This is a genomic window from Kitasatospora sp. NPDC005751 (assembly GCF_040630835.1).
Lineage (GTDB): Bacteria > Actinomycetota > Actinomycetes > Streptomycetales > Streptomycetaceae > Kitasatospora.
Genome location: NZ_JBEXYC010000029.1, coordinates 1 through 84058, shown reverse-complemented (window position 1 = coordinate 84058; position 84058 = coordinate 1). Strand labels below are relative to the sequence as shown.

Genomic DNA, 84058 nt, shown 5'->3' with positions numbered 1-84058 from the left:
GTCGCCATGATCGGCGACGGCGTCAACGACGCCGCCGCCCTCGCCACCGCCGACCTCGGCCTCGCCCTCGGCACCGGCACCGACGCCGCCATCCAGGCCGCCGACCTCACCCTCGTCAGCGGCGACCTCACCGCCGCCCCCGACGCCATCCGCCTCGCCCGCACCACCCTCACCACCATCAAGGGCAACCTCGCCTGGGCCTTCGGCTACAACCTCGCCGCCCTCCCCCTCGCCGCCACCGGCCTCCTGAACCCCATGATCGCCGGCGCCACCATGGCCTTCTCCTCCGTCTTCGTGGTGGGCAACAGCCTCCGGCTCCGGACCTTCCGCTGACGCCCGCCCGCGCCGCCCGGCCGCTCCCCACCCCCCGACGGGTGGGGAGCGGCCGGGCTTCCCCGGGAGCGGGCCGGGGGCGGCGGCGCGGCGGCCCCCCGCGGCCGTCGAAAAGTGCTGGCCGCCACCGCCCGCCCGCTGGCATGCTGGCCGGGTGGAGAGACCGGAGATCTGGCTGAGCTTCGCCCCCGACCTGCACGTCTTCCTCCCCGCCGGGCGGCGGGCGGAGCGGTCCGCGCTGCGGACCGACGGGGCCGCGACGCTCGGACACGTGGTGGAGTCACTCGGTGTCCCGCTCACCGAGGTCGGCGAACTGCTCGTGGACGGGCGGCCGGTGGCCGCCGCGCACATCCCCGGGGACGGTGAGCTGGTGTCGGTGCGGGCCGTCCGGAGGCCGCAGGCATCGGCCGAGCCGCCCCGGTTCCTGCTCGACGTCCACCTCGGGACGCTCGCGCGCCGGCTGCGGCTGCTGGGCGTCGACGCCGCCTACGAGAACCCGGACATCGGCGACGCCGCGCTGGCGGCCCGCTCGGCCGCCGAACAGCGTGTGATGCTCTCGCGCGACCGCGGCCTGCTGCGCCGCCGCGAACTCTGGGCGGGCGCCTACGTCTACAGCCACCGGCCCGCCGACCAGCTGCGGGACGTGCTCTCGCGCTTCGCGCCCCCGCTCGCCCCCTGGAGCAGGTGCACCACCTGCAACGGGACGCTGCGCACCGTCGCCAAGACCTCGGTGCAGGACCAGCTCCGGGACGGCACCGAGCGGTCGTACGACGCGTTCGCGCAGTGCACCGACTGCGGGCAGGCCTACTGGCGGGGCGCCCACCACGCGACGCTCGACGCCATCGTGGCCGACGCCGTCCGCGAGTTCGGCCCCCCGGTCGTCGCCTGAGCGCCCCGGCCGCCTGAGCGCCGCGGCCGCCTGAGCCGCTGGCCTTCGACGCGCTCACCGCGGGCCGGTTCAGGGGCGCAGCAGGCCCGCGGTAAGCGCGTCGGAGGCCGGGCCGAGGAGGTGCCGGGCGTTCGGCGCGGACTCCAGGCCGCGCACCAGGGCGAGGCCGATCTCGGCGGCCTCGGCCGGCCCCACCCGCGCGGACCGGCCCGGACCGGCGGGCGCGGCGTCGGCGGCCAGCCCGGCCTCGGCGAACGACTCGGTGAACAGCCCGGTGAGCAGGCCGCGCAGCTCGGCGCCGAAGGCGGCACAGCCGGGGGCGAACAACCTGGCCCCGCCGTCCAGGAGTTCGGCGGTGTGCGGGGAGTCCCCGGCAAGCGTCAGGGCGAGGTCGAGCTTGGCGGCGAGCACGCCGCGGACGCGCTCGGCGTGGGGGGCGTCCGGCACGGCGGCGGCCCGTCGGGCCCGCGCGAGCGCCTGCCGGTGCAGGCGCTCGACGAGCCGGCGGAAGGCGTCGTCCTTGCCCCGGACGTACTGGTAGACCGCCGATCGGGACACGCCCATGGCACCGGCGATGTCGTCCATCGTGGTGCGCCGCACGCCGTACCGGGTGAGGCAGGCGTAGGCGGCGTCGAGGACTTCGTCCAGCCGGTCGGCGGCCACGGCCGTCAGGCCAGCTTCTTCAGCAGCTCGACGGCGAGCGGGGCGGCGGAGGCCGGGTTCTGGCCGGTGACCAGGTTGCGGTCGACGACCACCTTCGGGGCCCACGGCTCGCCCTCCTGGAAGTCCACGCCCGCCGCGACCAGGCGGTCCTGGAGCAGCCACTTCGCGTTGCCGGCCAGGCCGGCCTGGGTCTCCTCGGCGTTGGTGAAGCCGGTCAGCCGGTAGCCGGCGAAGGCGTTGGAGCCGTCCGGCAGCCCGGCGGCCAGCAGCGCGGCCGGTCCGTGGCAGACCACGCCGAGCGGCTTGCCGGACGCCAGGGCGGCGACCAGCAGCCGGCCGGAGACGGGGTCGACGGCGAGGTCCTCCATCGGGCCGTGGCCGCCCGGGTAGAAGACGGCGTCGTAGTCGGCGAGGTCCACGTCCTCCAGCCGCACGGGGTGGCGCAGCTCCACGAAGGTGTCCAGCGCGGCCGCGACCTTCGCGGCGCCCTCCTCGCCGCCGTTGAACTCGGGGGCCAGGCTGCCCGAGTCGACGGTCGGGATCACCCCGCCCGGGGTGGCGACGGTGACCGTGTGGCCCGCGGCCCGGAACGCCTCGTACGGGGCGACGGCCTCGTCGGCCCAGAAGCCGGTGGGGTGCTGGGTGCCGTCGGCCAGCGTCCAGTAGGTGGCGCCGGTGAGGACGAAGAGGATCTTCGACATGCTGGGGGCTCTTCTCTGCGGGAGGGGCCGTCGGGCCCGGTGTACGGTCTGACGCCCTGGATGCACTGACGTTTCCGGTCCGGACCGTCAGTTCGGCGATGGACCCGACGATAGGCCGGGTCTCCCGGGTGTCACCAATGGCTGATCCGATGGCTGCCATAGGCATTCCAATGGGTGCCGGGGAATAGGCTTGCCGGGTGAACCGCCCCGACGCCGAGGAGTCCGCCGTGCCACCGGTGCCGTCACCGCTGCCGGCCGGGCCCGCCGACCTCAACCTGCTGCGCACCTTCCTGGCCGTCCACCGGGCCGGGTCGTTCACGGCCGCCGCCCAGGTGCTGGGCCTCTCCCAGCCCACGGTGACCACCCAGATCCGGGCGCTGGAGCGCCAGGGCGGGCGCGAGCTGTTCGAGCGGCTGCCGCGCGGGGTGGCCCCGACGCCGGTCGCCGACGAACTCGCCGCCCGGATCGCCGGTCCGCTGGACGCGCTCGCCGCCGCCACCGGCCCCGGCGCGCGCCCCGAGGCCGAGGGCGAGCCGGTCCACCTGGCCGGGCCCGCCGAACTGCTCGGCACCCTCGTCCTGCCCGCGCTCGCCCCGCTGGTCGCCGGGGGCGTGCGGCTGCGGGTGACCGCGGGCCTGACCGAGCCGCTGCTGGAGGAGCTGCGCGCGGGCCGCCACGACCTGGTCATCGCGACGAGCAGACCGCGCGGGCGCGCCCTGTCGGCCGTGCCGATGGGCGACGAGGAGTTCGTCCTGGTCGCCGCGCCGGTCTGGGCCGAGCGCCTGGGCGGGCGGCTCGCGGCCGAGGGCCCGGCCGCCCTGCACGGGGTACCGCTGGTCGCCTACGCCGAGGACCTGCCGATCGTCCGCCGCTACTGGCGCCACGTGTTCGGCCGCCGGCTCGCCTGCCGGGCCGCCCTGACCGTGCCCGACCTGCGCGGGGTGGTCGCCGCGGTGGCCGCCGGCGCGGGCTTCGCGGTCGTCCCGCGCTACCTCTGCGCGGACCGGCTGGCCGACGGCCGGCTGGTGCTGCTGGACGACCCGGAGGACCCGCCGATCAACACCGGTTACCTCGTCGAACGCCCCGGCGCCCACCCGGACGGCCGGGTGGCCCGGGTCCGGGACCACCTGCTGGCGGCCGCCCGCACCTGGTGAGCGATCGCCGGCCGCCCGGGACCGCGTCCCTTGACAGCCGGTTCGGGTGCTGGATTACTTGGCCCGTCGAACACTGACCGAATGATCGGTCGGTGGCTGAGCTGGGGCGGAGACGGCGGAGGAGACGCGATGAGCGCAGGAACGACCGGCCCGAACCCGCCGGGCGGGCGCCGGGGGGAGCCGCTCCCGGCCGAGCTGCTCGACGCCGGGGAGCGGATGACCGCCGGGGAGCTGGCCGAGCACCAGCTGCGGCACCTGCGGGCCACCCTGCGCCACGCGTACGACCACGTCGAGCTGTACCGGCGCAAGTTCGACGCGGCCGGGGTGGCCCCCGAGGACTGCCGCACGCTCGGTGACCTCGCCCGGTTCCCCTTCACCACCAAGGCCGACCTGCGGGAGAGCTACCCCTTCGGGATGTTCGCCGTCCCGGTGGAGGAGGTCCGCCGGATCCACGCGTCCAGCGGCACCACCGGCCGGCCCACCGTGGTCGGGTACACCGAGCACGACCTCTCGGTCTGGGCCGACGTGGTGGCCCGCTCCATCCGGGCGGCCGGCGGTCGGCGCGGCCACAAGGTGCACGTCGCCTACGGGTACGGGCTGTTCACCGGCGGTCTCGGCGCCCACTACGGCGCCGAGCGGGCGGGCTGCACGGTGATCCCCGCCTCGGGCGGGATGACGGCCCGGCAGGTGCAGATCATCCAGGACTTCCGGCCCGAGATCATCATGGTCACCCCCTCCTACCTGCTCACCCTGCTCGACGAGTTCGAGAAGCAGGGCGTCGATCCGCGGAGCACCTCGCTGCGGGTCGGCATCTTCGGCGCCGAGCCGTGGACGGAGGCGATGCGCCACGAGATCGAGGAGCGGATGGACATCCACGCCGTCGACATCTACGGCCTCTCCGAGGTGATGGGCCCGGGCATCGCCCAGGAGTGCGTGGAGACCAAGGACGGGCTGCACATCTGGGAGGACCACTTCTACCCGGAGGTGGTCGACCCGCTCACCGACCGGGTGCTGCCCGACGGCGAGAGCGGCGAGATCGTGTTCACCTCGCTGACCAAGGAGGCGCTGCCGGTCGTCCGGTACCGCACCGGCGACCTCACCCGGCTGCTGCCGGGGACGGCCCGGCCCGCCTTCCGGCGGATGGCGAAGGTCACCGGCCGCTGCGACGACATGATCATCCTGCGCGGGGTGAACGTCTTCCCGACCCAGATCGAGGAGATCCTGCTGCGCACCCCCGCCGTGGCGCCGCACTTCCAGCTCCGGCTCACCCGGCAGGGCCGGTTGGACCGGATGGCGGTCCGGGTCGAGGCCCGCCCGGACGCCGCGCCCGAGCAGCGCGAGGCCGCCGCCGCGGCGATCGCCCGGGGCGTGAAGGACGGCGTCGGCGTCACCGTGGAGGTCGACGTGGTGGAGCCGTACACCCTGGAGCGTTCGGTGGGGAAGATCCGCCGGGTGGTGGACCTGCGGGAGCGGTGAGCCCGCCGGCGGCCCCGAGGGCGCCGCCGTCCGCACGGCCGCCCGTGCCGTCGTCCCGCGCCGCGCGCGAACGGGTGAGCGCTCTACGATGTGGCCATGAGCGGGAGCGTGCGGCTGTCAGGTGCACATCGGTCGCAACAGCCGGTCGGCGGGCCGCGGCCGGACGACGCGAAGCGCCCGCCCGGCGACGAGCGGCTGGAGACCGCCGCCGCCGTCCTCGCGCTGCTCGCCGACCGCACCCGGCTCGCACTGCTGCACCGCCTGGGCGAGGGCGAGGCCGACGTGACCACGCTGACCGAGGCGTGCGGCGCGGCGCGGCCGTCGGTCAGCCAGCACCTGGGCAAGCTCCGGCTGGCGGGCCTGGTCACCACCCGCAAGGACGGGCGGCGGGTGGTCTACGCCCTGCGGCACGGGCATCTGCGCCGGCTGGTCAACGAGGCGCTCAACGTCGCCGACCACCAGATCAGCGGGCTGCCGCCGCACGACTGAGCCACCGCACGACTGAGGGCAGCACGACTGAGCCACCGCACGACTGAGGGCCGCACGACTGAGCCACCGCACGACTGAGGGCGGCACGACTGAGCCGCCGCACCCGGCGGCCGTGGTCCCGCGCCCCCGGCCGGTCCGTGACGGGGGGTCGGTCACCGGAAGGTGCCCCGGTCACCGGAAAGTGCGTTCTTCTCCGCCCGCGCCTCCCGTGCCTAGGGTGAGCGGGCGATCGGCGGCGAGTGCCGCCGCGGTCCGGACGATTCGGAGCACCCATGGCCATCCTGAAGACCTACGCCCGCCTCTGGGTGGACAGCCTCGACGAGGCCCTGCCGCTGCTGCGGACGCTCACCGGCGCCGAGCCCGACCTGCGACTGGGCTTCGAGGCCGTCGAGCTGGCGGCCGTCGGGGACTTCCTGGTGATCGCCGGTACGGCCGGGGAGCGCGCCCGGTACGCGCACGCCACCGCGACCGTCGTGGTCACCGACCTGGACGAGCTCAGGGCCACCCTGCTGGCCGCCGGGGCGGTGATCACCACCCCCGAGACGCCCGCGCCGACCGGCCGCTTCCTCTACGCCCGGCACGCCGACGGCGCCGAGATCGAGTACGTGGAGTGGACGGCGGAGCTGGTCCGGCGGATCGTCCGCCCCGCGCCGTAGCGCGGGCCGCCGTCAGGCCCCGGCGCCGTCCGTCCGCTGCGGCCCGTCCGCCGCGCCCGGCCCGCCGTCCGTGCCGGGGCCGTCCGGCCCGTCGTCCGCCGGGGTCTCGGCGCGCTCCTCGGCGGCGCGGACCTGCCCGGCGAAGTCCTCCGCGTCGATCCGCTCGACCGTCGCCCCGTGCCGGGCGGCGAACTCGTCGGCGGGGGCCGGGGACGCCTCGCGGATGTCCAGCACCAGCACCGCCGCTCCGTCGGGCACCCGCGGCGAGAGCACGATCAGCCCGGCCCCGCCGGTGGCGGCGCGGCCCTCCTCGGCGGCGTTGCCGAGCGCCGCGCCGGCCGCGAACCCGAGCAGCGAGCCGATCGGCCCGCCGAGCAGCCCGATCAGGCCGCCGACCACGCCCGACCCCACCGTGGCCACCCCGGCCCCGCGCGCGTAGCCGTCCTTGGTCTCCAGCAGGCCGTCGGCGGAGCGCTCCAGGACGGCGGCCTGCCGGAGCCCGGGCAGGTGCTCGGCCTCCTCGAACGCGGGCCGGCAGGCGGACGGGTCCGGGAAGGTGAGCAGGACGACGTTGTGCTGGTCGGTCATCGCGGTCCGATCGGGTCGGGGCTGTGTTCCCTGGCCTCCCATCCTGACGGCGGGCGGGCGGGCCTGCCACAGGAATGCGGGTGTCCCCGCGGCCCCCGCCCGGTGCGGACGCCGGGCCGGTCCGGCGCGCGAGGATGGTGCCCATGGCGAACACGAGCGTGCGGATCAGGATCGAGGCCACCGACCTCCCGGGGCGCAGCTGCCCCGCGGCGCCGGGGTTCCCGGGCTACCAGGACATCCATGTCGCCGTGCAACGGCGCGGCCGGCCGGGCGAGTTGCTCGACCCGCAGCCGGGCGACGCGGCCCGGGCGGCCTGGACCCTGGAGTGCACCGCGAAGCCGCTCCCGTCAGGAGTGGAGCTGCTCGGCCCCTACGTCCAGGGCGGTCCGGGGGCGCGGTTCGTCTACCTCTCCTGGATCGCGAGCGGCCGCACGGACGGGGTCGCGGCCGGGCCGGAGGGCTTCACGATGTTCCGCCGGGCCAAGCTGATGCTGGCGGCGGTCGATCCGGACACCGCCGACGCGGCCGTGCGCGGCGGCACCCTGGTGGCCCGGCTCGGGCTGACCGACGGCAAGGGGCACCCGCTCTGCGCCGCCCTCCGGCCGCCGCTGGTCGCCTGGTCCGCCGGGCCGGCCGGGGCCGGAGCCTGACGGCCGGTGCCGGGACGTGGCGAAGGGCCCCGCCGGGAGCGGGGCCCTTCGCCGGCCGTGCCGGGTGCGAGCGGTGCCTACTGCGTGGTGCTACCGGTACTGCGTGGTGCCTCCTGGTACTGCTCGGTGGCTACTGGTACCGGGTGGTGACGGTGGCGCCGTTGAAGCCCTGCTGGGCGTAGAGGCTGAAGTAGACCCAGCCGGAGGGCGGGTTGGTGATCGTCAGCGTCTCGCCGTTCCCGGCGTTGGCGGACTTCGCCAGGTAGGAGCCGGTGGTGGCCCAGCTGCCGCCGTTGTAGTACAGGTCGGCGTTGCCGGAGCCGCCGGTGGTGGTGACGGTCAGCTGCTTCACGCCGGCGGGCAGGTACAGGAAGCTGTAGCTGTAGTTGCCGGTGGCGGCGGCGACGTTGTCCCGGCGGCAGTTCTTGTCGAACTGGCGGGTGTCGGCGGCGCCGCAGAGCGGGGCCTGGTCGGCGGGCAGGGTGCCGCAGTTGTCGGCCGCGCAGGCGGTCAGCCAGCTCGCGAAGTCGGCGTCGTACCGGGTGCCGATGGTGGAGGTGAGCAGGGTGCGGGCGCCGGCCCAGTCGCCGACCCGGTACCTGGCGAGCAGCGCGTCGACGTCCTGCGGGTGCGACTGGAGCATGTACCGGACGGCCAGGTAGCCCCAGTTGTAGATCCGGGTCGAGTCGGCGTTGTCGTAGGTGGTGTCGAAGAGGGTGCTCAGCTTGTAGGTGCCCTTGCCCGCCTCGGTGATGGCGGCGGCGTAGCGCTCGCCGCGGTAGCTGTACGAGATGTACTCGGCGATGCCCTCGACCCACCAGATGGTCGGGGTGGTCATCCCGGCCTCGAAGTCACCGGCCATGTTGTAGCGGCCGTCGAGGTAGTGGGTGTACTCGTGGTTGAGGTTCCAGATCTGGAAGGCGGGGCGCAGCCAGTCGGCCTCGTGGGCGATGAAGCGGGCCTGGTTGCCGGCCGCGGCCGGGTTGCCCTCCTCGTACATGCCGCCGTTGTCGACCGCGATGTTGTACATGAGCCAGGCGTACAGCGAGTAGTTGTAGTAGTCGTCGAAGGCGACGACCTCCAGGCTGGTGTTCAGGTCGCCGGGGATCGGGCCGTTGTCCTTGATGACCTTGTGGAAGGCGGCGTCCTCGTTGACCAGGCTGGTGCAGGTGTCGGCCAGCTGCTGGGCCGTCATGTCCTGGGCGCGGATGCGCAGGTTGGCGTTGCAGGTGTGGTCGACGGTGAGCACCAGCGGGACGAGCCGCTTCGGCAGGTCACAGGTGCCGTAGACGGTGCAGTTGCCGGCGTCCTTCTTCTCGGTGAACCAGACCAGGTTCATGGTGAGCGGGCCGGTGGCGCCGACCAGCGGGTAGCGGTTGATCAGGTCCTTGACCAGGGGGCGGCCCTGGGCCCGCAGGCCGTCCACGGCGACCAGGTTGCCGAGCTGCATGCCGATCCGGGTGACGACGTCGCCGCCGTTGAGCATCGCGCCGTTGCGGGTGACGAAGCCGGCCCAGGCGGTGGCGATGGACGGGTCGGCCTGGAGGGCGGCGACGAAGCCGCGGTCGCCGTGCTCCAGGTCGAAGCCGCTCTCGATGACCCACTCGACGTGCTGCACGGCGAGGTCCATCGAGGCCGGCCAGGTGCTGTTGTAGCCGGCGAGCAGCCGCTTGACGACGCCGGCGTACCGGCCGTTCTCGTGCGAGCTGTCGATCAGCGTGACGGCCTCGTTGAGGGTGGCGCCGTTGGCCTCGGTGACGTCCTGGCTGTGCGGGGCGGCGAAGAAGGCGTCCAGCGCGCCGCGGATCGAGGTCTGCAGCGGGGCGCCGTAGCCGCCGACGGAGGCGGCGTTGTTCTCCTGCACGTAGTAGCCGGCCCGCAGGAACATCACCAGCTGGCCGATCGAGGCGCTGTTGTTGCCCGCGTAGCCGGCCGAGGCGGTGCGCAGCGCGTCGGCGACGGTCACCATCTGGGCCTCGCGGAAGACCTTGCCCGCGTCCGCCCCGGTGAGGTTGAACAGCGGGTAGGTGCAGGTCACGTCGGGGAGCGCGGTGAGCTGCTGGACCAGTGCGCCGCCCGAGGCGCCGAGCACGCCGGAGAGGTTGCAGTCGACGGCCGCCGGAGCCGCGGAGAACTGCTTGGCGCTCTTGCCGCCCTTGCTGTCGGCGGCCGGCGCGGCCTCGGTGGCCGGGTGGGCGGTGCTCGCCCTTGCGGTGCTCTCGGCGGCGAGCGGGCGGTCGCCGGTGCTCGCGTCGGGGGACTTGGGCACCGGGATCGCCTTCGGCGCGGACGCCGGGGTGGCTCCGGTGGCGGCCTTGGCGGGCGCGGCCGGGCCGACCGGGGCGGCGTGGCTCTGGGGGGCGAACAGGCCGAGCGCGAGGAAGAAGGCCGCGCCGAGTGCGGGCACTCTGCGCAGGGTGGCCTTGGATATCCGGGAGGGACGCATCTGTGGGGGCCTCCGGGGCCGTTCGTGGCCGCGTTGTTGGGGACGCGACCGCCGATGTGTGACATGTAAAATGGCACATGTCGCACGGCGGCGGGAAGACCCCGGATCGGATTGCCCGCCGCCGCAACCGAAACGTTGTCAGGAGGCGGTCGGGGCAGGGTCGGCGCGGAGGGAGCGGGTCAGGCGGCCCGGGGCGCGGCGAGCGGGGTGAGCGCCGCGAACTCCAACGGGGCGGACGGGTCGATCGAGAGGTCGGCCGACGCCGGCTCGGCGCCCGCCCGCCCGCACCAGCAGGTCGCCGATGGCGGCGACCATCGCGCCGTTGTCGGTGCACAGCCGCAGCGGCGGCACCCGCAGGGTGATCCCGGCCGAGGCGCAGCGCCGCTCGGCCAGCTTCCGGACGCGGGAGTTGGCCGCGACGCCGCCGACCACCACCAGGGTGGTGATGCCGTGGTCGGTACAGGCGCGGACGGCCTTGCGGGTCAGCACGTCGGCGATCGCCTCCTGGAGCGCGGCGGCCGCGTCGGGGACGTTCGGCTCGCCGCCGGTGGCGCGCCGCGCCTCGACCCAGCGGGCGGCGGCGGTCTTGAGGCCGGAGAAGGAGAACGCGTACGGATCGTCATGCGGCCCGGTGAGCGGGCGCGGCAGCCGGACGGCGCGCGGGTCGCCGTCGCGGGCGGCGCGGTCGATGGCGGGGCCGCCGGGGTAGGGCAGGCCGAGGATCCGGGCGACCTTGTCGAAGCACTCGCCGGCCGCGTCGTCCAGCGTGTCGCCGAGGTGGACGATCCGGTCCCGGGCGAGGTCGCGGACCAGCAGCAGGGAGGTGTGGCCGCCGGAGACGATCAGCACCACGCAGGGGTTCGGCAGCGGCCCGCCGTCCAGTGTCGCGGCGGCGACGTGCCCGGCCAGGTGGTGGACCCCGTAGAGCGGGACGCCGAGCGAGAAGGCGTACCCCTTGGCGGCGGCCACGCCGACCTGGAGCGCGCCGGAGAGCCCGGGGCCGGCCGTCACGGCGACGGCGCCGACGTCGGCGAGGGTGAGCCCGGCCCGGTCGAGCGCCTCGCGGACCACCGGCGCCATCGCGTGCACGTGCGCGCGGGCGGCGATCTCGGGCACCACGCCGCCGAAGCGGGCGTGCTCGTCCATGCTGGACGCCACCGCCTGGCCGAGCAGTCGCCCGTCCTGGACGAGGCCGGCCCCGGTCTCGTCGCAGGACGACTCGATCCCCAGCACCACCGGCGATCCGGTCATGGTCACACGCCTTTGCCGCTCATTACATCTGAGCGTCCATTGTGCATGACGGGACACGGGGAATATGCAGGAGCCCACCCTTCGTTTCTGCAACCCGTACGCAATAGTGTTGTCCCGGCACGATCACCACCGCCGAACTCGCTGAAAGGGCCCGTCTCCTGATGAGCACCTACTCGCTTCCCGACCTGCCGTACGACTACTCCGCGCTGGAGCGGGCGATGTCCGCAGAGATCCTGGAGCTGCACCACTCGAAGCACCACGCGGCGTACGTCAAGGGCGCCAACGACACCCTGGAGCAGCTCGCCGAGGCGCGCGACAAGGAGCAGTTCGGCGGTCTGGTCGGCCTGCAGAAGACCTTCGCCTTCCACCTCTCCGGCCACGTGCTGCACTCGCTGTTCTGGGAGAACCTCTCCCCGGAGGGCGGCGACCGCCCCGAGGGCGCGCTGGCCGACGCCATCACCGAGCACTTCGGCAGCTTCGAGGCGTTCAAGAAGCAGCTCACCACCGCCACCACCGGCGTCCAGGGCTCCGGTTGGGGCATCCTCTCCTGGGAGCCGCTCGGCAAGCGCCTGATCGTCGAGCAGGTCTACGACCACCACGGCAACGTCGGCCAGGGCACCACCCCGCTGCTGGCCTTCGACGCCTGGGAGCACGCGTACTACCTGCAGTACCGCAACGTCCGCCCGGACTACGTCACCAAGCTCTGGGACGTCGTCAACTGGCAGGACGTCTCCACCCGCTTCGCGGCGGTGACGGGCGCCTGACGGACGGGACGCGGTAGCGGACCTACTGAGCTGGGCGAAGGAGGTTCCCGCCACTGAGGCGGGGACCTCCTTCTCGTCGTCTCCGGGCATGCGTGGCGGCTCGGACTCCGCCTTCCGAATGCCGCGGGGCCGCTGAGCCTCAGCGGCCCCGCGGTGGTGCGCTCGACGATGTCATCCGGTGAGGTGGGCGAGATGCGCGCCTGCCGACTTCGACAGGCTGTCGAGTACCGCCCTCCCCTTCGAGGCCGAGCCGAGGGAAGGGCGGCCGATGATGCCGTTCCCGGTGTAGCCGGCCATGCCAAGGGTGAGGAGATGGGGCCGCTCGGGGGCAGAGTGGTCGTCCTGCTCGATGCCGTCACGGATCAGGTGCGGGGCGCCGTGGAGCAGGAGGGAGACCTCAAGCTCGCCACCGTGCATGTCCTCGGCGCCGCTGCTTTCGAGACCGGCCTCGGTGCGGGCCTGCTGCCAGTCCTCGCGGACGGGGAAGAGAGCGACGCGCGGGCCGGTGGTGTTGGCCTCCTGGACGACGTTGGAGAGCACATAGTTCCCGCCGTGGCCATTGACGACGAGCAGGCCGGGGACGCCGGAGGCCTGGAGAGACCTCCAGATGTCGTTGACCACGGCGTACAGGGTGGCGGCGCTGATGCTCACGGTGCCGGGCAGGTGGGCGTGCTCGTGCGAGCAGGAGAGGGTGATGGGCGGCAGGAGGAAGAGGTCGTGGTCGGCGGCGATGCGTCGGGCGATCAGGCTCGCGACCACGGTGTCGGTGGTCAAGGGCAGGTGGGCGCCGTGCTGCTCGAAGCTGCCAACCGGCAGCACGGCGATTCTTGCGCCACGCCGGCCTTCGTCGGCGGAGGTGGCGACAGTGATCAGTGCGTCCATGGGCTCAGCCTCTCCCATCAGGTCGGAAAAGGTCGAGGGAAGGCTGTGGCGCTCACGAGTCTCAAGCGACCGGTGAACGTTGCCACTTCGGGTACGGTGCCCCACCGCTGGAGCGTGCGGGCGGCCGCGGACAGCTCCGCAAGCGCCCGCGCCGACTCCGTGTCGATGGCAATGGACAGGGCCCGGCTCGCTGCCGTGGCGGCCTGTCCGGGTTCACCCGAGACCGCATAGGCACGTGCCAGCCGTGAAAGGTACACGCCGTGGTCGGTGCGGTAGGCCGGTGGCAGGACGCGCAGCTCGGACTCGAACATCTCTACAGCTGCGTGTGGATCACCCAGCTCGATCAAGCAACCGGCACGCTGCATCTCGATGTAGGTCGGGGTGCAGTAGGCCATGTCGAGGGCATCATCGTCATGCGGCTCTTCCGGGTCCGCTGCCAGCTCGTGTGCCTCGTCGAACTTGGCTTGGGCGAGGCGAGGGTTGCCCATGAGGGCGTGGCCTTGGGCTTCCTGCTGTGCGGCCAGGGCTCTGATGCGTGGCGTGGTACCTGGAGCACGCTGGCAGGCCCGTGCGAGCCCGACGGCCTGTTGCGGGCTGCGGCGGGCGGTGGCCTGATTGCTCTTCCTGAAGAGCACGTAGGCAGCCATCCTGTCGTCGCCGGACTCCTGAGCCCATTCCATTGCTCGGTCCGACCAGTAGATTGCCTGGCTGAAGTCACCGAGATCTTGGTTCAACCAGCCCAGGAACTCGGCGGTCCGGGCACCGATGGTGAGGAGTTGTTCCCTGGCGCTGCCGCAGGTGCTCTGCTGGAGGCGGTCGAGGGCGTGGACGTGCTGCTTCACCGAGTCGAGTGAATGACGAGAGCCGAGCAGGTTCGCGGTCTTGTAGTGGTGGGGCATGAGGCCGCGCAGGTGACTGACGAAGAGTTCGGCGTCGATGAGTGAACCGTGGCCCCCGGTGGCGTTGTCCGGGTTCGGTAGCAGGCGTCGTGACCGGGGTGGGGGTGACTCCCGTTCCCAAGCCCGGTCGGCCAGGCCGAGCATGTGTCCCGGGATACGAAGGCCGTCGGCGATTCGCTCAACGAGGTCGATCTTCTCGACCTTCCGCCTTCCGGCCATCACCTCGCCGACTCGGCTCGGCGTCATGTCGCAGGACCGAGCGATGAGTGACGGGTAGATCCCCGCCAGCTTGACCAGCCGAAATATCGCACCGAAGTCTCGTCTTCGACAGGCGGCGATCATCTCTGGGTCGGACAGCAGGCCCGGCGGGAGCCGGTCCGGAACGCGAGCTTCGGTCACCACTACCCTCGCGGTCTATCAACGCTCTGCACTCGGAAGTTGATTGTCTGTGAGTTTACCCACCGTGGGCTATCAGCTTGGGTACGTTCGCGAAGTCATCTCTCGGCAACCTGGTTTCCACGGCCGGGACGATCGCCTCCGGCCCGCTAGGCATCGGGAAGGTGGTGCACGTGATCAGTTCGGGAGATCTCCGGAGAGACGCTGCGTCCCAGGGGCGGGTTGCCGGGACAGTCGCATTTGAGGAGGCGCTGCCCCGCCACAGGCGCTCGGCAGGGACGGCCCGTGGGCACCTGCGTGCGTTCCTTGCTCAGGTCCCCGGTGGGGCGGCTTTCGCAGATGACGGCCAGCTGGTCGTCACCGAGTTGGTGTCCAACGCCGTGGTGCATGCGCGGGTGTCACCCGGTCGGGAGATCGTGGTCCGGTTCGAGATCATCTGCGGGCACCTGCGCATCGCGGTGCACGACGCGAGTTGCGGCAAGCCTGTGATTCGCCGCTCGATCGACTCGTCCGATTGTTCAGGCCGGGGGTTGTGCTTGGTGGAGATGTTGTCCCTGGAGTGGGGCTGCGAGCCCCGGCCGGGAGGAATCGGAAAGATCGTTTGGGCTCTTGTGAGCCTGGGAGGTGGTACGTGATGGCTTGTGCCAGGCAGACCTCCGGAGCGACGGCGATGAGCTGTCGGTGCTTCGGCGCAGTGGAGGGGACGGTTCGGTGACGAGGATCCGAGGTCAGCGCGTGGCCGGGGCCGGACCGGCCCCGGCTACGGCGGGGACGACGGCTGGGAGTATCTCGCGTCCCTCACTCATGACGGCCGAATTCCAGGGCATCGCGGTGCCCACACACGTCGGATCGTCCAATACGCCACCACGCGATCGCTACCGGCGGAGGATCGCCCCCACACCACGCACCCTCGTGCTGCAGCCTGACGGGTACTGCAACGTGGCCTGCGAGTACTGCTACCTGCCCGAGAAGGACCGGCGAGCTCCGATGTCGATCGATGTCGCCGAAGCGGTTGCGCGTTCCGCCACGCAGTTCGCGACTCGTGGTGCGCCGCTCGACCTGGTTTGGCACGCCGGTGAGCCGCTCAGCCTCGGGGTGCGGCGGTTCGCCGAGCTCGCCGACCCGTTCGAGCAGCTCCGCCGTGCGGGGGCACTGCACCACTACGTGCAGACCAACGGCACTTTGATCAGTGACCGGTGGTGCGACTTCTTCGCTGAGCGTGAGGTCCGTGTGGGTGTGAGCGTCGACGGCCCGGCCGACTGCAACACGGCCCGCGTGGACCGGCGCGGCAGGCCCATCTTCGACCGCGTTGCCAAAGGCACCGCCCGGCTTCGGCGCCACGGGATCGACTTCTCCGTGATCGCCGTGGTCACAGCCGAGAGCATCGGTCGCCCCGAGGAACTGCTGGACTTCTTCGCCTCCCTGGGGTGCCACACTGTCGGTTTCAACATCGAGGAGAGTGAAGGCGCCAGCACCGATCGGCCGACCCCGTCCTTCGAGGATGCTACCGAGTTCTGGTACCGCACGATTGCGTGGACCCGTAGCCATCCGGGCCTGAAGGTGCGGGAGATCGACAGGCTTGGTGGATACCTGCGCTCGCTGCGGGTAGGGCTGGCACCGCAGGATGTGTTGCTCGACCCGATCCCCACCGTGTCGTCCGCCGGTGACATCGTCCTCCTGTCGCCCGAGTTGGGGGGCACCACCGCGCCGGCCTATCTGGACTTCCGGGCCGGAAACATCCTGGAACAGACGATCGACGAAGTTCTGGTGGCCGCCCACCGCCTGCGCTACGTGGACGAGTTTCTGGTCGGTCTGGACGCGTGTGAGGAAACCTGCGAGTTCTTCGGGTTCTGCAGAGGTGCGCAAGCCGGCAACCGGTACTTCGAGAACGGCCGCTTCGACACCACTGAAACGAACTACTGCCGCGTGTCGCGACAGGCCCTTCTCGTCGCCCTGTCCGATACCGTCCGAAAGGAGACCACAGCATGACGCTGCTCGAACTGCTGGCCACCATCGAGGCCGACGTGATCACCGATCTGGTGGACGCGACGACGGCCGGCTCCGTCGTCGCGAAGTTCGACAACCGGCCTACCTGGGACAACAACACTCCCAAGTTCGACAACCGGCCTACCTGGGACAACTGGAACAAGAAGTAGCCCGCAGACGACGCCGGGCCCGCGAGATGCTCGTGGGCCCGGCGGTTCCCGAGAGAGACACAACCATGGACACCCGCACCTTCGGCCGCGTTCGCGTCACCCTGCCCGACCTTGCCGACGGTTACCTTTCGAACGTCACCTCGTTGGAGAACAGCCGTGGCACCGTACAGGGCTTCCACTACGCCGACGCCGACCTGCGCGATCTCGATCTCGCGCACGCCCAGCTGATCACCGGCCGCATCGGTAGCCTGCGCGCCGCCAGGGTCCGGCTGGAGGACGTGCGGGCCGACTCGGTCGAGTTCGACGGCTGCGACCTCGGGTCGGCGCAGTGGGCCGACAGCAAGCTGTCCAGGGTGGTCTTCCGAAACTGCAAGATCATGGGAGCGAATCTCGCCGGTCTCACCCTGGACAACGTGATCTTCGAGAACTGCAAGCTCGACTACTCCGTCTTCGAGCAGGTCCGTGCCACCGGGCCGGTCGTATTCTCCCGCTGCGTCTTCTCCGAGGCGGTGTTCACCGGGTGCGATCTGACGGGTGCCGTTCTGGAGGACTGCACGCTGCGTGCCACCGAGTTCGGAAGGGGCGTCTACAAGGACGTGGATCTGCGCGGAAACGACCTGAGCGGCGTCCGCGGCGTCGCCAATCTGGCGAGGGTCGTCATCGACCACGCCCAGCAGGTCGACCTCGGCCGGGCCCTGACCGTCGAGCTCGCGGTCACGTGGGGTGATGACCTCGCGGCCGGGAGGTCGGGCCGATGAGCCTCCTCATCGCGGTTGGGGTCGATCAGTTGGCCGGCCGCTGCGAGGTGGCCGATGTGCGAGCCGTTCACGGGCAACGCCACTACGAGGAAGGTGCCGTGGTGCCCTTCGGCCCCTGGCGGCCGGTGACCCGAGAGCTTGCCGAGCGTCTGGTCCCGGCGGTGGGCACTCCGGGTGACATTCTGGTGGAGCTGGTCGATGTCAAGAACATTGACCGAGCCCGGCTCGACGATCCGGGCGTCACGTATCTCGGCCGGGCACTCGGCTCGGCCGACGCGCTCACCACGACGCCGAACCACCGTGACGGCCGCCTGATCGGTCTCCACCTCGACAACTGGGACAAGCTCGCCTACTCGGCCAAACACACCGGTCGTCGCCGCCTGTGCGTCAATCTCGGTCCCGGTGTCCGCTACCTGCTCGTCTGCGATCAGGACGCCCAGGCCGTTTGCCGTGCTGCGCACACTGATTGGGCCACCCGACACCCGCACACCGATGACGTGCGCGGTTGGGTGGCAGAGGGGCGCCCGCTGCACTGCTACCGGTTACGGTTGGAGCCCGGTAACGGATACCTGGCGCCTACCGAGTTCCTGCCCCACGACGGCTCCACCGAGGGACAGCTGGAGTCCAGTGCGGCCTTCTGGCTCGGCCACTGGCCGCGTGACTGCTTCGCGACCGCCGTCCTCTGACCGGGGGCGGTCGGTTGAGGACTGCCGCGGACCGCTCCGGGGCAGTCCGCCATTCCTGTCTGGCTCAGCCGGAGCCGAAGAAGCTGTCCAGGAGGCGCTGCGCCGCCAGGCTCGCCGGGATGGTGCCCTCGCGGACCTCGCGTTCCAGGGCGGGGGCCAGGCGGCGGACCTCGGGGTGTTCGTGGAGCTGGGCGTAGAGCTGGTCGTGCACCATCGCCCACGTCCACTCCACCTGCTGGTCGCGGCGCTTGGCCTCCAGCGCGCCGGTCGCGTCGAGGACCTTGCGGTGCTGCTGCAACCGCTCCCACAGGGTGTCCAGGCCGGTGCCGTCGCGGCCGCTGCAGGTGAGCACCGGCGGCGTCCACGGCGCGTCCGGGGCCTGCAACAGCCGCAGCGCGCCGGCGAGTTCGCGCGCGGCGGCCTTGGCGTCGGTCTCGTGCGGCCCGTCCGCCTTGTTGACGGCGATCACGTCGGCGAGCTCCAGCACGCCCTTCTTGATGCCCTGGAGCTGGTCCCCGGTGCGGGCCAGCGAGAGCAGCAGGAAGGAGTCCACCATGCCCGCGACCGCGGTCTCCGACTGCCCGACGCCGACCGTCTCGATGAGGACCACGTCGTAGCCGGCGGCCTCCATCACCACCATCGACTCCCGGGTGGCCCGGGCCACCCCGCCCAGCGTGCCGGAGGTGGGGGAGGGGCGGACGAACGCCGCGGGGTCGACCGCGAGCCGCTCCATCCGGGTCTTGTCACCCAGGATCGAGCCGCCGGTCCGGCTGGACGTCGGGTCGACGGCGAGCACCGCGACCTTGTGTCCGAGGGCGGTGAGCCGGGTGCCGAAGGCGTCGATGAAGGTCGACTTGCCGACACCGGGGACGCCGGTGATGCCCACCCGGACCGCGCCGCCCGCGTGCGGCAGCAGCCGGGTGAGCAACTGCTGCGCCAGCGCGCGGTGGTCGGGCCGGGTGGACTCCACGAGGGTGATGGCCCGCGCGACGAACGCGCGCGAGCCCTCCCGCACCCCCTGGGCGTACTGGTCGAGGTCGATCGTCCGGGGCGCCATCGTTCAGCGGCTCACAACTCGTGGCCGAGGTCGGCGGCGAGCGACTTCAGCAGGTCGAAGGCGGCCTCCGGGATCACCGTGCCGGGCGGGAAGACGGCGGCCGCCCCGGCCTCGTAGAGCGCCTCGAAGTCGCCCGGGGGGATGACCCCGCCGACCACGATGGTGATGTCCTCCCGGCCGGCCTCGGCGAGTTCGGCGCGCAGCGCCGGCACCAGGGTGAGGTGGCCGGCGGCCAGCGAGGAGACGCCGACGATGTGCACGTCCGCCTCGACGGCCTGGCGGGCGACCTCCGCCGGGGTCTGGAACAGCGGACCGACGTCGACCGTGAAGCCGAGGTCGGCGAAGGCGGTGGCGATCACCTTCTGGCCGCGGTCGTGGCCGTCCTGGCCCATCTTGGCGACCAGGATGCGCGGACGCCGGCCCTCGGCCCGCTCGAACCGCTCGACCAGGTCACGGGTGCGCTGGAGGGGGGCCGACGGCCCGGCTTCGTCTCGGTACACACCAGAAATGGTACGGATCTGGCCCGAGTGCCGGCCGTACACCTTCTCCAGGGCGTCCGAGATCTCGCCGACGGTGGCCTTGGCGCGGGCCGCGTCCACGGCCAGCGCGAGCAGGTTGCCGTCCAGGCCGCCGCCGCGCTGCGGACCGGCCTCGGCGGCCCGGGTGAGCGCGTGCAGGGCGGCCTGGGTGACGGCCTCGTCGCGCTCCTCGCGCAGCCGGCGCAGCTTCTCGATCTGGCGGGTGCGCACCGAGGAGTTGTCGACCTTGAGCACGTCGATCTGCTCGTCGCTGTCCACCCGGTACTTGTTGACGCCGATCACCGGCTGGCGGCCGGAGTCGATCCGGGCCTGGGTGCGGGCGGCGGCCTCCTCCACGCGCAGCTTGGGGATGCCCGCGTCGATGGCCTTGGCCATGCCGCCGGCCGCCTCCACCTCCTGGATGTGCTGCCAGGCGCGGCGGGCCAGGTCGTGGGTCAGCTTCTCGACGTACGCGGAGCCGCCCCACGGGTCGATCGACCGGCAGGTGCCGGACTCCTGCTGGAGCAGCAGCTGGGTGTTGCGGGCGATCCGGGCGGAGAAATCGGTCGGCAGCGCCAGCGCCTCGTCGAGCGCGTTGGTGTGCAGCGACTGGGTGTGGCCCTGGGTGGCCGCCATCGCCTCGACGCAGGTGCGGGTGACGTTGTTGAACACGTCCTGCGCGGTCAGCGACCAGCCGGAGGTCTGCGAGTGGGTGCGCAGCGACAGCGACTTGGCGTTCTTCGGGTCGAACTGCTTGACCAGCTTGGCCCAGAGCAGCCGGGCCGCGCGCAGCTTGGCGACCTCCATGAAGAAGTTCATCCCGATCGCCCAGAAGAACGACAGGCGTGGCGCGAAGGCGTCCACGTCCAGCCCGACGTCCAGGCCCGCCCGCAGGTACTCCACGCCGTCGGCCAGGGTGTAGGCCAGCTCCAGGTCGGCGGTGGCCCCGGCCTCCTGGATGTGGTAGCCGGAGATGGAGATCGAGTTGTACCGCGGCATCTTCTGCGAGGTGTACGCGAAGATGTCCGAGATGATCCGCATCGACGGCTGCGGCGGGTAGATGTAGGTGTTGCGGACCATGAACTCCTTGAGGATGTCGTTCTGGATGGTCCCCGCGAGCTTCTCGGGCGCCACCCCCTGCTCCTCGGCCGCGACGATGTACAGCGCCAGGACGGGCAGTACCGCGCCGTTCATGGTCATCGACACCGACATCTTGTCCAGCGGGATGCCGTCGAAGAGCTGGCGCATGTCGTAGATGGAGTCGATCGCCACGCCGGCCATGCCGACGTCGCCGGTGACCCGCGGGTGGTCGCTGTCGTAGCCGCGGTGGGTCGGCAGGTCGAACGCGACCGACAGGCCCTTCTGACCGGCCGCCAGGTTGCGGCGGTAGAAGGCGTTGGACTCCTCGGCGGTGGAGAAGCCGGCGTACTGCCGGACCGTCCACGGCTGGTTGACGTACATCGTCGGGTACGGGCCGCGCAGGTACGGGGCGATGCCGGGGTAGGTGCCCAGGAAGTCCAGGCCCGCCAGGTCGTCCGCGGTGTAGAGCGGCTTGACGCCGATGCCCTCGGGGGTGTCCCAGAGCTGCTCGTCGACGTCCTTGCCGGTCGCCTGCCGCCAGGAGGCGCGCCACTGCTCGCCGGTGACGTCCGAGCGGCCGTCCGCGTCCAGCCCGATTCCGGTGAAGTCGGGGATCATCAGGCCACTCCGCTTTCGTCGGTGATCTCGTCCAGGAGCGAGGTCAGGACCGCGACGGCGTCGCCGCCCGCGAAGACGAACCCGTCCACGCCCGCCCGCTCGTACGCCTCGCGCCGCTCACCGGGCCGGCCGGCCAGCAGCACCCGCCGGGCGCCGGCGGCCTTGAGCGCCGCGGCCACCGCCTCGGCGTGCTCGCCGTACACCTGGTCGCTGGAGCAGAGGCAGGCCACCCGGGCGCCGGAGGCGGTGAACGCCCCGGCGGCCGCGGCCGCGACGTCCGGCCCGGTCAGCGCGGTCTCGGCGGAGGTGGTCGCGATGCCGCCGGCCTGGAACAGGTTGGCCGCGAAGGTGGTCCGCGCGGTGTGCGCGGAGGCCGTCCCGAGCGAGGCCAGGAAGAGCGCCGGCCGGGCCCCGGTGGCGGCCAGCCGGGCGTCCGAGCGGGCGCGCAGCGCCTCGTAGGCCTCGGACCGGCGCACCCGCGGCAGACCGCCGCCGGGCCCGGCCGGGGCCGGCTCGCGGACCAGCGGCTGCTCGCCGAGGTTCGGGAACTCGCTGACGCCGGTGATGGGTTCGCGCCGCTTGGCGAGCGCCACCGAGCGCTCCGCCCAGGTGGCGGCGATCCGCTCGCCGACCAGGCCGGAGCCCAGGGCGGCCTGCTGGCCGCCGGCCCGCTCGATCTCCTGGAACCAGGCCCAGGCGGCGTGCGCGAGCTCGTCGGTCAGCCGCTCCACGTACCAGGAGCCGCCGGCCGGGTCGACGACCCGGGCCAGGTGCGACTCCTCCAGCAGGATCGCCTGGGTGTTGCGGGCGATCCGGCGGGCGAAGGCGTCGGACAGGCCGACCGCGCTGTCGAACGGCTGGACGCTCACCGCGTCCGCGCCGCCGACCCCGGCGGCCAGGCAGGCCACCGTGGTGCGCAGCATGTTCACCCACGGGTCGCGCTCGGTCATCATCACGGCGGAGGTGACGGCGTGCTGGCGCTGCGCCGAGGCCTCCGGCGCGGCCCCCGACACCTCGGCCACCCGGGCCCAGAGCCGGCGCGCGGCCCGGAACTTGGCGATCGTCAGGAACTGGTCGGCGTCGGCCGCGTAGCGGAACTCCAGCTGGCCGAGCGCGGCGTCGACCGGCAGCCCGGCGGCGGTGAGGGCCCGCAGGTAGGCGACGCCGGTGGCGAGGGAGCAGCCGAGCTCCTGCGCGGGGGAGGCGCCGGCCTCGTGGTAGGGGAGGGCGTCGACGACGAGGGCGCGCAGGCCCGGGAAGCCCGCGGCGCAGCGGGCCGCGAGGGCGGTGGCCCCGGTGAGCAGCGCCTCGGTGCGCCCGGCCTGGCCGGTGCGGGCCTGGAGGCCCAGCGGGTCGGCGCCGAGGTTGCCCGCGGCGGCGCCGGCGGACACCTCGCGCTCCTCGTAGAGCTTGAACAACTGCTCGGCGGCTTCGGCGAATTCCGGGCCGGCGTCGAGCACGATGCCGGCCAGGTCGAGGTAGACGCCGGTCAGCACGTCGGGCAGGGCCGCGACCGGCAGGGCGTCGCCGCCCAGCTCCAGCCAGAGCGAGCTGCCGCCGTTCTCCAGATCGGCCAGCACGGCCTCGTTGGCTCGGCGCGGGTCCGGATCGGTGTGCCGCTGGCGGACGTCCCAGCCGGAGACCGTGCTGCCCTGCGGCCGGCCGCCGCGGACGAACGGCGGGAAGCCGGGGTAGCCGGGCTCGGCCGGGGAGTCCTCGGCGGTGTACAGCGGGCGGGCGCGCAGCCCGTCCTGGAGTGCGGTGGTGAGCGCCTGCTCGGCCGCTGCGCCGTCCGCGGGCTGCGCACCCGACTTTCGCAGCACGCTCTCGACGAGGTGCTGCCACTGCTCGCGGTGTGCGGCCGGGAATTCGGCGGCCAGGGGAAGCCCTTCGGGCGGGACCGTCATGCCCCGCAGGTTAGCGCTCGTTTGCGTCGGCGCAGCAGAGGCCGAGGGTGTGACCTTGCCCTCGCTTTCCGCTTCCTCGCACTTCAGAGGGGTCGGCGGCGTCCAACTGCGGGGGAAACCGGTCGGGGAGTTTCTCAGGGTGTGGACAGTGGCGCGGCCGGGCCGGGGGCACGACGGGCCGGCCACCGGCCGGGCCGCGGCGGCCGTCCGGTTCGCCTATGCCCAGCTCGGCAAGCCCTACGTCTGGGGCGCCACCGGACCCGCCGGCTTCGACTGCTCCGGTCTGACCGGCGCGGCCTGGCGGGCCGCCGACGTCAAGCTGCCCCGGATCTCCCAGGACCAGTGGAAGACCGGCCTGCGGGTCGCCCGCGGCGACCTCCAGCCCGGTGACCTCGTCTTCTTCTACCCGGACCTGCACCACGTCGGCCTCTACATCGGCGAGGGCAAGATGATCCACGCGCGGCGCACCGGCAAGAACGTCGAGGTGCTGCCGATCGACGTGATGCCGTACGTCGGCGCCGTCCGCCTGTAGCGGCGGGCCGTCGACCCGCCGCCCGACCCGCCCACCAGCCCCGCACCGACCCGCCGTCCGACCTGCCGAACGCCCCCGGTTCCGACCGGGGGCGTTCGCCGTTCGGCGTCCCTGGTGTTGATCTGACGTTATGAAGTCGATTTCTTGCAAAGTCCTGTCGACATCTTGTGGCCCTCTGTTGCGCGGTGGTTAAGTGGCGGAGCCGCCGGACGAGCACCGCGGCGCCCCCACCACCCATGCCTGCAGAAGGGCCGTCCGCCATGAACAGAACCGGGCTCCGCCGGAGAACCGCCGCCGTCGCCGTGGCCGCAGGACTGGCCTTCTCCCTTGCCGCGTGCGGCAGTTCGGACGACCACGGGGCAACCGGCGCGGCGCCGTCGGGCGGCGCCGGCTCGACCCTGGACCCGAACGCGAAGGTCAGCATCAGCGTCGACTGCCAGCCGCCGGTCACCAAGGCCGCCGAGCGCAAGCAGTGGACCGAGGACGTCGAGGCGTTCCACCAGCGCTACCCGAACGTCACGATCACCAGCAAGGACGCCTCGCCCTGCGAGGAGCCCGCGCCGTTCACCGCCCAGCTCAAGGGCCGGACCCAGACCGATGTCTTCTACACCTACTTCACCGACCTCGACCAGGTGCTGGACGAGGGCGCGGCCGAGGACATCTCCGGCTACGTCGACGAGACGACCGTGCCGGCGCTGAAGGACATCGACCCCTCGGTGCTCGCCACGCTCAAGGACGGCGACAAGCTCTACGGCCTGCCCACCTCGAACTACAAGCTGGGCCTGCTCTACAACCGCAAGCTGTTCAAGCAGGCCGGGCTCGACCCGGACAAGCCCCCCACGACCTGGCCGGAGATCCGCGAGGCCGCGAAGCGGATCGCCGCGCTCGGCAACGGGGTCAACGGGTACGGCGACTACAGCGCGACCAACCAGGGCGGCTGGCACTTCACCGCCGAGCTGTACGGGCTGGGCGGCCGGATGGTCGGCGAGGACGGCCGGAAGGCCGCGTTCAACACCGCCGAGGGCCGGCAGGTCCTGCAGACCCTGTACGACATGCGCTGGACCGACGACTCGATGGGCTCCGCGCAGAGCCTCAAGTGGCCCGACCTGATGACCCGGATGTCCACCGACCGGCTCGGGATGTACATCGGCGCCCCGGACGACATCACCTACATGGTGCAGACCCTGAACGGGGACTACGCCGACTACGGCATGGGGCCGATGCCCGGCGGCAAGGCCGCGCTGCTCGGCGGCAACGACTACATGGTCAAGAAGGGCTCCAGCCCGGACCAGATCAGGGCGGCCGTCGCCTGGGTGAACTTCAAGTTCCTCACCCAGGGCAAGGGCCAGTTCGACTACGCCCGGACCAAGGCGGACGGCCTGCCGGTCGGCCTCCCGCAGCCCTTCTTCCTCACCGGCGCCTCGCTGGAGCAGGACAACCGGGCGAAGGCGGCCAGCGCCACCGTCCCGGTCCAGAACTACGCGCCCTACCTCGCCGCGTCCGTGCCGGGCCGCACCGAGCCGGCCCACGCGCAGCAGATCTACAAGGTGCTCGACAACGCGATGTCGGCCGTGCTGACCGACAAGGGCGCCGACGTCGCCAAGCTGCTGGACGACGCCGAGACCCAGGTCAACCAGGTACTGGCCAGCCTCCAGTAGCGAACGGGCGGGCCCGGCCCCGCGCCCCCGGCCACCCACGGCCACCGGTGAACAGCGACGGACAGCGACGGACAGCGACGAAGCGGAGAACGAGGGATGGCAGCGATCAGTGTCGCCGGGAAGGCGGCCCGGCCCACCAGTGAGCCCCGGCGGCGCGGCCGGCTGGGGCGGGGGCTGCGGCGCAACCTCACCGCGCACGGCTTCCTGCTCGGCGCACTGCTCTGTTTCGGCTTCTTCACCTGGTACCCGATGGTCCGTGAAGTGGTCATGAGCTTCCAGCGGACCAGGCGGGGCCGGACCAGCTGGGTCGGCCTGGACAACGTCGACCAGCTGCTCCAGGACCCGGCGTTCTGGCAGGCCTGGCGCAACACCCTGGTGTTCACCCTGCTGGCGCTGGTGTTCGGCTTCGCGGTGCCGTTCCTGGTCGCCGTGCTGCTGAACGAGCTGCGGCACGCCAAGGCCTACCTGCGGGTGCTGGTCTACCTGCCGGTGATGATGCCCCCGGTGGCCTCCGTGCTGCTCTTCAAGTACTTCTACGACCCGGACCACGGGTTGTTCAACAGCGTGCTGCGGGCGCTCCACCTGCCGACCTCGGCCTGGCTCGACTCGCCCGACACCGCGCTGCTCTCGGTGGTCATCGCCTCCACCTGGATGAACATGGGCGGCGCCACCCTGATCTACCTGGCGGCCCTCCAGGGCATCCCGGGGGAGCTCTACGAGGCGGCCGAACTGGACGGCGCCGGCCTGTGGCGCCGGATCTGGCACGTGACCGTCCCGCAGACCAGGCTGGTGCTCTCGCTCCTGCTGCTGCTCCAGATCGTCGCCACCATGCAGGTGTTCGTCGAGCCCTACCTGCTGACCGGTGGCAACGGGCCGCAGGGCTCCACCACCACCGTGGTCCACCTCGTCTACCAGTACGCCTTCAACTTCAACAACTACGGCGCCGCCTCGGCGCTCGGCCTGATCATGCTGCTGGTGCTGGCCGGATTCTCCGCCCTGTACGCGCGGCTGTCGCGCGAGGCCGACTGACCCGGGGCCGACTGACCCGGGGCAGACCGACCCGGGGCCGTCCAGTCCCGGACCACACCCGACCAGACCCATGGGAGCCCCGGTGCAGCCGCAGACCCGGACGCTGATCCCGCAGACCCAACTCGACCGCCCACGCGGCCGACTGCTCTACCGGCTGACCCTGGTGGCGACCGTCGTGGTCTTCACCCTGGTCTTCCTCGGCCCGCTGTACTGGCTGGTGACCGGCGGCCTGAAGTCCACCGCCGAGGTGGTCCGCAACCCGCCCACGCTCTTCCCCGCCGAGCTCCACCCGGACACCTACGCGACCGCGTGGAGCCGGCTCGGCCTCGGCCGGCTGCTCTTCAACACGCTGTACTACGCCTTCGGCGCGCTCGCCTTCCAGCTGGTCCTCGACGTGGCGGCGGCCTACGCGCTGTCCAAGCTGCGGCCCGTCCTGGGCAATCTGATCCTCGGCATGATGCTGGCCACCCTGATGATCCCGGCCGCGGTGCTGGTCGTCCCGCAGTACCTGACCGTCCTGGACCTGCCGCTGCTGCACGTCAACCTGATCAACACGCCCTGGGCGATCTGGCTGCCGACGGTGGCCAACGCCTTCAACATCTTCCTGCTGAAACGGTTCTTCGACTCCATCCCGGAGGACCTCATGGCGGCCGCCGCGATAGACGGGGCCACCCCGCTGCGCGCCCTGCGCTCCATCGTGCTGCCGATGTCCCGGCCGATCCTCGGCGTGGTCTCGATCTTCGCCGTGGTGAACGTCTGGAAGGACTTCCTCTGGCCGATGCTCGTCCAGCCCGACCCGGCCCGGCAGACCCTCAACATCGGCATCAAGTCGCTCTCCACGGGCGTGCCGCAGAACGTCGTCATCGCGGCCCTGGCCATCGCCTCGGCGCCGACCGTCGTCTTCTTCCTGATCTTCCAACGCAACATCATGTCCGGGCTCACCTCGGGTGGACTCAAAGGCTGACCGGCCCGGGCGCCGATCCGAAAGGACCCACCGTGGGACAGCAATCCCGGCTCCCGTTCGAGACCCCGCACTGGTGGCGCGACGCGGTGATCTACCAGGTGTACCCGCGCAGCTTCGCCGACGCCGACGGCGACGGCACGGGGGACCTCGCCGGTGTCCGCAGCAGGCTGCCCTACCTGGCCGACCTCGGCGTCGACGCCGTCTGGTTCAACCCCTGGTACCCGTCCCCGATGGCCGACGGCGGCTACGACGTCGCCGACTACCGGGGCGTGGACCCGCTGTTCGGCACCCTCGCGGACGCCGAGCAGCTCATCGCGGAGGCGCTCGGCCACGGCATCCGCACCATCGTGGACATCGTGCCGAACCACGTCTCGGACCAGCACCCGTGGTTCCGGGCCGCGCTCGCGGCGGGCCCCGGCAGTCCGGAGCGCGAACTGTTCCACTTCCGCGCCGGGCGCGGCCCGGACGGCGAACTCCCGCCCAACGACTGGGTCTCCGAGTTCGGCGGCCGCCCGTGGACCAGGACGGCGGACGGCGCGTGGTACCTCCACCTGTTCGCCGCCCAGCAGCCCGACCTCAACTGGGCCCACCCCCGGGTGCGCACCGAGCACGAGGAGATCCTGCGCTTCTGGTTCGACCGGGGCGCGGCCGGCGTCCGGATCGACTCCGCCGCGCTGCTGGCCAAGGACCCGGCGCTGCCCGACTTCGTCAAGGGCCGGGACCCGCACCCGTTCACCGACCGCGAGGAGTTGCACGGCGTCTACCGCTCCTGGCGGGCCATCGCCGACAGCTACCCGGACACCCGGATCCTGGTCGGCGAGGTCTGGCTGCCGAACGCCGAGCGCTTCGCCCGGTACCTGCGCCCGGACGAGCTGCACACCGCCTTCAACTTCGACTTCCTGGCCCGCCCCTGGGAGGCGGCCGCGCTGCGGGAGTCGATCGACACCACGCTGGGGCTGCACGCCCCGGTCGGCGCCCCGGCCACCTGGGTGCTCGCCAACCACGACGTCACCCGCACGGTCACCCGCTACGGCCGCCGGGACACCCGGTTCGACTTCGCCGCCAAGGCCTGGGGCACCCCGACCGACCCGGAGCTTGGCCGGCGCCGGGCCCGGGCGGCGGCGCTGCTCTCGCTGGCCCTGCCCGGCGCGGTCTACCTCTACCAGGGCGAGGAACTCGGCCTGCCCGAGGTCGAGGACCTGCCGCCGGACCGCCTCCAGGACCCGATGCACCTGCGCTCCGGCGGTGCCGACCCGGGCCGCGACGGCTGCCGGGTACCGCTCCCCTGGTCGGGCGACCGACCCCCGTACGGGTTCAGCCAGGCTCCGGCCGAGCCCTGGCTCCCGCAGCCGGCCGACTGGGCCCCGCTTACCGTCGAGGCCCAGTCGGCCGACCCTGGTTCGATGCTCGCGCTCTACCGCGCCGCGCTGCGACTGCGCCGCGCCGAGGACGCGCTGCGCGGCGAGGTCTTCGGCTGGACCGCCGCTCCCGGCGAGGTGCTGGCGTTCCACCGCGGCGCCGGCTTCCAGTGCGTGGTGAACCTCGGCGCCGCGCCGCATCCGCTGCCCGCGCACCGCGCGGTCCTGCTCGCCAGCGGCCCGCTCACCGCGGGCGGGCTGCTCCCGCCCGACACCGCGGTCTGGCTGCGCGTCGCCTGACCGCCCGGGGCGGACACCCCCGCCCGGTCCGCCCCCGGACCGGGCGCCGCCCCGGCCCGCCGCTGCCCCCCCGGAGCCACGGATGGCCCGCTCACCCCCGCACGCACCCGGTCCTGACGGCCGGACAGGGCCCCACCCCCCACCCCCATCCACGCGTTCGGACGAGACGAGACAGAGGACCCCGTGAGAACCCGAGCACCGATCTTCCGCTGGCTGGCGGGCACGCTCGCCACCGGCCTGCTGGCGCTGGCCGGCCCGCTGCTGCCGGCCACCACCGCCGCCGCGGCCGGCGGCCCCGACCTGGCGGCGGGCCGGCCCGCCGCCGCGAGCAGCAGCATCGCCGGCCGGCCGGTCACCGCCGTCAACGACGGCGACGCCGCCACCTACTGGGAGAGCGCCAACGGCGCGCTGCCGCAGTGGGTCCAGGTCGACCTCGGCGCCGCCGCCGCGGTCGACGAGGTGGTGCTGAAGCTCCCCGCGTCCTGGGAGAGCCGCACCGAGACGCTCGCCGTCCAGGGCAGCGCCGACGGCACCGGCTTCACCACCCTGGTGGGCTCGGCCGGCTACGCCTTCGCGCCCGGTACCGGCAACACCGTACGGATCGCCTTCCCGGCGGCGAGCACCCGCTACCTGCGGCTGGCGGTCTCCGCCAACACCGGCTGGCCGGCCGCCCAGATCGCCGAGCTGGAGGTGCGCGCGGCCGGCGCCGCCGGGGCGAACCTGGCGCTCGGGCGGCCGTTCAGCGCCGGAAGCCAGAGCCAGGCCTACGCCCCGGCGAACGCCGGTGACGGCAACGCGGCCAGCTACTGGGAGAGCGCCAACGGCGCGCTGCCGCAGTGGGTCCAGGTCGACCTCGGCGCCGCCGTGGCGGTCAACCGCGTGGTGCTGCGGCTGCCGGCCGGCTGGGAGCGCCGGACGCAGACGCTCGCCGTGCGCGGCAGCACCGACGGCAGCGCCTTCACCGACCTGGCCGCCTCGGCCGCCCGGGTCTTCGACCCGGCCACCGGGAACGCCGTCGTCCTCGACCTGGGGGCCACCACCACCCGGTTCGTGCGGGTCGAAGTGACCGCCAACACCGGCTGGGCCGCCGCCCAACTGGCCGAACTGGAGGTGTACGGCCCGGCCACCGGCGACACCCGGGCGCCCACCGCCCCGAGCGGCCTCGCCTACGACCGGCCCGCGCCCGGCCGGATCCACCTGACCTGGTCGGCCTCGACCGACGACACCGGGGTCACCGGCTACGACCTCTACGCGAACGGCGCGCTGCTGACCAGCGTGCCGGGCACCGTGCTGGGCTACACCGACAGCCGCCCGGACAGCGCCACCGTCTCCTACTACGTGAGGGCCCGGGACGCCGCCGGCAACCAGTCGCCGAGCAGCAACACGGTGACCAGGACCGGTCAGAGCGGCGACACCCAGGCGCCGTCCGCGCCCGGCGCCCTCGGCTACGACCAGCCCGCGGCGGGCCGGATCCGTCTGACCTGGTCGGCCTCGACCGACGACACCGGGGTCACCGGCTACGACCTCTACGCGAACGGCGCGCTCCGGGCGAGCGTGGCCGCCGCCGTGCTGAGCTACACCGACGGCCAGCCGGACAGCGCCACCGTCTCCTACTACGTGAAGGCCCGGGACGCCGCAGGCAACCAGTCCGCGAGCAGCAACACCGTGGTGCGGGCCGGCAGCGGCGGGAGCGGGACCAACCTGGCGGCCGGCAAGCCGATCAGCGCCTCCTCGGTGATCAACACCTTCGTCGCGGCGAACGCCAACGACAACGACACCGCCACCTACTGGGAGGGCAACGCCAACAGCTACCCCGACACCCTGACGGTGGCGCTGGGCTCCAACGCGGCGGTGGACTCCGTCGTGGTCAAGCTGGACCCGGCCGCGGCCTGGTCCAGCCGGAGCCAGACGATCGAGGTGCTCGGCCGGGACCAGTCCGGTACCGGCTTCACCACCCTGGTACCGGCCCGCGGCTACGACTTCGTCCAGTCCGCCGGGAACGCCGTGACCGTCCCGGTCGGCGCCACCGCGGCCGACGTCCAGCTGCGGATCACCGCCAACACCGGGTCCACCGGCGGCCAGGTGGCCGAGTTCCAGGTGATCGGCACCCCGGCGGCCAACCCGGACCTCACCGTCACCGACGTCTCCGCCACCCCGGCCGCGCCGGTCGAGACCGACCCGGTCACGCTCTCCGCGACGGTCCGCAACCTCGGCACCCTGCCCTCGGCCGCGACCGCCGTCGGCTTCTACCTGGGCTCGGCCAAGGCCGGCACCGCCCAGATCGGCCCGCTGGCCGTCGGCGCCGCCGGCACCGTCACGCTGGACGCCGGCGTGCGCGCGGCCGGCAGCTACCAGCTCTCCGCCAAGGTCGACGAGGCCAACGCGGTGATCGAGCGGGACGAGACCAACAACACTGCCACCGCGCCGGCCCCCCTGGTGGTCACCCGGGCCCCCGGCTCCGACCTGCTCGCCGCCCCGACCGTCTGGTCCCCGGCCAACCCGGCCGCCGGGAACACCGTCACCTTCTCGGTGGCGGTGAAGAACCAGGGCACCACGGCCTCGGCCGGCGGCGCCCACGCCATCACCCTGACGGTCGCCGACGCCGCCGGCACCGTGGTGAGGACGCTGTCCGGCGCCTACACCGGCACGATCGCCCCCGGCGCGACCACCGCGCCGGTGACGCTCGGCACCTGGACGGCGGCGAACGGCCGGTACACCGTGAAGACGGTGATCGCGGCGGACGCCAACGAGCCGCCGGCCAAGCAGACCGACAACACCTCCACCCAGCCGCTCCACGTCGGCCGGGGCGCGAACATGCCCTACGACACCTACGAGGCCGAGGACGGCGTGCTGGCCGGCGGCGCGGGCCTGGTCGGGCCGAACCGGGTCGTCGGGGACCTCGCCGGCGAGGCCAGCGGCCGGCGCGCGGTGACGCTCGACTCCACCGGCGCCTCGGTCGAGTTCACCACCCGGGCGCCGACCAACACGCTCGTCACCCGGTTCTCCATCCCGGACGCCGCCGGCGGCGACGGCACCGACGCCACGCTCAGCGTCTACGTCGACGGCACCTTCCTCAAGAAGATCGACCTGACCTCCAAGTACGCCTGGCTGTACGGCGCCGAGACCGCGCCGGGCAACTCGCCCGGCGCGGGCGCCCCGCGGCACGTCTACGACGAGGCGAACGTGCTGCTCGGCACCACCGTGCCGGCCGGCAGCCGGATCAGGCTGCAGAAGGACGGCGGCGACACCTCCCGCTACGCGATCGACTTCGTCAGCCTGGAGCAGGCCACCGCGACGCCGAACCCGGACCCGGCGCACTACGCCGTCCCGGCCGGCTTCACCCATCAGGACGTGCAGAACGCCCTGGACAAGGTGCGGATGGACACCACCGGCACCCTGGTCGGCGTCTACCTGCCGGCGGGCGACTACCAGACGGCGAGCAAGTTCCAGGTCTACGGCAAGCCCGTCAAGGTGATCGGCGCGGGCCCCTGGTTCACCCGGTTCCGGGCGCCCGCCACCCAGAGCAACACCGACGTCGGCTTCCGCGCGGAGGCGACGGCCAACGGCTCGACCTTCGCCGGGTTCGCCTACTTCGGTAACTACACCTCCCGGATCGACGGCCCCGGCAAGGTCTTCGACTTCGCCAACGTCGCCCACATGGTGATCGACGACATCTGGGCCGAGCACATGGTCTGCCTCTACTGGGGGGCCAACACCGACTCCATGACCATCAGCAACAGCCGGATCCGCGACACCTTCGCGGACGGCGTCAACATGACCAACGGCTCCACCGACAACCTGATCACCAACAACGAGGCCCGGGCCACCGGGGACGACTCCTTCGCGCTGTTCTCCGCGATCGACGCGGGCGGCGCGGACGAGAAGGACAACGTCTTCGAGAACCTGACCTCGATCCTCACCTGGCGGGCGGCCGGGGTCGCCGTGTACGGCGGCTACGCCAACACGTTCCGCAACATCTACATCGCCGACACCCTGGTCTACTCGGGCGTCACCATCAGCTCGCTGGACTTCGGGTACCCGATGAACGGCTTCGGCACCGAACCGACGGCCCTGCAGAACATCTCGGTCGTCCGGGCCGGGGGCCACTTCTGGGGCTCCCAGACCTTCCCCGCGATCTGGGTGTTCTCGGCCTCCAAGGTGTTCCAGGGCATCCGGGTGAGCGATGTGGACATCGTCGACCCGACGTACCACGGCATCATGTTCCAGACCAACTACTCCGGCGGGCAGCCGCAGTTCCCGGTCAAGGACACCGTCTTCAGCAACGTCTCGATCACCGGGGCGCGCCGCAGCGGTGACGCCTTCGACGCCAGGTCCGGCTTCGGGATCTGGGCGAACGAGTCGGCCGAGCCCGGGCAGGGCCCGGCGGTCGGCTCGGTGGTCTTCAACCACCTGCGCCTGGCCGGCAACGACCAGGACATCAGGAACACCACCTCCACCTTCACCATCACCGTCAACCCGTAGCCCCGAAGCACTCCGACACCGGTGCCGCCGGGACGGACCCCCGTCCCGGCGGCACCTCGGGCTGTCCGCCGCTCGCCGGCGGGCGCGTTCCGGGGCGGTTGGAGCGAGCGCAAGGCGGTTCAAGAGAGCGCAAGAAGACGCAAATTCTTGCGAGGAACGACGTACACTCCCCCCATGACACGACGACTTGCCCAGGTGGCGCAGAAGGTCGGGGTCAGCGAGGCCACCGTCAGCCGGGTGCTGAACGACAAGCCCGGCGTCTCGGAGGCGACCAGGGCCGCCGTGCTGACCGCCCTGGACGTGCTCGGCTACGAGCGCCCCACCCAGCTGCGCGGCGAACGCGCCCGGCTGGTGGGCCTGGTCATGCCGGAGCTGCAGAACCCGATCTTCCCGGCCTTCGCCGAGGCGGTCGGCGGCGCGCTGGCCGGCCAGGGGTTCACCCCGGTCCTCTGCACCCAGACCGCCGGCGGGGTGTCCGAGGCGGACTACGTCGACCTGTTGCTCTCCCAGCAGGTCTCCGGCGTGGTCTTCTTCGGCGGCCTCTACGCCCAGGCCGACGCCGCCCACGACCACTACGACCGGCTGGCCGAGCGCAGCCTGCCGACGGTGCTGCTGAACGCGGCCATCGAGGGCCTCGACTTCGCCCGGGTGTCCTGCGACGACGCGGTCGCCGTCGAGCAGTCCGTCGGGCACCTGCGCCAGCTCGGCCACCGCAGGATCGGGCTGGTGCTCGGCCCGGCCGACCACGTGCCGTCCCGGCGCAAGCTGGCCGCCGCGCGGGCCGCGGCGGCGAAGGCCGGCCTCGACCTCCCGGAGAGCCGGGTCGAGCGGGCGCTGTTCACCCTGGAGGGCGGCCAGGCCGCCACCACCCGGCTGCTCCGCGAGGGCGTCACCGGGATCATCTGCGCCAGCGACCCGCTGGCGCTCGGCGCGATCAGGGCGGCCCGCCGGGCCGGTCTCTCGGTGCCGGACGACGTGTCGGTGATCGGCTACGACGACTCGTCCTTCATGACCTGCACCGATCCGCCGCTGACCACCGTCCGGCAGCCGATCGAGGCGATGGGCCGGGCCGCGGTGGACCTCCTGGTGGGGGAGATCGGCGGAGCCCGGATCACCCACGACGAGCTGCTGTTCGAGCCGGAGCTGGTGGTCCGGGGGTCGACGGCGCCGCCGCCCGCCCGGTCCTGACCGAGACGGGCGGGCCCCCGGAGACCGACACGGTCTCCGGGGGCCCGCGTCCGTGCCGGTCCGTCAGGGGCCGTACACCTGGAACTCGGAGAGCTGGCCGGCCGGCCAGCCGGTGTTGCCGGTGAAGGTGAGCCGCAGGTAGCGGGCGGTCGTCCCGGGCACCTGGACGGTGACGGTGTTCCCGGTGGCCGGGTCGAAGCGGTACCCGGCCGAGGGCTTGAGTGTGCTCCAGGAGCCGCCGTCGGTGGAGGCCTGGACGGTCAGGGTCTGGGTCCGCGCCTCCCAGCCGGGCGGCAGGGTGAGCACCAGTCGGCCGACCGCGACGGGGCTGCCGAGGTCACCCGTGATCCACTGCGGGAAGGCGTTGTTGGCGCTCTCCCAGTAGCTGGCCCGGTCGCCGTCGTCGACCCGCTGCGGGGGGTAGACGTCGGTGTAGCTGCTCGCCGCGATCGCCCTGCCGTGCAGCAGGTCCACCGTGCCGGGCGGCGTGGTCGGGGTGGGCGTGGTCGACGGGGTGGGCGTCGGGGTGGGCGTGGTCGAGGGGCTCGGGGTGCCGGACGGGCTCGGGGTGCCGGACGGGCTCGGGGTGCCCGGGACGCCGCCGCCCGGCCGGCCGCCGTAGGTGAACTGCGGGGCCGGCCAGGTGCCGCCGCAGGTGGAGCCCACCCAGCCGGAGTTGCCGCCGCCGTCGGTGATCCGGAAGCCGGCGCCGACGCAGTTGTGGGTCGGGGTGGCGGACTGGGCGATGTTGCGGGCCTTCACACCGGTGAACCGCATCGTCGACTCGGCCTGCGCCTGGATGGCGTAGGTACCCGCGCCGTCGATGGTCACGCCGGTGAAGGCGATCCCGCTGGACGAGCCCTCGATGGTCTGGATCGCCTCGTAGGAGCTGTCCAGGATGTCGGTGTCGCCGATGGTGATCGCGGCGCCGCTGATCGGCTCGTTGAGGCCGCTGAACCAGACCGCCCCGACGCCGAAGTTCCAGTTGTAGTCGCTGTTCCCGGTCCGGATCAGGGTGTTCCGGAGCGCGTTGACGGTGCCCGCGACGGCGGTCCCCCAGCCCGAGCCGACCCCCGGGTACCGGTTGGCGATGTGCAGGCCGCCGCCGTTGCTGACGGTGTCCGCCATCACGTTGTCGGAGATCGTGAAGTCCCGGCCCCCGTACGTCACGATGTTGTTGGCCAGCACGGGGACGACCACGGTGTTGTGGGTGAAGCTGTCGCCCACGTTGGGGACGCGCTCCGGCCAGGAGGCGAGGCCGTCGTCACCGGTGTTGCGGACGAAGGTGTTGGTCACCGTCGAGTTCGTCACCCCGGTGTGGAAGTTCACGCCGTCCGCGGCCTGGTCCAGGATGCGGCTGTTCCGGATGGTGAACCGGTCCATCGGACCGTCCATCCAGGCGCCGACCTTGGTGTGCTGGATCCACAGGTTGTCCACGGTGGAGTCGCTCATCGCCCCGCCGAGCGCGTTCACCTGGTCGTCGTCCACCCGCTCGCGGATGTCGCCGATGACGGCGAAGTCCCGGAGGGTGACGTTCCGGCTCGGTCCGTTGGCCTCCTGCGGCCGGACCGCCCCGCCGTAGCCGCCGCCCGCCACGTACTTGCCGTAGATCCCGGCGGCCCGGTTGCGGTTGACCGGGTCGCGGCCGCCGAGCACGCTGTACCAGGGCCCGGCCCCGGCCAGGGTGACGCCGTCCACCACCACGTGGTCGTACAGCGTGTAGCTGCCCGGCGGGATGTAGACCGTCCGGCCCTGGGCCCGGCCGGCGTCGACCGCGCTCTGGAACCGCGCGGTGTTGTCGCCGGCCCCGGTCGGGTCGGCGCCGAAGTCCGCCACCACGTCGATCGCCCCGGCGGGCTTGCCGATCGGCGCGCCGACCTGCTCGAAGTCGGCCAGGTCGACGGTGAAGGCGGGGGACTGCGCGGTCGAGGACACCTGCAGCCGGATCTTCGTGCCGGCGGGCAGCGAGGAGCCGAACATGGTCCGGGTCTCGTCGTAGAAGTGGTGCGGGTCGGTGTCCCCGGGGTTGTTGTTGAAGGGGTAACCCCCGTAGTACCAGCCGTACTTCGAGGTGACCGGGACGGACTTCAGCTTCGAGCCGTTGACCAGGAGGTCGATCGAGGCGTCCCGGCCCCGGCCGTCCGCGCTGTCCGGCAGGCTGTAGCGGAAGCTCATCGCGTCGGCCGGGGCGGTCAGCGTGAACTCGACGTACTGGCCGGTCGCGGACAGCGTGACGGCCTGGCGGCCGGAGGCCTCCGAGGGGAGCGTGCCGTAGCGGCGCTCGGGGCCGATCACCGTGCCGTTGGTGGCCGCGAACTCGGCCTCCTGCTCCTTGAACTTCACCGCGGCGCCCCGGCCGGGGACGTCCAGCGGCGAGAGGGTCGGCACGGCCGCGGCGTGCGCGGGCTGGGTGGTGACGGTGAGCAGGGCGGCCGCGGAGAGGGCGGCGGCGGTCAGCGCGGCGAGCGGTGCGCGCAGCCGGCGGAAGGCGGGAGGTGGCATGGGCGACGTCCTCACTGGCGTGGGTGGGAGGCCGAGCGAGGGGAACACTAGGGGCGCCTCTGCATGAAGTCCATGGATATCCGCAAAATATTGACAGTCGCTCCGCAAGAAGGGAGGGGTTGGGGACCGAGCATGCCGCGGGGAGCGCCCGACCGACGATCCGGCAGGCACGCCCGGAGCAGGTCATCACCACCGCGTCGCCGGCCCCGGCCCGACGCACTCCCGCGCCGCGCCGACCAGGACGAGGTGGAGCGCCAGCAGCGCGAGCGTCACGGGGTGTCCCGCTCCTTCACCTGCTCCAGGGCCGCCAGCAGGGCCGAGGCCTCGTCCCCGCTCATCCGGTCGACGAAGTGCAGCAGGGCCCCGGCCCGGTCGGAGGTGGTCTCCAGTGCCTGGTGCATCAGTTGGGCGGTGTACGCCTCGCGGGTGCAGGTCGGCTCGTACACCCACGCCCGGCCGACCTTCTCCCGGCGCAGCCACCCCTTGGTGTGCAGGATGTCGGCCACGGTGGTGACGGTGGTGTAGGCGAGCGGCCGCCGCAGCAGCAGGTCGTCGACGATCTCGCGGGCGGTGGCCGCCCGGCCCCAGGACCAGAGCCGGTCCATGATCTCGGCCTCCAGATCGCCGAACCCGCGCGGCACCGCCCGAACGCCCCTTCCATCCGCACCCGGCCGCCCTGCCCGGCCGCCCACCGGCCCATCGTACGGGCGGCGGCCGAGGTGCCCGTCCGGCGCTCTCCCGGTGGGCGCGGTGGAGCCGTTCGGGCACCGGCGAGGGTCCGGCGTGCCCCGGGCGGGCGGACGGGCGTAGAACGGACGGAGCGCCGGAGCCGACCGGAGCGCGCGAACCGGAGGAGGTACAGCTGTGTGGAGCGACCCCCGGCACGGCCCGCTGGTGCCGATGCTGCTGTTGCTCACCGTCGTCACCGGGCTGGTGGACGCGGTGAGTTACCTCGCCCTCGGGCATGTCTTCGTCGCCAACATGACGGGCAACGTGGTCTTCCTGGGCTTCGCCCTGGCGGGCGCGGCCGGGTTCTCCGCCACCGCCTCGCTCACCGCGCTGGGCGCGTTCCTGGCGGGCGCGCTCGCCGGTGGCCGGCTCAGCGAACGCCTGCCCGGCCACCGGGGCCGGCTGCTGGTCGTCTCCGCCGCCGTCCAGGCGGTGCTGCTGGCCCTCGGCACCGCCCTGGCGGCGCTGGCCGGCCACACCGGCGAGCCCGCGCGCTACGCGCTGACCGGTCTGCTCGGGTTCGCGATGGGGCTGCAGAACGCCGTCGTCCGCTCCCTCAAGGTGCCCGACCTCACCACCACCGTGCTCACCATGACCCTGACCGGCCTGGCCGCCGACCTGGCCGGGGTCCGCCGCTTCGCCTCGGCGGTCTGGATGTTCGGCGGCGCCGTCCTGGGCGCCGCGCTGGTCCTGAACGCCGATGTGCCGATCGCCCTCGCCCTGGCGCTGGCCCTCCTGGTGGCCGTCGCCGTGCTCACCCACCGGGCGTCCGCCGGCCTCCCCGCCCCGGCCTGGACCGGGTGGGACGGCGGGTCCTGAGGCGCCGACGGGCGGGCGGAGGACCCGGACCGGACCCGGAGCCGGTCCGGGCGGCGGACTTCGGGGGCCGCCGGGCCGGCCCGGCGCCCCCCGGCCGGGGTCAGTCGCCCTGCGCCCCGTCGGGGCTGTGGCTCGCGCGGCCGCTCCAGAGCGGTTCGAGCCTGCTCCAGGACCGCTGCCAGGCGAGGTCGGCCCGCCGGTCGAGGGTCCGCAGGCGCAGGGCGAGGGCGGCCACGACGCCCGCGCCGACGACGGTGAAGCCCGCGAGGCCCACGCAGACCGCCTCGATCGCCACGCCCGCCCGGGTGGTCGGGGGATCGGTGACCAGACCGGCCTCGTCCACCCAGACGGGGACGGTGGTTCCGACCACGGCGGTCCGGTGCACCTCGATGGTGCCGGTGCGCCACTGCCCGTTCGGCGCGGTCCAGGTGGCCTCGGCGGCCACCCTGCCCTGGTAGCCGCCCGCCGAGCGGCTTCCCACGGCGGCTCCGTGCCGGTCGGTGGAGAGCACGATGGCGTCGACCCGGCGCAGCCGTGCCAGGTCCGCGTCGGCGTCCCGCCCGACGGTCCGGTAGCCGAGCAGCGCGCCGACGACGGCGGCGGTCAGGGCGAGCAGGATCGCCAGCGCGGCCGTGCACCAGGCCCGGCCGCGGGACCGGTCCAGCGGTCGGACCAGGGGGGAGCGGTGGCTGCCGAGGGCCTGCCGCAGCTGCCGTCCGGCCCGCCGCGGGAGCGACGCGGGCCGGACCGGGCCGGAGGTGCTGGACACGATGCGTGCTCCTCGGGTGGTAGGTCGCAGCGGCGCTCGGGCGCCCGGCCGGGGTCGTCCGCCGGGCTCCGGCTCTCAATCTCCCTCCGCTCCGGCCGCGGCACAAGAGTCGTGCGCCCTCGTACCGCGGCGCCCGCCCGCCGACCGGCCGTCAGGACCGGGGCCCGCCGCGCGACCGGGACGTTCGGCCCTCGGCGCCGGAGGGGCGCCCGGGGCAGGCTGGTGGGTGCCGCGTCCGAGAGGTGTCGGGACGCGGTCGGCCCGGCCCGCTGTGGGGGCAGGTCGGGCCGCCGGTGTGGCGCGGGAGGCGGTGTGGGGCCGCCTCCCGCTCACCGCCCCGCCGGTTCCCGGGAGGCCGATTCCCTCCGACGGATCAGCGTCTTCGCAGCTCGGAGCCGTATTCTCGCCAGCTATACACTCGAGGTATACGTCGGGTGTATGGTCCTCTCATGAGTGTTCCCCTAACCCTTCTCGGGCTGCTGGAGCGAGAGCCGAGCCATGGCTACGACCTCAAGCGCGACTACGACACCTTCTTCGGCCGGGGCAAGCCCCTGCCCTACGGCCAGGTCTACGCCACGCTCGGCCGACTGGCCCGGGACGGCAAGGTGGTGCCCGGCGAGGCCGAGCCCGGCGACGGCCCCGAGCGCAAGCGCTACGTGATCACCGAGGCCGGTGTGACGGAGTTCGAGCACTGGCTCACCGAGCCCGTCGCGCCCGAGCCCAGCCTGCAGACGGTGCTCTTCACCAAGGTGGTGCTGGCCCTGATGCTCGGCCGCGACGCCGAGGTGTACCTCGACACCCAGCGCGCCGCCCACCTGCGGCGGATGCGCGAACTCACCGAGCTGCGCCGGGGCGGCGAGCTGGTCGACGCCCTGCTCGCCGACCACGGGCTGTTCCACCTGGAGGCCGATCTGCGCTGGATCGACCTGACCACCGCCCGGCTGGACGCGCTCGCCGAGGCGGTGCGGTCATGACGCCGCTGATCGAGGCCCGCGACATCACGCTCGCCTACGGCGAGACCCCGGCCCTGCGCGGCGCGAGCCTGGCCGTCGGCGCCGGTGAGGTGCTCGCGATCATGGGCCCCAGCGGCTCCGGCAAGTCGACGCTGCTGCACTGCCTGGCCGGCATCCTCACCCCGTCCTCCGGCGAGGTCCTGTTCGACGGGCAGCGGATCGACACCATGAACGAGGCCGGGCGCAGCGCCCTGCGGCGCGACCGGTTCGGCTTCGTCTTCCAGTTCGGCCAGCTCGTCCCCGAGTTGACCGCCGAGGAGAACGTCGCGCTGCCGCTGCTGCTGAGCGGCACCCGGCGGGCGGCGGCGCTGGCCGAGGCCCGGCCCTGGTTCGCCCGGCTGGGGCTGGACGGCCTGGGGAAGCGCCGCTCCGGTGAGCTGTCGGGCGGTCAGGCGCAGCGCGTCGCGCTCGCCCGCGGCCTGGTGGCGCGCCCCCGGGTGCTGTTCGCCGACGAGCCGACCGGCGCGCTGGACTCGCTGACCGGTGAGCAGGTGATGGAGCTGATGGTCGGCGCGGCCCGCGAGCAGGGCACCACCGTCATCCTGGTCACCCACGAGCCCCGGGTCGCCGCCTACGCCGACCGCGAGGCGATCGTGCGCGACGGCCGGGCCACCTCGCTCTCGGCGGACCCGGTGGGCCGATGATCGCCTTCGCGCTGCGCCTCGCCGTCAGCGGCGGGCGGGAGGCCCTGGCCCGGCTTGCCGTCATCGCCGCCGCCGTGGCGATCGGCGTCGGTCTGCTGCTCTCCACGCTGGCGAGCATCAACGCCGTCGGCCAGGCCAACGACCGGGCCGTGTGGACCAACACCGGCGCGGCGAGCCGGACCGAGACGGCCCCCGTGGACCCGCTCTGGTGGTGGGCCCGCGGGGACTACTACGACGGCGAGCAGATCCTGCGGGTCGACGTCGCCGCCACCGGGCCGACGGCGCCCGTCCCGCCGGGGCTCGACGCGGTGCCCGCGCCCGGGGAGTACTACGTCTCGCCCGCGCTGGCCGAACTGCTGCGCAGGACCCCGGCCGGCGAGCTGGGCGACCGCTTCCCCGGCCGGCTGGCCGGCATCCTCGGCGACGCGGCGCTGCCCTCCCCGGACTCGCTGTTCGTGGTCGCGGGCCGGACGGCGGCGGAGATCTCGACCGTGCCGGGGGCGCGGGAGGTCACCACCATCGCCACCGCCCTGCCGCCCAGCTGCGACAACGACTGCCCGGGGCCGGGCACGCGCGGCGACGCCATGACGCTGATCCTCTCGGTCGTGGCCGGGGCGCTGATCTTCCCGGTGGTCGTCTTCATCGGCACCGCCACCCGGCTCTCCGCCGCCACCCGCGAGCAGCGTTACGCGGCGATGCGGCTGGTCGGCGCCACCCCGGGGCAGATCTCGCTGATCTCGGCGGTCGAGTCCACGGTGGCCGCCGCCGTCGGCACGGTCCTCGGCTTCGGCCTCCACCTGGCGCTGCGCCCGCTGGTGGCGACAGTCCCGTTCACCGGTGACCGGTTCTTCCTCGACGACCTGACGCTCACCCCGCTCCAGGCGGTGGCGGTGGCCGTCGGCGTTCCGGTGGCGGCGGCGGTCGCGGCCCGGCTGGCGCTGCGTCGGGTCACCGTCTCCCCGCTGGGGGTCACCCGCCGGGTCACCCCCAGGCCGCCGACCCACTGGCGGCTGGTCCCGCTGCTGGCCGGCCTCGCCGAGCTCGGCTTCTTCGTGAACCGCCGCCCGGACACCACCGACCAGCAGACGGCGGCCTATCTGACCGGCTTCCTGCTGATCATGCTCGGGCTGGTGGTCGCCGGGCCCTGGCTCACCATGGTCGCGGCCCGGGCCGTCGCCGCCCGCACCAGCCGCCCGGCCACACTGATCGCGGTGCGGCGACTCGCGGACGACCCCAGGACCGGCTTCCGCTCGGTCGCCGGGCTCGTCCTCGCCCTCTTCGTCACCACGGCCACGGTCTGCATCATCGGCACCATCAACGAGAACCGCGGTGCGCTCAGCGGGGATCCGCAGACCCGGGTCGTGGTGGAGCACGGCGCGATGGTCGACGAGCCGCCGATGACGGACGCGCTGCCGGAGCGACTGCTGGCGGACCTCCGGGCGGTGCCGGGGTTCCGGGGCCTCACGGTGGGCCACGACAACCCGCGGGCGCTCGGCGCCGAGCCGGGCGAGCGGCCCGGCTTCTCCCCGAGCCTGGTGCTCTGCGACGACCTCGCGCAGACCCCGGTGGCCGGCCACTGCCCGGCCGGTGCGAGCGTCGCGGGTGTCCCGCAGTGGGCCTTCCTGGACCTGAGGTCCAATGCCGCGCACGAGTGGCCGGCCGCGCCGGTCTCCGCCGAGGAGGCGGCCGCGCTCCCGGTGCGCAACGTCTACGTGTCCACCGACGGCTCCGTCGCGGCCATGGAGCGGACCCGCACCCTGCTGACCGAGGCGTACCCGCAGTACCGGGCGCGGACGGTCGGCGACTGGGGCTCCAGCCAGCAGAAGCAGCTGGCCGGCTGGCGGCAACTGGCCAACGTGGTGCTGCTGACCACGCTGCCGATCGCCGGGTGCAGCCTCGCGGTCAGCGTGGTGGCGGGCCTCTCGGACCGCCGGCGCCCGTTCGCGATGCTACGGCTCACCGGGGCGCCGCTCGGCCTGCTGCGACGGGTGGTCGGGCTGGAGAGCGCGCTGCCGCTGCTGGTGGTGTCGGTGATCGCGACCGGCACCGGGTTCGGGGCGGCGGCGATGTTCCTCACGTCGCAGATGCACTACGACCTGGTGTCCCCGGGGGCGGTGTACTTCGCGCTGGTGGCGCTCGGGCTGGCGGCCTCGCTCGGGATCATCGCCTCGACGCTCCCGCTGCTGAGGCGGCTGACCGGCCCGGAGGCGGCCCGCAACGGCTGACCCGCCCTCAGCCGGCCCGCCCACGGCCCGGCCCGCCCATGGCTCGGCCCGCCCACGGCCTGACCCGCCCACCGCCGAACTGCCCACCGCCGAACCCGCCCGCGGAAGGCCCGCCCGGGCCGCGGTACCCCGTCGCCCTACCCGGCGACGGGGTACGCGTGCGTCCCGGCCCGGATCACCGGGGGGAGGTGCGGCAGCCAGCTGCCGAGGACCAGCGCCGACGGGTAGAACATCGGCTCGGGCAGGGCGTCGATCGCGACGCGCTCCCAACCCGCGCAGGCGTGCGGCTCGGTGACCAGGGCCGTGGCCAGGCTCGGCGGGGCGAGTACCGCCGCGGTCAGCCGGGGGCGGCCCAGCTCGTGGTCGAGCAGCACGGCGAGCACCCGCATCGCCGAGGCCGGCAGCACGATGCCGGTCTCCTCGGCGAGTTCGCGCGCCGCGGCCTGCTCGAAGGACTCGCCCGGGTCGTCCACCTTGCCGCCCGGCAGGCTCCAGGTGGGCGGCTCGCCGGCGGTGATCCGGTGGCCGAGCAGCACCCGGCCGTCACCGGTGGGCACGATCACGCCGGCGCCGATCAGCGGTGCGGTGGTCAACTCGGTCCTCCTCGCGGGGTCTACCGGACGGCGGGGTCCACCGGACGGTGGGGCCTACCAGGCGGCGCGGTCGAAGTCCTTCAGGAAGCAGCCGTAGAGGTCCTCGCCCTGCTCGCCGCGGACGATCGGGTCGTACACCCGGGCCGCGCCGTCGACCAGGTCGAGCGGGGCGTGGAAGCCCTCGTCGGCCAGCCGCATCTTGTCCGGGTGCGGGCGCTCGTCGGTGATCCAGCCGGTGTCGACGGCGGTCATCAGGATGCCGTCGGACTCGAACATCTCCTGCGCGCTGGTGCGGGTGAGCATGTTCAGCGCGGCCTTGGCCATGTTGGTGTGCGGGTGGCCGGCGCCCTTGTAGCCGCGGGCGAAGACGCCCTCCATCGCGGAGACGTTGACCACGTACTTGCGGCGGGACGCCGAGGCGGCCATCGCCGGGCGCAGCCGGCTGATCAGGATGAACGGCGCGGTGGAGTTGCAGAGCTGGACCTCCAGCAGCTCCACCGGGCCGACCTCGTTGACGGTCTGCACCCAGCTGTTGGTGGGCGCGAGGTCGGGCACCAGCCCGCCGGCGTCGATCGCGGTGCCGGCCTCGATCCGGGCGGGCGTGGCGGAGCCGGTGACCAGGGCGAGGGAGGTGACGTCCTCGGCGGAGATCCGCTCGCCGCCGCCGGTCGCCTGGGCGGGCAGCGCGGGCAGGTCCACGCTGCCGCTGCCGAAGCGGCCGATGGTGGTGGACTGCGGCAGCTCGCCGGCCGGCAGCGGCGCGGACTCGGCGTTGACCAGCTCGCGGTACGACTCCGGCGGACGGCGCACCGTCTGCGCGGCGTTGTTGATCAGGATGTCCAGCGGGCCGTCGGCGGCGACCTCGTCGGCCAGCGCCAGGACCTGGGCCGGGTCGCGCAGGTCGATGCCGACGATCTTCAGGCGGTGCAGCCAGTCGGCGCTGTCCGGCATCGCGGTGAAGCGGCGGATGGCGTCGTTGGGGAACCGGGTGGTGATGGTGGTGTGCGCGCCGTCGCGGAGCAGCATCAGCGCGATGTACATGCCGATCTTGGCCCGGCCGCCGGTGAGCAGCGCGCGCTTGCCGGTGAGGTCGGCGCGGGCGTCCCGGCGGGCGCGGTTCTTCACCGCGCAGGTCTGGCAGAGGTTGTGGTAGAACGCGTCCACCTCGACGTACCGCTGCTTGCAGGTGTAGCAGGACCGCGGGCGCTCCAGGATGCCGGCGATCTCGGTGGTGGTGACGGTGGTCAGGCCGAACGCGCCGGCCGTCTCGTCGTCGATCCGGCTGGGCGCGCCGGTGGCGGTGCGGGCGGTGACCTCGCGGTCGTTCGCGGTCTTGCGGGCCCGGGTCTCCTGGCGGCGGCGCTGCTTGAGCGTGCGGAATATGCCGCCGACGGCCTGGCGGACGGTGATCGCGTCCGGGTGGTCGACGTGCAGCTGGTCCAGCTCGGCGATCACGTCCAGGCAGAGCCGCAGCCGCTCGGGGTCGAGGCCGGGACCGTAGTCGATCTCCTCCTCGGTGCTGACCTCCGTGCCGCCGCCCTGCTCGATGCCCTGCTCGATGTCCACGCCCGCCGTCATGATGCCCGCTGCCGCTTTCCTGGATTGCCTCGCCGTTACCGCGTGAATGCTACGGGAGCGGCCCTGGCCGGGGCGAAAAGGCGATCACTTGGAGGAAGCTCCAAGAAGGGGCCCGCGCTGCTGATCATGTGTTGTGCACTGTGCCAGCGATCGGGGTCGAACTGGCTTTTGGCCGCCCCGTACCGGAGAATCGAACGTTGGGTGCCGGGCGCCCGAGTGCGCCCGGCGGCCTCGCCGCAACCGCACCCGAGGTGTACCTTCTCCCAGCCAGAGAGCCCTATCTTCATGCGCTTCCTGAACGACCTCAAGCCCTCGTACGACCTCACGTACGACGACGTCTTCATGGTCCCCAGCCGCTCCGCCGTGGGCTCCCGGCAGGGTGTCGACCTCTCCTCGAACGACGGCACCGGCACCACCATCCCGCTGGTGGTGGCCAACATGACCGCCATCGCCGGCCGCCGGATGGCCGAGACCGTGGCCCGCCGCGGCGGTCTGGTCGCCATCCCGCAGGACATCCCGACCGAGGTGATCGCCGACGTCATCGGCTGGGTCAAGCAGCGCCACCTGGTGCACGACACCGCCATCACGCTGGCCCCGGGCGCCACCGTCGCCGAGGCCCTCTCGCTGCTGCACAAGCGCGCCCACGGCGCGCTGGTCGTGGTCGAGGACGGCAAGCCGATCGGCGTGGTCACCGACTCCGACTGCCAGGGCGTCGACCGCTTCACCGGCCTCGCCGACGTGATGTCCCGCGACCTGCTGCTGCTGGAGGAGGGCATCGACCCGCGCGCCGCCTTCGACAAGCTCACCGAGGCGCACCGCAAGCTCGCCCCGGTGGTCGACGCCGACGGCCGCCTGGTCGGCATCCTGACCCGCAAGAACGCGCTGCGCGCCACCCTCTACACCCCGGCCGTCGACGCGCGGGGCCACCTGCGGGTCGCCGCCACCGTCGGCATCAACGGCGACGTGGCCGGCAAGGCCAAGGCGCTGATCGAGGCCGGCGCCGACGTGCTGGTGGTCGACACCGCGCACGGCCACCAGGAGTCCATGATCAGCGCGCTGCGCGCGGTGCGCGGGCTCGACCCGCGGATCCCGATCGTGGCCGGCAACGTGGTCTCCGCCGACGGTGTCCGCGACCTGGTCGAGGCGGGCGCCGACATTCTCAAGGTCGGTGTCGGCCCCGGCGCGATGTGCACCACCCGGATGATGACCGGCGTCGGCCGGCCGCAGTTCTCCGCCGTCCTGGAGTGCGCGGCCGAGGCCCGCCGGCTCGGCAAGCACGTCTGGGCCGACGGCGGCGTCCGCCACCCGCGCGACGTCGCGATGGCGCTGGCCGCCGGCGCGTCCAACGTGATGATCGGCTCCTGGTTCGCCGGGACGTACGAGTCCCCGGGCGACCTGCAGACCACCGCCGACGGCCGCCAGTACAAGGAGAGCTTCGGGATGGCCTCGGCGCGCGCGGTGAGCAACCGCACCTCGCAGGACTCCTCCTACGACCGCGCCCGCAAGGCGCTCTTCGAGGAGGGCATCTCGCACTCCCGGATGTTCGTCGACCCGGCCCGCCCGGGCGTCGAGGACCTCATCGACTCGATCGTCGCCGGGGTGCGCAGCTCCTGCACCTACGCGGGCGCCTCCAGCCTGGAGGAGTTCCACGAGAAGGCCGTGGTCGGCATCCAGAGCGCGGCCGGCTACGCCGAGGGCAAGCCGCTGCACTCCAGCTGGGCCTGATCGCGGCGGTCCGGACCGAGGAGGGACCAGGCGCCCGACGCACGGTCAACCGACGGCCGGCCGGTTCCTCGCCACGGGGAGCCGGCCGGCCGCCGGCCGCTCGGGAGCGGGCGGCCCGTCCGCCGGGGGTGCCGCGCCCCCGGCGCGGGGCCGGTCCGGGCCGAGCGGGGTGAGCAGGGCACGGCCGAGCAGGCCGACCGAGGTGTCCAGCGCGGCGGCGAGCGCCGCGGCGGCCGACGGCACGCCGCGCAGCTGCCAGAGCACGCGGACGGTCGCCCAGGCCGCCTCGCGGGCGGTGTCGACCGACCAGGTGCCCAGCAGGTGCGTCAGCGGCTCGGCCCGCTCCAGGGCGTCCGGCCCGGGCATCAGCTGCTCCCGGACGGCCGTCTCCACCCCGGCCAGCAGGTCGTTGACCCGGTGGTAGTCCCCGGCGAGCCGCTCGGGCCCGCAGCCGAGCCGCCGGCAGGTGTCGAGCACGGCGAGCGGCAGGTCGTGCTGGATGTGGGCGTTCATCCCGGCCAGCGCGAACTGCAGCGGGTGCACGCCCCGGTGCGCCCGCAGGGCGAAGAGCGGCCGCCAGCAGGCCGGTACCGGCCGCCCGGCCGCCTCGGCGTCCAGGGCCAGCAGGTAGCGCCCGGCGAAGACGACGTCCAGCTCGGCCATCCCGGCCGGGTCGGCGAAGTACGGGCGGCCGGGGCGGTCCGGGGCGCCGCGTGAGCGCTCCGGGCGCGCCAGCCGGCGGCGCACCGCGTCCGTGACGGTGAGGTACATCCGGTTGAACACCGCCACGCCGTCGTCCGGGGGCAGTCCGGCCCCGATCGCCCGCAGCCGGCCGAGCACCTCGTCGACCGTCCGCGTTGCCGGTGCCCCTGCTCCTGCTCCTGCCCCCGTCACCGAGGCCGCCGTACCGGGCATGCGTCACCCTCCGATGTCGATCGTGCACTGATCGCATCATCGTGACAGCGGCCCGGGTGAACGGTCGGGCGCCGCGCGGAGGCCGGGCCGGTGCGCGCCCGGTGCCGTCAGCCCAGCTCGTACTCCAGGGCGTAGGTGTGGCCGCCCTCGTCGTCCACCGACAGCTCGAAGGTGCCGGTGATCCCGGCCAGCTCGCCCACCCCGGTGCCCGCCACCACCCGGATGGCGAGCGGCTCGCCCTGGCTGCCCGGCGCCGCGTGCTGGAGCACGAACGAGCCCTTGCGCCCGTCCAGCTCGCCGGTGAACCGCTCCACCGCGACGTACGCGGCCGGTCCGCCCGCGCCGTCCAGCACGGAGAGCATCCGCACCACGCTGCTGCCGGTCAGGCCGCCCGTGAACTCCTTGGTGATCCGGATCCGGCCGAGCGTGGCGCCCGGCTGCTCGTCCGTCTCCTCCGGCTCGAAGGCGGTCAGCTGGAACGATCCGTGCGTGCTCCGGCCCATGGCACTGTCCCCTCGACGCCGCTGCTCGGCCGGCACCGCGCCGGTCGCGTCCACAGCCTGGCACGGGGGACCGACAACGGCCCGGACGGCGGGCGGTCACCGTACCCGGGCCGGGGCTCACCGCTCCCGGGACACCGCTCACTGCTCCCAGCGCAGGGCGAGGAGCGCCGCGTCGTCGGTCGGCCCGGCGGTGCCGACCCAGTCGCCGACCTCGGCGAGCAGCGCGTCCAGGACGTCCCCGGGGCCGGTCGCCGGCAGCGCGGCGAGCCGCTCCGCCAGCGGGTAGAACCGGTCCGCGGTGTCGCGGGCCTCCGAGACGCCGTCGGTGTAGAGGATCAGCAGGTCCCCCGGGAGCGGCTCGAAGCCGCCCGCCCGGTAGTGCCCGCCGATCAGCCCGAGCAGGCCCAGCGGCGGGGCGTGCAGCGGCGGAGCCAGCTCGGTCACCCGGCCGGCGCGGCGCAGCAGCGGGTGCGGATGCCCGCAGTTGACGAAACGGGCCGGCCCGCCGGCCGGGGCCACGTCCAGCAGGAAGGCGGTCGCGAAGCGCTCGTTGACCCGGCGCCCGGACAGCGCGGCGTCCAGCCGCTCCGCCACCCGGACCAGGTCGGGCTCGGTCCGCGCGGCCTCCCGGAACACGCCCAGCACGTCCGTGGCGGTCTCCACCGCCGGGAGCCCGTGGCCCTGGACGTCCCCCAGCAGGATCCGGATCCCGTGCGGGGTGTCCACCACCTCGTAGAGGTCCCCGCCGATCCGCGCCTCGGCCGCCGCGGCGGCGTACCGCACGGCCACCCGCAGTGGTCCGATCCGTTCCGGCGGCGGGCGCAGCAGGGCCCGCTGCGCCGCCTCGGCCACCGTCCGGACCTGGGTGAGTTCGCGCTCCCGGGCCGCCACCAGGACGACGTTGGCGGCACTGGCCAGGGTGGCGGCCAGGACGGTGATCAGCGCGGCGAGGTGCACGGACAGCGGCAGCCCGCTGTTGCTGAGCTCCAGCAGCACCACGGCGGCGGTGGCGACCGCCCCGGCGAACAGGGGTACCCGGGCCGAGCGGGTGATCGCCCCCGCCAGCATCGGCGCCACCGCGAGCACGGGGGAGAGCGTCGTCCCCGGCCCGGTGATCAGGTCGGCCACCACGGCCGCGACCAGCAGCAGGAACGCGCAGCCGAGTAGCCGCTTGGCCCGCCGGGGCAGGCGCAACGCCGGCAGCGCGTCCTCCGGGCCGTCTCTGGTCACGCGTACACCTCCGGTGGGCGGGGCCCACTGTCCACTCTCCACCGGCCCGGCCGTCCCCGGCACCTCGGGCATCCGGCCGGGCCCCGGGAGCCGCGGCGGCCCCGGTTAGGGTGGCGGTGAGATGAGACGCAAGCGCAAGGCACCGACCGCACCCCTCCCGCAGCGCCGCGGGGTGGACCCGGTGCACCTGCGGCTGCCCGCCGAGGGGCCGTGGCCGACGGTGCGCGCCTACCTGGCCGAGCGGTTGCCGACCGTCGACCCGGCGCGGATCGACGCGCTGCTGCGCGGGCGCGAGATCGTCGGCCTGGACGGCCCGATCGGGCCGGAGGAGCCGTTCCGCCCCGCCGGTCACCTCTGGCTCTACCGGGACCTGCCCGCGGAGGTCCCCGTCCCGTTCGAGCTGGAGGTGCTGTACCGGGACGACCACCTGGTGGTGGTCGACAAGCCGCACTTCCTGGCCACCACCCCGCGCGGCCGGCACGTCGTCGAGACGGCGCTCTCCCGGCTGCGGCACGGGCTCGACCTGCCCGCGCTCAGCCCGGCGCACCGGCTGGACCGGCTGACGGCGGGCCTGGCGATGTTCGTGGTGCGGCCGGAGGACCGGGGCGCCTACCAGACGCTCTTCCGGGACCGGCTGGTGCGCAAGGAGTACCAGGCCGTCGCACCGCACGATCCGGCGCTCGCGCTGCCCCGTACGGTCCGCAGCCACATCGTCAAGGAGCGCGGCGTGATCGCGGCGCGGGAGCTGGACGCCCCGCCCAACAGCGAGAGCCGGATCGACCTGGTCGAGCACCGGGACGGTCTGGGCCGCTACCGGCTGCGGCCGCTCAGCGGGCGCACCCACCAGCTGCGGCTGCACATGAGCGGCCTCGGGGTGCCGATCCTGGGGGATCCGGTGTACCCGGTGGTGCTGCCCGAGCCGGCCCCGGACGACTTCCGCCGGCCGCTGCAACTGCTCGCCTCCGTGGTCGAGTTCACCGACCCGCTGACCGGCCGGCCGCACCGCTTCGAGACCCGCCGCACCCTGGCCGCCTGGGCCGATCCGCAGTCCTGGGCGGCCGCCGACGCGCCGGTCCCCGCACCCCGTCCGGCCCGGGACCCGGACCGGGACTCCGACGAGGACTCCGACCGGGACCACGGCCCGGGCCTCGGTCCGGCGATCTAGGCCGAACGGACCACCGGCCCCCCGGCCTGCGGTCCGATCCGCACCGGACCGCCCCGGAGCGATCGTGGTGCCATGAACGCACCTCAGCACACCGCAGGATCCGCCGCCCCCGTCGCCGTGGTCACCGGTGCCTCGCGCGGCCTCGGCCGGGCGCTGGCCCGGGCGCTCGCCGCCGACGGCTGGCAGCTGGTGATCACCGCCCGCGACGCGGCCGAACTCTCCGCCGTCGAGACCGAACTGGCCGCCGTCACCACGGTGGTCGCGCCGGCCGGCTCGGTCGTCGACGACGGCCACCGGGCCCGCCTCGCCGAGGCGGCCGCCGGTCTCGGCGGAGCACGGCTCCTGGTCAACAACGCCGGCACGCTCAACGGCTCCGACACGACCGACGTCCCGCTGCCCCGCCTCGCCGACGTCCCGCTGCCCGATCTGCTGGAGACCTTCGAGGTCAACGCCCTGGCGCCGATCGCGCTCACCCAGCTCGTGCTGCCCCAGCTGCGCCGGCACGGCGGGGCCGTCCTGAACATCAGCTCGGACGCGGCCGTCGAGGCCTACCCCGGGTGGGGCGGCTACGGCGCCAGCAAGGCGGCACTGGACCAGGCCTCCGCCGTGCTGGCCCGGGAGGAGGAGGCGGTGCGGGTCTGGGCGGTGGACCCGGGCAGCATGCGCACCCGGATGTACCAGGACGCCTGCCCGGGCGAGGACATCTCCGGCGAGCCGCTCCCCGAGACCGTGGTGCCCGCACTGCTCGCCCTGGTGGGCGGCAGCCGGCCCTCCGGCCGCTACCGTGCCGCGCACCTCCCGGCAGGTGCGCGGGCCGCGCGATGACCGCCGCCGCGGACCCCGGGATCGACGTCACCGTCCCGCCCGAACTCTCCGCCCGGGCCCCGGCGGAGGCGCGCGGCACCGCCCGCGACGGCGTGCGGATGCTGGTCGGCCGCCGGAGCGGGCCGGCCGTCGGGCACCGCCGCTTCACCGAGCTCCCCGAGGTGCTGCGCCCCGGGGACCTCCTGGTGGTGAACAACTCGGCGACCCTGCCCGCCGCGCTGTCCGGCCGGCTGGCCGACGGCACCCCCGTGGCGCTGCACCTCTCCTCGGCCCGGCCGGACCGGCGCGGGGCCTTCCTGGTCGAGCTGCGCCGCCCCGCCCCCGGCGCGGCGGCCGCCTTCTGGCCACCGGAGGAGTCCCCGGCCCGGCCGGGGCTGCGGGTGGCGCTGCCGGGCGACGCCGCGGCCGACCTGGTCGAGGCGTTCACGCCCCGGCTCTGGCACGCCCGACTCGCCCTGCCCGAACCGCTGGTGGCCTACCTGGGCCGCCACGGCAAGGCGATCCGGTACGGCTACGTGGACCGGGACTGGCCGATCGAGGCCTACCAGACGGTCTTCGCCACCGCTCCGGGCAGCAGCGAGATGCCCAGCGCCGCGCGGCCGTTCACCGGCGGGGTGGTGGCCCGGCTGGCCGGGCGGGGCGTGCTGGTCGCGCCGATCACGCTGCACACCGGTGTCGCCTCGCCGGAGGCGCACGAGGCGCCCTACGCCGAGTGGTTCCGGGTACCGGCCGCCACGGCCCGGCTGGTCGGCCACGTCCGGGCCGGTGGCGGGCGGGTGATCGCGGTCGGCACCACCGCCGTCCGGGCCCTGGAGTCGGCGGTCGGGCCGGACGGGAGCGTCCGGGAGGCCGAGGGCTGGTCCGAACTGGTGGTCACCCCCGAGCGCGGGGTGCGCGCGGTGGACGGCCTGCTCACCGGCTGGCACGAGCCCCGCGCGTCCCATCTGCTGATGCTCGCCGCGGTGGCCGGCCGGCCGCTGCTCGAACGCTGCTACGCGGCGGCCGTCCACGAGCGCTACCTGTGGCACGAGTTCGGCGACGTCAACCTGCTGCTGCCGGACTAGGCCCGGTCGGGCGGCGGCCGGCCGTCAGCCGGCCGCGGGCGCGAAGAGCGTGCGCGCCGCGTGGTCGGTGTCGAGGTACTCGCGGACGGCGGTGATCAGGCCGTTCTCGACGGTGAAGACGCCCAGGCACCGGTTGTGGTAGGCGGCGCCGTTGGCCGCCGTCCCCCGCGCGGTCCACTCGGCGACCACCTGCGGGCCGTCGGCGAGCAGACCGGTCAGCGTCACCTCCAGCGGGGTGCCGGGCGCGAACAGCGTGCCCACCGAGCCGAGGAAGTCGTCGAGGATGGCGGTCCGGCCGCGCCAGACCCCGGACAGCGGCAGGTCGCCCGGGTAGGACCAGGTGGCGTCCTCGGCGAACGAGGCAGCCGCGGTGGGCAGGTCGCCCTCGGCGACGGCGGTGACGTAGCGCTCCACGACGGTGCGGGGGTCCAGCTGGTTCACGACGGCTCGGTTCACGACGGCTCCTCGGGTTGCGGTCCGGGACGGTCGCCGGGCCCCTCGCCCGGCCGCGCCGTCCTGTGGGACCAAGCCAACCGCCCGGCCGCCGGGCGGGCCAACAACCCGGCGTGGGCGGCGACAAGGACCGGTTGTCGTACCAGGCCGGGGCGGGTGCGCGGCCGGGGAGGAGCTACCAGGGCCGGCTGCCCGGCGGCAGCTCCAGCTCGAACCAGACCACCTTGCCCTCCCGGGTGCGGCGGGTGCCCCAGCGGTGCGCGAGTTCGTTGACCAGGTGCATGCCGCGCCCGCCCTCGTCCTCCTCCTGGGCGCGGCGGATCCGCGGCGACTCGCTGTCCCGGTCGGCGACCTCCACGGTGAGCACCCGATTGTGGAACAGCCGCAGCTGGACGGGGGATCCGGCGTGCACCAGCGCGTTGGTGATCAGCTCGCTGGTGAGCAGTTCGGTCCAGTCGGCGAGCGCGCCCAGGCCCCAGCCGGTCAGTGTCTCCCGGGTGAAGCGGCGGGAGTGCGCGACCATCGCGTGGTCGTCGCTGAGCGAGAGGGTGGCGATCCGGTCGGTGCCGGTCGGCCGGGCCTGGGCCAGGATGATCGCGATGTCGTCCTCGCTGGTGCGGCCGGTGAGTTGGGCGAGCACGGCGTCGCAGGTCTGCTCCAGCGTGCGGTGCCGGTCGCCGACGGTCCGGCAGAGCAGGTCCAGGCCCTCGTCGAGGTCGCGGCCCCGGCGCTCGACCAGGCCGTCCGTGTAGAGCGCCAGGATGCCGTCCTCCGGGAGCGTGAACTCGATGCTCTCGAAGGGGACCCCGCCGACGCCGAGCGGTGCGCCCGGGGGCAGTTCGACCAGCTGGGCCCGGCCGTCGGCGTCGGCCACCACCGGCGGCAGGTGGCCCGCGCAGGCGGCGGTGCAGCGCCGGTCCACCGGGTCGTAGATCACGCAGACGCAGGTGGCGAACTGGCCCTCGCCGATCTCCGCGGTGGCCTCGTCGAGCCGGTGCATCACCCGTTCCGGGTCGAGGTCGAGGGTGATCAACGTCCGTGCCACGGTGCGCAGCTGGCCCATCGTGGCGGCGGCCCGGATGCCGTGGCCCATCACGTCGCCGACCACCAGCGCGACCCGGCCGGAGGAGAGCGGGACGATGTCGAACCAGTCGCCGCCGACCTCGCTGACCACGCTGCTGGGCAGGTAGCGGTAGGCGATCTCCAGCCCGATCGCGCGGTGGATCTCCTGCGGGAGCAGGCTGCGCTGCAGGGTGAGCGCGGTGTCCCGTTCGCGGCGGTAGAGCCGGGCGTTGTCCATCGCGAGCGCCGTCCGCGCGGCCAGCTCCTCGGCGAGGGCGCGGTCCGCCGGCCCGTACGGCACCGGGTTCCTGGTCCGCAGGAACTCCGCGCCGCCCAGCACCATCCCGCGGGCCAGCAGCGGCACCATCAGATAGGAGTGCACCCCGGCGTCCAGGCCCGGCTGCACCCGGTCCGGCGCGGCCACGATCCCGCGCAGCGCCGTCTCGTCCACCTCCGAGACCAGGATCGACCGGCCGGTGCGCAGGCTCTGCGCGTACACCTGGGCGGACTGCGAGGTGGCGCCCACCTGGTCGGCGGCGGCCGCCATGGTGCCGTCCGGGGCGGCCTCGCCGACGGCGACCGCCCGCATCAGGACGGAGCCGTCGTCCGGTACCGGGCTCGGGTCCTCGCCGCCGAGCACCGCGTCGCGCAGGTCGACGGTGACGAAGTCGGCGAACCGCGGGATCACCACCTCCACCAACTCCTCGGCGGTGCGGTGCAGATCGAGCGTGGTGCCGATCCGGGTGCTCGCCTCGTTGAGCAGGGAGAGCCGCTGCTGGGCCGCCCAGGCCTCGTCCAGGGCGCGCTGGCGGGCGGCGGCCGCGTCGCGCTCCCGGGTGAACAGCAGCGCGTTGTCGATCGAGACGGCCGCCCGGACCGCCAGCTCCCCGGCGAGCGCCAGGTCGTCGTCCTCGTAGGGTCGTTCGACCACCGTCCGGTAGAAGGCGGCGACGCCGACCGGCGAGCCGCGGGCGATCAGCGGCACCACCATGAACGAGAGGACGTTCTGCTCCCGCGCGGCCGCGGTGCGGACGGGGTCGTCGGCGAACCAGGCCATCCCCTCCTCGTCCATCCGCGGCACCAGCACCGGCTTGCGGTGGGCGAGGCTCCACGCGTACGGCGAGCCGGGCGCGAACCGCTGCACCCCGCCGGTGCGGTCGATCGGCTCCAGCGTCGAACCGTGCGCCGAGTGGAACGCCATCCGGCGCAGCACGGCGGAGCCGTCCGCCGGGGCGCGGACCTCGCGCTCACCGCGCACCAGGTCGTCCAGCACCTCCACCACCACGGTGTCGGCCAGCCGGGGCGTCGCGACCTCGGCCAGTTCCTTCGCGGTCTGCGCCAGGTCGAGGGTGGTGCCGATCCGCGCCGAGGCGACGTTGACCAGGGCCAGCCGTTCCTGCGCGGCCTTCGCCTCGCGCAGCGCCTGCTGGCGGGCGAGCACCGTCTGGTGCTGGCGCAGGTAGAGCCGGGCGTTGTCGATGGCGACGGCGGCCCGCGAGGCCAGCTCGTCACCGAGCGTGATGTCCGCCTCGGCGAACGCCTCCCGCTCGCCGCGCCGGGAGTACACGACCATGCCGAGCGTGGTGCCGCGCGCCACCAGCGGGGTGATCCGCACCGAGCGGGGCCGGTCGCCGAGGTAGGCCTGCCGGCGGCTCTCGGTGATCGCCGAACTCAGCGGCGGCAGCTCCCAGGACGGCGTCACCACCGTCCGCCCGGTCGCCAGCGCCCTCCCGTACGGGGAGTCCGGCGACAGCTCGTACACCGAGTCCACCGGCAGTGCCTCGGCGGGGTAGAGCGGGTCGGTGGTGGCGAGCGCCAGCCGGCGGACCAGGTGCGGGACGGACGGGTCGAGCGGCTCCACGGTGCGCCCGGCGACCAGGGCCTCCAGCGCGAACACGCCGCTGATGTCGGCGACCCTGGGCACCATCGCGTCGGCCAGCTCCCGGGCGGTCTGCCGCAGGTCGAGGGTGGTGCCGATGGAGGCGGTGGCGTCGACGAGCAGCGCCAGCCGCTCCTGGGCACGGGCGGCCCGGGCGTCCGCGCGGAACCGTTCGGTGATGTCGATGAGCGTCGAGCTGACCCCGAGGACCTCGCCGCCCGGGTCCTCCAGCCGGAAGTAGGAGGCCGACCAGGCGTGGTCGTGCGTCGGGTCGCCGGGGGTGCGGCCGTGCGAGCGGGCGTCCACGACCGGATCGCCGCTCTCCAGCACCTGCCGCATCACCTCCTCGCTCTCGGCGCCGTTGATGCCGGGCAGCAGTTCGGTGAGGCGGTGGCCCAGGTGCGCCTCGACGGGCAGGCCGTTGACCCGGGCCAGTGCGTCGTTCAGCCGGACGAAGGCCAGCCGGCTGTCGTACACCGCCATGCCGACGGGGGACTGCGTGAAGAACCCGTCCAGGACGGCGAGGTCCGCCTGGATCCGGCGCAGCGTCGTGACGTCGGACGCGACGGCCAGCACCAGCGGACTGCCGCCGGGGCCGGAGATCGGGTGGGTGCGGAACTCCAGGTTCACGTAGTGGCCGTCCCGGTGCCGGACCGGGAAGACGCCCGACCAGCCGCGCCCGTCGACGATCTCCTGGAAGAGCTCCAGGACCTCGGGCCGCTGGTCGTCGGTGGCCAGCAGCTGTGCGGCCAGCGAGCCGATCGCCTCCTCGGCGCTGTAACCGAGCAGCGCCTCGGCGTCATTGCTCCAGTGCAGGATCCGCCCGTCCGCCTCGATCAGGGCGGTCGCGATCGGGACCATCAGCAGGGCGTCCTGACGCGACCCCCCGGCGCCCGGTCGCCCCGGGCGCGGCCCCTCGGAGCCGCCGGTATCACGTTGCTCGTTCACCATGGCCAGAGAACCGCCCGGAGATCGTTTCTGCCAGCCCTGCCATCTTCCCACGGCCCCCGCACCCCCGCCCCGCGCACTCCGCCGGGGCACCGCCGCCCGCCCCGAGCCGCCCGCCCCGTGGCCCTCCGCCACCGCGGTCGGTCCAGCGGGTCAGTCCAGTGCCTCCAGGACGGTGGCGTTGGCCAGGCCGCCCGCCTCGCACATGGTCTGCAGGGCGTAGCGCGCGCCGCGCCGGCGCATCGCGTGCACCAGGGTGGTCATCAGCCGGGTGCCGCTCGCCCCGAGCGGGTGGCCGAGCGCGATCGCGCCGCCGTTCACGTTGACCTTGGCCGGGTCGACCCCGGTCTCCTGGAGCCAGGCCAGCACCACCGAGGCGAACGCCTCGTTCACCTCGAACAGGTCGATGTCCGCCGGCGAGAGCCCGGACCGCCGCAGCACCTTCTCGGTGGCGGGGAGCACGCCGGTGAGCATCAGCAGCGGGTCCGAACCGGTCACCGCGAAGGAGTGCAGCCGGGCCAGCGGGCGCAGGCCCAGCCGGGCGGCCGTCTCGCTGCTGGTGATCAGCACCGCCGAGGCGCCGTCGTTGATCGGGCTGCTGTTGCCGGGCGTCACCGACCACTGGATCTGCGGGTACCGCTCGGCCATGGCGGGGTCGGTGAAGGAGGGCCGCAGTCCGGCGAGCACCTCGGGTGTGCTGCCCGGACGCACCGACTCGTCCCTCGTGACGATCCCCGTGGGCGTCGGCACCGGGGCCAACTCCGCCTCGAACCAGCCGGCGGCGTGAGCGTGCGCGGCCTTGGCGTGCGAGTCGAGGGCGAAGGCGTCCATCGCCTCCCGGGTGACGGACCACTTGGCGGCGATCAGCTCGGCGCTGACGCCCTGCGGGATCAGCCCACCGGGGTAGCGGGCGTTGATCGCGGCGCTGAACGGGTCCGCGCCGGGCGGCACGTTGGACCACATCGGCACCCGGCTCATCGACTCGACGCCGCAGGCCACCACCAGGTCGTACGCGCCCGCGATCACGCCCTGGGCGGCGAAGTGGACGGCCTGCTGGGAGGAGCCGCACTGCCGGTCCACGGTGGTCGCCGGGACGGACTCCGGCAGGCCGGCCGCCAGCCAGGCGTAGCGGGTGGTGTTCATGGCCTGCTCGCCGACCTGGTCGACGCAGCCGCCGATCACGTCGTCGACCAGGGCCGCGTCGATCCCGCTGCGTCCGACCAGGGTCCGGAGGGTGTGCGCGAGCAGTTCCACCGGGTGGACGGCGGAGAGCGCGCCCCCCGGTTTGCCCTTGCCGATGGGGGTGCGGACAGCTTCGACGATTACGGCGTCACGCATGACGGCCGCCTTCCTCTGCGCGGGGCTCCGGGCGGTCGGGCCCGGGGCACGAGGGTAGTTGGATTTCCGAACCCACTATAGGGGAGTGGGTTTGGAAATCCAACCGTCGAACCTCATCCGTCCTCGGGTCCGGTCAGGCGGCGGCCTCCGGGCAACGGCTCTGCAGGCTCCGCAGCAGGGCTATGCCGCCCGGATCGACCGAGCGGCGGGTGTTGGCCAGGGCGATCACGCCCACCTGCTTCTCGGGGTCGAAGGCGACGAAGGAGCGGAAGCCGCCCGTCCCGCCGTTGTGCCAGACCTGCAGGTGGCCGCCCTGGCGGGGGTGCAGCCGGTGGCCGAGCCAGCCGAGGTGCACCCAGGCGAACGGGTTGACCCGGTGCTCCACCTCCCGGGTGAGGGCGATCGCCGGCGCCAGGGGCTCGCCGCCGTCCGTGCCGCAGGCCAGCTGGGCCCGGAGCAGTACCGCCAGGTCGGCGGCGGTCGAGCGGAGCCCGCCGGCGCCGGCGAGGTCGGCCAGCTGCCAGCCGGGCACCGGTCGGCGCCCGGGCGTGTGGCCCTGGGCGAGCCGGCCGGCCCGCTCCCCGTCGACGCGGATCACCGTGTCGGTGAGCCCGAGCGGTTCGCAGACCTCCCGGGTCACCAGCTCCTCGTACCCGGTGCCGGCCCGGTGGGCCAGCGCCAGGCCGAGCAGCCCGGCGCCGAGGTTGGAGTAGCGGAAGCCCCGCCCGGGAGCGGCCCGTGGTCTGGTCCGGGCGAGCCCGGTGAGCAGCATGTCGGAGGTGCAGTCGCGGTACGGGTCCGGCTTGTTCGGGCGGAGCAGTGCGGGCAGCAGCATCCCGGCGGGCAGCCGGGGCAGGCCGGAGGTGTGGGTGGCGAGGTGCCGCAGCGCGATCGGCCTGCCGCGCCTGGCCGGCACGCTCACCCCGGCCGGCAGGGCGCCCGCCAGGACGTCCGCCAGCGGTTCGTCGAGCGCCGTCGAGCCGTCGAGCGCCATTCGGGCCAGCGCGAGCGAGGTGAACACCTTGGTCACCGAACCGATTTCGAAGACCGTCCGCGGGCCGGGCACGTCACCGGGCCGGCCGGCGGCGGTGCTCCCGGCGCCCCGGATCTCCACCGCGCCGCCGGCCAGGCCGGCGACCACCACGCCGACCTGCTGGGTCGCGAGCCGGTCGGCGGTCTGTTGGACAAGGCTGCCAAGGTCGTTCATGGCTTCGAGCCTAGGTGTCCGGCGGAGCCCGGTCGTCCGCCCGGACGACGATTCCCGCCCCCGCCGGTCCTCCGTCAGGAGTACGCCCCGCCGCTCCCCCTGATGTGCGGGGAGAGCGGCGGGGCGTAGCGGGGCGGAGTCGCCCCTGGCGCGGCGTCAGCAGCCCAGGTTCGGGCCCGGGACGGTGCCGAGGATCTGGGTGAAGGACTGGTAGGCGTTGATCCGGCTCTGCACCTGCGCCGGGTTGCCGCCGTTGCACTCCAGCGAGCCGTTGATGCTGCGGATCGTCTCGCCGAAGCCGGCCCCGTTGACCATGGCGTTGTGCGGGGTCATGGTGCCCGGGCCGGTCTGGGTGTTCCAGTACCAGAGGGCGGTCTTCCAGGCCACCGCCGGGTCGGTCTGCACCAGGCCGGGGTTGTGCAGCAGGTCGATGCCCAGGGCGTCGCCGGCGGCCTTGTAGTTGAAGTTCCAGCTCAGCTGGATCGGACCGCGCCCGTAGTACGCGGCCTGCCCGGCCGGGCACCCGTACGGCTGCGAGCTGTCGCAGTAGTGGGGGTAGTTGGCCGTGTTCTGCTCGACCACGTAGACCAGCCCGCCGGTCTCGTGGTTCACGTTGGCGAGGAAGGCCGCGGCCTCCTGCTTGCGGACGGTGTCGCCGCCGGTGTTCGCGAAGGCCGGGTAGGCACTGAGCGCGTCGAGCAGCCCCTGGTAGGTGTAGAAGGAGTTCCGGTTCGGGAACATCTGGTTGAACTGCGCCTGGCTGACCGGGAACCCGCCGGGGTTCGGGGTGGTGGGGGTGGTCGGGCCGCAGCTGTACGGCTCCCAGTACCAGGTGCTGACCACCGGGTCGTAGCCCGGGTTGTCGTGGGTGGCCCGGTAGTACCCGCCGTTGGTGTAGCGGACGATCGCGCCGGTGGTGTACGCGCGTCCGGCGACCCAGTCCGGGTAGACGCAGCCGCCGGGGGTCGGCGTCGGGTCGGTCGAGCCGCCGCAGGAGCCCTGGTCGGCCCAGACGCCGGTGCCGGCGGTGCTCGGGGTCTCGTTCTGGGTCCACCACTTGGCGGACCAGTTGTGCCCGTTGTAGGAGACGGCCGCGCCGCCGGTGTACGCGGTGGACGCGTTCCACGGCGTGGCGCAGGCGGCCGCGTTGGCCGCCGAGGCGGGCAGCAGCAGGAACACGGCCAGCGCCGTGACCAGCGCGGACAGCAGTGCGAGCAGGCGTTTCGTTGACACTTGATCACCCCTTGTGCGGTGGGGGCCGCACGGTCGTGGAGGGAGGTGGGTCGTGACAGGGAGCGCGCGGCCCCGCGGTGTGCGGCGCGTCGTGGGGGACGGGCCGCCCGAGGTGCGGCCGACCGGGATGCGGCCGGGCGAGGTGCGGGCCGGCCGGGGGTGCGGGCCGGTGCGGGCCGTGCGGGGTTAACCCCAGACTCAAGCGGAATGGTCTATACCTGTCAAGGGCATGACGGGGGTTCGGGGCGAATTCGGCCGGAACCGGACGGTGCCGCGGAGTCTGCGAGGATGGCGCCATGGAAGAGACTTCCGGGCCGGCCGCCCCGGCCGGTCCCGGCGCGCCGATCAGGTCGGGCATCCCCGACCACGGTCGGGTGCCCAAGTACTACGCCGTCAAGGGCCAGCTGGAGGAGTTGCTGGACGAGCTCGGCGAGGGCGGTGTGCTGCCGACCGAGCGCGATCTCGCGGCCCGCTTCGAGGTGGCCCGGGAGACCCTCCGCCAGGCACTGCGCGATCTGCTGATCCAGGGCCGGGTCCGCCGCCGCGGCCGCAGCACCGTGGTCGCCGGGCCGAAGCTGGAGCAGCCGCTCTCGCTGGCCAGCTACACCGAGGGCGTCCGCCGCCAGGGGCGACTGCCCGGCCGCAACCTGATCGGGCTGGAGCGGTTCGCCGCCGATCCGCTGCTCGCCGGGCAACTGGCCATCGCGGTGGGCGAGCGGGTCTGGCACCTGGAGCGGGTACTGCTCGCGGACGGCGAGCGGGTCGGCCTGGAGAGCACCTACCTGGCGGTGGCCCGGGTGCCCGCGCTGGACCGGGAGTTCGACCCCGGCGCGTCCTTCTACGCCTTCCTCCGGGAGAAGGCCGGCATCGAGTTCGGCGGGGCCGACGAGCGGATCGAGACGGTGCTCGCCTCCCCGCGCGAGGCGCTGCTGATCGGCACCCCGCCCGCCCTGCCGATGCTGCTGCTCCACCGGCTCACCAGGGACGCGGACGGCGTGCCGCTGGAGCGGGTCCGCTCGCTCTACCGGGGCGACCGGTTCAGCTTCACCACCCGGCTGGAAGCCGGCTGACGCCCGGTCCGGCGCCGGACACCTCGCACCCGGACACCTCGCACCCGGACACCTCGCACCCGGCCGCGCCGCGCCGGGGACCCCGGACGGCCCGGCGGACCCGACGCCCGGGCCGTCCGGCTACCCGGGCGCGGCGAGCGCGGCCCGCAGCCGCTCGGCGACCGCCGCCGCGGCCGCCTCGTCCGGGTACTTCCCCCGTGGCCAGAAGAAGCCGCGCAACCCGTCCTTCGGATTGCGCGGCACGACGTGCACGTGCAGGTGCGGCACCGACTGGCTGATCCGGTTGTTCGCCGCGACGAAGCTGCCCGCCGCCCCCAGCCCCGCCTCCACGGCGGCGGCCACCCGCCGCACCCGCAGGAAGAACGGCCCCACCTCCGCCGCCGGCAGGTCCGCCAGCGTGCGGTGGTGGGCGCGCGGCACGACCAGGACGTGGCCGGGGAAGAGCGGACGCCGGTCCAGGAAGGCCACCGCCGCCTCGTCGTCCAGCACCCGGTGGGCCGGCTCCTCGCCCGCCACCACCGCACAGAAGACGCAGTCCATCCGTCCATTCAAGCCACCACCCGCCGACCCGGCACGCCCGCGGACCACGCATCCGCGCCGCTTCACCCGTCCGGCCGCCGACGCGAGCCACGGCCTGAGCCCGGCACGAGTGGGCGGGCCGGCGCCGCGCGGTGCGGGGCCGCCCGGCGCGGACCGCCTACGCGTACCGGTGGAGCAGCGACTCCCGCTCGGTCTCCTCGATCATCTCGATGGTCAGGCCGGGATCGCGCAGGTGGGACAGGGTGACCTCGGCGGAGCTGGGCTGCTCGTCCTGGCCGAGCCAGTTCTCCGGCTTCCAGGCCGAGCCGCGCAGGAACGCCTTCGGGCAGTGCGCGTACACCTCCTCGACCGCCACCACGACGGCGCTGCGCGGCGGCTTGCCGACCGCCGTCAGCTGCTCCAGCAGCCGCGGGTCGGTGGAGACGCAGGCGCGCCCGTTGACCCGGAGCGTGGTGTCCCGGCCCGGCACCACGAAGAGCAGCCCGACCCGGCCGGTCTCGATGATGTTGTGCAGGGTGTCCAGCCGCTTGTTCCCGGTGGCATCGGGGATGGCCAGGGTGTGCTCGTCCAGCACCGACACCAGCCCGGGCGGCCCGCCGCGCGGCGAGACGTCGCACCGTCCGGCCGCGTCCGCGCTCGCCACCAGGACCAGCGAGGAGCAGGCGATCAACTGCCGCGCCGGCTCGTGGATGTGGTCCACCTGCTTGCGCCGCGCGTGGTCGCCGGGCTGCTCGTAGACCTCCCGGAGGTCCGCCGCGGTGCGCAGCGCGTGGGCGCCGAGGGCGGCGAACAGGCTCTCCGGCGCCTCGGGCGGGGTGCTGGACGGAACGGCGGTCTCCGGTGTGGTGGTCATACCGGGAATCTAGCGAAGCTCGTCCGGCGGCCGGCGGCCGGCGCCCTGGTCCTGTCCGGGGAGCCACCGGACCCTCCCCACCAGCGGCTCCGCGCCGATAATGGGGCCAAGGACTTTCGCGGGAGGTGGTGGACGTGATCGTCAGGATTTGGGCCGGGCAGGTCATGGCCGGACACGTCGAGGAGTTCTGCGCGGTGCTCGCCACGCAGGTGATCCCCCAGCTCGGCCGGACCGACGGCTGTCTGGGCGGCGAACTGCTGCGCTCGGTGACGGAGGACGGCCACCGGGTGCTGGTGCTCAGCCGGTGGCGCGACGAGGAGGCGCTGCGCGGGTACGCGGGGCCGATGTGGCGGATCCGGCCGGTCTGGTCGGAGGGCGAGCTGCGCTACCTCGCCCACCCGCCCGAGGTCAGCCACTTCACCCTGGTACCGGCCACCTGAAACGCCGCCCCGCCCCGGAGCGCAGGTGACCGGCCGGGCGAGGGCCGTCAGACCACGAGCGGCACCGGGTGGATCTCGTCCGCCGGGTGGCCGGTGCGCTCGTGGACGCGCTGCACGGCCTCCTTCGACGGCGCCTCGGAGAGGCAGTAGACGGTGCCGGACTCCGGGTCGGCCCAGGCCTGCTCGAACTGCACGCCCTCGTTCTCCTGGACCGCCAGGTCCGCCTGGTGGGCCATCCGCAGTTCCTCGCCGGTGATTCCGGTCATGCCGTGGTGGACGTCCATGAACTTGGCCATCGTCCTCGCACCTCCAGGAGTCCCGGCCGGTCGGCGCCGACCGTGTACCACCAGCCTGCGCCCGTCGCACCCCGGGCCGCCACCGGAGGCGGCCCGGCCGGCCCGGCACCCCTACGCGGGCCGCCCCACCGGGCCCGCGCCGCCCCGCGCATTCCCGCCGCCCGCGTGAAACAGACCACAGCGGAAGCCTCTCCCTGGGCCTGCGCGGGCCATGGCACAATGACGTCAGTAGTAGCAGTGACGTTCAGCGCACTCCGGGGTCGGTGAAAATCCGAACCGGCGGTTACAGTCCGCGACCCGTCCGCAGCCAGCGGCCGGTTGACCAGGTGAAATTCCTGGACCGACGGTTAAAGTCCGGATGGGAGGCGTGCGCGGCGGACGATGAGCAGTACCCGTGGTCCCCCGGTGGACCGCGGGCAGGTGTGCGACGGGAGAGCTCTCTCTCCCGGCGGTTGCGCGACAGCCCGGCGACGGGTCCTGTCCGGTGGCCCGCGCACCCGTGCCCGTCCGTGTCCTCTCCCATGCCCGCCCCGGAGTCCGCGCCCCCAAGCGCGAGGAGAACCCGGGTGTTCACCGGCATCATCGAAGAGCTCGGCGAGGTCGTGTCGATCGAGGAGATCGGCGACTCCTCGCGAATCCGCCTGCGCGGACCGGTGGTCTGTCAGGACGCGCACCACGGCGACTCCATCGCGGTCAACGGCGTCTGCCTGACCGTCGTCGACACTCCCGAGGAACTGGCCGGCCGGTCCGGTGAGTTCAGCGCCGATGTGATGGCCGAGACGCTCCACCGCTCCAGTCTGGGCGAGCTCGCCCCCGGCTCCCGGGTCAACCTGGAACGCGCGATGGCCCTCGGCGCACGGCTCGGCGGGCACCTCGTCCAGGGCCATGTCGACGCCACCGGCGCCCTGTTGGGCCGCGAGCCCGGTGAGCGCGACGCCGACGGCAAGCTCCGCTGGGAGGTGCTGCGCTTCTCGCTGCCCGCCACCATCTCCCGCTACCTGGTGGAGAAGGGCTCGATCACCGTGGACGGCGTCAGCCTGACCGTGGTCGAGGCCGCCCGCGACAGCTTCACCGTCAGCCTCATCCCGGCCACCCTCGCGCTGACCACGCTCGGCACCAAGGCCGTCGGCGAGAGCGTCAACCTGGAGGTCGACGTCCTCGCCAAGTACGTGGAGCGGCTGCTCGACTCCCGCACCCTGCCCTCGACGATCACCGGAGAAGCCCAGTGAACTGGCTGAGCGGAGAAGCGTTCACCGTCTTCGGTGAGCACGTGAAGTGGGCCGACATGATCGGCAACCTGCTCGGCCTGGGCGGCCTCGCGCTCGGCTGGCGCCGCTCGGTGTGGAGCTGGCCGGTGCAGCTGCTCTCCGGCGCCGTGCTGATCACGGCCTACCTGAACGGCCACGTCCCCGGCCTGATCGGCAAGCAGCTGATCGTGGTCGCCACGGCCGCCTGGGGCTGGACGCAGTGGCGGCGCGGCCGCCGCGGGGCGGACGGCATCGCCGTCCGGTTCGCGAGCTGGCCCGAGCGGGCCGCCCTGGTGGCCGGCACCGCGCTCGGCACCGGTGCGCTGGCCTGGCTCTTCCTGGCCAACCCCAGCCTCTCCTGGAGCCCCTGGTCGGACGCCTACATCTTCGTCGGCACGCTGGCGGCGATGGTCGCCCAGGCCCGCGGCTGGGTGGAGTTCTGGTTCGCCTGGATCGCCGTCGACGTGGTCGGCGTCCCGCTCGCCTTCAACAGCGGCTACTCCTTCTCCGGCCTCACCTACTCGATCTACTTCGTCCTGGTACTGCTCGGCCTGCGTTCCTGGTGGCTGAGCACCCGTGAGCCGCGCACCGCGTCCGCCACCGTCCCGCAGGGAGCCACGGCATGACCGCCAACCAGACCGCCGACCTCGACCTCGCGCTCGACCCGGTCGAGCGGGCCGTCGCCGACATCGCGCTCGGCCGAGCCGTGATCGTGGTCGACGACGAGGACCGCGAGAACGAGGGCGACATCGTCTTCGCCGCCTCCGCCGCCACCCCCGAGCTGATGGCCTTCACCATCCGCTACAGCTCCGGCGTGATCTGCGTCCCGATGACCGGCCCGGAGCTGGACCGGCTCAAGCTGCCCCCGATGACCCAGGTCAACGAGGACCGCAAGGGCACCGCCTACGCCGTCTCGGTCGACGCCCGCGACGGGGTCGACACCGGCATCTCGGCCGCCGACCGCGCCCGGACCGTCCGGCTGCTCTCCTCCACCGGGACGGAGCCCGGCGACCTCACCCGCCCCGGGCACGTCTTCCCGCTGCGGGCCGTCGAGGGCGGCGTGCTCGTGCGCCCCGGCCACACCGAGGCCGCCGTCGACCTGGCCCGGCTGGCCGGGCTGGCACCGGCCGGCGCCATCGCCGAGGTGGTCAACGACGACGGCACGATGGCCCGGCTGCCCGAGCTGGTCGCCTTCGCCCGCGAGCACGGCCTGGCGATCATCTCCATCGAGGACCTGATCGCCTACCGCCGCCGCACCGAGCTCCACGTGGACCGGGCCGCCGTCACCGCGCTGCCCACCGCGTACGGGGAGTTCACCGCCGTCGGCTACCGCGGCACCATCGACGGCGTCGAGCACCTCGCCCTGGTGGCCGGCGGCCTGGACGCCGACGGCCGCCTCCCCGACGGCGAGGACGTGCTGGTGCGGGTCCACTCCGAGTGCCTCACCGGTGACGTGTTCGGCTCGCTGCGCTGCGACTGCGGCCCGCAGCTGGAGGCCTCGCTGCGCAGGGTGACCGAGGCCGGCCGGGGCGTCGTCCTCTACCTGCGCGGCCACGAGGGCCGGGGCATCGGCCTCGCCCACAAGCTGCGCGCCTACGAGCTCCAGGAGCAGGGCCGCGACACCGTCGACGCCAACCTGGACCTCGGCCTGCCCGCCGACGCCCGCGACTACAGCATCGGCGCCCAGATGCTCGGCGACCTCGGCGTCCGCTCGCTCACCCTGCTCACCAACAACCCCGAGAAGCTCGCCGCGCTCACCGAGCACGGCCTGAAGGTCAAGGGCCGCGAGCCGGTCGAGACCCCGGCGGGCGAGCACAACCTGCGCTACCTGCGGACCAAGCGCGACCGGCTGGGCCACGACCTGCCCGGTCTCGGCTCCTGAAGCACCCCCGTCACGACCCCCGAAAGAGGAACAGCACATGAGCGGCCACGGAGCCCCCGAGCTGACCATCGACAACGCCGCCGGCCTCAAGGTCGCCGTGATCGCGGCCCAGTGGCACGAGCAGGTGATGAACGGCCTGCTCGACGGCGCCCACCGCGCCCTCAAGGAGCTCGGCATCGACGAGCCGACCGTGCTGCGGGTGCCCGGCACCTTCGAACTGCCGGTCGCCGCCAAGCGCCTCGCCGACCGCGGCTACGACGCGGTGATCGCGCTCGGCGTGGTCATCCGCGGCGGCACCCCGCACTTCGACTACGTCTGCCAGGCCGCCACCGCCGGCCTCACCCAGGTCAGCGTCGACACCGGCGTCCCGATCGGCTTCGGCGTCCTGACCTGCGACAACGAGCAGCAGGCGGTGGACCGCGCGGGCCTGCCGGGCTCCTCCGAGGACAAGGGGCACGAGGCCGTCACGGCGGCCGTCGCCACCGCCGCCGTCCTCAAGTCGCTCGCCTGACGCGCCGCACCGGCCGACGGCACGGTCCCGGACCGTGGACGTCCACCGGACTGTCCACGGTCCGGGACCGTTTACCGCCTGTAAGCCCGCACGCCGTAAGGTGAGTCCATCATGGCTTCGAAGACATTCGAGGAGCTCTTCACCGAGCTCCAGCAGAAGGCCGCCACCGGCGACCCCTCGTCCTCCCGTACCGCGCAGCTCGTCCAGCAGGGCGTCCATGCGATCGGCAAGAAGGTCGTCGAGGAGGCCGCCGAGGTCTGGATGGCCGCCGAGTTCCAGTCGGACGAGCAGACCGCCGAGGAGATCTCCCAGCTCCTGTACCACCTTCAGGTGATGATGGTCGCCCGTGGGCTGACGCTCGACGACGTCTACAAGTACCTCTGAACCGGTCCGAACAGCACACCCCACCCCCACCAGGTAAGGAACCGACTTCCATGCTGCGCATCGCCGTCCCCAACAAGGGTTCGCTCTCGGGTCCCGCGGCGGAGATGCTCCATGAGGCCGGCTACCGCCAGCGCAAGGACCCCAAGGAGCTCGTGCTCGTCGACCCGAACAACGAGGTCGAGTTCTTCTTCCTGCGCCCGCGCGACATCGCGGTGTACGTCGGCTCCGGCCGGCTGGACGTCGGCATCACCGGCCGCGACCTGCTGCTGGACTCGCACTCCAACGCCGAGGAGGTGCTGGCCCTCGGGTTCGGCGGCTCCACCTTCCGCTTCGCCCGCCCGGAGGGCGTGGACGTGAAGGACGTGCAGGGCCTGGAGGGGCTGCGGATCGCCACCTCGTACACCGGTCTGGTCGAGCAGCACCTGGCCGACCACGGGGTCAAGGCCACCGTGACCAAGCTGGACGGCGCGGTCGAGACCGCGGTGCAGCTGGGCGTGGCCGATGTGATCGCCGACGTGGTGGAGACCGGCACCAGCCTGCGCAACGCCGGGCTGGAGGTCTTCGGCGAGCCGATCCTGGTCTCGGACGCCGTGGTGATCCGCCCGAAGGGCGCGGGGGAGGACGCGGGCGTCGACCAGTTCCTGCGCCGCCTCCAGGGCGTGCTGGTGGCCCGTCGCTACGTGCTGATGGACTACGACATCCGCGCCGAGAACGTGGGCGCCGCCGTCGCGCTGACCCCCGGCCTGGAGTCGCCGACCGTCTCCCCGCTGCACACCGAGGGCTGGGTGGCCGTCCGTTCGATGGTGCTCCGCAAGGAGGCCCAGCGGATCATGGACGACCTCTGGGGCATCGGCGCCCGGGCCATCCTGGTGACCAACATCCACGCCTGCCGCCTCTGACACCCCCGCGCGTGAAGCAGCGGAGTTAAACAGCGGTTCAATGGGGCGGGGGCGCCGGTCGGCGCCCCCGCCCTTTCGTCGACGGCCGGCACCCGGCCGCCGGTGCCGCCCCGCCTGGACCCCCCGGAGACCGCACGTGACCAGCCCCGCCGAGTTCCCCGTCACCTGGGCCCCGCGCCGCACCCGGGCCGTGCTGCTGCCGGTCTGCGTGCTGCTGGTCGTGATGTTCGTCGCGATCGCCCTCGCGCTCCCGGCGAGCTGGCAGTTCAACGACCGGCTCATGATGGTGCTCAGCGGCGTGCTGTTCGCCGGCGTCGGCCTGATGCTGGCCCGGCCCCGGGTGAGCGCCGACACCGAGGGCATCACCGTGGTGAACTTCGTCCGCCGCCGCCGGCTGGCCTGGGCCGAGATCGTCCGGGTCAACTTCCGCCAGGGGGACCCGTGGGCGACCCTCGACCTGGCCGACGGCACCTCGCTGGCCGTGGTCGGCATCCAGTCCGGGCTCGGCAAGGCGCAGGCGATCGCGGACGCCCGGGCGCTGCGCGACCTGGTCGAGCGCCGCGGCCGCTGATCCGCCGCCCCGACCACCCCCGGCTCGCCCGCCCCCTACCCGCCCCCTACGCCGCCCGGGCCGACCCCTGTTCGCCCGGCGCCGCCCCTGGCGGGTCCGAACGGGAGGCCGACAGTCGCACGGGTATCGTCTACGCTGGTAAAAAGCAGGGCAAAGCCATGCCATTTGACCGGCGCCGCCCGACAGCGGGCCCTGCATGGAAACGACTTGAGGAGTGACTCCCCCCGTCCATGGACGATCCGTCCGGTAGTACCCGCGCCGCCCGGCTTCCCGGTATCGGAAGGCAGGCGGCACTGTGATCACCGCCTGGCTGCTGCTGTTCGCGGCGTTCCTGCTGATCCTCGCCAACGGTCTGTTCGTGGCCGCCGAGTTCGCCTTCGTGACCGTGGAGCGGGGTGCGGTGGAGCGCTCCGCCGAAGCCGGCGACGCCCGGTCAGCCCGGGTCGTCCGCGCCGTGCGGCACCTCTCGTTCGAACTCTCCGGCGCGCAGCTCGGCATCACCGTCACCTCGCTGGTGGTCGGCATGCTCGCCGAGCCGGCCCTCTCCGTCCTGCTGAAGCCGGTGTTCACCACCGTCGGCCTGCCCGACGGGGCCGCCCGGGGCGTCGCGGTGATCGTCGGCATGCTGCTGGCCACCGTGGTGCAGATGGTGATCGGCGAGCTCGTCCCGAAGAACTGGGCGATCTCCCGGCCGCTCCAGGTGGCCCGCTCGGTGGCCGCCCCGCACATGGCCTTCTCGCACGCCTGCCGCCCGCTGATCAGCTTCCTGAACGGCTCGGCGGACCGCACCGTCCGCGCCCTCGGCGTCGAGCCGCAGGAGGAGCTGGGCCATGCCCGGACCCCCGCCGAGCTGGGCTCACTCGCCCGGCACTCGGCCCGGGCCGGGGTGATGGACGAGGAGTCCGCCACCCTGTTCGTGCGCACCCTCGGCCTCGGCGACCTCACCGCCGAGTCGGTGATGACGCCGCGGATCGACGTCGCCGCCCTCCAGCGCGACGCCAGCGCCGCCGACGTGCTCAACCTCACCCGGGCCACCGGCCTCTCCCGCTTCCCGGTCTACACCGACAGCCTGGACGAGGTCACCGGCACCGTCACGCTCAAGGACGCCCTCGCGGTGCCGCCCGCCCGGCGCGCTCTGGTCAGGGTCGGCGATCTGGCGGTGCCGCCGCTGCTGGTGCCCGAGACGCTCCCCGCCGAACGCCTGCTGGACCAGCTGCGCCGGCTCCAGCCGATGGCCATCGTGGTCGACGAGTACGGCGGCACCGCCGGCGTGGTCACCGTCGAGGACATCGTCGAGGAGCTGGTCGGCGAGGTGCAGGACGAGCACGACCCCGCCGACACCCCCGAACTGATCCCGCTGCCGCCGCTGCACGGGCTGCCGGTCTGGGCCGCCGACGGCCGGGCCCGGATCGACCACCTGGAGTCGATCGGCCTGCACGCGCCCGACGGCCCCTACGAGACCCTGGCCGGCCTGGTCTCGGACCTCCTCGGCCGGCTGCCCGTCCCGGGCGAGCAGGCCGAGCTGCCCGGCTGGCGGTTCACCGTCGAGGCCGTGGACCGCCACCGCACCAGCCGGGTGCGGGTGGAGCGCACGAGCGGGCGCCCGCGCCCCGGTGACGACGAGGGCGGCGCCCGATGACCGTGCTCCAACTGGCCCTCGCCGTCCTGCTCCTGCTGGGCAACGCGTTCTTCGTCGGCGCCGAGTTCGCGGTGGTCTCCGTCCGGCGCAGCCAGATCGAACCGCTCGCCGAGGCGGGCGACAAGCGCGCCCGCACCGTGCTGCACGCGCTCTCCAACGTCTCCGCCATGCTCGCCGCCGCCCAGCTCGGCATCACCGTCTGCTCGCTGGGCCTGGGCGCGCTCGCCGAGCCGACCATCGCCCACCTGCTGGAGGGCCCGTTCCACGCCCTCGGCGTGCCGGCCGGCCTGATGCACCCGCTCTCCTACGGGATCTCGCTGGCCGTGGTGGTCTTCCTGCACATGGTGATGGGCGAGATGGTGCCGAAGAACCTCGCGCTGGCGGGGCCGGAGAAGGCCGCGCTCCGGCTCGGCCCGCCGCTGGACCGGCTGGCCCGCTGGCTCGCGCCGGTGATCTTCTTCCTGAACGCCTTCGCCAACGCCGTGCTGAGGCTGTTCAAGGTCGAGTCCAAGGACGAGGTCGAGTCGGTCTTCACCACCGAGCAGCTGATGTACCTGCTGGTCGACTCCCGGGACGCCGGCCTGCTCGACGAGGGCCGCCAGGAGCGCCTGGAGGACGCCCTGGAGCTGGGCCGCCGCCCGGTCACCGAGGTGCTGCTCAAGCCCGAGCAGCTCGTCACCGTGGACACCAAGGTGACCGCCGCCCAGGTCGAGGAGCTGGCGCTGCGCACCGGCTTCTCGCGCTTCCCGGTCACCGAGGGCGACCCGGCCGGCCCCGGCTACCTGGGCTACCTGGGCTACCTCCACCTCAAGGACATCCTGGACGTCGACGACCAGGCGGCGCCGGTGCCGGCCCGCCTCTGGCGCCCGATCACCGTGGTGCGCGGCACGCTCCCGCTGGACGACGCGCTCGGCGCGATGCGCCGGGCCGCCTGCCACCTGGCCGCGGTGGTCGACCAGGACGGGCGCACGCTCGGCGTGGTGACGCTGGAGGACGTGGTGGAGGAGCTGGTCGGCGAGGTGCACGACCCGGACCACCGCTCCGCCGCCTGACGGGCCGTCCCGGCGGCCGCCCTCCCGGGCCGCCGGGTTCCGCTGTGGGCGATTCTGCTCTGAGCATGCGGCCGTTCCCAGAACGCCGTCCGCTAGGCAGGGTGGTCGGTATGAGACTGCTGCTGCTGGGTGGGACGGAGTTCGTCGGTCGGGCCGTGACCGAGGAGGCGCTGGAGCGCGGGTGGGAGGTGACGGTCTTCCACCGGGGGACGCACGCGCCGCCGGCCGGTGTGCGGGCGCTGCACGGCGACCGGCGGGCCGAGGACGGCCTGGCCGCGCTGGCCGAGGGGGAGTGGGACGCGGTGGTGGACACCTGGTCCGGCGCGCCCTCGGCGGTGCGCGACAGCGCCCGCCTGCTGGCCGGCCGGGTCGGCCGCTACGCCTACGTGTCGAGCCGGTCGGTGTACGCGCACCCGACCCCGGCCGGGGCGGACGAGAGCGCCGCGCTGGTCGAGGGCTCGCCGGACGCCGGTGAGGTCGCCTACCCGCAGGCCAAGCGCGGCGGCGAGCTGGCGCTGCTGGACGCCTTCGGCGACCGGGCGCTGCTGGCCCGGGCCGGGCTGATCATCGGTCCGTACGAGAACATCGGCCGGCTGCCCTGGTGGCTGGGCCGGATCGCCCGCGGCGGCCCGGTGCTCGCCCCCGGCCCGCGCGACCTGCCGGTGCAGTACATCGACGCCCGGGACATCGCGGTCTGGACCCTGGACGCCCTGGTGGCCGGCCGCGGCGGGGCGTACGACCTGGTCAGCCCGCAGGGGCACGCCACCATGGGCGAGCTGCTGGAGGCCTGCGTCCGGGCCACCGGCTCGGACGCGGAGCTGCGCTGGACGGAGCCCGACCGGATCCTGGCGGCCGGCATCGAACCGTGGAGCGACCTGCCGGTCTGGGTCCCGCCGGGCGAGCTGCACGACACCGTGCACGGCTCCGACGTGGCCAAGGCGGTCGCCGCCGGGCTGCGCTGCCGCCCGGTCGCGGAGACGGTCGCCGACACCTGGGCCTGGCTGCGGTCCATCGGCGGCACCGCCCCGCAGCGCCCGGACCGGCCGGTGGTCGGCCTGGACGCGGAGCGGGAGGCGAAGGTGCTCGGGAGCTGAGCGGCGGAGCCGGCGGGCCCGCTCCGCCGGCTCAGCCCCGGCCGTCGATCAGCTCGCCGTACGCCTGCACGAGGTCCGGCAGCCGCAGGGTCGCCAGGTCCTCGCGCCCGGGCGGCTCGCGCAGCAGCGAGAGCCGCAGGTCCCGGTAGGCGCAGGACTTCTCGTACAGGGTGCGGATGAACCGTCCGTTGCCCAGGTCGTCGATCCAGCCCTCGCGGACCACGTGGATGCAGATGCTGGCCAGTTCCTCGGCGGCGTCCTCGTCCCAGCCGTCGCCGTCCCGGTCGGCCAGCGCGGCGCCGATCGCGGTGAGTTCGCCGGGGCGGTAGCTGGGGAAGTCGACCCGGGTGGTGAAGCGGGAGTTGAGGCCGGGGTTGGTGGCGAGCAGCCGGTTCATGCCCTCCGGGTAGCCGGCCAGGATCACCACCAGCCGGTCGCGGTTGTCCTCGGCCCGCTTCAGCAGCACCTGCAGGGCCTCGTCTCCGTAGGCGTCGCCCTTGCTGTAGCCGGAGTTGGAGAGGCTGTAGGCCTCGTCGATGAAGAGCACGCCGTCCAGCGCGGAGTCGATCAGCTCATTCGCCTTGACGGCCGTCTGGCCGAGGAACTCGCCCACCAGGTCGGCCCGCTGGGCCTCCACCAGATGGTCCCCCGAGAGCAGCCCGAGGGCGTGGAAGACCCGCCCGAGGATGCGCGCCACGGTGGTCTTGCCGGTACCGGAGGGGCCGGAGAAGACGAAGTGGCGCTTGGGCGGTTGCACCGGCAGGCCCTGCGCCGCCCGTAGCCGGGACATCCGCAACTGCGCGGAGAGCGCCCGGACCTGGCGCTTGACCGGCTCCAGGCCGACCATCCGGGAGAGTTCGGCCAGCGCCGCGTCCAGCTCCCGTTCGTCGCCGTCGCGTCCGGCGGCCGGGTAGCCGCCCGCGGGTCTGGGCGGCGCCTCGCCGCGGACCGGCACGGCGGGCCCGGAGCCGGCGGGGGGCAGCGGCGCGCCGGAGCGTTCACCGGCGGGCAGCGCCGGTCCGGCCTCCCGGTCGGTGGCCGTGCCCGCCCCCGGCGGCTCCTGCGCGCCCGGCCCACCGGTCCCGGCGGGGAAGGCCCCGGCGGAGTACGCCTCGCTCTGGCCGGGCTCGGTCCGGTACGGCTCGCCGGAACAGGGCGCGGCCTGGTAGGGCTCACCGGGGTAGGTCTCGCCGGAGAGGGCCTCACCGGGGTAGGCCTCGCCCGGGTACCCGGCGGCTTCGAAGCCCGGGGCCTCGCACCCCGAGGCCTCCAGCGCCGCGTCGTCCAGCCCGGCCTCCTCGGCGCCCACCGTGTCCAGGCCCAGCGACAGCGCGTCGAACGCCTCGTCGCCGCCCGAGGGCTTCCCGCCCTCACGGCCGAGGCCGCCCACCGCGTCCAGCAGCGCGTCGACCACGCCGTCCTCGGCGGAGATCGCGGCGAGCCGGGTCGCGGTGTCCATGAAGGCCGGATCGGCCCGGTGCACCGCCCGGTAGAGCGGCAGCGCGGCGGCGCTGCGCCCGGCGCCCTCGTAGGCCCGGGCGAGCCAGTACCGCAGCTCCTTGCGCTGCGGCTGCTCGGAGCGGCAGCGGGCCAGCGAGGCGGCGAGCGGGGCCTGCGCCTGGGCGCACATGTCCAGCCGGACCCGTGCCATGCCCGCGAAGAGCCCGGCCTCGATGCCCAGCAGCTGGTCGTCCAGCAGCCGGTCGGTGTCCCGGATCAGCTGTTCCCAGTCCTTGAGGAGGTAGGACCGGCACGCGTGCAGGAAGCGCGCGGACGGGTCCTCCTCCGGGACCGGGCACTGCTCCAACGCCCTGTCCAGTTCGGCGAGATGGCGGCCGTCCAGCCAGTGCGAGGCGTGCGCGAGCGCCAGGTCGCGGCTGTCCTCCAGGACGGGCTGCACCCACCAGCCCAGCCAGTACCAGGAACTGAGCGGGCGCCGGTGGAGCCGGCGCTGCTCGCCGAACCGGGTCCGGTGGCGGTACATCGCGAGCAGCGCCCCGGAGGTGTCGCTGCGCAGGGCGTGCAGGCCGAGCCAGGCGTCGGCCATCCCCGGATCGAGCCGCACGGCCGCGCGGAACTCCTCCTCCGCGCGGGCGTACGCGCCCGCCGTGTAGGCGTCCATGGCACGCAGCCAGGCGCGGTCGGCGAGCCGGTTCGGAGCCGGGCCGCCCGTGTTGTTGCCGTCGGAACTGTCCACCGTCGTCACTCACGCCCCCCGCGGTGTGCCTGGGGCTCGGTCGGCGATTCGAGGTGCGGAGAAGCCGGCCGGTCGTCGATAGCCCCCGGGGCGCATATGCGCCTCCAGGAATCGTACCGGCGCGGCGCTGATCCGGAAGAGTGCCGTGCGGAGTCAAATACGATCGCGCGCGCGGGGATTGGGCGCCGGTGCGATCCGGCCGGGCCTCGGCCCCGGTCGGGCGGGGTGCGGGCGGCGGGAGGGGGGACGGCACCCCCGGCTCACGGGGGAACAAGCCGGGGATGCCGAGTCCGATGTTGCGCGATCAACAACCTCGGCAACTGAGGAGAACCTAAGTCCTGGTGACACCGCAGGTCAAGGGCTTGTTGAAGGTTCACCGACGGTGCTCGGTGCGATCCGCCCGGTCACTCCGTCGACGATGGTGGCCGCGTACGGGCGGCTGGGGTCGGCGGCGAAGTGCGCCGACTCCGCCCGCGCCCAGCCCGCCCAGAACTCCGCCAGGGCCGGACCGTCCCGCTCCTCCCCGCGCCGCCGGGCGTCCTCGGCGGCCAGCTCCATCCAGATCAGCCGCGCCAGCCGTGGCCGCACCGCCCGCCGGCCGGCGCCGACGCCCTCGATCAGCACCACCGGGGCGAGCGGCACCGCCGCGGTGCCGGCGAAGCGCCCCAGCGTCCAGTCGTACACCCGGTACGCCGCGTCCCGGCCGGCGGCCAGCGGGTCGAGCACCTGGGTGCGCAACCGCTCCGTCCAGCCGAAGGGCTCGGCATGGGTGGCCAGGTCGTCCAGGTGGACCACCGGCGCACCCCCGAGCGCGGCGGCCAGCCGGCCGGTGAAGGTGGTCTTGCCGGAGCCGGCGTGCCCGTCCACCGCGACCAGCCGGACCGGGCCGCAGGAGGGCGCCAGCGCGCGCAGCCCGGCGGCGAGGCCGGCGAGGTCGGGGAGGCCCTCGGACGCGGGGGGCGATCCGGGTCCGCCGGGCGCGTCCGGCGCCCCGCCGGCCGCGGGGGCGGCCGGGCCGCCGGGAGGGGTGCTGGACGCTTCGGAAGAGGCCACATCGGCAACCCTACGGGGGCCCGTACGCCAGGACGGACAGTGATTCCGTGCAGGTCGTGACGGCAGCGCCGGGATCGGGCATACTCACTTCGCCACGCATGTGAACGGCCGTTCACCGTAACCCGGTGCCGGTCGGCCCGACGTGCCACACCCGCGTCGGGCCCGCCACACCAGGGCCCGGTGCCCGAACGAGGAGGCGACCAGCCGCCATGACCCCGTCCCCAGCGAACGCCGTGGAACGCCAGCTGCCGACCGACGAGGCCCGCGAACTGCTGAGCCTCACCCGGGAGCTGGTCCAGCGCGAGATCCAGCCGCGCGCGGCGGAGGACGAGGCCGCCGGCCGCTTCCCGCGCGAGGTGTTCCGCACCCTCGGCGAGGCCGGTCTGCTCTCCCTCCCCTACGAGGAGAAGTACGGCGGCGGCGACCAGCCCTACGAGGTCTACCTCCAGGTCCTGGAGGAGCTCGCGGGCGGCTGGCTGGCGGTCGGCCTCGGGGTCAGCGTGCACACCCTCTCCTGTCACGCCCTGGCCGGTTTCGGCAGCGACGAGCAGCGCGCCGCCTGGCTGCCCGGCATGCTCTCCGGTGAGCAGCTCGGCGCCTACTGCCTCTCCGAGCCGCAGTCCGGCTCGGACGCCGCCGCGCTGCGCACCCGCGCCGACCTGGACGGCGAGGAGTACGTGGTCAGCGGCACCAAGGCGTGGATCACCCACGGCGGGGAGGCCGACTTCTACAGCGCCCTGGTGCGCACCGGCGAGCCGGGCGCGCGCGGCATCAGCTGCCTGCTGGTGCCCGCCGGGGTGGCCGGTCTGTCGGCCGCGCCGCCGGAGCACAAGATGGGCATGCGGTCCTCGCCGACCGCGCAGCTGCACTTCGACGGCGCCCGGGTCGAGCGCGGCCGGCTGATCGGCAGCGAGGGCCAGGGCTTCCAGATCGCGCTCGCCGCCCTGGACTCCGGTCGGCTCGGCATCGCCGCCTGCGCGATCGGCGTCGCCCAGGCCGCGCTCGACCTCGCGGTCGAGTACGCCGGTACCCGCCGCCAGTTCGGCCGGCCGATCGCCGAGTTCCAGGGCCTGTCCTTCATGCTCGCGGACATGGCCACCCAGATCGAGGCCGGGCGCTCGCTCTACCTGGCCGCCGCCCGGCTGCGCGACGCCGGCCGGCCGTTCTCCAAGCAGGCGGCGATGGCCAAGCTGTTCTGCACCGACGCGGCGATGCGGGTCACCACCGACGCCGTCCAGGTCCTCGGCGGCTACGGCTACACCCAGGACTTCCCGGCCGAGCGCTACATGCGCGAGGCCAAGGTGCTGCAGATCGTCGAGGGCACCAACCAGATCCAGCGCCTGGTGATCGGCCGCCACCTCACCTCCGGCTGACGGCCCCCGAAACGGCCTCCGGGCGTCACTCCAGGGTGCGGAGTGGCGCCCGGAGGCGTCTCCCGCCCCGGTGGTCGGGACCGGCCGTCGGCTGACGGCCGGTCAACCCCCGGGACGGGAGCGGCCGTCAGTGCCGGACGAGCCGGCTGCGCTGCTGCGGGATGGCCGGCGCGGGCGCCGTCCGCACCGGGCGGTGCGCCACGGCGTGGGAGAACGGCTGGGTGCGCCAGTCGAGTTCGGACGGGAGGGCGAGCAGCGCCTCCAGGCCGGCGGTCTCGGCGTCCTCCGCCGACTCCACCTCCGCCAGATCGTCCGTCGGCGCTCCCGAGCCCGGGCAGAGCGCGGGCGAGAAGGGGTGCCAGGCGGTCGGCAGCACGGCGTGCTGCGGCAGCCGCTCCTCGTCGCCCACCAGGGCGATCGGACGGCGGCACTCCGGGCAGTGCACCCGGACGATGTCCCAGGTCTCGCCCTCGCCCGGATCCACCCCCGCCGACGGCTCGTGGGGGACCGCGAGATCCTCGCGGCCGGTCATATCGTGGGTGTCGTCGGCGCTCAGCGAGTGCCGGTCAGTTGCACGCATGGTGATCCCCCTCGGATCGGGCCCGGCGTGGTCGCCCGGGGCCACAACCAGCACTTCCCGCCGACGCGGACTCATAATCCTGCAGGCCGGTGCACTGTGATGCACCGGGTGTGTCCTTCGCCACATTCGCCCGGCATGTGCCCGCCCGGCACCCGGCGCGGCCGCGAGTGACACCGTGCGCGCCCGCTGTGGCGCCGCGCGCGCCCCCGACCGGGTAGGTTTGCGCCTTGTGGAGGATCTCGACCAACGCATCGTTCAGCTGCTCCTGGAGGACGGCCGGATGAGCTACACGGACCTGGGCAAGGCCACCGGCCTGTCCACCTCGGCGGTGCACCAGCGGGTGCGCCGTCTGGAGCAGCGCGGTGTGATCCGCGGCTACACCGCCATCGTCGACCCCGACGCGGTCGAGCTGGCGCTGACCGCCTTCATCTCGGTCAAGCCCTTCGACCCCAGCGCCCCGGACGACACCCCGGAGAGGCTCGCCGGGCTGCCCGAGATCGAGGCCTGCCACAGCGTCGCCGGGGACGAGAACTACATCCTCAAGGTCCGCGTCGGCGCCCCCGGCGACCTGGAGGACCTGCTGGCCCGGATCCGCAGCGCGGCCGGCGTCTCCACCCGCACCACCGTCGTGCTCTCGACGCCCTACGAGGCGAGGCCCCCGAAGCTCTGACCGCCCCTCGGGGAGGTGCAGACTTGGCGTCATGACCGAACGCACCCTCCCTCCCGGCCCGCCCTCGGGCCAGAGGGGCCCACGAACCGTCCTGCTGCGCGGCGGCGCCGTCTACAGCCCCGCCGACCCCTTCGCCACCGCGATGCTCGTCGAGGGCGAGCACGTCGCCTGGGTCGGCAGCGACGGCGCGGCCGAGGCGTACGCCGACGCCGCGGACGAGATCGTCGAGCTCGACGGCGCCCTGGTCACCCCCGCCTTCGTCGACGCCCACGTGCACGCCACCGCCACCGGTCTGGCGCTCACCGGTCTGGACCTCACCGGACTGCCCTCGCTCGCCGCCGCGCTGGAGGCCCTCGCCGCCTTCGCGGCCGACCGCCCCGAGCCGGGCGGCGTGCTCATCGGGCACGGCTGGGACGAGACCGGCTGGCCCGAGGGCCGACCGCCGACGCTCGCCGAGCTGGACGCGGCCGCCGGCGGCGCCGCGCTCTACCTCTCCCGCACCGACGTGCACTCCGCGCTGGCCACCACCGCGCTGCGCGCGCTCACCGCCGGCCTCGGCGCCCGGCCCGGCTTCTCCGCCGACGGCCCGCTCACCCGCGACGCCCACCACGCCGTGCGCCGGACCGCGCTCGCGCACCTCACCCCCGAGCAGCGCCGGCGTGCCCAGCGTGCGACGCTGGCCCGGGCCGCCGAGCTCGGCATCGGCGCGCTGCACGAGTGCGCCGGCCCGGAGATCTCCTCGGAGCAGGACCTCGCCGCGCTGCTGGACCTCGCCGCCGACGGCGAGGGGCCCGAGGTGTTCGGCTACTGGGGCGAGCTGGGCGGCGTCGAGACGGCCCGCCGGCTCGGCGCGGTGGGCGCCGGCGGCGACCTCTTCGTCGACGGCGCGATCGGCTCGCACACCGCCTGCCTGCACAGCCCCTACGCCGACGCTGACCACACCGGCACCTCCTACCTGAGCGCCGAGCAGGTCGCCGACCACGTCGCCGCCTGCACCGAGGCCGGGCTGCAGGCCGGCTTCCACGCCATCGGCGACGCCGCCGTGGGCGCCGTCCTCGCGGGCGTCCGGGCGGCCGGCGAGCGGGTCGGCGCCGACCGCGTCAGGGCGCTGCGCCACCGCGTGGAGCACGCGGAGGCACTGGACGGGGCGTCCGTCGCGGCCTTCGCCGAACTCGGCCTCACCGCCTCCGTGCAGCCCGCCTTCGACGCCGCCTGGGGCGGCCCGGACGGCATGTACGTCCAGCGGCTCGGCGCCGAGCGCGCCGCCGCGCTCAACCCGTTCGCCGCGCTGCTGCGGGCCGGCGTCCCGCTGGCCTTCGGCTCGGACGCCCCGGTCACCCCGCTCGATCCCTGGGGCACCGTCCGCGCGGCGGCCTTCCACCGGACCCTCGACCACCGGATCTCGGCCCGCGCCGCCTTCACCGCCCACACCCGGGGCGGCTGGCGGGCGATCGGCCGCGACCAGGACGGCGTGCTCGTCCCCGGCGCGATCGCCAGCTACGCGGTCTGGGCCGCCGACGAGCTCGTGGTCCAGGCCCCCGACTCCCGGGTGGCCGGCTGGTCCACCGACCCGCGCTCCGGCACCCCCGGGCTGCCCGACCTCACCCCGGGCCGTCCGCTGCCGGTCTGCCTGCGCACCGTGGTCCGGGGCCGGACCGTCCACCGGGCGGTGGCGGAGCGGGCGGCCGCGCGGTAGGTCCGGGTGACCGGGGCGGCCCGCGCTGCGTAGGTTGACCGGCATGAGTGATCATCCGCTGGTACCCGCCGGCTTCGTCGTCCCCCGCACCCTCGCCGCCGAGGGGTTCCGCCTGGAGCCCCTCGGCGAGCAGCACAACGACTCCGACCTCGCGGCCTGGACGTCGAGCATCGACCACATCCACGCCACCCCGGGCTGGACCGGCAGCTGGCCGCCCGCCGAGGGCATGACGCCGGAGCGCAACCTGGCCGACCTGCGCCGGCACGCCGCCGACTTCGAGCACCGCCGCGGCTTCACCTACACCGTGCTGGCGAACCCCGGCGGCGACGTCGTCGGCTGCGTGTACATCTACCCGGACCACGAGGACCCGGCCACCACGACGGTCAGCTCCTGGGTCCGCGCCGACCGCGCCGAGCTGGACGCCCCGCTGTACCGGGCGGTGGCCGCCTGGCTCGCCGCCGACTGGCCGCTGCGCACGGTCCGCTACAGCCCGCGCTGACACCGCCCCACCAGGGCCGGGAACCCGCTGCTCGGCGGGCCACCCGGCCTCACGCGCGGGGCCGGTTCCGGGGTACCGTCTTTCGCACAGCGTCCGAACTCAACGGGCGGTGAAGAACGCGCCAACGGACAGCCAAGCGCGGACAGCCCGACCAGGAAGATGGTGCGCCGGTGGCACTCCACGTCACGCAGGAGCGGTCGGACGCCCTCCCCGAGGCGTCCGTGACGTCCGACGCCCCCGCCCCCGGCCGGGCTGCCCGCGCCGTCGCCAAGGTGCGCGCCGGACTGCCCCGCACCGGCCTGGCCGTCCTCGCCGGGCTGCTCCTCGCGCTGGCCTTCCCGCCGTTCGACCTCTGGCCGCTCTCGCTGGTGGGCGTCGCCGCGCTCTCGCTGCTCACCCTCGGCCGCACCGTCCGGCAGGCCGCCTGGACGGGCTTCGCCTGCGGCCTGCCGTTCTTCCTGCTGCTGCTCAGCTGGCTGCGGGTGGTCGGCTGGGACGCCACCGTCGGCCTCTCGGTGATCGAGGCGCTCTTCCTGGCGGCCCTCGGCTCCGGTCTGGCGCTCACCTCCCGGCTGCCCGGCTGGCCGCTCTGGGCGGCCTGCCTCTGGATCACCCAGGAGTGGGCCCGTGACCGGCTGCCGCTCGGCGGCTTCCCCTGGGGCCGCCTCGCGTTCGCCAACACCGCCACCCCGTTCACCCCGCTCGCCGCGATCGGCGGCGCCCCGCTGGTGACCTTCGCCGTCGCGCTGGCCGGTGCCCTGCTGGCCTGGGCGGCGCTGCGGCTGCGCGGGCCCCGCCGGGCGCCCCGGGCCGCCGCGCTGGCCGCGCTGGGCGCCGTCGCGGCCCTGCTGGCCGGTTATCTGGTCCCGGTGCCCACCGCGGCCGCCGACACCGTCAAGGTCGCCCTGATCCAGGGCAACGTGCCCAACCCGGGGATGGACTTCCTCGGCCGGCCGATGATGGTGCTGAACAACCACGCCGCCGCCACCGAGAAGCTCGCCGCCGACATCGAGGCCGGCCGGGTGGAGAAGCCGGACGTGGTGATCTGGCCGGAGAACTCCTCCGACCTCGACCCGTTCAGCGACCCGCTGGCCTACCGGCGCATCGACGACGCCGTGAAGGCGGTCGGCGTACCCACCCTGGTCGGCACCCTGGTGGACGGGCCGGACGAGCGGCACGTCCAGAACGAGGGCATCGTCTGGGACCCGAAGACCGGCCCGGGCGCCTCCTACACCAAGCAGCACCCCGTCCCGTTCGGCGAGTACGTGCCGTTCCGCGACCAGCTGATGAAGGTGATCACCCGGCTGCAGCGGGTCGCCCGCGACTTCTACCCCGGCGACCACAACGGCGTCATGCAGCTGGGCCCGGCGAAGATCGGCGACGTCATCTGCTTCGAGGTGGCGTACGACGAGATCGTCCGCGACACCGTGGACAAGGGCGCCCGGGTGCTCGTCGTCCAGACCAACAACGCGACCTACGCGAAGACCGGCCAGCCCGAGCAGCAGCTCGCGATGTCCCGGCTGCGTGCCGTCGAGCACGGCCGGGCCGTGCTGATCGCCGCCACCAGCGGGATCAGCGCGGTGATCGCCCCCGACGGCTCGGTGCAGCAGCGCACCGAGGAGCTGACCGCCGCCGAGCTGTCCGCCGTCGTCCCGCTGCGCGACGGCACCACGGTGGCGGACCGGGTGGGCGTCGCGCCCGAGTGGACGCTGGCCGTCGTGGGCCTGCTGGCCTGCGGGGCGGCCCTGCTGATCGGCCGCCGCCGGGTGACCCGCCCGGCCGCCTCCGAGCCCTCCGGCCCGACGGCCTCCTGACCCCGGCGCGGCCGGTCGGCGGGCCCGTCGGCCCGGGCGGGGGTGGAACACCGGCCGGCGGCTGGTCGTTGGACCAGGTGGTGCCGTAGCCGGCCCGGATCTCCCGTGCGGCGCGCAGAGCACCGCTATGGAGTGGATTCGTACCGTGACCCAGCAAGCTACCCCTGCCCCTCAGGCCCGGCGCGGAAAGCTCCGCCGGGTGCTGCCGTTGGTGGTCACCGCCTGGCTGGTGCTGGAGATCTGGCTGCTGGTCCAGGTGGGCTCGTGGCTGGGCGGCGTCACCGTCGTGCTGCTGCTGATCGCCGGGGCCCTGATCGGCGGCTCGCTGATCAAGCGCGCGGGGCTGAAGGCGCTGTCCGCGGCGATCGACCAGAGCCGGGACCCGAAGTCGCAGCAGCCGCAGACCGGCACCAGCCTCACCGTGCTGGCCGGCCTGCTGCTGATGCTGCCGGGCTTCCTCTCGGACGCGCTGGCGCTGACCCTGCTCCTCCCGCCGACCCGGGCGCTCTGGCGGGCCGCCGGGCGCCGCTTCGCGGACAGGGCGCTGCGCAGCACCGCCGGCCTCGGGGCCGATCCGCTCGCGGACGCGGTGCGGCTGCAGGAGCAGCTGCGCATCCACCGCCCGGACGGCAAGGTGATCCAGGGCGAGGTGGTCGAGCCGGGCGCCGGCCCGCGGGGCCCGGACACCACCTACCGTCCGCCGCTGAAGGGCTGACCGGCGACGGCGGCCCGCCCCGGGGCATCAGCGCCC

At 73.9% G+C, this 84058-nt stretch carries 72 protein-coding genes, 3 pseudogenes and 1 riboswitch; of the genes and pseudogenes, 46 read left to right on the top strand and 29 right to left on the bottom strand.

The annotated features are described in order from the left end of the window. Together ABZ497_RS24115 and ABZ497_RS24110 are read left to right on the top strand one after the other, a co-directional pair. Window positions 1-333 (top strand): annotated as a pseudogene (locus ABZ497_RS24115) (heavy metal translocating P-type ATPase); the annotation flags it as partial. Between the two features lie 154 nt (window positions 334-487). After that, window positions 488-1222 (top strand): Mut7-C RNAse domain-containing protein, encoded by a 735-nt coding sequence (locus ABZ497_RS24110; protein WP_359808149.1) that lies wholly within the window; start codon window positions 488-490, stop codon window positions 1220-1222. 69 nt (window positions 1223-1291) lie between these two features. Here the strand turns inward: ABZ497_RS24110 and ABZ497_RS24105 are convergent, their stop codons facing one another. Together ABZ497_RS24105 and ABZ497_RS24100 are read right to left on the bottom strand one after the other, a co-directional pair. Next, the gene (locus ABZ497_RS24105; protein WP_359808147.1) at window positions 1292-1885 is read right to left on the bottom strand and encodes a helix-turn-helix domain-containing protein; all 594 of its coding nucleotides are present in this window, start codon (window positions 1883-1885) and stop codon (window positions 1292-1294) included. A 5-nt stretch (window positions 1886-1890) separates the two neighbouring features. After that, window positions 1891-2586, bottom strand: a complete 696-nt coding sequence (locus ABZ497_RS24100) for a type 1 glutamine amidotransferase domain-containing protein (protein ID WP_329486573.1) — start codon at window positions 2584-2586, stop codon at window positions 1891-1893. A 248-nt stretch (window positions 2587-2834) separates the two neighbouring features. On the opposite strand from ABZ497_RS24100, the gene ABZ497_RS24095 reads away from it, so the two are divergent. From ABZ497_RS24095 to ABZ497_RS24080, 4 genes are all read left to right on the top strand, one after another. Next, entirely contained in the window at window positions 2835-3740 is a 906-nt protein-coding gene (locus ABZ497_RS24095) for a LysR family transcriptional regulator (RefSeq protein WP_359808160.1), read from the top strand. Window positions 3741-3869: 129 nt separating this feature from the next. After that, window positions 3870-5216, top strand: coding sequence for a phenylacetate--CoA ligase PaaK (gene paaK / locus ABZ497_RS24090; protein ID WP_359808145.1), 1347 nt, complete (start codon window positions 3870-3872; stop codon window positions 5214-5216). A gap of 96 nt (window positions 5217-5312) precedes the next feature. Beyond that, complete coding sequence (locus ABZ497_RS24085; protein WP_359808144.1) at window positions 5313-5705, top strand: metalloregulator ArsR/SmtB family transcription factor; 393 nt, start codon at window positions 5313-5315, stop codon at window positions 5703-5705. 272 nt (window positions 5706-5977) lie between these two features. Continuing rightward, entirely contained in the window at window positions 5978-6361 is a 384-nt protein-coding gene (locus tag ABZ497_RS24080) for a VOC family protein (protein WP_352297955.1), read from the top strand. 12 nt (window positions 6362-6373) lie between these two features. On the opposite strand, the gene ABZ497_RS24075 is transcribed toward ABZ497_RS24080, so the two are convergent. Further along, on the bottom strand, window positions 6374-6949 hold the full coding sequence (locus ABZ497_RS24075; RefSeq protein WP_359808142.1) for a histidine kinase: 576 nt from the start codon (window positions 6947-6949) through the stop codon (window positions 6374-6376). A 143-nt stretch (window positions 6950-7092) separates the two neighbouring features. Between ABZ497_RS24075 and ABZ497_RS24070 the strand changes: the two genes are divergently transcribed. Further along, window positions 7093-7599: a DUF5990 family protein gene (locus tag ABZ497_RS24070; protein WP_359808141.1), complete on the top strand. Its 507-nt coding sequence runs from the start codon at window positions 7093-7095 to the stop codon at window positions 7597-7599. Between the two features lie 130 nt (window positions 7600-7729). On the opposite strand, the gene ABZ497_RS24065 is transcribed toward ABZ497_RS24070, so the two are convergent. Then, window positions 7730-10045: a collagenase gene (locus ABZ497_RS24065; RefSeq protein ID WP_359808139.1), complete on the bottom strand. Its 2316-nt coding sequence runs from the start codon at window positions 10043-10045 to the stop codon at window positions 7730-7732. Window positions 10046-10224: 179 nt separating this feature from the next. Continuing rightward, window positions 10225-11296: pseudogene (gene tsaD, locus ABZ497_RS24060) on the bottom strand (tRNA (adenosine(37)-N6)-threonylcarbamoyltransferase complex transferase subunit TsaD). A gap of 161 nt (window positions 11297-11457) precedes the next feature. Here tsaD and ABZ497_RS24055 point away from each other — a divergent pair. Next, window positions 11458-12060: a superoxide dismutase gene (locus ABZ497_RS24055; RefSeq protein WP_359808137.1), complete on the top strand. Its 603-nt coding sequence runs from the start codon at window positions 11458-11460 to the stop codon at window positions 12058-12060. A 171-nt stretch (window positions 12061-12231) separates the two neighbouring features. On the opposite strand, the gene ABZ497_RS24050 is transcribed toward ABZ497_RS24055, so the two are convergent. Beyond that, on the bottom strand, window positions 12232-12942 hold the full coding sequence (locus tag ABZ497_RS24050) for a creatininase family protein (RefSeq protein WP_359808135.1): 711 nt from the start codon (window positions 12940-12942) through the stop codon (window positions 12232-12234). A 17-nt stretch (window positions 12943-12959) separates the two neighbouring features. After that, on the bottom strand, window positions 12960-14240 hold the full coding sequence (locus ABZ497_RS24045; RefSeq protein ID WP_359808133.1) for a hypothetical protein: 1281 nt from the start codon (window positions 14238-14240) through the stop codon (window positions 12960-12962). Between the two features lie 161 nt (window positions 14241-14401). Here ABZ497_RS24045 and ABZ497_RS24040 point away from each other — a divergent pair, with 161 nt between their 5' ends. From ABZ497_RS24040 to ABZ497_RS24020, 5 genes are all read left to right on the top strand, one after another. After that, a complete protein-coding gene (locus ABZ497_RS24040) occupies window positions 14402-14872 on the top strand; it encodes an ATP-binding protein (protein WP_359808156.1) in 471 nt (156 codons plus the stop codon). A gap of 169 nt (window positions 14873-15041) precedes the next feature. Next, complete coding sequence (gene amcB / locus ABZ497_RS24035; RefSeq protein WP_359808131.1) at window positions 15042-16226, top strand: cyclophane-forming radical SAM peptide maturase AmcB; 1185 nt, start codon at window positions 15042-15044, stop codon at window positions 16224-16226. Further along, window positions 16223-16393, top strand: a complete 171-nt coding sequence (amcA, locus tag ABZ497_RS24030) for a multiple cyclophane-containing RiPP AmcA (protein ID WP_359808130.1) — start codon at window positions 16223-16225, stop codon at window positions 16391-16393. The genes amcB and amcA overlap by 4 nt, the downstream gene beginning before the upstream one ends. 65 nt (window positions 16394-16458) lie before the next feature. Beyond that, window positions 16459-17151: a pentapeptide repeat-containing protein gene (locus tag ABZ497_RS24025; protein ID WP_359808129.1), complete on the top strand. Its 693-nt coding sequence runs from the start codon at window positions 16459-16461 to the stop codon at window positions 17149-17151. Next, window positions 17148-17837 carry a hypothetical protein gene (locus tag ABZ497_RS24020; RefSeq protein ID WP_359808127.1) on the top strand — a complete coding sequence of 230 codons (690 nt, stop codon included), beginning with the start codon at window positions 17148-17150 and terminating at the stop codon, window positions 17835-17837. Before ABZ497_RS24025 ends, ABZ497_RS24020 begins: the two co-directional genes overlap by 4 nt. Window positions 17838-17901: 64 nt before the next feature. Here ABZ497_RS24020 and meaB read toward each other — a convergent pair whose 3' ends face one another. Genes meaB through ABZ497_RS24005 form a run of 3 tightly spaced genes read right to left on the bottom strand, consistent with a single transcriptional unit; the run spans window position 17902 to window position 23017 of the window. Next, window positions 17902-18894, bottom strand: coding sequence for a methylmalonyl Co-A mutase-associated GTPase MeaB (gene meaB / locus ABZ497_RS24015; protein WP_359808125.1), 993 nt, complete (start codon window positions 18892-18894; stop codon window positions 17902-17904). 11 nt (window positions 18895-18905) lie between these two features. Beyond that, window positions 18906-21110, bottom strand: coding sequence for a methylmalonyl-CoA mutase (gene scpA / locus ABZ497_RS24010; RefSeq protein ID WP_329486560.1), 2205 nt, complete (start codon window positions 21108-21110; stop codon window positions 18906-18908). Beyond that, window positions 21110-23017: a methylmalonyl-CoA mutase subunit beta gene (locus tag ABZ497_RS24005; RefSeq protein WP_359808123.1), complete on the bottom strand. Its 1908-nt coding sequence runs from the start codon at window positions 23015-23017 to the stop codon at window positions 21110-21112. The genes scpA and ABZ497_RS24005 overlap by 1 nt, the downstream gene beginning before the upstream one ends. A 187-nt stretch (window positions 23018-23204) precedes the next feature. Between ABZ497_RS24005 and ABZ497_RS24000 the strand changes: the two are divergent. The 7 genes and pseudogenes from ABZ497_RS24000 to ABZ497_RS23970 form a co-directional block, all read left to right on the top strand. Then, window positions 23205-23549, top strand: a pseudogene (locus ABZ497_RS24000) (C40 family peptidase); the annotation flags it as partial. 260 nt (window positions 23550-23809) lie between these two features. Continuing rightward, window positions 23810-25207 carry an extracellular solute-binding protein gene (locus ABZ497_RS23995; protein WP_359808121.1) on the top strand — a complete coding sequence of 466 codons (1398 nt, stop codon included), beginning with the start codon at window positions 23810-23812 and terminating at the stop codon, window positions 25205-25207. Between the two features lie 96 nt (window positions 25208-25303). Further along, a complete protein-coding gene (locus ABZ497_RS23990; protein ID WP_359808120.1) occupies window positions 25304-26236 on the top strand; it encodes a sugar ABC transporter permease in 933 nt (310 codons plus the stop codon). Between the two features lie 70 nt (window positions 26237-26306). Continuing rightward, entirely contained in the window at window positions 26307-27200 is an 894-nt protein-coding gene (locus ABZ497_RS23985) for a carbohydrate ABC transporter permease (RefSeq protein ID WP_359808118.1), read from the top strand. A 32-nt stretch (window positions 27201-27232) separates the two neighbouring features. Then, entirely contained in the window at window positions 27233-28858 is a 1626-nt protein-coding gene (locus tag ABZ497_RS23980; RefSeq protein ID WP_359808116.1) for a glycoside hydrolase family 13 protein, read from the top strand. A 237-nt stretch (window positions 28859-29095) separates the two neighbouring features. Beyond that, the gene (locus tag ABZ497_RS23975; protein ID WP_359808154.1) at window positions 29096-33340 is read left to right on the top strand and encodes a discoidin domain-containing protein; all 4245 of its coding nucleotides are present in this window, start codon (window positions 29096-29098) and stop codon (window positions 33338-33340) included. 174 nt (window positions 33341-33514) lie between these two features. After that, window positions 33515-34528, top strand: coding sequence for a LacI family DNA-binding transcriptional regulator (locus tag ABZ497_RS23970; RefSeq protein WP_359808115.1), 1014 nt, complete (start codon window positions 33515-33517; stop codon window positions 34526-34528). A gap of 63 nt (window positions 34529-34591) precedes the next feature. Here the strand turns inward: ABZ497_RS23970 and ABZ497_RS23965 are convergent, their stop codons facing one another. Together ABZ497_RS23965 and ABZ497_RS23960 are read right to left on the bottom strand one after the other, a co-directional pair. Further along, complete coding sequence (locus ABZ497_RS23965) at window positions 34592-37030, bottom strand: discoidin domain-containing protein (RefSeq protein WP_359808114.1); 2439 nt, start codon at window positions 37028-37030, stop codon at window positions 34592-34594. 269 nt (window positions 37031-37299) lie between these two features. Then, window positions 37300-37671 carry a BlaI/MecI/CopY family transcriptional regulator gene (locus tag ABZ497_RS23960; protein ID WP_359808113.1) on the bottom strand — a complete coding sequence of 124 codons (372 nt, stop codon included), beginning with the start codon at window positions 37669-37671 and terminating at the stop codon, window positions 37300-37302. A 259-nt stretch (window positions 37672-37930) separates the two neighbouring features. Here ABZ497_RS23960 and ABZ497_RS23955 point away from each other — a divergent pair, with 259 nt between their 5' ends. After that, a complete protein-coding gene (locus ABZ497_RS23955; RefSeq protein WP_359808153.1) occupies window positions 37931-38578 on the top strand; it encodes a YoaK family protein in 648 nt (215 codons plus the stop codon). Between the two features lie 100 nt (window positions 38579-38678). Here ABZ497_RS23955 and ABZ497_RS23950 read toward each other — a convergent pair whose 3' ends face one another. Next, window positions 38679-39347, bottom strand: coding sequence for a hypothetical protein (locus tag ABZ497_RS23950; RefSeq protein WP_359808111.1), 669 nt, complete (start codon window positions 39345-39347; stop codon window positions 38679-38681). Window positions 39348-39796: 449 nt separating this feature from the next. Between ABZ497_RS23950 and ABZ497_RS23945 the strand changes: the two genes are divergently transcribed. From ABZ497_RS23945 to ABZ497_RS23935, 3 genes are read left to right on the top strand one after another with little or no spacing between them, the layout of a single operon-like run. Next, entirely contained in the window at window positions 39797-40321 is a 525-nt protein-coding gene (locus ABZ497_RS23945) for a PadR family transcriptional regulator (RefSeq protein ID WP_329486549.1), read from the top strand. After that, window positions 40318-41004 carry an ABC transporter ATP-binding protein gene (locus ABZ497_RS23940; protein WP_329486548.1) on the top strand — a complete coding sequence of 229 codons (687 nt, stop codon included), beginning with the start codon at window positions 40318-40320 and terminating at the stop codon, window positions 41002-41004. Before ABZ497_RS23945 ends, ABZ497_RS23940 begins: the two co-directional genes overlap by 4 nt. Next, a complete protein-coding gene (locus ABZ497_RS23935) occupies window positions 41001-43229 on the top strand; it encodes an FtsX-like permease family protein (protein WP_359808109.1) in 2229 nt (742 codons plus the stop codon). The genes ABZ497_RS23940 and ABZ497_RS23935 overlap by 4 nt, the downstream gene beginning before the upstream one ends. A gap of 137 nt (window positions 43230-43366) precedes the next feature. Here ABZ497_RS23935 and ABZ497_RS23930 read toward each other — a convergent pair whose 3' ends face one another. Together ABZ497_RS23930 and ABZ497_RS23925 are read right to left on the bottom strand one after the other, a co-directional pair. Continuing rightward, window positions 43367-43822, bottom strand: coding sequence for an NUDIX domain-containing protein (locus tag ABZ497_RS23930; protein WP_352288668.1), 456 nt, complete (start codon window positions 43820-43822; stop codon window positions 43367-43369). A 54-nt stretch (window positions 43823-43876) separates the two neighbouring features. After that, entirely contained in the window at window positions 43877-45370 is a 1494-nt protein-coding gene (locus tag ABZ497_RS23925; protein WP_329492036.1) for an SDR family NAD(P)-dependent oxidoreductase, read from the bottom strand. 315 nt (window positions 45371-45685) lie between these two features. Here ABZ497_RS23925 and ABZ497_RS23920 point away from each other — a divergent pair, with 315 nt between their 5' ends. Continuing rightward, on the top strand, window positions 45686-47125 hold the full coding sequence (locus ABZ497_RS23920; protein WP_329486545.1) for a GuaB1 family IMP dehydrogenase-related protein: 1440 nt from the start codon (window positions 45686-45688) through the stop codon (window positions 47123-47125). Window positions 47126-47170: 45 nt separating this feature from the next. Here the strand turns inward: ABZ497_RS23920 and ABZ497_RS23915 are convergent, their stop codons facing one another. The 3 genes from ABZ497_RS23915 to ABZ497_RS23905 form a co-directional block, all read right to left on the bottom strand. Continuing rightward, the gene (locus ABZ497_RS23915) at window positions 47171-48040 is read right to left on the bottom strand and encodes a DUF5995 family protein (RefSeq protein ID WP_359808107.1); all 870 of its coding nucleotides are present in this window, start codon (window positions 48038-48040) and stop codon (window positions 47171-47173) included. Between the two features lie 107 nt (window positions 48041-48147). Further along, window positions 48148-48543: a DUF3224 domain-containing protein gene (locus ABZ497_RS23910; protein ID WP_359808106.1), complete on the bottom strand. Its 396-nt coding sequence runs from the start codon at window positions 48541-48543 to the stop codon at window positions 48148-48150. A 138-nt stretch (window positions 48544-48681) separates the two neighbouring features. Then, on the bottom strand, window positions 48682-49773 hold the full coding sequence (locus ABZ497_RS23905; protein ID WP_359808104.1) for a PP2C family protein-serine/threonine phosphatase: 1092 nt from the start codon (window positions 49771-49773) through the stop codon (window positions 48682-48684). Between the two features lie 121 nt (window positions 49774-49894). Here ABZ497_RS23905 and ABZ497_RS23900 point away from each other — a divergent pair, with 121 nt between their 5' ends. The 3 genes from ABZ497_RS23900 to ABZ497_RS23890 all read left to right on the top strand — a co-directional run bounded on the left by ABZ497_RS23900 (window position 49895) and on the right by ABZ497_RS23890 (window position 52827). Continuing rightward, entirely contained in the window at window positions 49895-50938 is a 1044-nt protein-coding gene (locus ABZ497_RS23900; RefSeq protein WP_359808102.1) for a pseudouridine synthase, read from the top strand. Between the two features lie 72 nt (window positions 50939-51010). Then, window positions 51011-51763 (top strand): SDR family NAD(P)-dependent oxidoreductase, encoded by a 753-nt coding sequence (locus ABZ497_RS23895; protein ID WP_359808101.1) that lies wholly within the window; start codon window positions 51011-51013, stop codon window positions 51761-51763. After that, on the top strand, window positions 51760-52827 hold the full coding sequence (locus ABZ497_RS23890; protein WP_359808099.1) for an S-adenosylmethionine:tRNA ribosyltransferase-isomerase: 1068 nt from the start codon (window positions 51760-51762) through the stop codon (window positions 52825-52827). Before ABZ497_RS23895 ends, ABZ497_RS23890 begins: the two co-directional genes overlap by 4 nt. 24 nt (window positions 52828-52851) lie before the next feature. Here ABZ497_RS23890 and ABZ497_RS23885 read toward each other — a convergent pair whose 3' ends face one another. The 5 genes from ABZ497_RS23885 to ABZ497_RS23865 form a co-directional block, all read right to left on the bottom strand. After that, entirely contained in the window at window positions 52852-53283 is a 432-nt protein-coding gene (locus ABZ497_RS23885) for a nuclear transport factor 2 family protein (protein WP_359808097.1), read from the bottom strand. A 172-nt stretch (window positions 53284-53455) separates the two neighbouring features. Further along, a complete protein-coding gene (locus ABZ497_RS23880) occupies window positions 53456-57082 on the bottom strand; it encodes a SpoIIE family protein phosphatase (protein ID WP_359808096.1) in 3627 nt (1208 codons plus the stop codon). A gap of 240 nt (window positions 57083-57322) precedes the next feature. After that, on the bottom strand, window positions 57323-58507 hold the full coding sequence (locus ABZ497_RS23875) for a thiolase family protein (RefSeq protein WP_359808095.1): 1185 nt from the start codon (window positions 58505-58507) through the stop codon (window positions 57323-57325). 133 nt (window positions 58508-58640) lie between these two features. Further along, window positions 58641-59714 carry a serine hydrolase domain-containing protein gene (locus ABZ497_RS23870; protein ID WP_359808093.1) on the bottom strand — a complete coding sequence of 358 codons (1074 nt, stop codon included), beginning with the start codon at window positions 59712-59714 and terminating at the stop codon, window positions 58641-58643. Window positions 59715-59870: 156 nt separating this feature from the next. Continuing rightward, entirely contained in the window at window positions 59871-60947 is a 1077-nt protein-coding gene (locus ABZ497_RS23865) for a glycoside hydrolase family 19 protein (RefSeq protein ID WP_359808091.1), read from the bottom strand. A gap of 296 nt (window positions 60948-61243) precedes the next feature. Between ABZ497_RS23865 and ABZ497_RS23860 the strand changes: the two genes are divergently transcribed. Further along, complete coding sequence (locus ABZ497_RS23860; protein ID WP_359808089.1) at window positions 61244-62017, top strand: GntR family transcriptional regulator; 774 nt, start codon at window positions 61244-61246, stop codon at window positions 62015-62017. 120 nt (window positions 62018-62137) lie between these two features. On the opposite strand, the gene ABZ497_RS23855 is transcribed toward ABZ497_RS23860, so the two are convergent. Together ABZ497_RS23855 and ABZ497_RS23850 are read right to left on the bottom strand one after the other, a co-directional pair. Next, window positions 62138-62557 (bottom strand): HIT family protein, encoded by a 420-nt coding sequence (locus ABZ497_RS23855; RefSeq protein ID WP_359808088.1) that lies wholly within the window; start codon window positions 62555-62557, stop codon window positions 62138-62140. Between the two features lie 157 nt (window positions 62558-62714). Next, complete coding sequence (locus ABZ497_RS23850) at window positions 62715-63410, bottom strand: MSMEG_1061 family FMN-dependent PPOX-type flavoprotein (RefSeq protein ID WP_359808086.1); 696 nt, start codon at window positions 63408-63410, stop codon at window positions 62715-62717. A gap of 134 nt (window positions 63411-63544) precedes the next feature. Here ABZ497_RS23850 and ABZ497_RS23845 point away from each other — a divergent pair, with 134 nt between their 5' ends. Next, entirely contained in the window at window positions 63545-63850 is a 306-nt protein-coding gene (locus ABZ497_RS23845; protein ID WP_329486530.1) for an antibiotic biosynthesis monooxygenase family protein, read from the top strand. A 47-nt stretch (window positions 63851-63897) separates the two neighbouring features. On the opposite strand, the gene ABZ497_RS23840 is transcribed toward ABZ497_RS23845, so the two are convergent. After that, window positions 63898-64146: an SCO4226 family nickel-binding protein gene (locus ABZ497_RS23840; protein ID WP_329486529.1), complete on the bottom strand. Its 249-nt coding sequence runs from the start codon at window positions 64144-64146 to the stop codon at window positions 63898-63900. Between the two features lie 246 nt (window positions 64147-64392). Next, a riboswitch (FMN riboswitch) is annotated at window positions 64393-64520 on the top strand. A 192-nt stretch (window positions 64521-64712) separates the two neighbouring features. Between ABZ497_RS23840 and ABZ497_RS23835 the strand changes: the two genes are divergently transcribed. The 10 genes from ABZ497_RS23835 (at window position 64713) to ABZ497_RS23790 (ending at window position 73425) form a co-directional block, all read left to right on the top strand. Next, a complete protein-coding gene (locus tag ABZ497_RS23835) occupies window positions 64713-65375 on the top strand; it encodes a riboflavin synthase (RefSeq protein ID WP_329486528.1) in 663 nt (220 codons plus the stop codon). Then, window positions 65372-66019, top strand: coding sequence for a nicotinamide mononucleotide transporter family protein (locus ABZ497_RS23830; RefSeq protein WP_359808084.1), 648 nt, complete (start codon window positions 65372-65374; stop codon window positions 66017-66019). Before ABZ497_RS23835 ends, ABZ497_RS23830 begins: the two co-directional genes overlap by 4 nt. Further along, complete coding sequence (locus ABZ497_RS23825; protein WP_359808082.1) at window positions 66016-67275, top strand: bifunctional 3,4-dihydroxy-2-butanone-4-phosphate synthase/GTP cyclohydrolase II; 1260 nt, start codon at window positions 66016-66018, stop codon at window positions 67273-67275. Before ABZ497_RS23830 ends, ABZ497_RS23825 begins: the two co-directional genes overlap by 4 nt. Window positions 67276-67312: 37 nt before the next feature. Beyond that, entirely contained in the window at window positions 67313-67786 is a 474-nt protein-coding gene (gene ribH / locus ABZ497_RS23820) for a 6,7-dimethyl-8-ribityllumazine synthase (protein WP_329486525.1), read from the top strand. Between the two features lie 111 nt (window positions 67787-67897). Further along, window positions 67898-68170: a phosphoribosyl-ATP diphosphatase gene (locus tag ABZ497_RS23815; protein ID WP_030306151.1), complete on the top strand. Its 273-nt coding sequence runs from the start codon at window positions 67898-67900 to the stop codon at window positions 68168-68170. A gap of 50 nt (window positions 68171-68220) precedes the next feature. After that, window positions 68221-69069 (top strand): ATP phosphoribosyltransferase, encoded by an 849-nt coding sequence (gene hisG / locus ABZ497_RS23810; RefSeq protein WP_329486523.1) that lies wholly within the window; start codon window positions 68221-68223, stop codon window positions 69067-69069. 136 nt (window positions 69070-69205) lie between these two features. Further along, entirely contained in the window at window positions 69206-69640 is a 435-nt protein-coding gene (locus ABZ497_RS23805; RefSeq protein WP_329486522.1) for a PH domain-containing protein, read from the top strand. A 295-nt stretch (window positions 69641-69935) separates the two neighbouring features. Further along, the gene (locus ABZ497_RS23800) at window positions 69936-71279 is read left to right on the top strand and encodes a hemolysin family protein (protein WP_352288724.1); all 1344 of its coding nucleotides are present in this window, start codon (window positions 69936-69938) and stop codon (window positions 71277-71279) included. Further along, window positions 71276-72331, top strand: a complete 1056-nt coding sequence (locus tag ABZ497_RS23795) for a hemolysin family protein (RefSeq protein ID WP_359808078.1) — start codon at window positions 71276-71278, stop codon at window positions 72329-72331. The genes ABZ497_RS23800 and ABZ497_RS23795 overlap by 4 nt, the downstream gene beginning before the upstream one ends. A gap of 110 nt (window positions 72332-72441) precedes the next feature. Next, entirely contained in the window at window positions 72442-73425 is a 984-nt protein-coding gene (locus ABZ497_RS23790; RefSeq protein ID WP_359808077.1) for an NAD-dependent epimerase/dehydratase family protein, read from the top strand. Window positions 73426-73456: 31 nt separating this feature from the next. Here the strand turns inward: ABZ497_RS23790 and ABZ497_RS23785 are convergent, their stop codons facing one another. Both ABZ497_RS23785 and ABZ497_RS23780 read right to left on the bottom strand, forming a co-directional pair. Continuing rightward, the gene (locus ABZ497_RS23785) at window positions 73457-75547 is read right to left on the bottom strand and encodes an AAA family ATPase (RefSeq protein ID WP_359808151.1); all 2091 of its coding nucleotides are present in this window, start codon (window positions 75545-75547) and stop codon (window positions 73457-73459) included. Window positions 75548-75976: 429 nt separating this feature from the next. Beyond that, window positions 75977-76534, bottom strand: a complete 558-nt coding sequence (locus ABZ497_RS23780) for a hypothetical protein (protein ID WP_352289002.1) — start codon at window positions 76532-76534, stop codon at window positions 75977-75979. 350 nt (window positions 76535-76884) lie between these two features. On the opposite strand from ABZ497_RS23780, the gene ABZ497_RS23775 reads away from it, so the two are divergent. Then, on the top strand, window positions 76885-78048 hold the full coding sequence (locus tag ABZ497_RS23775) for an acyl-CoA dehydrogenase family protein (RefSeq protein ID WP_329486518.1): 1164 nt from the start codon (window positions 76885-76887) through the stop codon (window positions 78046-78048). A gap of 127 nt (window positions 78049-78175) precedes the next feature. On the opposite strand, the gene ABZ497_RS23770 is transcribed toward ABZ497_RS23775, so the two are convergent. Next, complete coding sequence (locus ABZ497_RS23770; RefSeq protein WP_359808075.1) at window positions 78176-78628, bottom strand: hypothetical protein; 453 nt, start codon at window positions 78626-78628, stop codon at window positions 78176-78178. Between the two features lie 229 nt (window positions 78629-78857). Between ABZ497_RS23770 and ABZ497_RS23765 the strand changes: the two genes are divergently transcribed. The 5 genes from ABZ497_RS23765 to fxsA all read left to right on the top strand — a co-directional run bounded on the left by ABZ497_RS23765 (window position 78858) and on the right by fxsA (window position 84022). Further along, window positions 78858-79298, top strand: a complete 441-nt coding sequence (locus ABZ497_RS23765) for an Lrp/AsnC family transcriptional regulator (RefSeq protein WP_329486516.1) — start codon at window positions 78858-78860, stop codon at window positions 79296-79298. Window positions 79299-79329: 31 nt separating this feature from the next. Continuing rightward, entirely contained in the window at window positions 79330-80994 is a 1665-nt protein-coding gene (locus ABZ497_RS23760) for an amidohydrolase family protein (protein WP_359808073.1), read from the top strand. Between the two features lie 43 nt (window positions 80995-81037). Then, window positions 81038-81493: an N-acetyltransferase gene (locus ABZ497_RS23755; RefSeq protein ID WP_329486514.1), complete on the top strand. Its 456-nt coding sequence runs from the start codon at window positions 81038-81040 to the stop codon at window positions 81491-81493. Between the two features lie 170 nt (window positions 81494-81663). Continuing rightward, a complete protein-coding gene (gene lnt, locus ABZ497_RS23750) occupies window positions 81664-83307 on the top strand; it encodes an apolipoprotein N-acyltransferase (RefSeq protein WP_359808071.1) in 1644 nt (547 codons plus the stop codon). 145 nt (window positions 83308-83452) lie between these two features. After that, window positions 83453-84022: an FxsA family membrane protein gene (fxsA, locus tag ABZ497_RS23745; protein ID WP_359808069.1), complete on the top strand. Its 570-nt coding sequence runs from the start codon at window positions 83453-83455 to the stop codon at window positions 84020-84022. Window positions 84023-84058 lie beyond the last annotated feature (36 nt).

Excerpts from the sequence above, each read along its gene's own strand:
- ABZ497_RS23840 (WP_329486529.1), bottom strand. The coding sequence starts at position 64,146 with ATGGCCAAGTTCATGGACGTCCACCACGGCATGACCGGAATCACCGGC.
- ABZ497_RS23755 (WP_329486514.1), top strand. The coding sequence starts at position 81,038 with ATGAGTGATCATCCGCTGGTACCCGCCGGCTTCGTCGTCCCCCGCACC.
- ABZ497_RS23785 (WP_359808151.1), bottom strand. The coding sequence starts at position 75,547 with ATGGACGCCTACACGGCGGGCGCGTACGCCCGCGCGGAGGAGGAGTTC.
- ABZ497_RS24070 (WP_359808141.1), top strand. The coding sequence starts at position 7,093 with ATGGCGAACACGAGCGTGCGGATCAGGATCGAGGCCACCGACCTCCCG.
- ABZ497_RS24050 (WP_359808135.1), bottom strand. The coding sequence starts at position 12,942 with ATGGACGCACTGATCACTGTCGCCACCTCCGCCGACGAAGGCCGGCGT.
- ABZ497_RS24085 (WP_359808144.1), top strand. The coding sequence starts at position 5,313 with ATGAGCGGGAGCGTGCGGCTGTCAGGTGCACATCGGTCGCAACAGCCG.
- hisG (WP_329486523.1), top strand. The coding sequence starts at position 68,221 with ATGCTGCGCATCGCCGTCCCCAACAAGGGTTCGCTCTCGGGTCCCGCG.
- ABZ497_RS23985 (WP_359808118.1), top strand. The coding sequence starts at position 26,307 with ATGGGAGCCCCGGTGCAGCCGCAGACCCGGACGCTGATCCCGCAGACC.
- ABZ497_RS23850 (WP_359808086.1), bottom strand. The coding sequence starts at position 63,410 with ATGACCACCACACCGGAGACCGCCGTTCCGTCCAGCACCCCGCCCGAG.
- ABZ497_RS23945 (WP_329486549.1), top strand. The coding sequence starts at position 39,797 with ATGAGTGTTCCCCTAACCCTTCTCGGGCTGCTGGAGCGAGAGCCGAGC.
- ABZ497_RS23965 (WP_359808114.1), bottom strand. The coding sequence starts at position 37,030 with ATGCCACCTCCCGCCTTCCGCCGGCTGCGCGCACCGCTCGCCGCGCTG.
- ABZ497_RS23790 (WP_359808077.1), top strand. The coding sequence starts at position 72,442 with ATGAGACTGCTGCTGCTGGGTGGGACGGAGTTCGTCGGTCGGGCCGTG.
- amcB (WP_359808131.1), top strand. The coding sequence starts at position 15,042 with ATGACGGCCGAATTCCAGGGCATCGCGGTGCCCACACACGTCGGATCG.
- ABZ497_RS23795 (WP_359808078.1), top strand. The coding sequence starts at position 71,276 with ATGACCGTGCTCCAACTGGCCCTCGCCGTCCTGCTCCTGCTGGGCAAC.
- ABZ497_RS24100 (WP_329486573.1), bottom strand. The coding sequence starts at position 2,586 with ATGTCGAAGATCCTCTTCGTCCTCACCGGCGCCACCTACTGGACGCTG.
- ABZ497_RS23825 (WP_359808082.1), top strand. The coding sequence starts at position 66,016 with ATGACCGCCAACCAGACCGCCGACCTCGACCTCGCGCTCGACCCGGTC.
- ABZ497_RS23900 (WP_359808102.1), top strand. The coding sequence starts at position 49,895 with ATGAGACGCAAGCGCAAGGCACCGACCGCACCCCTCCCGCAGCGCCGC.
- ABZ497_RS24055 (WP_359808137.1), top strand. The coding sequence starts at position 11,458 with ATGAGCACCTACTCGCTTCCCGACCTGCCGTACGACTACTCCGCGCTG.
- ABZ497_RS23915 (WP_359808107.1), bottom strand. The coding sequence starts at position 48,040 with ATGCCCGGTACGGCGGCCTCGGTGACGGGGGCAGGAGCAGGAGCAGGG.
- ABZ497_RS23775 (WP_329486518.1), top strand. The coding sequence starts at position 76,885 with ATGACCCCGTCCCCAGCGAACGCCGTGGAACGCCAGCTGCCGACCGAC.
- ABZ497_RS24020 (WP_359808127.1), top strand. The coding sequence starts at position 17,148 with ATGAGCCTCCTCATCGCGGTTGGGGTCGATCAGTTGGCCGGCCGCTGC.
- ABZ497_RS24025 (WP_359808129.1), top strand. The coding sequence starts at position 16,459 with ATGGACACCCGCACCTTCGGCCGCGTTCGCGTCACCCTGCCCGACCTT.
- scpA (WP_329486560.1), bottom strand. The coding sequence starts at position 21,110 with ATGATCCCCGACTTCACCGGAATCGGGCTGGACGCGGACGGCCGCTCG.
- ABZ497_RS23860 (WP_359808089.1), top strand. The coding sequence starts at position 61,244 with ATGGAAGAGACTTCCGGGCCGGCCGCCCCGGCCGGTCCCGGCGCGCCG.
- ABZ497_RS23995 (WP_359808121.1), top strand. The coding sequence starts at position 23,810 with ATGAACAGAACCGGGCTCCGCCGGAGAACCGCCGCCGTCGCCGTGGCC.
- ABZ497_RS23760 (WP_359808073.1), top strand. The coding sequence starts at position 79,330 with ATGACCGAACGCACCCTCCCTCCCGGCCCGCCCTCGGGCCAGAGGGGC.
- ABZ497_RS23870 (WP_359808093.1), bottom strand. The coding sequence starts at position 59,714 with ATGAACGACCTTGGCAGCCTTGTCCAACAGACCGCCGACCGGCTCGCG.
- ABZ497_RS23890 (WP_359808099.1), top strand. The coding sequence starts at position 51,760 with ATGACCGCCGCCGCGGACCCCGGGATCGACGTCACCGTCCCGCCCGAA.
- ribH (WP_329486525.1), top strand. The coding sequence starts at position 67,313 with ATGAGCGGCCACGGAGCCCCCGAGCTGACCATCGACAACGCCGCCGGC.
- ABZ497_RS23920 (WP_329486545.1), top strand. The coding sequence starts at position 45,686 with ATGCGCTTCCTGAACGACCTCAAGCCCTCGTACGACCTCACGTACGAC.
- ABZ497_RS23935 (WP_359808109.1), top strand. The coding sequence starts at position 41,001 with ATGATCGCCTTCGCGCTGCGCCTCGCCGTCAGCGGCGGGCGGGAGGCC.
- ABZ497_RS23895 (WP_359808101.1), top strand. The coding sequence starts at position 51,011 with ATGAACGCACCTCAGCACACCGCAGGATCCGCCGCCCCCGTCGCCGTG.
- ABZ497_RS23815 (WP_030306151.1), top strand. The coding sequence starts at position 67,898 with ATGGCTTCGAAGACATTCGAGGAGCTCTTCACCGAGCTCCAGCAGAAG.
- ABZ497_RS23880 (WP_359808096.1), bottom strand. The coding sequence starts at position 57,082 with ATGGTCCCGATCGCGACCGCCCTGATCGAGGCGGACGGGCGGATCCTG.
- amcA (WP_359808130.1), top strand. The coding sequence starts at position 16,223 with ATGACGCTGCTCGAACTGCTGGCCACCATCGAGGCCGACGTGATCACC.
- ABZ497_RS24075 (WP_359808142.1), bottom strand. The coding sequence starts at position 6,949 with ATGACCGACCAGCACAACGTCGTCCTGCTCACCTTCCCGGACCCGTCC.
- paaK (WP_359808145.1), top strand. The coding sequence starts at position 3,870 with ATGAGCGCAGGAACGACCGGCCCGAACCCGCCGGGCGGGCGCCGGGGG.
- ABZ497_RS23990 (WP_359808120.1), top strand. The coding sequence starts at position 25,304 with ATGGCAGCGATCAGTGTCGCCGGGAAGGCGGCCCGGCCCACCAGTGAG.
- ABZ497_RS23955 (WP_359808153.1), top strand. The coding sequence starts at position 37,931 with ATGCTGCTGTTGCTCACCGTCGTCACCGGGCTGGTGGACGCGGTGAGT.
- ABZ497_RS24080 (WP_352297955.1), top strand. The coding sequence starts at position 5,978 with ATGGCCATCCTGAAGACCTACGCCCGCCTCTGGGTGGACAGCCTCGAC.
- meaB (WP_359808125.1), bottom strand. The coding sequence starts at position 18,894 with ATGGCGCCCCGGACGATCGACCTCGACCAGTACGCCCAGGGGGTGCGG.
- ABZ497_RS23770 (WP_359808075.1), bottom strand. The coding sequence starts at position 78,628 with ATGCGTGCAACTGACCGGCACTCGCTGAGCGCCGACGACACCCACGAT.
- ABZ497_RS24065 (WP_359808139.1), bottom strand. The coding sequence starts at position 10,045 with ATGCGTCCCTCCCGGATATCCAAGGCCACCCTGCGCAGAGTGCCCGCA.
- ABZ497_RS23855 (WP_359808088.1), bottom strand. The coding sequence starts at position 62,557 with ATGGACTGCGTCTTCTGTGCGGTGGTGGCGGGCGAGGAGCCGGCCCAC.
- ABZ497_RS24005 (WP_359808123.1), bottom strand. The coding sequence starts at position 23,017 with ATGACGGTCCCGCCCGAAGGGCTTCCCCTGGCCGCCGAATTCCCGGCC.
- ABZ497_RS23910 (WP_359808106.1), bottom strand. The coding sequence starts at position 48,543 with ATGGGCCGGAGCACGCACGGATCGTTCCAGCTGACCGCCTTCGAGCCG.
- ABZ497_RS23875 (WP_359808095.1), bottom strand. The coding sequence starts at position 58,507 with ATGCGTGACGCCGTAATCGTCGAAGCTGTCCGCACCCCCATCGGCAAG.
- ABZ497_RS23970 (WP_359808115.1), top strand. The coding sequence starts at position 33,515 with ATGACACGACGACTTGCCCAGGTGGCGCAGAAGGTCGGGGTCAGCGAG.
- ABZ497_RS23940 (WP_329486548.1), top strand. The coding sequence starts at position 40,318 with ATGACGCCGCTGATCGAGGCCCGCGACATCACGCTCGCCTACGGCGAG.